The sequence below is a fragment of the Nonomuraea sp. NPDC052129 genome (assembly GCF_040680095.1).
Taxonomy (GTDB): Bacteria; Actinomycetota; Actinomycetes; order Streptosporangiales; family Streptosporangiaceae; genus Nonomuraea.
In genome coordinates this window covers 1-114,148 of the sequence record NZ_JBFAVX010000004.1, presented here as the reverse complement: position 1 = coordinate 114,148, position 114,148 = coordinate 1, and the positions used below count along the sequence as shown (strand labels likewise).

At 69.7% G+C, this 114,148-nt stretch carries 106 protein-coding genes (1 of these 106 cut by a window edge); 65 read left to right on the top strand and 41 right to left on the bottom strand.

All coding sequences use genetic code 11. From position 1 onward, the window contains the following. The 3 genes from AB0L53_RS11835 to AB0L53_RS11825 all read right to left on the bottom strand — a co-directional run. On the bottom strand, positions 1 to 201 hold the 5' portion of the coding sequence (locus tag AB0L53_RS11835; protein ID WP_363992901.1) for an LLM class flavin-dependent oxidoreductase. 624 nt of this gene lie to the left of the window's left edge; 201 of the gene's 825 nt are visible here — the first part of the coding sequence; its start codon is at positions 199 to 201; the stop codon falls past the left edge of the window. A gap of 11 nt (positions 202 to 212) precedes the next feature. Further along, positions 213 to 1,043, bottom strand: a complete 831-nt coding sequence (locus AB0L53_RS11830) for a GNAT family N-acetyltransferase (protein ID WP_363992900.1) — start codon at positions 1,041 to 1,043, stop codon at positions 213 to 215. Positions 1,044 to 1,263: 220 nt separating this feature from the next. Further along, the gene (locus AB0L53_RS11825) at positions 1,264 to 1,401 is read right to left on the bottom strand and encodes a hypothetical protein (RefSeq protein WP_363992899.1); all 138 of its coding nucleotides are present in this window, start codon (positions 1,399 to 1,401) and stop codon (positions 1,264 to 1,266) included. A gap of 135 nt (positions 1,402 to 1,536) precedes the next feature. Here AB0L53_RS11825 and AB0L53_RS11820 point away from each other — a divergent pair, with 135 nt between their 5' ends. The 4 genes from AB0L53_RS11820 (at position 1,537) to AB0L53_RS11805 (ending at position 4,626) form a co-directional block, all read left to right on the top strand. After that, a complete protein-coding gene (locus AB0L53_RS11820) occupies positions 1,537 to 2,760 on the top strand; it encodes a cytochrome P450 (RefSeq protein WP_363992898.1) in 1,224 nt (407 codons plus the stop codon). After that, complete coding sequence (locus AB0L53_RS11815; RefSeq protein WP_363992897.1) at positions 2,757 to 2,957, top strand: ferredoxin; 201 nt, start codon at positions 2,757 to 2,759, stop codon at positions 2,955 to 2,957. Before AB0L53_RS11820 ends, AB0L53_RS11815 begins: the two co-directional genes overlap by 4 nt. Before the next feature lie 657 nt (positions 2,958 to 3,614). Continuing rightward, positions 3,615 to 3,977, top strand: a complete 363-nt coding sequence (locus tag AB0L53_RS11810; protein WP_363992896.1) for a hypothetical protein — start codon at positions 3,615 to 3,617, stop codon at positions 3,975 to 3,977. A 118-nt stretch (positions 3,978 to 4,095) separates the two neighbouring features. Continuing rightward, the gene (locus AB0L53_RS11805; RefSeq protein ID WP_363992895.1) at positions 4,096 to 4,626 is read left to right on the top strand and encodes a GNAT family N-acetyltransferase; all 531 of its coding nucleotides are present in this window, start codon (positions 4,096 to 4,098) and stop codon (positions 4,624 to 4,626) included. A 158-nt stretch (positions 4,627 to 4,784) separates the two neighbouring features. Here the strand turns inward: AB0L53_RS11805 and AB0L53_RS11800 are convergent, their stop codons facing one another. Beyond that, a complete protein-coding gene (locus tag AB0L53_RS11800) occupies positions 4,785 to 5,132 on the bottom strand; it encodes an STAS domain-containing protein (protein ID WP_363993201.1) in 348 nt (115 codons plus the stop codon). A gap of 34 nt (positions 5,133 to 5,166) precedes the next feature. After that, the gene (locus AB0L53_RS11795; RefSeq protein WP_363992894.1) at positions 5,167 to 6,609 is read right to left on the bottom strand and encodes an LCP family protein; all 1,443 of its coding nucleotides are present in this window, start codon (positions 6,607 to 6,609) and stop codon (positions 5,167 to 5,169) included. A 69-nt stretch (positions 6,610 to 6,678) separates the two neighbouring features. Between AB0L53_RS11795 and AB0L53_RS11790 the strand changes: the two genes are divergently transcribed. After that, positions 6,679 to 7,695, top strand: a complete 1,017-nt coding sequence (locus tag AB0L53_RS11790) for a glycosyltransferase family 2 protein (protein ID WP_363992893.1) — start codon at positions 6,679 to 6,681, stop codon at positions 7,693 to 7,695. A gap of 40 nt (positions 7,696 to 7,735) precedes the next feature. On the opposite strand, the gene AB0L53_RS11785 is transcribed toward AB0L53_RS11790, so the two are convergent. After that, positions 7,736 to 9,127, bottom strand: coding sequence for a bifunctional cytidylyltransferase/SDR family oxidoreductase (locus AB0L53_RS11785; RefSeq protein WP_363992892.1), 1,392 nt, complete (start codon positions 9,125 to 9,127; stop codon positions 7,736 to 7,738). Between the two features lie 95 nt (positions 9,128 to 9,222). Between AB0L53_RS11785 and AB0L53_RS11780 the strand changes: the two genes are divergently transcribed. From AB0L53_RS11780 to AB0L53_RS11750, 7 genes are all read left to right on the top strand, one after another. Further along, positions 9,223 to 10,686 (top strand): CDP-alcohol phosphatidyltransferase family protein, encoded by a 1,464-nt coding sequence (locus AB0L53_RS11780; RefSeq protein WP_363992891.1) that lies wholly within the window; start codon positions 9,223 to 9,225, stop codon positions 10,684 to 10,686. Next, positions 10,683 to 11,306 (top strand): DUF5941 domain-containing protein, encoded by a 624-nt coding sequence (locus AB0L53_RS11775; protein WP_358550765.1) that lies wholly within the window; start codon positions 10,683 to 10,685, stop codon positions 11,304 to 11,306. The genes AB0L53_RS11780 and AB0L53_RS11775 overlap by 4 nt, the downstream gene beginning before the upstream one ends. Before the next feature lie 79 nt (positions 11,307 to 11,385). Beyond that, complete coding sequence (locus AB0L53_RS11770; protein WP_225296011.1) at positions 11,386 to 12,117, top strand: phosphocholine cytidylyltransferase family protein; 732 nt, start codon at positions 11,386 to 11,388, stop codon at positions 12,115 to 12,117. Positions 12,118 to 12,145: 28 nt separating this feature from the next. Further along, positions 12,146 to 13,186 (top strand): iron-containing alcohol dehydrogenase family protein, encoded by a 1,041-nt coding sequence (locus AB0L53_RS11765; RefSeq protein WP_225296080.1) that lies wholly within the window; start codon positions 12,146 to 12,148, stop codon positions 13,184 to 13,186. Next, positions 13,164 to 13,931 carry a CDP-alcohol phosphatidyltransferase family protein gene (locus AB0L53_RS11760; RefSeq protein ID WP_363992890.1) on the top strand — a complete coding sequence of 256 codons (768 nt, stop codon included), beginning with the start codon at positions 13,164 to 13,166 and terminating at the stop codon, positions 13,929 to 13,931. Before AB0L53_RS11765 ends, AB0L53_RS11760 begins: the two co-directional genes overlap by 23 nt. Positions 13,932 to 14,118: 187 nt before the next feature. Beyond that, entirely contained in the window at positions 14,119 to 15,003 is an 885-nt protein-coding gene (locus AB0L53_RS11755) for a glycosyltransferase (RefSeq protein ID WP_358550948.1), read from the top strand. 48 nt (positions 15,004 to 15,051) lie between these two features. Then, complete coding sequence (locus AB0L53_RS11750) at positions 15,052 to 15,843, top strand: ATP-binding cassette domain-containing protein (protein WP_363992889.1); 792 nt, start codon at positions 15,052 to 15,054, stop codon at positions 15,841 to 15,843. Here the strand turns inward: AB0L53_RS11750 and AB0L53_RS11745 are convergent. Continuing rightward, positions 15,840 to 16,553: an acetoacetate decarboxylase family protein gene (locus AB0L53_RS11745; protein ID WP_363992888.1), complete on the bottom strand. Its 714-nt coding sequence runs from the start codon at positions 16,551 to 16,553 to the stop codon at positions 15,840 to 15,842. The two genes, AB0L53_RS11750 and AB0L53_RS11745, sit on opposite strands and share 4 nt — an antisense overlap. A gap of 38 nt (positions 16,554 to 16,591) precedes the next feature. Here AB0L53_RS11745 and AB0L53_RS11740 point away from each other — a divergent pair, with 38 nt between their 5' ends. From AB0L53_RS11740 to AB0L53_RS11730, 3 genes are all read left to right on the top strand, one after another. Then, positions 16,592 to 17,104 carry an RNA polymerase sigma factor gene (locus tag AB0L53_RS11740; protein WP_363993200.1) on the top strand — a complete coding sequence of 171 codons (513 nt, stop codon included), beginning with the start codon at positions 16,592 to 16,594 and terminating at the stop codon, positions 17,102 to 17,104. Further along, the gene (locus tag AB0L53_RS11735) at positions 17,097 to 18,044 is read left to right on the top strand and encodes a hypothetical protein (RefSeq protein ID WP_363992887.1); all 948 of its coding nucleotides are present in this window, start codon (positions 17,097 to 17,099) and stop codon (positions 18,042 to 18,044) included. Before AB0L53_RS11740 ends, AB0L53_RS11735 begins: the two co-directional genes overlap by 8 nt. 89 nt (positions 18,045 to 18,133) lie before the next feature. After that, complete coding sequence (locus AB0L53_RS11730) at positions 18,134 to 18,760, top strand: TetR/AcrR family transcriptional regulator (protein WP_363992886.1); 627 nt, start codon at positions 18,134 to 18,136, stop codon at positions 18,758 to 18,760. Positions 18,761 to 18,778: 18 nt separating this feature from the next. Here the strand turns inward: AB0L53_RS11730 and AB0L53_RS11725 are convergent, their stop codons facing one another. Next, complete coding sequence (locus AB0L53_RS11725; RefSeq protein WP_363992885.1) at positions 18,779 to 19,798, bottom strand: zinc-dependent alcohol dehydrogenase family protein; 1,020 nt, start codon at positions 19,796 to 19,798, stop codon at positions 18,779 to 18,781. A 244-nt stretch (positions 19,799 to 20,042) separates the two neighbouring features. On the opposite strand from AB0L53_RS11725, the gene AB0L53_RS11720 reads away from it, so the two are divergent. Further along, positions 20,043 to 20,918 (top strand): helix-turn-helix transcriptional regulator, encoded by an 876-nt coding sequence (locus tag AB0L53_RS11720; protein WP_363992884.1) that lies wholly within the window; start codon positions 20,043 to 20,045, stop codon positions 20,916 to 20,918. A gap of 57 nt (positions 20,919 to 20,975) precedes the next feature. Here AB0L53_RS11720 and AB0L53_RS11715 read toward each other — a convergent pair whose 3' ends face one another. The 4 genes from AB0L53_RS11715 to AB0L53_RS11700 all read right to left on the bottom strand — a co-directional run bounded on the left by AB0L53_RS11715 (position 20,976) and on the right by AB0L53_RS11700 (position 26,625). Further along, the gene (locus AB0L53_RS11715) at positions 20,976 to 21,941 is read right to left on the bottom strand and encodes a glycosyltransferase (protein ID WP_363992883.1); all 966 of its coding nucleotides are present in this window, start codon (positions 21,939 to 21,941) and stop codon (positions 20,976 to 20,978) included. A gap of 57 nt (positions 21,942 to 21,998) precedes the next feature. Beyond that, on the bottom strand, positions 21,999 to 23,216 hold the full coding sequence (locus tag AB0L53_RS11710; protein ID WP_363992882.1) for an acyltransferase family protein: 1,218 nt from the start codon (positions 23,214 to 23,216) through the stop codon (positions 21,999 to 22,001). A gap of 176 nt (positions 23,217 to 23,392) precedes the next feature. Beyond that, positions 23,393 to 25,024 carry an LCP family protein gene (locus tag AB0L53_RS11705; RefSeq protein WP_363992881.1) on the bottom strand — a complete coding sequence of 544 codons (1,632 nt, stop codon included), beginning with the start codon at positions 25,022 to 25,024 and terminating at the stop codon, positions 23,393 to 23,395. A gap of 170 nt (positions 25,025 to 25,194) precedes the next feature. Further along, positions 25,195 to 26,625, bottom strand: a complete 1,431-nt coding sequence (locus AB0L53_RS11700) for a hypothetical protein (RefSeq protein ID WP_363992880.1) — start codon at positions 26,623 to 26,625, stop codon at positions 25,195 to 25,197. Positions 26,626 to 26,779: 154 nt separating this feature from the next. Between AB0L53_RS11700 and AB0L53_RS11695 the strand changes: the two genes are divergently transcribed. Genes AB0L53_RS11695 through AB0L53_RS11685 form a run of 3 tightly spaced genes read left to right on the top strand, consistent with a single transcriptional unit; the run spans position 26,780 to position 30,857 of the window. Further along, positions 26,780 to 28,816: a glycosyltransferase family 39 protein gene (locus AB0L53_RS11695; protein WP_363992879.1), complete on the top strand. Its 2,037-nt coding sequence runs from the start codon at positions 26,780 to 26,782 to the stop codon at positions 28,814 to 28,816. 48 nt (positions 28,817 to 28,864) lie between these two features. After that, the gene (locus tag AB0L53_RS11690) at positions 28,865 to 29,794 is read left to right on the top strand and encodes a glycosyltransferase family 2 protein (RefSeq protein ID WP_363992878.1); all 930 of its coding nucleotides are present in this window, start codon (positions 28,865 to 28,867) and stop codon (positions 29,792 to 29,794) included. A gap of 1 nt (position 29,795) precedes the next feature. Beyond that, entirely contained in the window at positions 29,796 to 30,857 is a 1,062-nt protein-coding gene (locus AB0L53_RS11685) for a glycosyltransferase family 4 protein (RefSeq protein WP_363992877.1), read from the top strand. On the opposite strand, the gene AB0L53_RS11680 is transcribed toward AB0L53_RS11685, so the two are convergent. Next, positions 30,758 to 31,717 carry a lysylphosphatidylglycerol synthase transmembrane domain-containing protein gene (locus AB0L53_RS11680; protein WP_363992876.1) on the bottom strand — a complete coding sequence of 320 codons (960 nt, stop codon included), beginning with the start codon at positions 31,715 to 31,717 and terminating at the stop codon, positions 30,758 to 30,760. The two genes, AB0L53_RS11685 and AB0L53_RS11680, sit on opposite strands and share 100 nt — an antisense overlap. 92 nt (positions 31,718 to 31,809) lie before the next feature. Here AB0L53_RS11680 and AB0L53_RS11675 point away from each other — a divergent pair, with 92 nt between their 5' ends. From AB0L53_RS11675 to AB0L53_RS11645, 7 genes are all read left to right on the top strand, one after another. Beyond that, complete coding sequence (locus AB0L53_RS11675) at positions 31,810 to 32,637, top strand: class I SAM-dependent methyltransferase (RefSeq protein ID WP_363992875.1); 828 nt, start codon at positions 31,810 to 31,812, stop codon at positions 32,635 to 32,637. Beyond that, complete coding sequence (locus AB0L53_RS11670; RefSeq protein ID WP_363992874.1) at positions 32,634 to 33,533, top strand: lysylphosphatidylglycerol synthase transmembrane domain-containing protein; 900 nt, start codon at positions 32,634 to 32,636, stop codon at positions 33,531 to 33,533. Before AB0L53_RS11675 ends, AB0L53_RS11670 begins: the two co-directional genes overlap by 4 nt. A 94-nt stretch (positions 33,534 to 33,627) precedes the next feature. After that, complete coding sequence (locus tag AB0L53_RS11665) at positions 33,628 to 34,746, top strand: glycosyltransferase family 1 protein (protein WP_363992873.1); 1,119 nt, start codon at positions 33,628 to 33,630, stop codon at positions 34,744 to 34,746. 20 nt (positions 34,747 to 34,766) lie between these two features. Next, a complete protein-coding gene (locus AB0L53_RS11660) occupies positions 34,767 to 35,858 on the top strand; it encodes an NDP-sugar synthase (RefSeq protein ID WP_363993199.1) in 1,092 nt (363 codons plus the stop codon). 197 nt (positions 35,859 to 36,055) lie between these two features. Next, the gene (locus AB0L53_RS11655) at positions 36,056 to 36,922 is read left to right on the top strand and encodes a DNA-3-methyladenine glycosylase 2 family protein (RefSeq protein ID WP_363992872.1); all 867 of its coding nucleotides are present in this window, start codon (positions 36,056 to 36,058) and stop codon (positions 36,920 to 36,922) included. Positions 36,923 to 36,971: 49 nt separating this feature from the next. Further along, positions 36,972 to 39,602: a bifunctional FO biosynthesis protein CofGH gene (locus tag AB0L53_RS11650; RefSeq protein ID WP_363992871.1), complete on the top strand. Its 2,631-nt coding sequence runs from the start codon at positions 36,972 to 36,974 to the stop codon at positions 39,600 to 39,602. An 80-nt stretch (positions 39,603 to 39,682) separates the two neighbouring features. Next, on the top strand, positions 39,683 to 41,428 hold the full coding sequence (locus tag AB0L53_RS11645) for a substrate-binding domain-containing protein (protein WP_363992870.1): 1,746 nt from the start codon (positions 39,683 to 39,685) through the stop codon (positions 41,426 to 41,428). 55 nt (positions 41,429 to 41,483) lie between these two features. Here the strand turns inward: AB0L53_RS11645 and AB0L53_RS11640 are convergent, their stop codons facing one another. The 3 genes from AB0L53_RS11640 to cofD all read right to left on the bottom strand — a co-directional run bounded on the left by AB0L53_RS11640 (position 41,484) and on the right by cofD (position 44,630). After that, a complete protein-coding gene (locus tag AB0L53_RS11640; protein WP_363992869.1) occupies positions 41,484 to 42,215 on the bottom strand; it encodes a lytic polysaccharide monooxygenase in 732 nt (243 codons plus the stop codon). 79 nt (positions 42,216 to 42,294) lie between these two features. Further along, on the bottom strand, positions 42,295 to 43,695 hold the full coding sequence (locus AB0L53_RS11635) for a coenzyme F420-0:L-glutamate ligase (protein ID WP_363992868.1): 1,401 nt from the start codon (positions 43,693 to 43,695) through the stop codon (positions 42,295 to 42,297). Continuing rightward, positions 43,692 to 44,630: a 2-phospho-L-lactate transferase gene (cofD, locus tag AB0L53_RS11630; RefSeq protein ID WP_363992867.1), complete on the bottom strand. Its 939-nt coding sequence runs from the start codon at positions 44,628 to 44,630 to the stop codon at positions 43,692 to 43,694. Before cofD ends, AB0L53_RS11635 begins: the two co-directional genes overlap by 4 nt. A 193-nt stretch (positions 44,631 to 44,823) precedes the next feature. On the opposite strand from cofD, the gene AB0L53_RS11625 reads away from it, so the two are divergent. Beyond that, complete coding sequence (locus tag AB0L53_RS11625; RefSeq protein ID WP_363992866.1) at positions 44,824 to 46,983, top strand: hypothetical protein; 2,160 nt, start codon at positions 44,824 to 44,826, stop codon at positions 46,981 to 46,983. A gap of 322 nt (positions 46,984 to 47,305) precedes the next feature. Further along, on the top strand, positions 47,306 to 47,566 hold the full coding sequence (locus AB0L53_RS11620; protein WP_214633495.1) for a WhiB family transcriptional regulator: 261 nt from the start codon (positions 47,306 to 47,308) through the stop codon (positions 47,564 to 47,566). A gap of 86 nt (positions 47,567 to 47,652) precedes the next feature. Here the strand turns inward: AB0L53_RS11620 and AB0L53_RS11615 are convergent, their stop codons facing one another. The 3 genes from AB0L53_RS11615 to AB0L53_RS11605 all read right to left on the bottom strand — a co-directional run bounded on the left by AB0L53_RS11615 (position 47,653) and on the right by AB0L53_RS11605 (position 49,522). Then, entirely contained in the window at positions 47,653 to 48,873 is a 1,221-nt protein-coding gene (locus AB0L53_RS11615) for a methyltransferase domain-containing protein (RefSeq protein ID WP_363992865.1), read from the bottom strand. After that, a complete protein-coding gene (locus tag AB0L53_RS11610) occupies positions 48,873 to 49,019 on the bottom strand; it encodes a hypothetical protein (protein WP_363992864.1) in 147 nt (48 codons plus the stop codon). Before AB0L53_RS11610 ends, AB0L53_RS11615 begins: the two co-directional genes overlap by 1 nt. 110 nt (positions 49,020 to 49,129) lie before the next feature. Continuing rightward, a complete protein-coding gene (locus AB0L53_RS11605; RefSeq protein WP_358550812.1) occupies positions 49,130 to 49,522 on the bottom strand; it encodes a metallopeptidase family protein in 393 nt (130 codons plus the stop codon). Positions 49,523 to 49,705: 183 nt separating this feature from the next. On the opposite strand from AB0L53_RS11605, the gene AB0L53_RS11600 reads away from it, so the two are divergent. The 5 genes from AB0L53_RS11600 to AB0L53_RS11580 are packed head-to-tail and all read left to right on the top strand — an operon-like array spanning position 49,706 to position 53,734. Then, the gene (locus AB0L53_RS11600; RefSeq protein WP_214633499.1) at positions 49,706 to 50,074 is read left to right on the top strand and encodes a DUF3499 domain-containing protein; all 369 of its coding nucleotides are present in this window, start codon (positions 49,706 to 49,708) and stop codon (positions 50,072 to 50,074) included. A gap of 41 nt (positions 50,075 to 50,115) precedes the next feature. Continuing rightward, positions 50,116 to 51,489, top strand: a complete 1,374-nt coding sequence (locus AB0L53_RS11595) for a phosphomannomutase/phosphoglucomutase (RefSeq protein WP_363992863.1) — start codon at positions 50,116 to 50,118, stop codon at positions 51,487 to 51,489. Beyond that, positions 51,486 to 51,653, top strand: a complete 168-nt coding sequence (locus AB0L53_RS11590) for a Trm112 family protein (protein WP_350803531.1) — start codon at positions 51,486 to 51,488, stop codon at positions 51,651 to 51,653. The genes AB0L53_RS11595 and AB0L53_RS11590 overlap by 4 nt, the downstream gene beginning before the upstream one ends. Beyond that, a complete protein-coding gene (locus AB0L53_RS11585) occupies positions 51,650 to 52,756 on the top strand; it encodes an SIS domain-containing protein (RefSeq protein ID WP_363992862.1) in 1,107 nt (368 codons plus the stop codon). Before AB0L53_RS11590 ends, AB0L53_RS11585 begins: the two co-directional genes overlap by 4 nt. Positions 52,757 to 52,807: 51 nt before the next feature. Next, on the top strand, positions 52,808 to 53,734 hold the full coding sequence (locus tag AB0L53_RS11580) for a cation diffusion facilitator family transporter (protein ID WP_363992861.1): 927 nt from the start codon (positions 52,808 to 52,810) through the stop codon (positions 53,732 to 53,734). A gap of 133 nt (positions 53,735 to 53,867) precedes the next feature. Here AB0L53_RS11580 and AB0L53_RS11575 read toward each other — a convergent pair whose 3' ends face one another. Next, entirely contained in the window at positions 53,868 to 55,595 is a 1,728-nt protein-coding gene (locus tag AB0L53_RS11575) for a phosphatidylglycerol lysyltransferase domain-containing protein (RefSeq protein ID WP_358550820.1), read from the bottom strand. Positions 55,596 to 55,767: 172 nt separating this feature from the next. On the opposite strand from AB0L53_RS11575, the gene AB0L53_RS11570 reads away from it, so the two are divergent. Next, positions 55,768 to 56,868 (top strand): alpha/beta hydrolase-fold protein, encoded by a 1,101-nt coding sequence (locus AB0L53_RS11570; protein ID WP_363992860.1) that lies wholly within the window; start codon positions 55,768 to 55,770, stop codon positions 56,866 to 56,868. Positions 56,869 to 56,884: 16 nt separating this feature from the next. On the opposite strand, the gene AB0L53_RS11565 is transcribed toward AB0L53_RS11570, so the two are convergent. Beyond that, complete coding sequence (locus AB0L53_RS11565) at positions 56,885 to 57,355, bottom strand: GerMN domain-containing protein (RefSeq protein WP_363992859.1); 471 nt, start codon at positions 57,353 to 57,355, stop codon at positions 56,885 to 56,887. Then, positions 57,352 to 57,711, bottom strand: coding sequence for a MerR family DNA-binding transcriptional regulator (locus AB0L53_RS11560; RefSeq protein ID WP_358550826.1), 360 nt, complete (start codon positions 57,709 to 57,711; stop codon positions 57,352 to 57,354). The genes AB0L53_RS11565 and AB0L53_RS11560 overlap by 4 nt, the downstream gene beginning before the upstream one ends. 101 nt (positions 57,712 to 57,812) lie before the next feature. Between AB0L53_RS11560 and ahcY the strand changes: the two genes are divergently transcribed. Together ahcY and AB0L53_RS11550 are read left to right on the top strand one after the other, a co-directional pair. After that, a complete protein-coding gene (gene ahcY / locus AB0L53_RS11555) occupies positions 57,813 to 59,240 on the top strand; it encodes an adenosylhomocysteinase (protein WP_358550828.1) in 1,428 nt (475 codons plus the stop codon). A 180-nt stretch (positions 59,241 to 59,420) separates the two neighbouring features. Further along, positions 59,421 to 60,656: an adenosylhomocysteinase gene (locus AB0L53_RS11550; protein ID WP_363992858.1), complete on the top strand. Its 1,236-nt coding sequence runs from the start codon at positions 59,421 to 59,423 to the stop codon at positions 60,654 to 60,656. A 72-nt stretch (positions 60,657 to 60,728) separates the two neighbouring features. On the opposite strand, the gene AB0L53_RS11545 is transcribed toward AB0L53_RS11550, so the two are convergent. Continuing rightward, positions 60,729 to 61,361 carry a DUF305 domain-containing protein gene (locus AB0L53_RS11545; protein WP_363992857.1) on the bottom strand — a complete coding sequence of 211 codons (633 nt, stop codon included), beginning with the start codon at positions 61,359 to 61,361 and terminating at the stop codon, positions 60,729 to 60,731. 175 nt (positions 61,362 to 61,536) lie between these two features. Here AB0L53_RS11545 and AB0L53_RS11540 point away from each other — a divergent pair, with 175 nt between their 5' ends. Continuing rightward, entirely contained in the window at positions 61,537 to 62,928 is a 1,392-nt protein-coding gene (locus tag AB0L53_RS11540; RefSeq protein ID WP_363992856.1) for a hypothetical protein, read from the top strand. A gap of 140 nt (positions 62,929 to 63,068) precedes the next feature. On the opposite strand, the gene AB0L53_RS11535 is transcribed toward AB0L53_RS11540, so the two are convergent. Next, positions 63,069 to 64,193: an aminotransferase class V-fold PLP-dependent enzyme gene (locus tag AB0L53_RS11535; RefSeq protein WP_363992855.1), complete on the bottom strand. Its 1,125-nt coding sequence runs from the start codon at positions 64,191 to 64,193 to the stop codon at positions 63,069 to 63,071. Positions 64,194 to 64,275: 82 nt separating this feature from the next. Here AB0L53_RS11535 and AB0L53_RS11530 point away from each other — a divergent pair, with 82 nt between their 5' ends. Together AB0L53_RS11530 and AB0L53_RS11525 are read left to right on the top strand one after the other, a co-directional pair. Further along, on the top strand, positions 64,276 to 64,812 hold the full coding sequence (locus AB0L53_RS11530; RefSeq protein WP_363992854.1) for an XRE family transcriptional regulator: 537 nt from the start codon (positions 64,276 to 64,278) through the stop codon (positions 64,810 to 64,812). Between the two features lie 53 nt (positions 64,813 to 64,865). Further along, complete coding sequence (locus AB0L53_RS11525; protein WP_363992853.1) at positions 64,866 to 66,227, top strand: hypothetical protein; 1,362 nt, start codon at positions 64,866 to 64,868, stop codon at positions 66,225 to 66,227. Between the two features lie 9 nt (positions 66,228 to 66,236). Here the strand turns inward: AB0L53_RS11525 and AB0L53_RS11520 are convergent, their stop codons facing one another. Further along, entirely contained in the window at positions 66,237 to 67,235 is a 999-nt protein-coding gene (locus AB0L53_RS11520; protein ID WP_363992852.1) for an RDD family protein, read from the bottom strand. A 51-nt stretch (positions 67,236 to 67,286) separates the two neighbouring features. Here AB0L53_RS11520 and AB0L53_RS11515 point away from each other — a divergent pair, with 51 nt between their 5' ends. Then, positions 67,287 to 68,279 carry a stage II sporulation protein M gene (locus AB0L53_RS11515; protein WP_363992851.1) on the top strand — a complete coding sequence of 331 codons (993 nt, stop codon included), beginning with the start codon at positions 67,287 to 67,289 and terminating at the stop codon, positions 68,277 to 68,279. Positions 68,280 to 68,296: 17 nt separating this feature from the next. Here the strand turns inward: AB0L53_RS11515 and AB0L53_RS11510 are convergent, their stop codons facing one another. From AB0L53_RS11510 to AB0L53_RS11490, 5 genes are read right to left on the bottom strand one after another with little or no spacing between them, the layout of a single operon-like run. Next, positions 68,297 to 69,670 carry a DUF58 domain-containing protein gene (locus AB0L53_RS11510; RefSeq protein WP_363992850.1) on the bottom strand — a complete coding sequence of 458 codons (1,374 nt, stop codon included), beginning with the start codon at positions 69,668 to 69,670 and terminating at the stop codon, positions 68,297 to 68,299. Further along, a complete protein-coding gene (locus AB0L53_RS11505) occupies positions 69,670 to 70,647 on the bottom strand; it encodes a MoxR family ATPase (RefSeq protein WP_357949082.1) in 978 nt (325 codons plus the stop codon). Before AB0L53_RS11505 ends, AB0L53_RS11510 begins: the two co-directional genes overlap by 1 nt. Further along, positions 70,637 to 71,824 (bottom strand): DUF4350 domain-containing protein, encoded by a 1,188-nt coding sequence (locus AB0L53_RS11500; protein WP_363992849.1) that lies wholly within the window; start codon positions 71,822 to 71,824, stop codon positions 70,637 to 70,639. Before AB0L53_RS11500 ends, AB0L53_RS11505 begins: the two co-directional genes overlap by 11 nt. A gap of 34 nt (positions 71,825 to 71,858) precedes the next feature. Beyond that, the gene (locus AB0L53_RS11495; RefSeq protein WP_363992848.1) at positions 71,859 to 72,479 is read right to left on the bottom strand and encodes a DUF4129 domain-containing protein; all 621 of its coding nucleotides are present in this window, start codon (positions 72,477 to 72,479) and stop codon (positions 71,859 to 71,861) included. Continuing rightward, positions 72,476 to 73,705 carry a glycerophosphoryl diester phosphodiesterase membrane domain-containing protein gene (locus tag AB0L53_RS11490; RefSeq protein WP_363992847.1) on the bottom strand — a complete coding sequence of 410 codons (1,230 nt, stop codon included), beginning with the start codon at positions 73,703 to 73,705 and terminating at the stop codon, positions 72,476 to 72,478. The genes AB0L53_RS11495 and AB0L53_RS11490 overlap by 4 nt, the downstream gene beginning before the upstream one ends. Positions 73,706 to 73,974: 269 nt before the next feature. Between AB0L53_RS11490 and mtrA the strand changes: the two genes are divergently transcribed. From mtrA to AB0L53_RS11460, 6 genes are all read left to right on the top strand, one after another. Then, complete coding sequence (mtrA, locus tag AB0L53_RS11485; RefSeq protein ID WP_363992846.1) at positions 73,975 to 74,652, top strand: MtrAB system response regulator MtrA; 678 nt, start codon at positions 73,975 to 73,977, stop codon at positions 74,650 to 74,652. A gap of 18 nt (positions 74,653 to 74,670) precedes the next feature. After that, on the top strand, positions 74,671 to 76,419 hold the full coding sequence (gene mtrB / locus AB0L53_RS11480) for an MtrAB system histidine kinase MtrB (protein ID WP_363992845.1): 1,749 nt from the start codon (positions 74,671 to 74,673) through the stop codon (positions 76,417 to 76,419). Next, positions 76,406 to 78,199 (top strand): LpqB family beta-propeller domain-containing protein, encoded by a 1,794-nt coding sequence (locus tag AB0L53_RS11475; protein WP_363992844.1) that lies wholly within the window; start codon positions 76,406 to 76,408, stop codon positions 78,197 to 78,199. The genes mtrB and AB0L53_RS11475 overlap by 14 nt, the downstream gene beginning before the upstream one ends. A gap of 322 nt (positions 78,200 to 78,521) precedes the next feature. Continuing rightward, on the top strand, positions 78,522 to 79,304 hold the full coding sequence (locus tag AB0L53_RS11470) for a phosphoribosyltransferase family protein (protein WP_363992843.1): 783 nt from the start codon (positions 78,522 to 78,524) through the stop codon (positions 79,302 to 79,304). Between the two features lie 607 nt (positions 79,305 to 79,911). Then, positions 79,912 to 80,571 (top strand): ribosome-associated translation inhibitor RaiA, encoded by a 660-nt coding sequence (gene raiA, locus AB0L53_RS11465; RefSeq protein ID WP_357949102.1) that lies wholly within the window; start codon positions 79,912 to 79,914, stop codon positions 80,569 to 80,571. Between the two features lie 170 nt (positions 80,572 to 80,741). Next, positions 80,742 to 81,440 (top strand): response regulator transcription factor, encoded by a 699-nt coding sequence (locus tag AB0L53_RS11460; RefSeq protein ID WP_357647853.1) that lies wholly within the window; start codon positions 80,742 to 80,744, stop codon positions 81,438 to 81,440. 126 nt (positions 81,441 to 81,566) lie between these two features. On the opposite strand, the gene AB0L53_RS11455 is transcribed toward AB0L53_RS11460, so the two are convergent. Together AB0L53_RS11455 and AB0L53_RS11450 are read right to left on the bottom strand one after the other, a co-directional pair. Continuing rightward, a complete protein-coding gene (locus AB0L53_RS11455; protein ID WP_363992842.1) occupies positions 81,567 to 82,748 on the bottom strand; it encodes a crosslink repair DNA glycosylase YcaQ family protein in 1,182 nt (393 codons plus the stop codon). A 352-nt stretch (positions 82,749 to 83,100) separates the two neighbouring features. Continuing rightward, the gene (locus tag AB0L53_RS11450; protein ID WP_357647849.1) at positions 83,101 to 83,361 is read right to left on the bottom strand and encodes an HGxxPAAW family protein; all 261 of its coding nucleotides are present in this window, start codon (positions 83,359 to 83,361) and stop codon (positions 83,101 to 83,103) included. A 224-nt stretch (positions 83,362 to 83,585) separates the two neighbouring features. On the opposite strand from AB0L53_RS11450, the gene secA reads away from it, so the two are divergent. Then, positions 83,586 to 86,378, top strand: a complete 2,793-nt coding sequence (gene secA / locus AB0L53_RS11445) for a preprotein translocase subunit SecA (protein WP_363992841.1) — start codon at positions 83,586 to 83,588, stop codon at positions 86,376 to 86,378. A gap of 81 nt (positions 86,379 to 86,459) precedes the next feature. Here the strand turns inward: secA and AB0L53_RS11440 are convergent, their stop codons facing one another. Continuing rightward, entirely contained in the window at positions 86,460 to 86,825 is a 366-nt protein-coding gene (locus AB0L53_RS11440) for an Rv3235 family protein (RefSeq protein WP_363992840.1), read from the bottom strand. Between the two features lie 385 nt (positions 86,826 to 87,210). Between AB0L53_RS11440 and AB0L53_RS11435 the strand changes: the two genes are divergently transcribed. Next, entirely contained in the window at positions 87,211 to 88,428 is a 1,218-nt protein-coding gene (locus tag AB0L53_RS11435; protein ID WP_363992839.1) for an SMI1/KNR4 family protein, read from the top strand. Here the strand turns inward: AB0L53_RS11435 and AB0L53_RS11430 are convergent. Both AB0L53_RS11430 and AB0L53_RS11425 read right to left on the bottom strand, forming a co-directional pair. Continuing rightward, positions 88,425 to 89,747, bottom strand: coding sequence for a PTS transporter subunit EIIC (locus AB0L53_RS11430; RefSeq protein WP_363992838.1), 1,323 nt, complete (start codon positions 89,745 to 89,747; stop codon positions 88,425 to 88,427). The genes AB0L53_RS11435 and AB0L53_RS11430 overlap by 4 nt on opposite strands. Before the next feature lie 24 nt (positions 89,748 to 89,771). Continuing rightward, positions 89,772 to 90,512, bottom strand: coding sequence for a GntR family transcriptional regulator (locus AB0L53_RS11425; RefSeq protein ID WP_363992837.1), 741 nt, complete (start codon positions 90,510 to 90,512; stop codon positions 89,772 to 89,774). 113 nt (positions 90,513 to 90,625) lie between these two features. Here AB0L53_RS11425 and AB0L53_RS11420 point away from each other — a divergent pair, with 113 nt between their 5' ends. The 6 genes from AB0L53_RS11420 to nagZ all read left to right on the top strand — a co-directional run bounded on the left by AB0L53_RS11420 (position 90,626) and on the right by nagZ (position 95,814). Then, positions 90,626 to 91,663, top strand: coding sequence for an SIS domain-containing protein (locus AB0L53_RS11420; RefSeq protein ID WP_363992836.1), 1,038 nt, complete (start codon positions 90,626 to 90,628; stop codon positions 91,661 to 91,663). 8 nt (positions 91,664 to 91,671) lie between these two features. Beyond that, a complete protein-coding gene (locus tag AB0L53_RS11415; protein WP_263655705.1) occupies positions 91,672 to 91,935 on the top strand; it encodes a PTS glucose/sucrose transporter subunit IIB in 264 nt (87 codons plus the stop codon). Between the two features lie 11 nt (positions 91,936 to 91,946). Continuing rightward, positions 91,947 to 92,393 (top strand): PTS glucose transporter subunit IIA, encoded by a 447-nt coding sequence (locus AB0L53_RS11410; protein ID WP_363992835.1) that lies wholly within the window; start codon positions 91,947 to 91,949, stop codon positions 92,391 to 92,393. Positions 92,394 to 92,455: 62 nt separating this feature from the next. After that, positions 92,456 to 92,716 carry an HPr family phosphocarrier protein gene (locus AB0L53_RS11405; RefSeq protein WP_357949124.1) on the top strand — a complete coding sequence of 87 codons (261 nt, stop codon included), beginning with the start codon at positions 92,456 to 92,458 and terminating at the stop codon, positions 92,714 to 92,716. Then, complete coding sequence (gene ptsP, locus AB0L53_RS11400) at positions 92,713 to 94,425, top strand: phosphoenolpyruvate--protein phosphotransferase (RefSeq protein WP_363992834.1); 1,713 nt, start codon at positions 92,713 to 92,715, stop codon at positions 94,423 to 94,425. Before AB0L53_RS11405 ends, ptsP begins: the two co-directional genes overlap by 4 nt. 99 nt (positions 94,426 to 94,524) lie before the next feature. Continuing rightward, entirely contained in the window at positions 94,525 to 95,814 is a 1,290-nt protein-coding gene (nagZ, locus tag AB0L53_RS11395) for a beta-N-acetylhexosaminidase (RefSeq protein WP_363992833.1), read from the top strand. Here nagZ and atpB read toward each other — a convergent pair. Then, entirely contained in the window at positions 95,811 to 96,602 is a 792-nt protein-coding gene (atpB, locus tag AB0L53_RS11390; RefSeq protein ID WP_363992832.1) for a F0F1 ATP synthase subunit A, read from the bottom strand. The genes nagZ and atpB overlap by 4 nt on opposite strands. A 139-nt stretch (positions 96,603 to 96,741) precedes the next feature. Between atpB and AB0L53_RS11385 the strand changes: the two genes are divergently transcribed. The 5 genes from AB0L53_RS11385 (at position 96,742) to AB0L53_RS11365 (ending at position 100,019) form a co-directional block, all read left to right on the top strand. Further along, positions 96,742 to 97,386, top strand: coding sequence for an HAD family phosphatase (locus AB0L53_RS11385; RefSeq protein ID WP_363992831.1), 645 nt, complete (start codon positions 96,742 to 96,744; stop codon positions 97,384 to 97,386). A gap of 31 nt (positions 97,387 to 97,417) precedes the next feature. Next, positions 97,418 to 97,930, top strand: a complete 513-nt coding sequence (locus tag AB0L53_RS11380) for a hypothetical protein (RefSeq protein ID WP_363992830.1) — start codon at positions 97,418 to 97,420, stop codon at positions 97,928 to 97,930. 97 nt (positions 97,931 to 98,027) lie between these two features. Further along, on the top strand, positions 98,028 to 98,477 hold the full coding sequence (locus tag AB0L53_RS11375; RefSeq protein ID WP_363992829.1) for a DUF2690 domain-containing protein: 450 nt from the start codon (positions 98,028 to 98,030) through the stop codon (positions 98,475 to 98,477). 120 nt (positions 98,478 to 98,597) lie between these two features. Next, entirely contained in the window at positions 98,598 to 99,224 is a 627-nt protein-coding gene (locus tag AB0L53_RS11370; RefSeq protein WP_363992828.1) for an HAD family hydrolase, read from the top strand. 81 nt (positions 99,225 to 99,305) lie between these two features. Next, positions 99,306 to 100,019 carry a haloacid dehalogenase-like hydrolase gene (locus AB0L53_RS11365; RefSeq protein ID WP_357949143.1) on the top strand — a complete coding sequence of 238 codons (714 nt, stop codon included), beginning with the start codon at positions 99,306 to 99,308 and terminating at the stop codon, positions 100,017 to 100,019. 84 nt (positions 100,020 to 100,103) lie between these two features. Here the strand turns inward: AB0L53_RS11365 and AB0L53_RS11360 are convergent, their stop codons facing one another. Beyond that, positions 100,104 to 101,660, bottom strand: coding sequence for a penicillin-binding transpeptidase domain-containing protein (locus AB0L53_RS11360; RefSeq protein ID WP_363992827.1), 1,557 nt, complete (start codon positions 101,658 to 101,660; stop codon positions 100,104 to 100,106). Between the two features lie 114 nt (positions 101,661 to 101,774). Here AB0L53_RS11360 and AB0L53_RS11355 point away from each other — a divergent pair, with 114 nt between their 5' ends. The 3 genes from AB0L53_RS11355 to AB0L53_RS11345 are packed head-to-tail and all read left to right on the top strand — an operon-like array spanning position 101,775 to position 105,565. Next, the gene (locus AB0L53_RS11355) at positions 101,775 to 102,692 is read left to right on the top strand and encodes a LysR family transcriptional regulator (RefSeq protein ID WP_363992826.1); all 918 of its coding nucleotides are present in this window, start codon (positions 101,775 to 101,777) and stop codon (positions 102,690 to 102,692) included. After that, positions 102,689 to 103,546: a serine hydrolase gene (locus AB0L53_RS11350; protein WP_363992825.1), complete on the top strand. Its 858-nt coding sequence runs from the start codon at positions 102,689 to 102,691 to the stop codon at positions 103,544 to 103,546. Before AB0L53_RS11355 ends, AB0L53_RS11350 begins: the two co-directional genes overlap by 4 nt. A 57-nt stretch (positions 103,547 to 103,603) precedes the next feature. Then, complete coding sequence (locus AB0L53_RS11345) at positions 103,604 to 105,565, top strand: acetoacetate--CoA ligase (RefSeq protein WP_363992824.1); 1,962 nt, start codon at positions 103,604 to 103,606, stop codon at positions 105,563 to 105,565. A 4-nt stretch (positions 105,566 to 105,569) separates the two neighbouring features. Here AB0L53_RS11345 and AB0L53_RS11340 read toward each other — a convergent pair whose 3' ends face one another. Both AB0L53_RS11340 and AB0L53_RS11335 read right to left on the bottom strand, forming a co-directional pair. Next, on the bottom strand, positions 105,570 to 106,130 hold the full coding sequence (locus AB0L53_RS11340; protein WP_363992823.1) for an NAD(P)H-dependent oxidoreductase: 561 nt from the start codon (positions 106,128 to 106,130) through the stop codon (positions 105,570 to 105,572). Next, entirely contained in the window at positions 106,130 to 107,047 is a 918-nt protein-coding gene (locus AB0L53_RS11335; protein WP_363992822.1) for an NADP-dependent oxidoreductase, read from the bottom strand. The genes AB0L53_RS11340 and AB0L53_RS11335 overlap by 1 nt, the downstream gene beginning before the upstream one ends. Positions 107,048 to 107,137: 90 nt before the next feature. Between AB0L53_RS11335 and AB0L53_RS11330 the strand changes: the two genes are divergently transcribed. The 3 genes from AB0L53_RS11330 (at position 107,138) to AB0L53_RS11320 (ending at position 111,861) form a co-directional block, all read left to right on the top strand. Beyond that, the gene (locus AB0L53_RS11330) at positions 107,138 to 108,091 is read left to right on the top strand and encodes an AraC family transcriptional regulator (protein ID WP_363992821.1); all 954 of its coding nucleotides are present in this window, start codon (positions 107,138 to 107,140) and stop codon (positions 108,089 to 108,091) included. Positions 108,092 to 108,181: 90 nt separating this feature from the next. Next, positions 108,182 to 110,230: a hydantoinase/oxoprolinase family protein gene (locus AB0L53_RS11325; protein WP_363992820.1), complete on the top strand. Its 2,049-nt coding sequence runs from the start codon at positions 108,182 to 108,184 to the stop codon at positions 110,228 to 110,230. Beyond that, a complete protein-coding gene (locus AB0L53_RS11320; protein WP_363992819.1) occupies positions 110,227 to 111,861 on the top strand; it encodes a hydantoinase B/oxoprolinase family protein in 1,635 nt (544 codons plus the stop codon). Before AB0L53_RS11325 ends, AB0L53_RS11320 begins: the two co-directional genes overlap by 4 nt. Here the strand turns inward: AB0L53_RS11320 and AB0L53_RS11315 are convergent. Next, positions 111,858 to 112,487 carry a GNAT family protein gene (locus AB0L53_RS11315; RefSeq protein WP_363992818.1) on the bottom strand — a complete coding sequence of 210 codons (630 nt, stop codon included), beginning with the start codon at positions 112,485 to 112,487 and terminating at the stop codon, positions 111,858 to 111,860. The two genes, AB0L53_RS11320 and AB0L53_RS11315, sit on opposite strands and share 4 nt — an antisense overlap. 42 nt (positions 112,488 to 112,529) lie before the next feature. Continuing rightward, entirely contained in the window at positions 112,530 to 113,966 is a 1,437-nt protein-coding gene (locus AB0L53_RS11310; RefSeq protein WP_363992817.1) for an FAD-binding oxidoreductase, read from the bottom strand. Positions 113,967 to 114,148 lie beyond the last annotated feature (182 nt).

Genomic DNA, 114,148 nt, shown 5'->3' with positions numbered 1-114,148 from the left:
GAGCATCGGGTTGCGCAGGGGAGCGGGGGTGATGCCGATGCCCACGCGCAGGCGGGAAGTGGCCGCCAGGGCGGTGGCGGCCGAGGAGATGGCGCCGGTCCAGCCCAGGTCCTCCACCACCCACAGGCCGTCGACCGTCGTGCCGTCCAGCTCCTTGGCGAAGGGGATCAGCTGCTCCGGCGGCAGGGCGCGGTCGAACATGACACCAAGTTTCAAGGTCTCCTCCAGTAATAGCGGAAAAGCCGGCCAACCTCTGAATAGCCCGCGCGCAGGAACGCGTTGGCCGTGGGGGTGTTGCCCACGTCCGTGGCCGCCACGATGCGTTCGACACCCGTCTCGGCCAGTGTCGCGGTGCCCTTGGCCAGCAGGTCGTTGACGTAGCCGTGGCCCCGATGCTCGGGCACCACGCCGATGTAGGCGATGGAATGATCGTCCGGCGCCACCAGACCCACCGGGTCATCGCCCAGGTAGCCGACGACGAACCAGTCGGGCTTGCCCTTGCGGTTGACCAGGTCGTCGTACATCCACCGGGCCTCGTGCTCGGCGCCGGCCGTGGCCAGCTCCACCTGCGTGTCGTAGTCGAGCGACCCTTCCGAGATGCGTACCAGCAGGTCGAGTACGGAGGCGGCGTCGAGGCCGCGGGCGGGGCGGTAGGTCAGCCGACCCGGATCGACCGGTACGTCACTCCCGGCCGCCCATTCGAGCATGAGCCGCTCGACCTCCATCGCGAACCCGGCGCCGAGCAGCGCCTGGTGTTCGACGGCCCGGTCGACGAGCGGGGTGAGGCCGGGCTTGAGGGATATGTCGTGGATGATCTTGTCCAGGCCCATCTCCGACAGGCCGCGGCGCAGCAGGCCGGCGGCGCGGTCGGGGTCGGGGCCGGGCTCGAACTGCCAGGTGATCATCGGGTCCGCGCCGCGGTAGGGCGCCCAGAACGCCAGCCGCGCCGGGCCATCCGTGAAACACCATTCCGGCCGCGCCTTGCCTTCGTCGAAGGCCGTGGCCAGTTGACTGCGGGCAGGCTCGGGGAACTGATCGAACAACGTGAATGGCTCCCTATGAGACCGCTGGAAGATGCGCGCCGAATGTCATGAACATCGTCTAGCACAACTTCGCCGATTGCGGGGCACCGACGAAACACGTTTGACCTCGGGCGAGGTGCACTCGAAATCGAGCGTGTTCCGAGCCAGTCAAGATCATCTTCCATCCGTCGAGACAGCATGGGCCCTCCCGCCGGCTCGCGACCTTGCTGGCGACGGAGATCTATCTGGCGAGCGAGTCGGTCGACGACCGCGTCCGCTCATCGTCCAGGTCGATGGTCACCGTATGCCTGGCGGCGGCGTCGGCCGGTCGCTGGTCGGTCGCCCACCGTTCGCCCTCGGGCTGCTGAGATTGTTGCATTCGCGCTCACTGTGGCTGCGCCAATAATTCCCCCATGACCTGCGACAAGGATGTTTTCAACTTGCCGAATCGGTAAATGCGTCCGTAACTTTCCTGATGCGTGAACGATCGCCGTTCCCGCGGAGGGATTCCGACATGACCCAGCCACAGCCCGCGCCCACGCTGCCTGTAGAGCGCACCACGGAGCGCCCCTTCGATCCTCCTTCCGGACTGGCACAGCTCCGCGAGGAGCGTCCACTGAGCCGGATGACCTATCCCGACGGCCACGACGGCTGGCTGGTGACCAGCCACGCCCTGGTCCGCGAAGTGCTGGCCGACAACCGTTTCAGCCACCGGCACGAGCTCCTGCACTACCCGATGCCCGGGACGGCGGCCGGCGGGAAGCCCCAGCCGGCACGGCCTGGCGGCTTCACCGCGATGGACCCGCCCGAGCACACCCGCTACCGTGGCCTGCTCACCGGCCAGTTCACCGTCCGCCGGATGCGCCAGTGGGCCGGCCGGGTCAAGGAGATCGCCGCCGAGCACCTGGATGCGATGGAGCGGCTTGGCCCGCCGGTGGACCTGGTGGAGGCGTACTCGGGGCCCATCCCCGGCCTGGTGATCTGCGAGCTGCTTGGCGTGCCGACGGGCGATCGAGCTGACTTCACGCGGACCATGTCCGTCGTGATGCGCCTGGACACCACTCCGGATGGGCGAGCGGCTGCCATGGCCGAGATGCAGGACTACATGCGCGATCTGGTGCGGATTAAGCGGGCCGCGCCCGCCGACGACGTGCTCGGCGGTCTGGCCTCCGACAGCGACCTGAGCGACGACGAACTGGCCATCATCGGCAGCCTCCTGACGGGCGCGGGGTTCGACACCACCGCGAACATGATCGCCACCGGCGCGTACGCACTGCTGAGCCACCCCGACCAGCTCGCCGCCCTGCGGGCCGAACCTGACCTCATCACCAACGCCGTCGAGGAGTTACTCCGTTATCTGAGCGTCGTCCCCGGCACGGTACGCGCCGCGCTCGAGGACGTCGAGATCGGCGGCCGGCTCATCAAGGCAGGTCAGTCTGTGACCGTCTCGGTCCCGGCGGCCAACCGCGACCCGAAACGTTTCCCCGATCCGGACACGCTCGACCTGCGCAGGCCGACTGCGGGACACGTCGCCTTCGGCCACGGCATCCACCAGTGCCTGGGCCAGCAGCTCGCCCGGATCGAGATGCAGGTTGCCATCCCCGCGTTGTTCGACCGTTTCCCGACACTGCGCCTGGCCGTCCCGCCCGAGGAGATTCTCATGCGCGACGACATGATCATCTACGGCGTGCACAGCCTCCCCGTCGCCTGGGACGGGCAAGGAGGAGATCCGCGATGAAAGTGGTTATCGACCAGGCCAGGTGCATCGGCGCCGGGCAGTGCGCGATCGCCGCGCCCAAGGTGTTCGACCAGCGAGAGGACGACGGCATCGTCGTCCTGCTCGATCCGACGCCCGGCCCCGGACTACGGGACGCGGTGCACGATGCCATGCTGTTGTGCCCGGCAGGGGTCATCAGCGACGGGGGGAAGCCATGACCGCCGACCCGGGCATGCCCTTACGTGCTCGCGTGGCGCCCGCGATCGGGCTGTTCCTCCTGGCGCCGCTGGACGCGGAGGCCCTGATGGGGAACTTTCCGCTCGCCAGCCCGATCGGTGTCGTGGGGTTCCTCGCCGTACTCCCCCTGTACGGGGCCGGCGCCCTGTTCATTCGCGAGGTGGTCCGGCGGACCGGGCGCGGCTGGCCGGCCGTGCTGGCGTTCGCGCTGGCGTACGGGATGTTCGAGGAGGCGTTCATCACCCAGACGCTCTGGAACGAGAACTGGGTCGACGTCCGCATTCTCGATTACGGTTACCTGCCCGCGCTGGGGACGGCGTTGCCGTGGATCTTGTTCATGGTAGGCGTGCACACCATCTGGAGCATCAGCGTCCCGATCGCGATCATGGAGACGCTGGCCGGTCCGCGACGTACCACGCCGTGGCTGAAGAAGCGTGGGTTCGTGGCTGTGGGTGTGATCTTCGCGGTCTACTCGGTGTTCGCCGCCGTCGGCAACGCCGTCAACGAGGGAGGACTGCTCGCCGGCCTGCCCCAGTTCATCGTGGCGGCCGTGGTGGTCGCCGCGCTCGTCGTGCTCGGCCTGCGCACGCGCCCCAGCGCCCCCCGCGGTCGAGGGGAAGGCGCCCGGTCCGTGGGCGGTGTTCGCCTTCGCCCTGCTGGCGGGCGCGATCTTCGTCCTCCTCTACGCGGTCGACCCCACCGGCCTGTCGCCATGGCTGACGATCCCCATCCCGGCCTGGGGCAGCGTGCTCATCTACCTGGCCCTGTTCGCCACGGTCGGCGCGCTGGTGACCCGCTGGTCGCACCGCTCCAACTGGTCGGACGCGCACCGGCTGGCACTCGCGGCAGGGGCCATGCTCACCTACGCGTGGCACTCCTTTCCGTGGAAGCCGACCTTGACCGTGCCCATCCGCCAGACAGTGGATCTCACCAGCAACACGATCACGACGATCGGCGCCATCGTCCTGCTCGTGATCGCGGCACGCCGAGTCTCCACATGACCGGCCGGACCCCGCAGCGGACCAGACCCACCCGGCAGACACTGCGGCTCACCACAAGAGCCCGCCACAGGCGACCATCGCCTGCCCTGGCACCATCCCCGGCGCGAACCCTACGATCATGACGGTGCTGGAGAGCGAGCGGCTGATCCTGCGCCCCCTGACGGGCGGCGACTTCGACGACTATGCGGCTATGATGGCCGATCCGCAGGTCGCGGGCGGGCTGGCCGAGCCCGTCGGCACGTCCCCGGCGGACGCTTGGCGGAGTCTGGCGGTGTTCATCGGCCACCGTGAGATCCGCGGCTTTTCCCACTGGGCAGTGATCGAACGGGCGACGGGCCGTTTCGTCGGACGCGCGGGGCCCTGGCAACCGTACGGATTCCCCGGCCTGGGGGTCGGCTGGTGCCTTGTTCGCAAGTACTGGGGCAAGGGTTACGCCACCGAGGCTGCTCGCGTCGCCGTCGCCTACTGCTTCGCCGAACTCGACGCCGAAGAAGTCATCTCGGTCATCCGGCCGGGCAACACGCGGTCGATGTCGGTTGCCGAACGCATCGGGCACCGCTTCCTCCGCGAGATTGACTACAAAGGTGGGCCTGCCCTCGTCTACGGGCAGCGGCGCCCCCGCCCGATGTCGTCCCCTGGGGCGGTGTGACTTCTGGCAATATTCGCGAGACTTCGAGGGACGACCACCTGGCACTCAGGGAGCCGCAGATCTTGAATTCGGCTCTTGTCATTCGGCGCTGGTTTCGTCACCGTGGGCGTGCCGATTCCGTCGGCGACCCATTGCTCGATCTCAGCCGGCCCTGAGCGTCAGGCCGCCGTCCCGAGCGCCGCCCGCGCCTCCAGCAGCGACGAGCACGTCTCGAAGTGCCGGTCGAGGTTCGTGATCGTCAGCAGATGACTGATCATGCCCGGGGCGAGCACCAGGATGAGCCTGCCGTGCGCGTGCTGCACGTGGTTGTGGGTGGCCACCAGCACACCCAGCCCCACGGAGTCGCAGAAGGGCACGTCGGTCAGATCCAGCACCAGTTTCGGGGGGTCGGCGGAGGCCAGCACCTGGTCGAGCGCGGCCTGGAGGCGCGGAGCGCCGGCCACGTCGAGGTCTCCGACGGCATGCAAGACAGTGAGCGGTTCCTCTCGCCACGACCTGACCACCATGGCTGTCACGTGCCCGAACGGCTGGCGGATATGCCTATTTCTTACATATGTTCTGGGTCGCCGTTTTAGTTACGGGCGTAGTTGTGGGCTGAGCGCTTGGCGTGGTCGAGGTCTTCACTTTACCGATCTTCGGCTGGTCGCTGCCGACGATCACCTCGATGCCGTCCTCGTCCATCTGGACGAGATCGGCGCCGGGGATGGCCGCGGCGACCGTGCGGGCCGAGTCCTCGCGACCGGGCCCATAACGTACGACCGTCTTCTTGTAGTCCTTGCGCTTGGTGTTGCCCGGCGTGCCGGACACGTGGAACCCGGCGGCGACCAGCGCCGTCTTGGTGCGGGCGCCGAGGCCGGTGATGAGCGTGCCGTTGAGCACCTTGAGCGCGATCCGATCCGGCGGAATGGTGGGCTTGGCAGAGGACGAAGCGGACGAACTGGGAGTGGGGCTGGGCTTGGACAGGTCCTCGTCGGCCTTGATCTTGGCGAACAGGTCACGGGAGGCCTGCTTGTCCCAGAGCACCGCCGACTCCCCGGTCGGCGCCTTGAAGTCCACGTTGGCCAGCGGCACGTCGGCGAACTTCACGTTGTCCAGCGAGACGTCCCTGAGCTGGGTGGCCAGCCCGATCAGGTCGTCGTCGGGATCGACCTTGATCGTGCTCAGCGTGGAGTTGACGAAGGAGTTGAGCCGGGCCGGGTTCGCCAGCGTGCTGGCGCTGAGCGCGCGGTTCAGCAGCGCCGAGATGACCTGCTGCTGCCGGTCGATGCGGTCGAGGTCGGAGCGGGCGGTGGCGCGGGTGCGGGCGTAGCCGAGCGCCTGGACGCCCTTCAGCTCGTGGGTGCCGGCCGCGAGGTCGAGCCCGGCCTTAGGGTCCTTGATCGGCACGGGCGTGCAGACGGTGACACCGCCGAGGGAGTCGACCACGTTGATGAAGCCGAGGACATTGACCTCGATGTAGCGGTTGATCCGCAGCCCGGTGGCCTGCTCGACGGTCTGGCGGGCGAGCTTGGGGCCGCCGAACTGGTAGGCCGAGTTGATCTTGTGATCGCCCTTGCCGGGGATGGTCAGCCAGGTGTCGCGCGGCAGGCTCACCACGGTGACCCTGCTGTGGTCCTCCGACAGGTGGATCACCATCATGGTGTCGGTGCGCTGGCCCGACTCGCGGCCCAGCTTGAGCTCGTTCTGCTGCTTGCGGGTGAGGTCGTCGCGCTTGTCGACGCCGACGAGCAGGATGTTCATGGCGCCGCGGGGGGCCGCCTCGGTCACGCCCGCGTCGACCGTGCCGATCTGCTTCGGTGTCGCCCACACCACGCCGGTGCCGGCCAGGACGCCCACGGACAGCACACCCGAGAGGATCAGATTCCGGCGCCGGGCCTTGGCGCTCTTGAGCGGCCTGCGCGTGCGCCTGCCGACGAGTTTGACGCCGCCATAGGCGTCGCCGCCCACGTGTACTCCAGCGTCCTCCTCGCCCGGGTCGCGCATGCCCTGCCCCCCTCGTGCCACCGCGGGATTGCCGTCCTTCCCTGCTCGTACAGTAGCGTGAGCCCCGCCATGAAGCAGTTCCCCGACTCGCCGCACGCGCCAGCGGAGACGCACGGCTGGCCGCCCATCTCCGTCGTCATGCCGGTCCTCAATGAGGAGCGGCATCTACGCGAGGCCGTAGATATGGTCCTCGCCCAGAGCTACCCAGGTGAGATCGAAGTCGTTCTCGCCGTGGGGCCCTCACATGACCGTACCCAAGAGGTCGCCGACGCCATCGCGGCGGCCGACCGGCGGGTGACCGTGGTGCCCAACCCCACAGGTCGCACGCCCAACGCGCTCAACGCCGCCATCGGCGCCTCCCGCAACGGCATCATCGCCAGGGTCGACGGGCACGCCATGCTGCCCTCCGACTACCTGCGCGTCGCCGTGGAGACGCTGAGGGAGACCGGCGCCGACAACGTCGGCGGCGTCATGGCGGCCGAGGGCATCACGCCCTTCGAGAAGGCCGTCGCGTGCGCGATGACCTCCAAGATCGGCGTGGGCGCGGCCGCCTTCCACGTGGGCGGCACGGCGGGCCCCGCCGACACCGTCTACCTGGGGGTGTTCAGGCGCGCGGCACTCGACCGGGTCGGCGGCTACGACGAGCACTTCCAGCGGGCCCAGGACTGGGAGATGAACCACCGCATCCGCCAGACCGGCGGGCTGGTCTGGTTCCAGCCGCGCATGCGGGTCTCCTACCGCCCCCGTCCCAACGTGAAGGCGCTGGCCAAGCAGTACTTCCACTACGGGCGCTGGCGCCGGGTGGTCTCGCGCACCCACGAGGGCACGATCAACCTGCGCTACCTGGCGCCCCCCGCCGCGGTGCTGGCGATCGTGCTCGGCCTGCTTGTCTCGCCGTTCTTCCCCCTCGCGCTGATCGCGCCCGGCGGCTACGCCGCCGCGATCGTGGCCGGGTCCGTCCTGACCGGCAGCGGGCTGCCGGGGGCGGTGAAGGCCAGACTGCCGATCGTGTACGCCGCCATGCACATGTCCTGGGGCTGGGGCTTCCTCACGAGCCCGCGCAGACTCGCTCGACCACCGCGCTGAACCCCTGGCCAGCCCTTCCGGAAACTCCGGCCTGAGCGGGTCAAGCGTCGTTCGGACGCACGTCTATCACTTGCCCGGTCAGGTCGGAGATGAGGACGTCGAGCGAGGTCTGGGCGACCGCGCGCGATGAGAGCAGGGTGTGCGGAGGCTCTTCGCCGAACGCGCGCTCGCGCGTGGGCGTTCCGGTGCGCTCGGGGTTGACGCAGTTGACCCGGATGCCGTCTGGGGCCCATTCGTCGGCGAGCGCCTGCGTGAGGTTGACGACGGCGGCCTTCGTCGAGGAGTAGAGGCTGTAGTCGGCCCGGCCCCTGGTGTAGCCGGAAGAGGTGTAGAGCAGCAGGCGGCCCGCGCTCTCGCGCAGGTACGGGTAGGCGGCACGGGCCACGTTGACCGGGCCCAGGTAGTTGACGCCCACCGTCTCGGCGATGGTCTCGTCGGTGACCTCGGCGAGTTTGCCCATGTGCAGCACGTCCGCGGTGTTGACCACGTAGTCGATCCGGCCCACCTGTGCCAGCGCCTTGGCCACCTGGTCGTAGTCCTCCACCCGCACGCCGTTCTGGGTGCGCGAGAAGAAGTGCACGCGGGCGCCGTGGCCGGTGGCCAGCTCGACGACGTCGGCGCCGATGCCGTAGCCGCCGCCGAAGACCACCATGGTCCGGCCGTCGAGCGCCTCCCGGTAGTCCCTCGGGTCGGGGGTGGGCGCGCTGGTGGCGGCCAGCTGGAGGAGCTTGTCGGCGATGTACACGTCGACCGGATGGGTGATCTTCATGTTGCTCTCGCTGCCCGGCACGATGTGGATCGGGACGTCGGGCAGGTAGCGCAGCAGCACGCCACAGTCGTCGGTGGCCGGCCGCCGGTCGAAGTCGGGGTCGGCGAAGGCCCGCTCGTACGCCTCGCGGATCAGCGACAGGCGGAAGCACTGCGGCGTCTGGACGCGTCGCAGCCGGGATCGGTCGGGAATGTCGTGGATGGTCTCGCCATGGGGTCCGGGGGCGGCCACCACGACGGTGTCGGAGCTCGGGATCGCCACGCCCACGGCCGAATGCGTCTGCAGGGCCCTGACACACTCCGTGATGATCCGGGGCTCCAGGAGGGGCCGTACAGCGTCGTGCAGGAGCACGTTGCACTCCCTCGGGCCCAGGGCCTTGAGCGCGCGCCACGTGCTCTCAGGGCGGCTCGCGCCGCCCTCGACGATCTGGCTGACCTTGTCGAAACCGCCCTTTTCCACGATCTCCTTGACCGTGTCGGCGTAGCCGGGCGCCATCAGCACCACGACCTCGTCGATGTCCGGCGAGCCGTTGAACAGGGCGAGCGTGTGCTCCAGAATCGTCCTACCGGCGATCTTGATGAGCTGCTTGGGGGTGTTGAGCCCGACACGCTGACCCACGCCACCTGCCAGGACCACCCCTACGGAGCGCAGCCGAGATTCCATAGGGGGAGCGTAACGGTCCGGTTCCGTGATATCGCGTTGCCCTGTCGCTACGCTGTGCCCACGCACTCCCTCGCGACCGGGAGGAGACCTGCGCCGTGACCGATTCACTGACCCGCGAGAGCACGACCACCTCGGTGGTGCTGCTCGCCACGACGCCCGCCTGCAGACTGTCCTGTGCCGACGGCACGCTGCTCGACCGGCTCAACGGCCAGCTGGCCGAGCTGTCCGTCCTCGACGTCCAGGTGGTGTCGCCGAACGACGGGCTCGGCGGCCTCAGCACCGACCTGCGCGGCGTCGCCAAGCTCGCGCGCGCCGCACCGGGGACGCTGGTCGTGCTGCCCGCCGACCTCGTCACCCACACCGAGGCACTGTCGCTGCTCCTGGAGCATCCCAAGCGCGACACGAGCGCCCTGGTCTCCTATGACGCCACCGCCGCGCCGATGCGGCCGCCGGTGCGGGTCGAGGGCGGCAAGATCGTCGCGGCCGGCAGCTCCTTCCACCTCGTACCCGAGGCCAACGCCACCTTCCGCGGCGTGCTCCAGGCCGGTCAGGCCGACCTGATCGCGCTGGCCGACGTCGCCGAGGAGCTGGCCGACCTGGCCGAGACCGGCAAGCTCGGCCCGGTCACCACCGTCGAGGCGGTCGACCTGCTGCTGGTGGGCCTGGTCAGATCGGGGGTGAAGGTACGCGCCGCCGGGATCGGGCAGCTGCACTGCGACCGGGTGACCGGCCAGGTCTCGGCGGACACCGCGGTCAGCAGGCTCGCCGACGTCGACGAGTCCCAGGTACGCCTCAACACCTCGGTCAAGGCGGACGACGGCTTCGTCAGCACTTACCTCGTCTCGTCCTGGACCCGCCATCTCATCCGCCCCGCCGCCCGGCTGAAGCTCACGCCCAACGCCGTCACCGGCATCTCGATCGGCCTGGCCGTGCTGTCGGCGGTCTGGTTCGGGGCGGGCAACCGCGGGGCGCAGCTCGCCGGGGCCGGGCTGCTCTACCTGTCGTTCGCCTGCGACTGCCTCGACGGCCAGTTGGCCCGCTACACCCGCGCCTTCACGCCGCTGGGCGCGTGGCTCGACAGCATGGCCGACCGGCTTAAGGAGTATGTCGTCTATGTGGGGCTCGCCTTCGGCTACGCCGCCGGGCTGCCGTTGAGCGAGGGCGGCCCCGACGGCATCTGGTACCTCGCCGTCGCCGCGATGATCCTGCAGACGGTACGGCATTCGATCAACTACTCCTTCGCGGGCGGGGTGGCCGACGCGAACCGGGCCGGCGCCCTGGGTGCCAAGCCGGTGAGCTCGCTGCTCAACTCGGCCGAGGGAGAGCACCACGGCGTACCCAAGCCGGGAGTCCTCCGCCTGGCGCACCGCATGGAGCGAGAGAAGGTCCTCCGGTGGATGAAGAAAGCGATCGTGTTGCCGATCGGGGAGCGGATGGCGCTGATCGCGATCACCGCCGGCGTGTACAACGCCCGGGTCACCTTCGTCGCGCTCCTCGGCTGGGGCGGCGTGGCGACCGTCTACCTGCTCCTCGGCCGGATCGCGAGGTCCGCGCGATGACCTCGGTGCAGATGACGCCCGTGCCGAGCAGCAACGTCGTGGCCTACCGCGACGACGGGCCGCTGTCGCGCGGCATGGGCGCGCTCGTGTCCGGGCAGCTCCCGCCGCTGCCCCCGCTGATCGCCGGGGCATTCGTGATCGGCGTGCTGCTGCTGATCGGCGTGGCGGGGTCCGACGGGCTGGCGGTCTTCGCGCCGGCCGTGACGCTGCTGCTGGCCGGGCCGGGCAGCTCCCATCCGCATGACGGCCGCATCGACTGGCTGGTGCCGCCGATCCTGCGCTTGATCGAATACACCTTCATCGCGGCCTGCGGCTTCGCCCACGACGTGCCGCCGGTGCTGATCTTCGTGCTGCTCGGCGCGCTGGCCTTCCACCACTACGACCTGATCTATCGCCTGCGTCAGCGCGCCTATCCGCCGCCGTGGCTGAGCACGTACGGGCTGGGCTGGGAGGGGCGGATGATCGTGATCTCGCTGGCGGCGATCGTGGGCGTGGTGACCGGCGGGTTCGTGCTGCTCGCCGTATATCTGTGGGCCCTGTTCGGGTGGGAGAGCCTCACCTGCTGGCTCGCCACCTCTCCCTCAGGGGTGGCCGCGACCGCCACGGAAACGCGAGACTAACGGTCGATTACCCGGTGAGGGCCAAAAGCCAACTAACCTTTGGGTCCTACGGAGTAGATGCTCGACTGAGGAGTGCACGTTGCTGGGAATGGTGCTGGCCGCTGGAGCCGGACGACGCCTGCGACCGTACACCGACACGCTGCCGAAGGCATTGGTGCCGGTCGACGGTGAGACCACGATCATGGACATCTCGCTGCGCAACCTCGCCGAGGTGGATCTGCGCGAGGTCGTGATCGTCGTCGGTTACGCGGCGCAGGCCGTACACGAGCGGAAGGACGAGCTGGAGAAACGGCACGGCGTCAAGCTCACCCTCGTGCACAACGACAAGGCCGAGGAGTGGAACAACGCCTACTCCCTGTGGTGCGCGCGCGACTACTTCGCGCAGGGCGCGCTGCTGGTCAACGGCGACACCGTGCACCCCGTCTCGGTCGAGAAGACGCTGCTGTCGGCGCCCGAGACCAGCGACATCCTGCTCGCGGTCGACAACGTGAAGCGGCTGGCCGACGAGGAGATGAAGGTCACCCTCGACGGCGACGACCTCAAGCGGATCACCAAGCTGATGGACCCGGCCACCGCCTACGGCGAGTACATCGGCGCCACGCTCATCCGCCCCGGCGCCGCCGAGCGCCTGGCCGACGCGCTGCGGGCCACCTTCGAGCGCGACCCGCAGCTCTACTACGAGGACGGCTACCAGGAGATGGTGGCGCGCGGCGAGCGGATCCACGTCGCACCCATCGGGGAGGTCGACTGGGTCGAGGTGGACAACCACGACGACCTGGCCAAGGCTCGTACCATAGCCGTTCGCTACTGAGGAGGCGGGCATGCCGCTTCTAGCGCGGATGCTGCCCGCGCCCCTGGCCATCATGGTCAGACGGGGCGCGGTGGCGGAGCTCGGCGCATTACTGGCCGACACCCGGGTGGCGACCTCCGGCCGGGTCGCCGTCGCCGTGGGCCCCGGTCAGGGCGACCACATCGAGGGCCTGATCGCGCCCACGCTCGGCGAGGCCGAGGTGTTCAGGGTGTCCGACGGCTCGGTCGACGCGGCCGTCTCGCTCGGCGCCGACCTGCGCAAGGGCGCCTATGAGGTGGTCGTCGGCGTCGGCGGCGGCAGGACCATCGACGCCACCAAATACGCCGCCTCGCTGGCGGGCATCCCGATGGTCGCCGTGGCCACGAACCTCTCCCACGACGGCATCTGCTCGCCCACGGCCTCGCTGGTGTACGAGGGCGGCAAGGGCACGTTCGGCGTGCCGATGCCGCTGGCGGTCCTGGTCGACCTCGACTTCGTGCACAGTGCTCCCGAGTCGCTGGTCCGCTCGGGGGTCGGCGACGTGGTCAGCAACCTGTCGGCCATCGAGGACTGGCAGCTCGGCAACGTGGAGCGCGGCGAGCCCATCGACGGGCTGGCCTGCTCGATGGCCCGCATGGCGGCCGAGGCGCTGGTCGGCCGGACCGACTCCATCGAGTCGGATGCCTTCCTCACGGTTCTGGCCGAATCGCTGATCCTGTCGGGCATGTCGATGGTCATCGCCGGGTCGTCTCGGCCCGCGAGTGGCGGAGACCATGAGATCCTTCATGCCGTGGATCAGCTCTTCCCCGGCACCTCCAATCACGGCGAGCTCGCCGGGATCGGTGCCGCCTTCTGCTTCTTCCTCAGGGAGGACGCCGCCCGGCTCAAGCAGGTCACTGACTGCCTGCGACAGCATGAGCTGCCCGTCGTCCCGGCCGACATCGGCCTGAGCGGCGAGCAGTTCGCCGAGGCCGTCACGCTGGCGCCCGCCACCCGTCCCGGCCGCTACACGATCCTGGAGCACCTGCGCATGTCGGAGTCCGAGGTCCGCGATCGGGTGGGGGACTATGTCCGGGCCTTCGGTCGCTGAGATCCGGCGGGTCGCCCAGCCCGCCGGACACCTGGAGCGCAGAAACGGTGAGCATTGGGCCGGTGTGCTCTACATGCGCCGGCTGTCCATCTACGTCACCTGGCTGACGGCCAAGACCTCCATCACGCCCAACCAGCTCACCTGGGTGATGACGCTGGCCGGGATCGTGGCCGGAGTCGTGCTGGCCCTGCCGGGGCTGTGGGCCGCCGTGGGTGCTGCTCTGCTCGTACAGGTCTACCTGCTGCTGGACTGCTCCGACGGTGAGCTGGCCCGCTGGACGGGTCGCACCTCGCTGGTCGGCGTCTACCTCGACCGCGTCGGCGCCTACTTCACCGAGGCCGCGCTGCTGATCGGGCTGGGCTGGCGGACGTCGGCCGTGCTGCCCGACTGGTACACCGTGCTCGGCGTCGCCGCCGCGCTCGGCGCGATCCTCATCAAGGCCGAGACCGACCTCGTGGACGTGGCCAGGGCCAAGGGGGGTCTGCCGACCGCCACCGAGGCGTCCGCGGGGCAACTGCGGTCCGGGCTGCTGGGGCTGGCCCGGCGGGTGGTGGGGGCGACGAAGTTCCACCGGATCGTGCAGCCGATCGAGCTGTCCATGCTCGCGGTCGTGGCCGCGGTGATCGACGCCGTCGCGGGCGATCTGCTCGCCTCGCGTGTGTTGCTCATCGCCTGTTTCGTGGCCGCGGTCCTGCAGACCGTCCTGCACCTGGTCAGCATCCTGGCATCGAGGCGGCTTGCGTGAGCACACATCGGAACCGGCGGAGCCCCTCGCTCGTCGTATTGATCGGACGTCCGCAGTTTGGCGGGGGTTCACCTTCGGTTCCGATACGCTTGGCTCCACCAATATCAGGAAATATGCATACCAGCAGACTCGGTGATCATGAAAGAATGCTCCGCCCGTGTTCTCGACGCGTCAGGACGATGACCCGTTGAAGATATCGTGCGTCATCCTCACCATGGGCAACCGGGTCGCGGAGCTGAACCGGGCGGTCGAGTCCGCGCTGCACCAGATCGACGGCGACGTCGAGGTGGTGATCGTGGGCAACGGCGCCGACGTGCCCGAGGTGTCGGCGACGCCACCCGTGGGCTCGTCCGCGACCGTGAAGACGGTCCGGCTCGAACGCAACACCGGCATCCCGGCCGGCCGCAACCGCGGCGTCGAGGAGTGCTCCGGTGATGTCGTGCTGTTCCTCGACGACGACGGCTGGTACGCCAACCAGAAGGTCGTCTCCCACGTCCGTGACCGCTTCGCCACCGAGCCCGACCTCGCGGTCATCTCCTTCCGGGTGATGGACCCCGAGGGCGGCATCGGCCAGCGGCGCCACGTCCCGCGCCTGCGCGCGGGCGACCCCGAACGATCCTCGCCGGTCACCACCTTCCTCGGCGGCGCCTCGGCGATCCGCCGCTCGGCCTTCCTCCAGGTGGGCGGCCTGCCGGAGCAGTTCTTCTACGCTCACGAGGAGACCGACCTGGCCTGGCGGCTGCTGGGTGAGGGCTACCGGATCGAGTACGACGCCGAGACGGTCATGTACCACCCGCAGGTTCCGCCGACGCGCCACGCCGATTTCTACCGGATGAACGCCCGCAACCGGGTGTGGCTGGCGCGGCGCAACCTGCCGTGGCCGCTGGCGGTCCTCTACTTGCTCGACTGGGTGGTGCTCACGCTGATCAGGGAGCGCCGGTCCGGGGTGGCGATCAAGGCGTGGTTCACCGGGTTCTTCGAGGGGCTGCGGACGCCGGCCGGCGAGCGCCGCCCGATGGCCTGGCGTACCGCATGGCGCATGGTGAAACTGGGCCGCCCGCCGATCGTCTGAGGATCGGGCAGTCCTCAGACATCTGATGACTGTTGATAGCCTGTGTAGATGGATCCTGTTGCCGGTGGGCCCGTTCTGTGTGCTGTCGAGGTCGATGTAGTGCGCGACGGCACCTCCCTGTTGCGCTCGATCTCTCTGACGGTCGGGCAGGGCGAGCATTGGGCCCTGCTGGGGCCCAACGGGGCCGGGAAGAGCACGCTGCTCGACCTTCTGGGGGCGGTGAAGCACCCCACGCGAGGAGTCGTCGAGGTCCTGGGGCATCGGCTCGGCCGGGTCGACATGCGCGAGCTCCGCTCCTTCCTGGGGCACGTCAATCCACGGCATTCGCTGGAGTCCGGCCTCCGGGTGCGCGACCTCGTGCTCACCGGGGCCACCAACACCATCGAGCTCGTCCCTCGCTGGCAGCCCACCGCCGAGCAGGAGGAGCAGGCCCTGCGGCTGATCGGGATGATGGGGATGGCGCGCAAGGCCGAGGCACGCTGGCCCTACCTGTCCCAGGGCGAGCGGGGCCGGGCGCTGATCGCGCGGGCTTTGATGCCCAGGCCGCGGCTGCTGCTGCTCGACGAGCCCGCCACCGGGCTGGACCTGGCCGCCCGAGAGCAGCTGCTCGCCAGCCTCGACGTGCTGCGCCGGGAGCACCCGGCGCTGGCCACCGTCCTGGTGACCCACCATCTGGAAGAGCTGCCCGCCAGCACCACCCACGCGCTGCTGCTGCGGGAGGGCGAGTGCATGGCGTCGGGGCCGGTGGACGAGGTGCTGACCACCGATCTGGTGAGCAAGTGCTTCGACCACCCGGTGCGGATCAGCCGCGTCGACGGACGGTGGAGCGCCCGGGCCTAGATGGCCATCGCGTCGCCGAAGGTCATGGCGGCGTGGGCGACCGTGGTGGTGAGCAGGGGGCGCTTCGGCAGGCCGAGCTCGCTCAGCTCCTTGGCGATCGGGTGGTTGCCCAGGCGGATCAGCGCGCCGCCGGGCCGTACGCGGACGCCCCGGGCCGTCACCGACCACGGGACGCGCCGCGTCACACCCTCCCGATGCGTGAAGGCGTCCAGCGGCACCAGCGCGCCCGCGCCCGGCGCGGGCAGGCCCGGTCTGAGCAGCAGGTCGAGCACCAGCCGCCCGTCCCTGCGCAGGACACAGCGTTTGTACGCCGAGTCGAGCCGCAGGTCGATGTCGGCCAGCTCCTTCGGAAAGCCCCAGATGTGGCGGCCCGCGTCCAAGGTGAACTCCTGATCGACCGGTAGCCAGTGGATGAACACCCCGGCCCGCCGCAGATCGCCCAGCCCGACCGATTGCGCCACGCCCGGCGGACGCACCAGGAACGCCACGCCGACCTCGTGGTAGGCGTCCAGATCGCTCTCCCGGTAATCGACGAACACCAGCACGCAGATGGCCTTGCCCGGGAACACCTCGGCCACGTCCAGCCCTGAGTAGGCGATCACCGCCCTGGCGGCGTCGGCTCGTACGGGATACATGACGCTGCAGACCGTGGCGTCTCTCACCTGGACGGGCATGCTCACCGTGCGGCCCTGGATCAGATGCGAAGACATGAGTCCAGTACATCAACCGGAAAGCCGTGTGACCATTCCTGCCCCGATCGCGTCTGCTCTGTTGTGACAATCGCAAGAACGCGGAGGGCATCATCATCGAGGAGCTGTACCGAGAGCACTGGGCGCTCGTGTGCGGGTTCCTGTTACGCCGCACCCGCGACCCCCACCTCGCCGAAGACCTGGCCCAGGAGACATTCGTCAAGGCGACCCGGGCGCTGCTCGGCTGGCGCGGCGAGAACGCGGCCGCCTGGCTGCTCACCATCGCCCGCAACGTCCTGGTCGACCACGTCCGGCGCCACCGCCGCGAGCTGGCCCTGCCCGACCCCGACGAGCTCGGCGTGCCCGCGCTGCACGCCGAGTCGCTGGCCGTGCGCGACGCCTTGGAACGGTTGCCCGAGCAGCACCGCAGGCTCCTCGCGCTGGTCTACTTCGAGGGCTTCTCGCTGGTCGAGGTGGCCGCGATGACCGGCAAGAAGCACGCCACGATCAAGACCGCCGTGTGGCGGGCCAGAGCCGCCTTCGCCGATATCTACGGAGTTCCGCATGACTGACGATGATCTGCTGCCCATGCCCGACTTCGACCGTAAGGCGACCCGCCGGGCCGTGCGGCGGGGCCTCACGCGTACGGCCACGATGGTTCTGGCGGCGCTGGTCGTCCTCGTCCTGGTGGCGACGGTCGGCTCCAGCCTGATCCAGCGGCGCGGCGATCGGGAAATGCGCATGACGGACGTGCTCGGCACCGCCTTCAAGATCTACAACCCCGGCTACGCCATCGACGTCCGGGACTGGGGCGCCACCACGCCGCTGTCGATGTCGTTCACCGTTTCCGCCAACCCGGTGCGGGCCACGGGCGGGTTCATCGCCGGCTTTGGCGGCGCGGAGCACGTCATCACCCAAAACTTCTTCGGCCGTGTGGGCAGGCTCCCGCTCGGCAACGACGCCAACACCACACTGAGCAGGGCCCTGGCCAACGTAAGCACCGGTAACCAGCCCAAGGACAAGAGCCGCAAGGTCCTCGCCAGGCTGCCCGAGCGGCTCAACGCGCTGGCCGTGATCGAATTCGCCAAGCCACTTACCGCCGATGAGCTCAGCGCCTTCACCGCCAGATACGAGAGCTCCGTCGACAAGGTCGTGTATGAGCGGCGCCCCAGTTCGATTCCCATCACGTGGGGCGGGATGACGACGTGGGACAGAGCCCCGATGCCCGAACTGACGACCAAGAAGGTCCACGTGATCCAGCCCGACGAGGCGATCAAGCTGGACCTCGCGAACTTCCGCCGCTGGGTGGGCATCCTCAAGGACTACGACGACGACAACCTGCACGACTTCGACCTGAGCCTGGCCCGCCTCCGCAAAGCCGCGAACGATGGTCTGGCCTACGCCTATGTGGACTCCCTGGCCACGATCGGCGAGCTCCGGAAGATCATCGAGGACCCGCTGGTCCAGACGGTCCGCCTGGCGGACGTCACCTACGACCTCGAACGGCCCTAGACGGAGGGCGGCGTCGCCGTATGCAGCGATAACAATGTAGTCAATGACAACAATGTAAACGTCGCTCACTCCGGGCTAGGCTGAGGGGCATGAAGACCCGGCCTTACCACCATGGAGACCTCCGCGCCGCACTGTTGACCCGTGCCGAGCAGACGCTGCGTGCGAAGGGGCCGGGGGCGCTGTCACTGCGCGAGCTGGCCCGTGAAGCCGGGGTCAGCCCGGCCGCGCCGAGCCGCCATTTCACCAGCAAGCAGGCCCTGCTGGACGCGCTGGCGCTGGAGGGGCACGAGCGGCTGGCGACCGCGATGACCGGGGCACTGGAACAGGCCGACGACTCCTTCGCCGACCGGCTGGCCGCCATCGCGGGCGCCTACGTGGGCTTCGCCACCGCCAACGCGGCCCTCCTCGACCTGATGTACTCCGTCAAGCACGACACCGCCGCCTCCGAGCAGCTGATCGCGGCCAAGCAGCGCCTTGAGGCCCTGACCATGGAGCTGATCGAGCACGGACAGCGCCGGGGCGAGGTCCGTGCGGGTCCGGTGGATCGCGTCAGCCTGCCGGTCATCGCCACGCTGCAGGGCTTCGGCACGCTGGCGGTGAGCGGCGCGATTCCCGCAGAGCGGATCGAGCGGAGCCTGGGCGACACGATCGTGTTCATCCTGCGCGGCAACACGCCACCGGCCGCCGACACACCGAGTGGTTCTGCCGCAGAGTGATCAGAAGGCAGGTCGCGATCAGATGGTCAGGAGCACCTTGATGGCGCGTCGCTCGTCCATCGCCTTGTAGGCGTCGGCGGCCTCCTCCAGGGGCAGCTGGAGGTCGAAGACCTTGCCGGGGTCGATCTTCCGGTCCCAGATCAGCTGGATCAGCTCGGGCAGGAACCGGTGCACCGGGGCCGGCCCGCCGAGCAGGTGCACCTGGGCGAAGAAGAGGTCCTCACCGCTGAGGTTGACGTCGTGGTTGACGCCCACGAAGCAGACGTGACCACCCGGGCGGGCGGAGCCGATGGCCTGCCGCATCGATTCCTGGGTGCCGACCGCCTCGACGACCGAGTGCGCGCCCAGCCCGCCGGTCAGTTCCTTGATCTTCGCCACGCCCTCGTCACCGCGCTCGGTGACGATGTCAGTGGCGCCGAACTCGATGGCCAGCTTCTGGCGCGCCTCGTGGCGGCTCATGGCGATGATCCGCTCGGCGCCCAACTGCTTGGCGGCCAGCACCGCGAGCAGGCCGACCGCGCCGTCGCCGACGACCGCGACCGTCTTGCCGGGGCCGGCCTCGGCTCCCACCGCACCGAACCAGCCGGTACCCAGGACGTCGGAGGCGGCCAGCAGACTGGGGATCAGGTCGGGTTCGGGGGTGCCGGGAGTGGCCACCAGGGTGCCGTCGGCCCAGGGGATCCGGGCGCGCTCGGACTGGGTGCCGACCTGGCCGACGAACACCCGGTGGACGCACGAAGAGGGGTAGCCCGAGCGGCAGATCTCGCAGGTGCCGTCGGCGGCGACGAACGTGCCCACGACGAACTGGCCGGGCTTGATGATCTTGACTTCGCTGCCGACCTGTTCGACCACGCCGACGTACTCGTGGCCCATCGGCTGCTCGTGGACCTCCTCGACGCCGCGATAGGGCCACAGGTCCGACCCGCACACGCAGGTTGCCGTGACGCGGATGATCGCGTCGGTCGGCTCGATGATCCGCGGGTCGTCCAGGTCCTGCACTCGAACGTCGCCGGGAGCGTGCATCACCACACCACGCATAACCTTCACTCCTTCAGATTCTCTGTCCGCACGGCCAACCCGCCCCTGGGGCGGGCGCGGCTCGAAACGGTCGGCCCCCGGTGGGCGGGCGCGGCTCGAAGCCGTCGCGAACCTGGTCGGGCCCTCCGTTTCAGGCATTAGCCACTACCCATCAAAAACGCTGGTCAGACGGGGTGGAAGGCACTGGCTATAGGTGTAATGACAGGGCACCCCTCCCAGAGGGAAGGCCGCCTAACCTGGAAAAGTGGACAACCGCAGCGAGATCCGTGAGTTCCTGACCTCCCGCCGGGCCAGGATCAGCCCGCAGCAGGCAGGGCTGCCGTCCTCCGGCAGGCGGCGGGTGCCCGGCCTGCGCCGCGCCGAGGTCGCCCAGCTGGCCGGGGTCAGCGTGGAGTATTACTCCCGCCTGGAACGCGGCGATCTGTCCGGGGTCTCCGGCAGCGTCCTGGACGCCCTGGCCCGCGCGCTGCGGTTCAACGACGAAGAACGCACCCACCTGGAGGACCTGGCCCGCACCGCCGGACCCGGCCCGCGCCGTCGGCGCCGTCCCGCCCCGCACACCGTGCGGCCCAACGTGCAGCGGCTGCTGGACGCCATGACCGAAGCACCGGCCTTCGTCATGAACGGCCGTGGCGACGTCCTGGCCACCAACCTGCTCGGCCGCGCCCTGTACGCCCCCATGATCGAAGCCGCCCGAGGCGCCACCCCCAACCACGCCCGGTTCATCTTCCTCGACGCCCGATCCCACCAGTTCTGGGGTGACTGGGAACGCGCCGCCAACGACACCGTCGCCCTCCTGCACACCCAGGCCGGCCGCGACCCTTACGACAAGACCCTCACCGATCTCATCGGCGAGCTGTCCACCCGCAGCGACGACTTCCGCGCCCGCTGGGCCCACCACGACGTCCGCCAGCACCACAAGGGTGACAAACCCTTCCACCACCCCGTCGTAGGCGATCTCCATCTCACCTACGAATCCCTCGCGCTGGCCGCCGACGACCTCACCCTGGTGGCCTACGGCACCGAACCCGGCAGCGACTCCGAAGACAAGCTCCGCCTGCTGGCCAGCTGGGCCGCCACCCACACGTTCGTCCCCGGCACCGCGGCACCGCCGGCGTGAACGTCACCCCCGGACCTGCCCCTTAGCCCGGCGTGAACGTTACCCCCGGTCTGCCTCCTAGACGGCCAGGGAGTGGGCGGGCACGCTGACGCCGGCCCACCTCTCCATCCTGGCCACGAACTCCGCCGCGTGATCGGGCCAGTGGTGCCGCAGGCGGGCCTCCGCGTGGCCACGCGCCCCCAGCGCCGCCCGCCGCGCGGGGTCTTCCTTGAGATCGAGTACGGCGTGTACGAGCGCGTCCACGTCGAGCGGCACCACGAGCCCGCACCCGACGCGCTCGGCCATCGAGCCATGCGGCGTGGTGATCACCGGGAGTCCCCGGCCCATGTAGTCGAGGATCTTGGTCGGCGTCCTCGGGCCTGTCTCCGCCGACAGGGCCAGGCCGGCCAGGGCACCTTCGGCCATGCGCAGGGCATGGCGGTTCGGGACGTACCCGAACCAGTCGAGCAGCCCGACCCGCTGCGCGTCCCGCAGCAGCGGCCGGATCTCACGGTCGCTGGCGCCGATCAAATCCATCCGGATGCCGTGCGGGACGAGTCGCTCGGCCAGCCCGATGAGCTCGGAGACGCCGCGCTCAGCGGACAGGCGCCCGATGTGCACCACCCTGGTGTCACCAGGAGGTGGAGGCTCCGCCGACACCAGGGTGGCTTCCGGCACCACGGCGGAGGTGATCACGTGGTGACGCCTCTCGGCCCGGGCCATCTGCCTGGCGGTGACCTGCTCCCGTACATCCCAGACAATGGGCGGGTGGTGGAAGGGCAGGGCTTGCAGCAACCGGTGGTCGTGCACCATCAGCAGGTCGGCGCGCTTGAGGCCGCGCCGGAGCGCCGCCCGCGCCCGGCCGTAGCCGGCGTTGCGCGGCACGTCGATCGCGGTGACGCCCATCGCGGGCGTCACGTTGTAGTAGGTGAAGGGCGCGACGTAGGTCACCTCGTGGCCCGCGTCGAGCAGCGCCCGGATCTGCCTGTGCATGATCCGGGCGTCCTCGGGATGGTGGACGGTGGTGGCGACGCAAACCCGCATGCGGACGATGCTGCGCGGTCACCCGGTCAACGGCGTAAATGCAGGGGGAATTGCCGCTTAACTTCCTGAAGGGCGGCGGTATAGCCAGGTTAGGCGGGGTTCGAGGACCCACTTGAACAGGGTGCGCGTCTCGGGGAGGCACAGCACGATGGCCAGGGCGAAACAGCTCGCACTGATCGCCAGCACCCCGAGCGGGCCGTGCAGCCAGGGCAGCTCCAGCCATCCCTGGTCCTTGGCGATGAGGACGGGGATGCCGTGGAGCAGGTAGCAGTAGAGGGTGCGGGTGCCGAGATCGGTGAACCACGTCTCACGCCTGGGCACCAGCGACAGAACGGCATAGCTCATGGCCAGCCCGCAGATCAGCAGCCCGGCGCGTACGCCGAGGCCCATCCACCAGGACAGGTCCATGTCCTGGAAGCTGTGCTTGTAGTAGAAGGGCTTGAGCGGCGCCTTGGGTGCGATGAAGATCGACACCGCGGCGGCGCCGAGCACCACGAACACCGAGACGATCTTGATCCACCGGCGGTCGAGCAGCTCGAAGTGCTCGGGCTGCATCACGAGCCCGATGACGAAGAACGGCATCAGGCCGAAGAACCGGTCCATGCTGAAGTCGCCGGAGATCTGCGAGAACCCGGCGAACAGGTAGATCGCGATCGCCACCGGGATCGGGTGCTTCATCCGCTTCCACACGGGTGTGGACAGTCGCCAGAACAGCAGCGCCAGCAGATACCAGTTGATCCACGCGGGGTCGATGATCGTGAGGCTCCACTTCTGCCCCAGGCCAAGCCGGACCAGCGCGTAGCCGACCTCCACGATCACGTACGGCACGACGAACGTGTCGACCAGTTTGTTGGTCTTCGCGTTGGAGTTCCAGAAATTTCTGGACAGGTAGCCACTGATGAGCACGAACAGCGGCATGTGGAAGGTGTAGATGAAGATGTAGAGCGACCTGGCAGAGTCGGTGTTGAGCGTCGGCACCAGCGAGTGGCCGACGATCACGAACGCGATCAGGACGAACTTGACGTTGTCCAGATAAGGGTCGCGCTTCCGCTTGGGCGCCTCGGGCTCGGGCGACGTCTCCGGCTCGGGATCGGCTTCGGGCTCCTTGCCCCCCGCCTCGGGCGGGGTGGTGCCGTGCGGATCCGTCTTCTCACTCCAGAAAGCCTCCTCCGGTAGCGGCCACTGAGCTCCTGTGCTCGCGGGGCCGGTGGCCTCATCGGCGTCACCGGGACCCTGGGGAGTCGTGGTCGGTGGGGAGTGCTTCGTGTCAGACACTACGGAGTCGCTCAGCTTCGCTCGGGGCCGGGGGAACGCGACAGCAAGCACGCGGCACGCGTCCTTGATCGCGTGGGGCGAGCCCGCGTCGCCGACCCGCAACACATTATCCCGGCCGCGAGGCTCCTGTCTCACTAGCGGTGCGAGAACACCCGGTTACACAGGGAACTTGGAGGTCAGGTGCAGACGTTCTTCTGCTTGTCCGCGGAGATCGTGCTGTTGGTGACGCTGTCGGGGAGTTTGGTGACCTTGACCGACTTGAAATCCTCGCCGATGATCAGCTGGATCACGGGCGGGTTCGCCGTGGCCGGGGTGGACGAGGGCACGGGCACCGGAGCGGTGTAGACGTCGGTGGTGGTCGGCTTGAGTTTGCCCGCCGTCGGGGCCGGCTTGGGCTGCATCGCCTTGATCAGCACGTCGCTGTACGTGGTGCCGTCGGCCGCCTTCTTGGCGTAGCGGACCTGGGTGTTGGCCTGGCTCTTGCCGTCGGCGGCCAGGTAGTTGCCCACGCCCGTGACCTTGAAGCCCTCCTTGCTCAGCAGGTCGGCGACCTCGCGGGCCTTGCCCTGCGTCGTCGTGCCGTTGAGCACCTGGACCTGGACCTGCTCCGGCTTGACGTTGATCTTGGGCTTGGTGGCGGCGGTCGTCGCCGCGGCCTCGGGCAGTTCGACGTCGCTCTTGATCGCGTTGAACAGGTCGTTGGCGTCGGGCTGCTTCCAGACCACCCGGTTCTTGTCCTCGGGGTCCGGCTGCCACGGGATCGTGGTGAACTTGACCCCGCCCGCCGTCATCTTCTGCGCGCTCTTGGCGATGTCGATGAGCTGAGCGGTGTCGTTGGCCAGCTCCGGGTCCATCGTCACCGACTTGGCCGTGGCCTTGATGAAGCTCGTGAGCTTGCCGATGTCGGTGAGGAGCTGGCTGCTGGTGGCCTTCTGCACGACCTTGCTCAGGAAGATCTGCTGACGCTTGATCCGCTGGATGTCGCTGCCGTCACCGTAGTGACGCAGCCGGACGTAGCCCAGCGCCTGCTCGCCGTTCAGCAGGCTCTTGCCCGGGGGCAGCTTCAGGTGGGAGTTCTTGTCGTCGACGCCGTTCTGGAGGCAGATCTCGATGCCGTCGAGCGCGTCGACGATGTTCTTGAAGCCGCTGAAGTCGACCTCGACGTAGTGGTCGATGCGGATGCCGGTGAGGGTCTCCAGCGTGGACATCGTGCACGCGACCCCGCCCGAGCTGTACGCCGAGTTGATCATGTCGCGGCGGGCCGGCATCTCCTGCTTCGTGGTGTCGTTCTTGCACCTGGGGATCTGCACCATCGAGTCACGCGGGAAGCTGATGAGCCGCGCCTGGTCCCGGTTGGGCGAGATGTGCATCAGGATGATCGTGTCCGTGCGCTTGCCGCCGGCGTCGGCCGTCCTGGCGAGCTGCTGGCCGTATTTCGCGTTGCCCTTGCCCGCACGGGTGTCGGAGCCGACCAGCAGCACGTTGAGCGCGCCGGTGTCCGGAGGCCGGGGGGTGATGATGTCGTCCTTGAAGGGCTTCTGGTTGATGTTGCTGAAGGCGTCGCGGTAGAGCGTGTATCCGGTCAGCGCGCCGGCGACCATGAGCGAGGTGGTCGCGATGCTGATCCAGGCCAGCACGCGCATCTTGTTGCCACCACCGTTACCGCCGTTGCGGTGGCCGCGGGGCGGCAAATCCTCGGGTGGCGGCGGAGGAGGGTTCGACGCCGCCGCCCGGCGCGACATCCGGCTGCCGGGCTGTGTAGAGGCGACCCTGCGGTCCTCCACGGACACGCTCCAATGGTCACTCATGCGCCCCCTCGCCCAGTCCGGTCGGCTCGGTCGTTCTGCGCCACGAGACTAGGTCACGGACGGCGTGCCCGCAGCCATGACCAAGAGAATCGACCGTGACTCGGGCGTGATGTTACCGGGCAAAAGCATACTCAGAGCTGGACATTTCGTGGAATATCCTCGACAAAATCTTAGAGTTTGCGCAGGTCGGGGCGGGTGGCCAGGGCCGCCGCCAGGCAGGCCAGGGGTACGGCGGGCAGGACGTACCGGTAGTCGAACTCGGCTACCGCGGCGGGCATCACCAGCAGAAGAACCGACGTCGACCAGGGCAGCAGCCACGCGGGCGGCTCATAAATCCCTCTCACAGACCTGGAGCGCCGCCGCCTGATCGCCAGGGCGGGCGGGACGAGCAGGACGGCCAGCAGCACGGTGCCCGGCAGGCGGGCCACGTCCTGGTAGGCGCGCATCCAGCCGGCGTACGGCTCGACGACCTCGGTGCCGATCGGCCCCTGCTCGTAGCGCTTGCCCAGGTCGACGCCCAGTTGCGCGGCCCATCGGCCGGGCGGCGACGGCGAGGCGGCGGGGAACTCGTAGTAGTCGTAGATTTCGTGGTCGGGGTAGACCGGGCGGCCCCAGACGAACGAACGGCCCAGCTCCGACAGCACGGAGGCCGCGTAGTCGAGCGGTTGCTTTCGGATGGCCAGCGAGGCGAACCTGGCCGCCAGCTCGTCGGTCTGCTGGGTGAAGGTGATGTCGGGCAGCGCGACGAGCGGGGAGTCCTTGGCCCAGATGTACTCCTGCGAGGGCGGCCGCTGATCGGGCGGCCGGGGGTCGCAGAGCACCTTGAGGTCCGGCGGAGGGTCCATCTTGGCGCAGTCGGCGAACGACATCGTCCGGGCGTACAGGAACACGCCGTTCGCCCCGACGATGCCGACGCGGTGGTAGGTGGCGTAGAACCAGCCCCCGTACGCGAGGGTCGGCGCCAGCGCGGCCACGACCACCACCCCGGCCAGCCCCACCCGCCTGCGCAGCAGGAACCAGGCCGCCACGACGACGATCAGCGGCTGGCCGACGGTCCTGGTGAGCGTGGCGGCGGCCAGCAGCAGCCCGACGGCGATCACCACGGACCGGTCGGCCAGGGTGAGCGCGACCGCGGCGACGATCAGGAACATGAAGAGCGTGTCGGAGACGAGCAGGTGCTCCAGCTCGATCTGGTAGGCGTCCAGCAGCACCGGCACCGTGGCCAGCGTCGCCGCCCACCTGGGCGCCCGGCGCGCGCACCAGTAGACCAGCACGCCGGTGGCCAGGCCGAGCAGGTGCTGCGCGGCTGCGACCGCGCCGAACGAGTGGAACGGTTCGAGCGCCTTCATGAAGGCCGAGTAGCCGGCCGGACGCACCAGGTCGGGGCGTGGGTGGAAGACGGTGACGACGTAGGTGTAGGAGTCGGGGAACCACAGGGCCGGGCGGTAGCCCAGCATCGTGATCACCCGCAGCGCGGTGCCCAGGGTCAGGACCGCCAGGAACCAGCCGTGCCGCCGCACCAGCGAGGCCGTCCGGGCGGGGTCGCCGACGGGCGTCGCCTCCTCCACCTGTACGTTCTCCCGCTCCCGCTTCACCGGCACGTCGCGTACGCTACCCGCGTTTCTGGCGATCTCGCGTAACCGCCCGCACCGGGCGCGGTGCGCGGTCCCACTGCGCGCACCCGCCGCACCTGACGCGCCGAAGGCCCGTGGCTGCGTCACGGCGCCCGCGCGTTGGATACGCTCGCGATCACCGATGAGAATCGCCTGGCCGGACCGGACGCGCAGGCCGTCGGCGGGCCGGGTGCTCGCCGTGGTCTCGATCCTGCCTGCCCTGATCGTGGCCGGCTGGCTGCTCGCCGCACTTCCGCTGCTGCTGGCGGGCTGGTACCAGCCGGTGCCCGCGCTGGTGCTCGGCGTGGTGGTCATCGCGCTGCTGTGCCGGTTCGTCGTTCGCGAGCCGCTGAAGGTCGTCGAGGCGACCGGGCGGCAGGTCGGCGCGGTCGTCGCCGTCGCGGTGGGGTCGGGTGTGTTCAACGCGATCACGCACACCGAGCAGCTGATCGTCAGGCGTGACCCCGCCACGTACGCGCAGTACGCCATCTGGCTGGCCCGGCACGGCTCGCTGCCGATCATCCCGCAGGTGGAGGCGTTCGGCGGGCCCGATCCGGCGCTGCGGTTCGACAGCATCGGGTTCTATCCCGCGGACGGGGCGGTGGTGCCGCAGTTCATGCCGGGGCCGCCGCTGCTGTTCGCCGCGGGCGACTGGCTCGGCGGGCTCGGCGCCATGCTGCTGACACCGGCCGTGCTGGGGGCGCTGGCCGTGCTCACGCTGGCGGGGGTGGTGGGGCGGCTCGTCGGCGGGCGCTGGGCGGCGGTGGCGGCGCTGGCCTTCGCGGTGAGCCTGCCGATCCTGTACACCTCGCGGACCACCTTCAGCGAGATCCCTTCGCTGGTGCTGCTGTTCGGCGGCCTGGCGCTGGTCCACGACGCCCTGTCGCGGGAGGACAGGTCGCGGGGCTGGGCGGCGGCGCTGGGCGGGCTGGTGTTCGGGCTGGCCGTGCTGGTCAGGATCGATGGGCTGCGTGACGTGTTGCCGGTTTTGGCGTTCGCCGGGGCGCTGATCGCCTGGCGGCGCCTCGGCAGGCCCCAGGGGGCGCTCGGGTTGCCGCTCCTGGCCGGGCTCGCGACCGGTGCGGGGTTGGGGCTGCTGGCGGCGTACGTGCTGGCGCGACCGTATCTGTCCTATCTGTCCAAGTCGGTCAATCCGCTGCTGGCCATCTGCGCCGCCGTTCTCCTGCTCACCCTGGCGGGCGCGCTCACCGCGCCCCGGCTGGCCCGGATCCGGCTGCCCAGGAGGCTGCCGGACGTGGGGGCGGGGCTGGTCGTGCTGGTCGTGGCGGGGCTGGCGGTGCGACCATGGCTGCAGACCGTGACGCGGGTGGCCACGACACGGGAAGACCGGCTCACCGCCGAGTTCATCAGACAGACGCAGAAGAACAACGGACTGCCCGTCGACGGCACCCGGCTCTACTCGGAGCTGTCCCTGCACTGGGTGAGCTGGTACGTCGGCATCCCCGTGATCGTCCTGGCCACGCTCGCCGCGGCGGTGCTGGTGCGGCGGCTGCTCAGGAACGGCTCCCCGGCCGAGTGGCTGCTGCCGCTGGCCGTCATCGGCTGGACCACGGTGACCACGCTGCTGCGCCCGGAGATCACCCCCGACCATCCGTGGGCCGCGCGCCGGCTGGTCCCGGTGGTGATCCCCGGGATGATCCTGCTGGCGGTGTGGGGGCTGGAGTGGGTGCGTACGCGGGCGCCCATGCGCGGGTACGGCCGATGGATCGGCGTCGTGGGCGCCGCGCTCATCCTGGTGCCGCCGGCCATCACCTCGATCGGGACCGCGTTCACCCCGGTGGAGCGGGGCGAGCGGGCGGCCGTCGAGGCGATGTGCGCCAAGATCCCGCCGAACGCCTCGGTGCTGATCATCGAGCGGGTGACGGCCAACCGGTTCACCCAGGTCGTCCGGGGCATGTGTGACCGCCCGACGGCCCAGGTCCTGGTGGAGGCAGGGAAGAATACGGCAAAGGAAGAAGACGTGCGCCGCCTGATCGATCGCGTCCGCGCCGTCGGCCGCGTCCCGGTCCTGCTGGCCGCCGAAGCGGTCCAGGTCGCGCCGTACGGCCCGAATGCGCAGGTCATGGCCCTGGTGTCGCGGCAGGACGAGCGCTCGCTCATCGACGCGCCGAACGGCACCTGGGGGTTCGGGATCAGCGTGTGGATGGCCGTTGCCTGACCCGTGTGTGGACTTTTCTCCCTGCTGGGCAGAGTACCCTCGACGCACGTGAGCACGTCTGAGACCCCCCAGAGTGGATACGCCGTGGAAGAAGCGCCATACGTCACGATCGTCCTGCCGTGCTACAACGAGCAGGATCACGTCATCGACGAGGTCGAGCGCATCACCAAGGCGATGGACTCCAGCGGCTACACCTACGAGCTGGTGGCGGTCGACGACTGCTCCACCGACGAGACGCTGGCCAGGCTGCAGGAGGCCGCGCCCCGGTTCGAGCACCTGCGGATCCGCGCCTTCCACCGCAACGGCGGTTCGGGCACCGTGCGCCGCATCGGCACGCAGGAGGCCAGGGGCGAGATCGTCGTCTGGACCGACGCCGACATGACCTACCCCAACGAGCGCATCCCCGAGCTGGTCCAGATCCTGGAGAAGGACACGACGGTCGACCAGGTCGTCGGCGCCCGCACCAGCGAGGAGGGGTCGCACAAGCTGCTGCGCGTCCCGGCCAAGTGGGTCATCCGCAAGGTGGCCGAGCAGCTCGCCGGGCAGAAGATCCCCGACCTCAACTCCGGGCTGCGCGCGTTCCGCAAGTCGGTGGCCAAGCCCTATCTGCGGCTGCTGCCGCCCGGGTTCTCCTGCGTCACGACGATCACGCTGTCGTTCCTGTCGAACCAGCACGACGTCTACTACATGCCGATCGGCTACGCCAAGCGGGCGGGCACGTCGAAGTTCAGCTTCGTCTCCGACGCCTACCGCTACATCCTGCAGGTGCTGCGGATGATCATGTACTTCAACCCGCTCAAGGTGCTCATGCCGCCCGCGTTGTGGCTGGTGGCGATCGGGTTCGTCAAGGGGATCTGGGACATGATCCAGCACCCGTTCTACTTTCCCGCCAACACCGTCATGATCTTCCTGTCGGGCCTGCTCATCGGGTCCGTGGCACTGCTGGCCGACCTGATCGTGCGCTCGCGGGGCGAATAGCGTGCGCATCGCCATCGTCGGCCCCACCTATCCCTACAAAGGGGGCGGGGCGCAGCACACCACCGAGCTGGCGCACCGGCTGACGGCACTCGGTCACGACGTGGTGATCGAGTCGTGGCGGGCGCAATATCCGGCCTTCCTCTATCCGGGGCAGCAGACGATAACGGCGCCCGAGGGCACTCCTTTCCCCAAGACGCTGCGCCGGCTCGACTGGCGCAACCCCGGCGGCTGGGTGGCCTGCGGGCGCCGGCTGCGCTCGGCCGACCTGGTGATCCTGGCCGTCCTGAGCCCGGTGCAGGTCCCGGCCTACCTCGGCATCCTGTACGGCCTGGGCGGCAAGGCCAGGACCGTCGCCCTGTGCCACAACGTGCTGCCGCATGAGCGCAAGCCCTACGACCGGCCGCTGATGAAGGCGCTGCTCAACCGGGTCGACGCCGTGCTCACCCACTCCGACCAGCAGGCGGAGCTGGCCGCGTCTCTGACCGGCAAGCCGGTGAGCGTGGCCGGGCTGCCGCCGCATCTGCCGTCCACGACCGGGGAGCGCTCCGCCGAGGTGCACGGGCGGCTGCTGTTCTTCGGCATCGTCCGGCCGTACAAGGGGCTCGACCTGCTGCTGCGGGCCCTGCCGGAGGGAGTCGGGCTGACCGTGGCGGGTGAGTTCTGGGGCGGGCTCGACGGGACCCAGGCGTTGATCGGTGAGCTGGGCATCGCCGACCGGGTGGAGCTCCGGCCGGGTTACGTGGCCGCCGAGGACGTGCCGAAGCTGTTCGCCGCGGCGGATGCGCTCGTCCTGCCCTACCGCAACGCGACCGCCAGCCAGAACGTCTGGCTCGGGCACGAGCACGGCGTGCCGGTGATCGCCACCCGCGTCGGCGCGCTCGCCGACCACGTGACGGACGGCGTCGACGGGCTGCTGGTCGAGCCGGACGACGTCGAGGCGCTCAACGGGGCGATCAAGCGGTTCTACGCCCCGGGCGAGCCCGAGCGGTTGCGGTCGGGCGTCAAGGCGGTCGACCCGGAGCCGTTCTGGTCGTCGTACTCCGCGGTGCTCCTCGACGCCTGACGGCCCAGCAGGAAGGCGATGCCCGCGGCGACGGCGTCGCCCAGGGTGAACGCCAGCCGCGACACCACCGCCACCGCGAAGGCCGGGCCGTTGCCGATCAGCGGCGAGAGCACGAGGATCATGGCGCCCTCGCGCACCCCGACCCCGGCGGGCACGACGAACGTCAGCAGCCCGGTGGCCCAGGCGAACGCGTAGGCCCCGGTGGCCACCACGTAGAGGTCCCACCTGCCGGACAGCAGCCAGGTGTGCAGGCCGTACACGAACCAGCCCAGGGCGGTCCAGCCCACCGCGACCAGCACGGTACGGCCGGGCAGCACGCTTTCGAGCGGCTCCTTGCGCGCCAGGCGCAGGGCCAGGTTGAGACCCCAGGTGAGCACCTTGGGATGCAGGCACACGATGATCACGGGGACCAGCAGCAGCAGGTACCACGCCTGGCGCACGGCCTGCTGCGTCGCCAGCGTCGCGGCGGCGATCGACAGCGCGACCCCCAGGTTGATCACCAGGGACAGCGAGATGCAGGCGAACGTCCGGCGCGGCGGGCTGCCGTGGTCACGGCCGAGCTCCATCATCGCCGCGTACGCCCAGACCGACCCGGGGATGTACTTGCCGAGCTGGCCCACGAACATGATCCGCCCGGCTACCGGCAACGGCAGCGGCGACCCGAGCCCGGCCAGCACCGCGCGCCAGGCGAGCAGCATGCAGAACTGACCGGCCAGCACCGCCGCGAACGCCCCGAGCACCGCCCACGGCGACAGCGCGGTCACGGCCGCGGTGGTCTCACCCCAGTTCCTGGCCAGTCCGTAGCCGAGGAAACCGAGCGCGACCAGCGCCAGGACGACGCGCAGCAGGCGGCGGAGCATTGGCCAAGGCTAACCGGGGGCGGTCACGTATAGCCAGACGATCGGGTCTTCGATCGTTCGGCGCCTCTCGTACGCGGGTACTGTTGGGCGGCGTGGGTAAGGAACGGGTCGCGCAGCTGGAGTACTCCGAGTTCCAGTCGGCGATGCTTGACGAGGAGAAACGCCGGCGTAAGGCCGCGAAGATCATCGCGGTGGTGGAGCACTTCCACGGCCCGCTCGGCGGGCTGACCGTCGGCGACGTCGGCTGCTCGGCCGGGTTCATCGCCGACGAGCTGGCCGGCGCCGGGGCCGAGCACACGCTGGGCATCGACATCGACGTGCCCGGGCTGCGCAAGGCGGCCGACCGGTTCGGTGAGCGGGTGGCGTTCGTCTGCGGCGACGGCACCGCGCTGCCGTTCCCCGACGGCTCGCTGGACGTGCTGGTGTTCAACCACATCTACGAGCACGTGGTCGACCCCGACGCCGTGGTCGCCGAGATGCACCGGGTGCTGTCCGACGACGGCGTGCTCTACCTGGGGCTGGGCAACCGGCTCGGCGTCATGGAGCCGCACTACAAGCTGCCGTTCCTGTCCTACCTGCCGCCCGCGCTCGCCGACCGCTACGTGCGCGCCTTCGGTCGCGCCGACCACTACTACGAGCGCTACCGCACCCGGCGCGGGCTGCGCCGGATGCTGCGGGCCTTCCACGTGTGGGACTACACCTTCCCGGTGCTGGCCACGCCGACGCGGTTCGCCGGGTCCGAGCTGTTCCCTGGCGCGCTGGGCCGCATGGTGCAAACCGTGCTGGCGCGCACTCCGCGCGCGGTGCTGCGCCTGCTCCTGCCGATCGTGCCCACCTACCTGTGGGTGGCGACGAAGACGCCCCGGCCCCCGGCGGGCGCCGCCCTCCCGCAGCCGCCCGAGCGGGTCCGCCCGCTGTGAGCACCATCAAACCCGGCACATCCGGCAAGGCGTCCGTGGTGCGGAAGGCCGTGCGGTTCGGGTTCCTGCTGGTCGCCCTCGGGTTCGGCGGGTGGGCTGTGGCGTCGCAGTGGGACGCCGTGATCGCCGGGTTCGCCCGGCTGAGCTGGCCGCTGCTCGCCGTCTCCCTGGTCGGGGTTGTGGCCGCGCTGCTGTGCGCCATGCTGACCTGGCGCACCCTGCTGGCCGACCTCGGCTCGCCGCTGCCCCTGCGCCCCGCCGCCAAGGTGTTCTTCGTCGGCCAGCTCGGCAAGTACATCCCTGGCGCGGTTTGGCCCGTCCTGGCCCAGATGGAGATGGGGCGCGACCTCGGCGTGCCCCGCCCGCGCAGCGCGGCGGTGTTCTTCCTGATGATGCCGATCCAGCTGGCCACCGGCCTGCTCGTCACCCTGGTCACGCTCGGCTGGGACCGGTTCGGCTGGCTGCTGCTCCTCGTCCCCGTGCTGCTGGTGCTGCTGGAGCCCAAGGTGATCAACGGGCTGATCGGGTTCGGGCTGCGCAAGCTCAAGCGCGAGCCCCTCGAACGCCGGCTGACCCGGCGCGGCATGCTCACCGCGCTCGGCTGGGCCCTGGCCGGCTGGATCTCCTACGGCGTGCACCTCTACTTCATCGTGCCGCAGGGCGGCCTGCTCTTCGCCATCGGCGCCTTCGCCCTGTCGTGGTCGCTGGGCATCATGTCGTTCGTCGTGCCCGCCGGTGCCGGTGTGCGGGAAGTGGTCATGGTGGGCGTGCTGTCCCCCGTGATGCCCTCGGGACCGGCCATCGCCGTGGCTCTTTCATCGCGGATCGTCATCGTCATCGGGGACCTGATCTGCGCGGGTATGGCGGGAATCGCAGCTCGGCGCGACTCAGTGTGATTTGGACCACGATTTGGGGCCCACTGGTCATAAGCTGAAGCGTAGAGGGGGGCGAAAGGTCCCACGTTGATCTTGAGGGGAGAAGATCTTCGTAATGCCTCGAGTGCTCGTCGACGCCGCGGCGGTCCCCGCTGACCGTGGGGCGTTGATCAGATACGTGGACGGGCTCGTCGCCGGGCTCGACCGGGCGGGTGCCGACCTCGCGGTGGTCTGCCAGCGCGCCGACGCCGACCGTTATGGGCGGCTCGCGCCCTCGGCCCGGATCATGCCGGGCCCCGTCGCCATCACCAACCGGGCCGCCAGGCTCGCCTGGGAGCAGACCGGAGTGCCGCTGCTCGCCCGCCAGGCGGGGGCGCAGGTCATCCACGCCCCCTACTACTCGATGCCGATCCGCGCGGGCCTGCCCACTGTGGTGACCGTGCACGACGTCACCTGGTTCACCGAGCCCGACCAGCACAGCGCGGTCCGGGCGTCGTTCTTCAGGTCCGCCACCCGCACCTCCGTACGTCACGCCACCCGCGTCATCGTGCCGTCCAAGGCGACCAGGGACGAGCTGATCCGCGTGCTCGCCGCCGATCCGACCCGCATCGACGTCGCCTACCACGGCGTGGACCAGCGGGTCTTCCACCCGCCGAGCGACGCCGAGATGCTCCGCGCGGTCACCAGGTGCGGCCTGCACGGCCAGCCGTACGTGGCCTTCCTCGGCGCGCTCGACCCGCGCAAGAACGTGCCCAACCTGATCCGCGGCTTCGCCATGGCCGTCAAGAGCCTGGACCACCCGCCCGCGCTGGTGCTCGGCGGCGGAGTCCACGAGGACGACGTCGACGAGGCCTGCCGGGAGGTCGAGGCCACCGTCAAGGTCGTGCGGCCGGGCTACCTGAGCATCCCGGACCTGCCGGGGTTCCTCGGCGGGGCGGTCGTGGTGGCGTTCCCGTCGCGCGGCGAGGGGTTCGGGCTGCCCGTGCTGGAGGCGATGGCCTGCGGCGCGCCGGTGCTCACCACCCACCGCACCTCGCTGCCCGAGGTGGGCGGCGACGCGGTCGCCTACACCGAGCCCGACGCCGACAGCATCGCCAGAGAGCTCGGCCAGCTGCTCGCCTCCACCGAGCGGCGGCTGCAGCTGCGCGAGGCCGGTCTGGCCAGAGCCCGCGAGTTCACCTGGGAGGCGTCCGTGGAGGCGCATCTCAGCTCCTACCAGCGCGCGATCGAATAGTCAGATAACCTCACCGAGTGATGGAGAGCTCTTTGCCAGACCTCGAGGCGATCCTCCTGGTCGGAGGGCAGGGCACGCGCCTGCGTCCGCTGACAGTGGGCACGCCCAAGCCGCTGCTTCCCACCGCCGGAGTGCCGTTCCTGGCACATCAGCTGGCCCGTGCCCGATCATTCGGGGTGCGCCGGATCGTCTTCGCCACCTCCTACAAAGCCTCGATGTTCGAGCCCGTCTTCGGTGATGGGGCGGCGTTCGGGCTCTCGCTCGAATACATGACGGAGGAGACGCCGCTCGGCACCGGCGGCGCGATCCGCAACGCCGCCGAGGCGCTGACCTCGGGTCCCGACGATCCCGTGCTCATCCTCAATGGCGACATCCTGTCCGGTCACGACATCGGCGACCAGATCCGCACCCATGTGGAGCGTTCCGCTGCTGTAACGCTCCATTTGACGGAGGTCGACGACCCGACCCGGTTCGGCTGCGTGCCCACCGACGACGACGGGCGAGTAACGGACTTTCTGGAAAAGACGCCCAACCCGGTGACCAACCGCATCAACGCGGGCTGCTACGTGTTCACCCGCTCGGTCATCGACCAGATCCCCAGGGGCGAGGTCGTGTCGGTCGAGCGGCAGACCTTCCCGGGGCTCATCGAGTCGGGGCAGCTCGTGCTGGGCTACGCCGACCGCACCTACTGGCTCGACGTCGGCACGCCCGCCGCGTTCGTCCGCGGCTCGCGCGACCTGGTGCTCGGCCGGCTGGCCTCGCCCGCGCTGCCCGGCCCGACCGGCGAATACCTGGCGCTCGACGGGGCCGTGGTCTCGCCGGAGGCCAAGGTGCAGGGCGGCTCCACGGTGGGGGCGCGCGCCGTGGTCGAGGCGGGCGCCTCGGTGCTGGGCAGCGTGTTGAGCGACGACTGCGTGATCCACGCGGGCGCGTCCGTGACGGACTCGGTGGTGGGCCGGGGGGCGCGGGTGTGTGCGGGCGCGGTGGTGTGCGACGCGGTGATCGGCGACGGCGCGGTGGTGGGCCCGGGCAACGAACTCCAGGCGGGGGTGCGCATCTGGCCGGGTATCGAGCTTCCTGAGCGCGCCGTCCGCTACTCCAGCGACGTCTGAACCATTTTTCTTGTACGGCAAGCGGTGGGCACCCGCCACCCGCCGTACAGGGCTGGGGGCCTCCAGGAATACGCCCGCTGAACCCGCACGCGGCCGGCCGCCGATACGCGCGCCCCTGACAAGGGCCACCGGCGCCCGGAGGCGTACGGGGACGGCAGACTGTAGGGGTGATGGAGCGGTGGTGGGAGCCTGGGCGTGTGCTGGACCTGGGCCTTGTGCTGGGGCCGCATCGGCGCGGCACGGGCGATCCCACCTGGCGCACCACGCACGACGGTGCCGTGTGGCGCACCTCCCGTACCCCCGATGGACCCGGCACACTGCGGGTGAGTATCCGGGCGGGGAGCGTGTGCGGCCAGGCGTGGGGGCCGGGCGCCGGGTGGTTGCTTGAGGCGCTGCCCGCTCTGCTCGGGGCCGATGACGACGCCTCGGGGTTCAGCGTGCGGCACGCCGTGCTGGAGGACGTGGCCAGGAAGCACGCGGGGCTGCGCATCGGCAGGACCGGCCGGGTCATGGAGGCCCTGGTGCCTGCCGTACTCGAGCAGAAGGTCGTTGGGCGTGAGGCGTGGCGGGCCTGGCGTTGGTTGCTGAACCGCTATGGGGAGCCCGCGCCGGGACCCGCGCCCGAGGGGATGCGGGTCGTACCCGAGACGAGCGTGTGGCGAGAGGTGCCGTCCTGGCACTGGCATCGGGCCGGGGCCGAGGCCGTGCGGGCCAGGACGATCGCCACGGCGGCCTGGCACGCCGCCAAGCTGGAGGCCGCCGCCACCAGCGAGGAGCTCGACCGGTTGCTGCGGGCCCTGCCGGGCGTCGGGGTGTGGACGTCGGCGGAGGTGCGTCAGCGGGCCTTCGGTGATCCCGACGCCGTGAGCGTGGGCGACTTCCACCTGGCCACGCTGGTGGGCTACGCGCTGACCGGCGAGAAGACCGACGATCCTGGCATGATGCGGCTGCTGGAGCCCTACATGGGCCACCGGCATCGGGCGACGGTCCTGATCTACCTCACCGGGCTGCGCCCGCCGGCGCGCGGACCGAGAATGTCGGTGCGCGACTACCGCTCCTTTTGACCCTCCCCTAGGTGCGGGTCGTGAACTCAGCCCGTCGTAGTGTGCCGGTATGAGTCTCGTAAGTGATTCCGCACTCCGCCGTGCTCTCGCCCGAGCCCGCGACGGCAAGACCCTCGACGTCACCGAGGCGGCCGTGCTGCTCCACGCCCGCGATGAGCACCTTGACACGCTGCTCGAACACGCCTCCCGGATCCGGGATGCCGGATTGGCGGCGGTCGGGAGGGAGGGCGTCATCACGTACAGCAGGAAAGTGTTCATCCCGTTGACCAGGCTCTGCCGGGACCGTTGTGGTTACTGCACGTTCGCGACGGCGCCGAACAAGCTGCCCGCGCCGTTCCTGAGCCCTGACGAGGTGCTGGAGATCGCCGCTCAGGGGGCGGCGATGGGATGCAAGGAGGCGCTGTTCACGCTGGGGGACCGGCCCGAGGACCGCTGGCACCAGGCCCGCGAGTGGCTCGACGCGCACGGCTACGACGACACGCTGTCGTACGTGCGGGCGATGGCGATCAGGGTGCTGGAGGAGACCGGGCTGCTGCCGCACCTGAACCCCGGCGTGCTGAGCTGGCGCGACCTGCAGCGGCTCAAGCCGGTCGCGCCGTCGATGGGCATGATGCTGGAGACGACCTCGCGGCGGCTGTTCGAGGAGAAGGGGGCGGCCCACTACGGGTCTCCCGACAAGGATCCGGCGGTACGGCTGCGCGTGCTGGAGGACGCGGGCCGCTCGAACGTACCGTTCACCACCGGGATCCTGATCGGCATCGGCGAGACCATCGAGGACCGGGCCGAGTCGATCTTCGCGATCCGGCGGGTGGCGCGCGAGTACGGCGGTGTCCAGGAGGTCATCGTCCAGAACTTCCGCGCCAAGCCCGACACCGCCATGCGCGGCCTGCCGGACGCCGACCTGCAGGAGCTGGCCGCCACGATCGCGGTGGCCCGGCTCGTCCTGGGGCCCCGGGTACGGCTGCAGGCGCCGCCGAACCTGGTCGACGCCGAGTACGAGCTGATGATCCGGGCCGGGATCGACGACTGGGGCGGGGTGTCGCCGCTGACGCCCGACCATGTCAACCCCGAGCGGCCGTGGCCGCAGATCGACGACCTGGCGGCGCGGACCGGGGAGGCAGGGTTCCGGCTGCGGGAGCGGCTGACGATCTATCCGGAGTATGTGCTGGCGGGGGAGCCGTGGCTGGACCCTCGACTGTTCGCGCACGTGGCGGCGCTGGCGGATCCGGTCACAGGGCTGGCTCGGGAGGACGCGGTGCTCCAGGGGCGGCCGTGGCAGGAGCCGGATGGGGGGTTCGCGGCTTCTGGACGGGTGGATCTGCACGTCGAGGTGGACACGACGGGCCGGACCAACGACCGGCGCGACGACTTCGACAACGTCTACGGGGACTGGGAGGCCCTGCGTGAGCGCCTGGACCCCGCCGCACGCATTGCGCCGCCCTCCGCCGACCACCTCCTCGCCGCACCGGCGCCGGGAGCGGGAGCTGGGGCGGTTCAGACCGGGGGGCATACGCCGTCGGAGGTGCGGGCGGCGTTGCGGCGGGCGGAGGCGGATCCCGCCGGGTTGAGTGAGGCCGAGGCCGTGGCGTTGCTGTCGGCCGAGGGCGGGGCGCTCGACGAGCTGGCCCGCATCGCCGACGATCTGCGCGCGCAGGCGGTCGGCGACGAGGTGACGTACGTCGTCAACAGGAACATCAACTTCACCAACGTCTGCTACACCGGCTGCCGCTTCTGCGCGTTCGCCCAGCGCAGGACCGATGCCGACGCCTACACGCTCAGCCTGGACCAGGTGGCCGACCGGGCGGAGGAGGCGTGGCGGGCCGGGGCGACCGAGGTGTGCATGCAGGGCGGCATCCACCCCGACCTGCCGGGCACCGCCTACTTCGACCTCGCCAAGGCGGTCAAGGCCAGGACGCCGGGCATGCACGTGCACGCCTTCTCTCCGATGGAGGTCATCAACGGCGCCAGCCGGACGAACCTGTCCATCGAGGACTGGCTGCACGCGGCGAAGGAGGCCGGCGTCGACTCGCTGCCGGGCACGGCGGCGGAGATCCTCGACGACGACGTCCGCTGGGTGCTCACCAAGGGCAAGCTGCCCACCAAGGAGTGGATCGACGTCATCACCACCGCGCACCGGGTGGGCATCCCGACGACGTCCACGATGATGTACGGCCACGTGGACACCCACGTGCACTGGGTCAGGCACATCAAGCTGATCAGGCGGCTGCAGGAGGAGAGCGGCGGGTTCTCGGAGTTCGTGCTGCTGCCGTTCGTGCACACCAGCTCGCCGATCTACCTGGCGGGCGTCGCCCGGCCGGGTCCGACCGCGCAGGAGAACCGGGCCGTGCACGCGCTGGCCAGGATCCTGCTGCACGGCGCGATCTCCAATATCCAGTGCTCCTGGGTCAAGCTCCAGGACGACCTGTGCCACCAGGTCCTCCAGGGTGGGGTGAACGACCTCGGCGGCACGCTGATGGAGGAGACCATCAGCCGGATGGCCGGGTCGGAGAACGGCTCGTACAAGACGATCAGCGAGCTGCGCGCGATGGTCGAGGTCACCGGGCGGCCGGTGCGGCAGCGTACGACGGAGTACGGCCGGCCCGACGGCGAGCGGCTGGCCGCGTCGGCGGCGAGCGACGGTGTCTGCCAGAGCGTCAGGCGGGTACTCCCGATGGCGTAGTTATAACAAGTTCTACCGAGTCTTGCGCCAGTCGTGGGCGGCGCTGGAAGAATCGGCAGTCCCCTGAAGAGAGGTGCACCGTGCGGCTGGGTCGACACCGGGCGGCGCTGCCCGCCGAACAGCGCCGCAGGAAGGCACTGCAACGCGGCCTGCTGGCGGGGGCGGGGGCGCTGGCCATCGTCACCGCCACCATGGTCGTGCTCTTCGGCGGAGCCGGCGCGCTGTGCACGACACGAGAGCCTGTTCTGGTCAGCGTGGCCGCCGCGGTGGACGTCGCTCCGGCGGCCATGGAGGCGGCCGGAAAGTTCAACGACGCCAAGAACTCGATCGGCGGCCGGTGCGTACTCGTCCAGGTCACCGAGCAGCCCCCGGCCACCGTGCTGCGCACGCTGATCGGCGACCGGGCCGGCGTGCTGCGCGAGCGGCCCGACGGCTGGATCGCCGACTCCTCCGCCTGGATCCGGTTAGCCCGCAAGCAGGGCGCGAGCGCGCTGCCGACGGGGGAGAGCGTGGTGGCGACGTCGCCGCTGGTGTTCGCCACGCGGTCGTCGCTGGCGCAGCGCTTCTCCGTCGGCAAGACCGAGATGAACTGGCGGATGGTCTTCCCCTCCACGGTGCGGGGCCGGCTCACGCCCAACGCCAACGAGCCCGACATCGTGCGCGTCCCCGACCCGTCGCTGGTCGGCGCGGGGATCGCCACGGTCGCCGCCGCCAGGGACGTCGTGGGCAACGGGCCCGAGGCCGACAAGGCGCTGACCGCGTTCGTCCGCTGGGCGCAGGCGGGCTCGGCGCCCGACTACCGCTCGATGCTGGCCGCCGTGGACGACCACACGTTCTGGCAGCGGCCGGTGGTCATCGTGCCCGAGCAGTCGGTGTGGACGCACAACCAGCAGCCGTCGGCCGACCCGGTCGTCGCGCTGCGCCCGCGTGAGGGCACGATCAATCTGGACTACCCGTACGTCGTCACCGCCACCGACCCCACGGTCGCCGAAGCCTCGACGCTCTTCGCCGACTGGCTACGCGGCGCCGAGGCCCAGGATCTGGTACGGCGGGCCGGCTTCCACTCGGGCGACGGCGCGCAGGGCCCGATCTCGCCGGGGCCGGAGATCCCGACGGGCGCCCCGAAGACCCGGCCCTCGGTGTCGCCCGAGGACATCGACGAGGCACTGCAGGCGTGGAGCAGGCTGGCGCCACCGACGAACATCCTGGTGCTCGCCGACACCTCCAAGCACATGGCCGAGAAGCTGAAGGACACCACCCGGCTGGGCGTCTCGCTGGCCGCGGCCAAGATCGGGCTGCGGCTCTTCCCCGACACCACGTACATGGGGCTGTGGGAGTTCGCCGTCGGGCTCGGCCAGGCCAAGGGCTACCAGCAGCGCGTCAGTCTGGGGCCGATCAACCGCCCCGAGAGCGGCCAGCTGGTCCGCAGGAGCGTACTCGACCAGCTCACCACCACGATCACCGCGCATCCCGACCGTGACAGCTCGCTCTACGACGCGATACTCGGCGGCTTCCACGAGGTCGCGGGCAAGTATCGCGAGGAGATGAACAACACGCTCCTGGTGATCACCGCGGGCAAGGACGACGGCCGCGGCATCAAGCTGCCGCAGCTGATCAGCAAGCTGCGTGAGGAGTGGGACCCGAACAAGCCCATCCAGATCGTCATCATCGCCTTCGGCAACGCGGACCGGGCGAGCCTGTCCGACATCACGTCCGTCACGAACGGCTCCCTGCACATCGCCCAGCAGCCGGACGAGATCATCGATGTCTTCCTCGCCGCGCTCGCCCGCCGCCTGTGCCACCCCACCTGCAAGCCGACCACGTAATGAGGGGGTGCCGGGAAACCCCGGCACCCCCACGCTCGCTCGTGAACTCCGTGCGCTAGACGCGCTGCCATAGCGCCGGTACGTTTGGCGGCTCCCATCCGGGGAGTGAGGTGTGCGCCTGGATGCACTTGTACGACAGCCCGGCGTACGTGACCATCGCGCCCACCGCGTACGCGACATTCGGCGCCCAGGTGCCACCCGGCGAGGTCACCGTCGGGGTCGGCGTGGGCGTCGGGGTGGGGGTCGGCGTGGGCGTGGGGGTCGGGTTCCCGCCGCCGCCGCCGAACCTCAGGTCGACGCAGGAGTAGAAGGCGTTGGACGTGTCGGCGATGTTCCAGATCGCCAGGATCTTCTGCCGGCCGCTGTAGCCGGCGAAGTTCACGGTGTGGGTGACCGTCGCCGGTGGCTGGGCGCCTCCGTCGTTGAACGAGGCGACCCGGGTGTTGCCGATGAAGTACTCCCAGGTGCTGGTGGAGTGCCTGGCGGTGAGTGTCCACCTGAAGGTCACCGAGTTGCCGACCGAGGTGACCGGCCAGGGCTTGGACTCGTCGCTGAGCTGGGCGAAGCGGGCGTTGTTGCCGTGGCAGTTACGCAGCCCCTTCGGCCCTTCCACGCTCTGCGGCTCGTAGATGATGTCGCCGCAGTTGGGCACCTGTCCCTGCGCGCAGAACGCCTGACGGCTGGGCGGGGAGTTGATGTAGCCGTGCGCCAGGGCCGGCTCGGCGACGTAGACCGTGGTGGCGATCGAGATCACCACCACGGTGATGAAGGTGAGCATCCTTCTCATGGAGCGGCTCCTTCACATGGGGGGATGCTCCGAATGTAAAGGAAACCTTATTAACGGTAAATGCCTCTTTGACTGGCTGTCAGCGAGCCAGGATGAAGTCCTGCGGATCGCGGGGCGGGCGGTCCCGGGGCGGGGCCGCCGCGTGGCCCACTGCGACGCAGCCCATCGGGTCCCACGACTCCGGCAGGTCGAGCACCTCGCGCACCACCGGGCGGCAGAACATCGTGGACGACACCCACGCCGAGCCGAGTCCCTCGACGGCCAGTTGGATGAGGAAGTTCTCCACGCCCGCGCCCGTCGCCACGATGAACATCTCGCGCTCGGAGGCGTTGCGCCGCTCGTCACGATAGGTGTGGGAGCCCTCCATCACCAGGCACGGCACGACCAGGTAGGGGGCGTTGCGCAGCACGTCGCCGCGCCTGACCCGCTTGGTGATCGACTCCTCGGTGAACCCGTCGGCCCGCAGATCGGCGATCCAGGCGTCACGCATGGCATCGAGCAGCTTCACCTTCGTCTGCGCCGACTCGACGAGCACGAACCGCCACGGGGTCGTGTGGTGCGGCGCCGGCGCGGCGATGCCCGCCGCCACCGCCCGGCGTACGGCATCGGAGTCCACGGGCTCGGCGGAGAACTCCCTGATCGTCCGGCGGGCGAACACCACATCACGCGAGCCAAAGCGGAACATGTCCTCGTCGGCCGGCCGGACCAGCGCCCGGACGCCCGGCCCGTCCTCCTCGGTCACCAGGTGGGACAGGCCGCGTACGACGGCCACGGGCACGCCCGCGAGCTTGCCCTTGACCAGCTCGGCGGCGGCGGCGATCTCGTCGATCAGGGCGGTCACGGTGGCGTTGAGCGGGTTGCCGTGGGTGTCGGCGCCGCCACGCAGGTCTTCGAGCGGGGTCACGCCGGCGGCGCCGATCGCGACGTCGGTCAGCCCGTGGCGCCACGGGCGGCCGAAGGTGTCGGAGACGATCACGCCCACCCGCGCGCGGGTCGCCAGGGCCGCGCGGATGCGCTGGGCGGAGGCGTCGGAGTCCTCGGGGAGCAGCAGGACCGTGCCGGGGGCGGTGTTGGAGGCGTCGACCCCGGCGGCGGCCATGACGAAGCCGTGGCGGGTCTGCGAGATGACGGTGTCGCCACGCCTGGCCACCACGCGCTCGGTCTCTTCGGCGATGGCGGCCTGACGGTCGGGGGCCTGGCGGACCCGGCCCTCGGCCTTGCTCACGATCTTGGAGGTGATGACGAGGATGTCGCCGTCGCGCAGGTCGGCCCCGCCGAGCAGGGCCGCGATGTCGTCACCGGGCCGCACCTCACCGATGCCCGGGACCCCGAACACCTCGACACGACCGGCCGGACCGCCGGCCGGCCTCGCTACGTCGGTGGGCTCGGCCGAGGCTGTGGGCTCGGTCGGGACGGTGGCCTCGGTCGGGATGGCGGGCTCGGCCGGACTCGTGGGCTCGGTCGGGCTTGTGGGGGTCATCGGGCGAGCTCCATGGCCAGGTCGAGGGTGGCGCGGGCGATGTCGGCCGCCGCGTCGGCGTCGTGCATGATCAGCGGTCGTGACTCCACCCTGACCCCATCGAGGGCGACGCCGGAGTCCTCCTCGGCGACCAGCCAGCCGTCGATCAGCTCCGCGCCGTAGAGGTCCAGCACCGCCTGGGCGCTGGTCTCGACGCCGATCGCGGTCAGGCAGGCGTCGGCCATGCCGCGCACCGGCGCTCCGCCGATGATGGGGGAGACGCCCACCACGGTCTTGGCCAGCAGCGCGTCGCGGATGCCCGGCACCTGAAGGATCGTGCCGATGCTCACCACCGGGTTGGACGGCGGCAGGATCACCACGTCAGCTTCCGCGATGGCCTCCAGCACGCCCGGCGCCGGTTTGGCGGTCTCGACCCCGACCAGCGCGATCGACTCGGCGGGGATGGCGGCGCGCAGCCGTACCCACCACTCCTGGAAGTGGATCGCCCGCCGCCCGCGCTCGTCGGAGACGACGACGTGCGTCTCGCAGCGGTCGTCGCTCATCGGCAGCAGGCGCACGCCCGGCTGCCAGCGCGCGCACAGCGCCTCGGTGATCTGGGAGAGCGGGTAGCCGGCCTCCAGCATCTGCGACCGGACGATGTGTGTGGCGAAGTCGCGGTCGCCCAGCCCGAACCACTGCGGCTCGACCCCGTAGGCCGCCAGCTCCTCCTTGACCGCATGGGACTCCTTGGCGCGGCCCCAGCCCTGCTCCTCGTCGATGCCGCCGCCCAGGGTGTACATGACAGTGTCGAGGTCAGGGCAGACGCGCAGGCCGAACAGGGTGATGTCGTCGCCCGTGTTGCCGATGACGGTGATCTGGGCGTCGGGGGCCGTCGCCCGCAGGCCACGCAGGAAGCGGGCGCCGCCGATGCCGCCGGCGAGGGACACGATGTGCATGCGGACCAGTCTCGCACCGGCCACCGACACACCTGTCTCGGGAGGCGGCTTTACAACGCTTCGGTCTCCGAAAAACCCAGCAAACCATGCTTTATGTGGACGTCTAGCACGTAAGAGGTTGCTCGGACATCCGCCGCCAAAGTCAGCGATGTGGCAAACTCCCTTCGGGCCAAAGGGTCCGATGGGGGTACTTGTGAGCAAACTTGACGTCGCCCGGCTGAGGGAGCCGGCCGCCTGGCTCATGCTCGCCGGCGGCGGACTGAACATCCTCGTGGCCATCGGCAAGGTCCTGGTCAGCTCTTCGGGCTCCGTGGTCGCCGACCTCTCCTTCGCGGACCGTGCCTTCAGCAACTTCGCGAACTTCACCAGCCCCGTCACCACGGCGCTGCTCCTCGGCTCGGTGGTGCTGCTCACCAAGGTCGGCACACCGTCGTCCCAGGCCAAGCCGGTCGCGTTCGGCGCGGCGGCCATGCTCGCCATCGCCACTCTGTTCGGCGCGATCACGCTGATCCTCGGGCTCTTCGCGGGCAGTGGTGCGCGGTTGACTGCGGAGTTCGTGATCAGGGGCGTGCCGGTGCTCGCGCTGACGGCCATCGCGCTGGTCTACTTGCTCCCCCAGGTCCTGCCCGACCGCCCCGCCGTCCAGCCCCAGCAGGGGTACGGCCAGCAGTTCCCCAACGCCCCTTACGGTCAGCCCCCCAGCCAGCAGCAGCCGTACGGCCAGCAACCCCCCAGCTTCGGCGGCCAGCCCGAGCAGCCCGGCTACGCCCAGCAGCCTCCGGGCCCTGGCGGCCAGCCTGAGCAACCTGCTTTTGGTCAGCAGCCGCCGAGTTACGGTGGCGCGCCTGAGCAGCCCGCCTACGCCCAGCAGCCGCCCGGTTACGGCGGTCCGGCGGCGGAGCAGGCCGGTCAGGCCGGTTATGCCCAGCAGCCGTCCAGCTTCGGGGGCCAGCCGGACGGCTTCGGAGGTCCGGCGGAGCAGCCGGGCTACGGCCAGCAGCCACCGAGCCATGGTGGCCAGCCTGAGCAGCCCGCTTATGGTCAGCAGCCGCCGAGCTACGGTGGCGCGCCCGAGCAGCCCGCTTATGGCCAGCAGCCGCCCAGTTACGGCGGCCAGCCCGAGCAGCCCCCCTACGCTCCGGAGCCGGCCTCGACCCCCCAGCCGGTCACCGTCGCATTCCCCGCCACGACCGACCGCGACCAGCCAGACCAGGGCTTCCCCCAGCCCCAGTCCCAGCCCGGCTTCGGTCAGACGGATCCCAGCTTCCCCACGCCTCAGCCCCAGGGCGGCTTCGGTCAGACGAACCCGAGCTTTCCGACGCCCGACGGCGGCCACCAGCCGAAGCCCGAGTACCAGCCCGCCCCCTACGTCCCGGCGGACAGCCAGCCGAGCGCCTTCTCCCAGCCGTACAACACACCGGCCAACCAGGCGATCAGCTACAACACCCCGGATAGCCAGGCGATCCCGTACAACACGCCGGACAACCAGCTGATCCCGTTCAGCACGCCGGACAGCCAGGCGGCTTCGTACGTCCCCGCGGACAGTCAGCCCAACGCGTACGCCCCCGCGGACAGCAAGCCCAACGCCTACGCCCCCACGGACAGCCAGGCGAACGCCTACCAGACGATCGACAGCCAGCCGAACCCGTGGGCGCCCGCCGACCCGGCCCAACCCCCGGCGCAGAACCAGGCCCCGCCGCAGCCCCTGTTCGGCCAGCAGCCTTTCGGGCACAACGCCTTCGACCAGCCGCAGAGCCAGCCCCAGAACCAGCCGCAGGGCCAGCCCCAGAACCAGCCGCAGGGCCAGCCCCAGAACCAGCCGCAGGGCCAGCCTTTCACCGGCTTCTCGGGCCATGAGTACGCCACCCCAGCCGCCTACCAGGAGCCCGATCCGCCGGTGGACCCGCGTTCCCAGCAGCTCCTGGACGCCTACCAGCAGGCCGAGACGTACCAGCACTCGGCGTCCGGCGCCGCCTCCGACCTGCGCGTTCCCGACTACGCGAGCCAGCAGCAGGCCAGGCCGTACGACGACCCCTTCGGGCACCCGCAGCAACAGCAGCCGGGCTACCCGACGCAGCCTCCCGCCCACCAGGCCCCTGCCCATCAGGTTCCTTACGAGCCGCCCCAGGCCCCGTACGAGCCCCAGCCGACCCAGTACGAGCCGCAGCCCTACCAGCCGCACCACCAGTCGCAGCCCCAGGCGGCCGGATGGGGCGACCACCCGGCGGAGTCCACTGTCCGGCTGGACCAGTCGATGTTCCGTGGTGACGCGCTGGGCGGCGACGCGCCCCGGCAGGGAGACGACCCGATCGACCCCACGGCCATATACAGCCCCAACGAGCCACGCAGGTAAGAGACCGTTAAAGCACGGCTAGAGAGAAGGTGGGCCACGGACGGGAGTCTCTCCCGCCCTGGTACGGTTCGGACGACTGCCAGACGTTGCAACACCCCAGGCCAACGCCATGGAAACAAGGACAAGGCCGGGGTGCGAACATCACATGCCATGCACACCGGGGCGAGATCTGGTCTTTCCCCGGATACCGGCATGCCGCTTGACTCCACGTACGGCACACGCGTGTAATTACAACCATGTTGTTACGCCTTCCTGTGGGTGGGTAGTAAGGAAGGCGTTCCATGGGGGGCTCCATTGCGGGCGGGCGGCAGGGAGGTGTGCAGTGACCGATCTGGTCATCGCACAGGATGAGCTTGACGCTGAAGAACTCGGCTGGCAGGAGCGTGCGCTGTGCGCTCAGACGGATCCGGAGGCGTTCTTCCCGGAGAAAGGCGGCTCCACCCGAGAGGCCAAGAAGGTCTGCCGATCGTGCGAAGTACGTGCGGAGTGCCTTGAGTACGCACTCGAACACGATGAGCGGTTCGGCATCTGGGGTGGGCTGTCCGAGCGGGAGCGCAGAAGGATCAAGCGAGAGGCCGTTTAGCGATATAAGGGATATGGATATAGGAGAAGGGGTCGCACGGGCTGCCGTGTGACCCCTTCTCGCATGCGTGGTGGGCGGGTTGCTGCTCACCGAACAGCCGCTGGCACCCGCCCGAACCTGGACCCCGCTCCCGAAGCCGACGGCCACGTCATCCGTCGGGCTTCCCCGATGGGCGTGGCGTCCAGCCAGATCTGCTGGCCATCGGGAGTGACGGTCATACCGAACCGGTCGCGGTCGGGCTTGCCCCAGCTCACCCAGCGGAAGTAGGCATCGGTGACCTCATCCCACAGAGGCCGCCGGCCTACCTGGTAGACCTCGTACTCCTCTGTGTTGGGTCGCCACGCCACGGTCGCCCAGGAGTACGCCTCGTCGGGGTCGGACACCCATATCCGGTACAGCTCTCCGTCTTCGTCCGGTTCCGCACTGCCGCTCGAGGTCAGGCCCGTCAGCGACGAGATGGCGAGGTCCGCTCCGGACGGAGCGTAGGCGATCGTGCGGGGGTCCACGCGCGTGGTGAAGCGGTGTTTGTCCTCTGGGCCACGGGCCGGGCGGTCCGCGACGGGACGCTGGGAGCGCATCATCATGTACGAGGCGAAGCCGAGGAAGCGGCCGTACGCGGTGCCGTCCGGGGCGACGACGAGCCGCAGGGCGTGGTTGTCGCCGAACCCGGGACAGTAGGGCAGCACGATCTCCCCGCCAGGACGGCACTGCTCCACCCATGTGTACGGCACGGTGCGGATGCCGCAGGTGACATGAACCCGATCGAACGGCGCCCGCTCCGGGCAGCCGGCCGCGCCGTCGCCGACGATCAGGTGCGGGTGCACGCCGGCCGCGCTCAGGTTCTTGGCGGCCTGCTCCGCCACCACGGGGTCGACGTCGATCGAGGTCACGTTCTCCTCGCCGACGAGATAGGACAGCAGGGCAGCGGTCCAGCCGGTGCCCGTGCCGATCTCCAGCACCCGGCGGCCTGGCGCGGTGTCCAGGATCTGGAGCAGGTCGGCGACGGTGCTCGGCGCCGAGGCCGAGGAGGAGTAGCCGCCCACCTTGGCCCTGATGTCGGTGGCCCCGTCGTCGAGCTGGGTGACGATGGAGTGGGGCGAGTAGACCGCGTCCCACCAGGCGACCGGGTCGGCGTCGCGGTCGATGATGTACGCGCTGTCGGGGGTGGTCGGCACGGGGAGCGCGACCGAAGGGATGAACAGATGGCGGGGCACCGCGCGGATCGCCCCTTTGACGCGTGGCCCGATGTCGTCGAACTCGTCGAGGTGCTCGATCAGGCGTTCAACCCCCTGCGCCGTGTCGTTCACTACTTCTTTCCGTCCTTGGAGTCGGCGCTGTGCGAGCCGTTGGAGGTCTTGTTCTGGTCCTTGTTGGAGCTGGCTTCTCGGCTTGCGGCGGATTTCGGATCGAGGGCCTCGGCCTTCGGGCTGTCGGGCTTCTCGTGCCTGCCCACAGATGCTCTCCTTCGCATGGATCGGATGAACACGCACGGTAATCGTATGGCTACTCTCCGCAACTAGGCAAGGGTTGCCAAACCTTCGACCGTCGCGCTGGTCCAGGCGGTCAGCGGCGGTCGTCGTAGCCCGGGTCGACGGTCTCGGGTGACAGGCCGAGGAGGGTGGCCACCTGCTCGACCACGGTGTCGTGCACCAGCGCCCCCAGCGTGTCGCGGTCGCGGGCGCGGGCCTCCAGCGGCCGCCGGTAGACGACGACGGCGGCCGGGTCCTGGCCGCGCGCGACGTCTGCGCGGCCGAACGGGATCGGTTCGGAGCCGAGCCGGGGCCCGTCGCCGAGCTCGCTCAGCGGCGGCACTTCCTCTACCGCGAACTCCACCGCCGCCAACTGCTTGCCCCACTGCGGCCGGAGCCGGTCGACGGCGTCGAGCACGAGGTCGTCGAACCGTTCGCTGCGTGACCTGGCGATCGGCACGTGGGAGGGCGCGAGGGGGCCGCGCATGCCGCGACCGTGCCGGTCACGCCGTCTGGGGCCACGCCGTTGGTTCACACGGCAAGTGTACGGGGAGGCGGCTTCGGGGCAGTTGGGGAGAAAGGCTGCGACAGGTGTCCGAATTGTGGCGACACGCTCGTTAAGAGCGCCCAGATAGTGGCGCCTCGCACTCTTACCAGATACGGTCCCTCCGTGAGCCCCGTCCGCCGCTGTTCCCGCACCGCCTGCAGCCAGCCTGCAGTCTTCACGCTCACGTACGTATACGCCGACTCGACCGCTGTTCTCGGCCCTCTGGCGACGTACGCCGAGCCACACTGTTACGACCTGTGCGCCGAACACGCCGAGCGGCTGACCGCTCCCCGCGGCTGGGAAGTGGTGCGGCTGCCCACGGACGGCACATCGCCCAGCTCCGACGACCTCGAGGCGCTGGCCAACGCCGTCAGGGAGGCCGCCAGGCCCGCGCCGTCCGGTGGCGGCGAGCCGGTCGGCCAAGGGGTCGAGGTCGGGCGGAGGGGGCACCTGCGCGTTCTTCGGTCCGCCCAGCAACATCGCGACCGGTAGGCTCGGTCGTACACGTGACGACCTAGGGGCGGAGCTGGAGAGTGGGCGACCTCGCCAAGATCTTCAAGGCGTACGACGTTCGCGGCGTGGTGCCTGACGAGCTGGACGAGCCGACCGCCGAGGCCGTGGGGGCGGCCTTCGTCGAGGTGACCGGGGCGCGATCGGTCGTAGTCGCGCATGACATGCGGGAGTCTTCCGGGCCGCTGTCCGCGGCGTTCGTGCGCGGGGCGCGCTCGCGTGGCGCCGACGTGGTGCACGCCGGGCTGGGCTCCACCGATCTGCTCTACTACGCCAGCGGCAGCCTGGGGCTGCCCGGCGTGATGTTCACCGCCAGCCACAACCCGGCCCGCTACAACGGCATGAAGATGTGCCGCGCGGGCGCGGTGCCGATCGGCGGCGACAGCGGCCTCACCGAGATCCGCGACCGTGCGGCCGAACTGCTCGGCGGCGGCCTCACCGAGCTGCTCGCCGACACCGCCGAGCCGGCCGGGTCGCTGATCGAGAAGGACCTGCTCCAGGGCTATGCCGACCACCTGCGCAAGCTGGTCGACCTGTCGAGCATCCGCCCGCTGAAGGTCGTCGCCGACGCGGGCAACGGCATGGGCGGTCACACCGTTCCCGCCGTCTTCGAGGGCCTGCCGATCGAGCTGATCCCGCTCTACTTCGAGCTCGACGGCTCCTTCCCCAACCACGAGGCCAACCCGCTGGAGCCGGCCAACCTGCTGGATCTGCAGCGAGCCGTCCGTGAGACGGGCGCCGACCTCGGGCTGGCCTTCGACGGCGACGCCGACCGGTGCTGGGTGATCGACGAGCGCGGCGAGTCGGTCTCGCCGTCCGCCGTCACGGCGCTGGTGGCCGTACGCGAGCTGGGCAAATACCCGGGCGCGACGATCATCCACAACCTGATCACGTCGGCGGGGGTGCCGGAGATCGTCCGCGAGCACGGCGGCGAGCCGGTGCGCACCCGCGTCGGGCATTCGTTCATCAAGGCCGAGATGGCCCGCACGGGCGCGGTCTTCGGCGGTGAGCACTCCGCCCACTACTACTTCCGCGACTTCTGGTTCGCCGACTCCGGCATGCTCGCGGCGATGCACGTGCTGGCCGCGCTCGGCGAGCAGGACCGCCCGCTGTCGGAGCTGATCGGCGCCTATGCGCGCTACCACGCTTCGGGCGAGATCAACAGCACGGTCGCCGACCAGGACGCGGCCCTCCAGTCCGTACGAGGGGCGTTCGGCTCCAGAGGCACCGTCGACGAGCTCGACGGGCTCACCGTGACCGGCGCCGACTGGTGGTTCAATCTGCGTGCCTCCAACACCGAGCCGCTGCTGCGGCTCAACGCCGAGGCGGCTGACGAGAGCAAGATGACGGCGATACGGGACGAGGTCCTCGCCATGGTTAGAGGGGTGTCAGTGTGAAGATCGACGACTGGCTGCTGGAGATTCTGGCCTGCCCGGCGTGCAAGTCACCGCTGCGCGCGGAGAGCGAGAGCGAGGAGCTGGTCTGCACGGGATGTGGCCTGATCTACCCGGTCAGGGATGACATCCCCGTCCTGCTCGTCGACGAGGCCAGGAAGCCGTGACCTGGGAGCCCGAGCGGCTCGATGACCAGCACCATCTCACTGAGGGCGATCCGGGCGGCATGCTGGTGGCGGTGGCGGCCTCGGCCGCCCAGGTCCGCATCGCCTACCGCGCCGCGGTCGAGGCGGGCGTCGACCGCCTGATCTCCCGAGTACGCCCGCGCGCGATCGTGGTCGTGGGCATGGGCGGCTCCGCGATCGCGGGCGACATCTTGGCCGCGGTCTGCGGCAACGGCGCCCCGATGCCCATCGTGACCCTGCGCTCCCACCAGCTGCCCGGCTGGGTGGGCGCCACCGATCTGGTCATCGCGGTGTCGTGCTCGGGCCGCACCGAGGAGACGCTGTCCGCGGCCATGGAGGCCGTGCGGCGCGGTTGCTCCTTGCTCGCGGTCGGCAGCGCGGACTCACCCCTGGAGGCGATCGCCAGGCAGGCGTCCGCCGTCTACGTGGCGGTGCCCGCGACCGGGGAGGCCCGTGCCAACGTCTGGCTGCTGACGATCCCGCTGATCGTGTCCGCCGCCTCGCTCGGCCTGGTCAAGGCCGACGAGGAGCTCTACGAGCGGGTGGCCGGGACGCTGGAGGACATCGCGCACCGGTGCCGCCCGTCCAGCGAGTCGTTCGTCAACCCGGGCAAGACGCTGGCCATGGAGCTGGCCGAGAGCGTGCCGATGATCTGGGGCTCGTCCTCCGTCGCCGCGGTCGCCGGCTACCGGCTGGCCTGCCAGCTCAACACCAACGCCAAATACCCGGCGATCTACGGCGAGCTGCCCGAGACCGGCCATAACCAGGTGGCCGCCTTCGACGGGCCGATGGCCGAGCGCGACATCTTCGCCGACGCCGCCAGCCGCACGCTCAGGCTGGTGATGTTGCGCGACGTCGAGGAGGACCCACGGGTGTCGCGGCGCCGCGAGGCGACCGTACGACTGGCGAACGACCGCGACGTGCCCGTCACCGAGCTGTCCGCCGAAGGCACGCATCCGCTGGAGCGGATCGCCTCGCTGATCGGCCTGGGCGACTACGCGGCCACCTATCTGGCTCTCGGATATGGCGTCGATCCGACCCCTGTGGCGGCGATCACGGAGCTTAAAGCCAGAATTTCGCAATAGGATCCCTTTTCGGGCCTTTAACGACATGATCATGATGAGTGGAGTTTTCCGGTGAGCGCGAGTGGCGGTAGCAAAGCGATCATTGCGGCGTTGACCGCCAACCTGGCGATCGCCGTGTCGAAGTTCGTGGCCGCGTTCTTCACCGGATCGTCCTCGATGCTCGCCGAAGGCATCCACTCCGTCGCCGACTCGGGCAACCAGGTGCTGTTGCTGCTCGGCGGCAAGCGGGCGCAGCGGGAACGGGACAAGGCGCATCCTTTCGGATATGGGCGCGAGCGCTATTTCTACGCGTTCGTGGTGGCCGTGGTGCTGTTCACGATCGGTGCGGCGTTCTCGCTCTACGAGGGCGTCACCAAGATCCTGCATCCGCACGATGTGGAGTCGCCGATCTGGGCGTTCGCGGTGCTGATCTTCGCGATCATCGCGGAGGGTTTCTCCTTCCGTACGGCGATCAGGGAGTCCAACCCGCTACGTGGCAGTCAGTCGTGGGTGACGTTCATCCGCCGGTCCAAGTCGCCCGAGCTGCCGGTCATCCTGCTGGAGGACCTCGGTGCGCTGCTCGGCCTGATCTTCGCGCTGTTCGGCGTGGCGATGGCGGTCATCACGGGAGACGGCGTGTGGGACGGGGTCGGCACGCTGATGATCGGCCTGCTGCTGGCCGTGATCGCGGTCGTGCTGGCCATCGAGACCAAGTCGCTGCTGGTCGGTGAGGGGGCCTCCTCGGAGATGGAGGCTCAGATCCGGACCGCGCTGGAGAGCACGCCGGCGGTCGACCGGGTGATCCACATGCGCACGATGCACCTCGGGCCGGATGAGCTGCTGGTGGCGGCCAAGATCGCGGTTTCGCACGACGACTCGGCCTCCGAGGTCGCCAGGGGCATCGACGAGGCCGAGCGGCGGATCCGTGAGGCCGTACCGATCGCCCGGGTCATCTACCTGGAGCCGGACCTCGACCGCTCGCACACACCGACCGCCTGACGGGCCTGTCCCGCACTCTCGCCCCGACGCCGACCGCCTGACGGCCTGTCCCCCGCGTGCTCCGCCTGGCCGCCCCTGATGGGCCTCTCCCCGCGCTCGCCCGCCTCGACGGTCGTCTGGCGCGCGTGCGCGGCTATGAGGCGAGTGGGGCCGCGTTGCGTCTGATGAGGCGGGTGGCGCGGCGCCAGCCGCGGCTGGGCAGGCCGAGCGTGATGAACGCCTCGGCCTGCAACGCCGAAACCCCGATCCGCGGCAGATCCCGGGCATTGGGGTAAACCACGAACCGCGGCTCCCAGATCGGCCGGAACTTGGCGTTGAACCGATACAGCGACTCGATCTGGAACCAGTGCGACAAGAACACCAGCAACCCGCGCCACGCCCGCAGCACCGGCCCGGCGCCGAGCCGCTCGCCCCTGGCCAGCACCGCCCGGAACATGGCGAAGTTCAGTGAGACCTGCTTGATCGCCATCTCGGGCGCGGCCTGGAGGGTCTTGACGATCAGCAGCTCGTTCAGTCCGGGCTCGGCGTCGCGGTCCCTGCGCATCAGGTCGAGCGAGATGCCGTGCGGTCCCCACGGCACGAAGTGCAGCACGGCTCTGATCTCGCCGTCCTTGTGCGCGGTGGCCACCACGCAGTCGGCGTCGGCGGGGTCGCCGAAGCGGCCGAGTGCCATGGAGAAGCCGCGTTCGGTGTCGGTGCCGCGCCAGGAGACGGCGGCCTGCTTGATCCGTTCCTTCTCGTCCCCGGTCAGGTCGGCGACCCGCTGGACGCGGCAGGTGTAGCCCCCGCGCTCGACCCTGTTGGCCATCTGGCGGACATTGCGCATGGCCCGGCCCTCCAGCGTGAAGTCGGCGACCTCGACCACCGCCTCGTCGCCGAGCTCCAGCGCAGACATCCCGGTCCTGCGGGTCCACACCTCGCCACCGACCTCGCCGCAGCCGATCACCGCGGGCACCCAGGCGTGCCGTCTGGCCTTGGCCATGAACCCGTCGATCGCCGCCGGCCACGCCTCGCGGTCGCCGATCGGATCGCCGCTGGCCAGCATGACGCCCGAGACGACCCGGTAGGCGATCGCGGCCTTGCCCGAGGGGGAGAAGAGCACGCTCTTGTCGCGGCGGAGCGCGAAGTAGCCGAGCGAGTCGCGCTGCCCGTGTCTGCCGAGCAGGTCGCGCAGCCGCCGCTCGTCGTCCTCGGTGAGCTCGGAGATCGGGCGTTCGGGCCGCAGCAGCAGGTAGAGGGAGGTGACCGCAGTCAGCGTGCCGAGCGCGATCAGCGAGAGGTAGACCAGGTCCGAGACGCGGTCGTCGGTGTAGGTGACCGGGCCCTCGACGCCCACCAGGCCGTACACGACATGCTGGAACCGGTCCAGCACGCTTGGGTCGCCGACGATGACCCTCGGGTGGGCGCTGACCAGCAGGTAGCCGAGGCCGAGGTCGAGGGCGCTGAGCCCGAGGAAGTTCCACAGCGCCCGCCAGCGGGTGCGGGGATCGGACAGTGCGGCGAACTCATGCCTGTTCAGCAGCAGCACCACGAAGACGACCAGGCTGAGCGTGGCCGTGACCAGGTGACGCAGGTGGACAAGCTCTATGGCCGCGCTCACCGGCAGCAGCACCACCATCGCCCGCCAGGCCCGCGCCTTCCGGCGGCGCAGCCCGTGCGCCAGCATCACCAGCAGGATGCCGACGATCAGGGCCGTCGCCCGCGCGAGTGTGGTGACGATGCCGGGCAGCAGGTCGGACCACTGGCCCATCCTCGTGCGACCGAATCCCGGGGCCACGGCCCTGATGATGTCGAGCAGACCGATCATCAGTGAGGCGTAGCCGGTGACTGTCGGCACCCATGGGCGCGCGAGCCTCTTCACAGCTCCATATTAGATTCGAGGCTCTATAACGGCCGTGTTAGCTCGCCGGTGGTGATCAGGTGGTTCCGGTCCGAGACCGGCTGTCAGGTCGAAGCGTCGAACCGGGGTCCGCGCCGACAGATCTGCCGCAGGGGCTTAACCCGATGCTTACGCCGCGCGGAGTATGCCTATCGTGGAGGACGATATGGGACTGACCTCGGTGAAACTTCAATTTCTCGTGCTGGTGCTCGCGGTAGGGGCGCTGGTCGCGACCGTCTGGCTGTGGCCCCGGTTGAGCGGCCGCGGCTGGCCGGCCGTACTGGGCAGGGTGGGTGTGCTCGCGGGAGACCAGCTGTTAACGCTGGTGGCGCTCGCCCTGATCGGGAACTCGTACTTCGGCTTCTACGGCTCGTGGGACGACGTGCTCGGCACCGACACGGGATCGGCGCCCATCACGGTCGCGGGCGTCGGCGCGGGCATCAAGGTGCTGTCCCAGCGGGCCGTACGGGGCGGGCGGATCGAGCAGGTGATGATGCCGGGGCCGACCACGCACCTCAGCGAGGAGGCGTACATCTTCCTGCCCTCGGCCTACTTCACCGACAAGCAGGCGCGCTTCCCCGCGATCCTGTCGCTGACCGGTTACCCGGGCGACCCGCGTAACCTCATGACCCGGCTCGACCTGCCTGGGCGGATGGCGAGCGCGATCGCCAAGCACCAGGTCAAGCCGACGATCCTGGTGATGATGCGGCCGAGCGTGGTGCTGCCGCGCGACACCGAGTGCGTCGACGTGCCGAACGGGCCGCAGGTGCAGACGTACTTCGCCACTGACGTGCGGCGGGACATGATCGCCTCGTACCGGGTGGGGAGCGGCCGGGACTACTGGGGCGTGCTGGGCGGCTCGACCGGCGGCTACTGCGCGCTGAAGCTCACCATGACCCATCCGGACGCGTTCTCGGCCGCCGTGTCGCTCTCGGGCTACTACAAGACGATCATCGACGGCACCACCGGTGACCTGTTCGGCGGGGACAAGGCGGTCGAACAGCGAAATGACCTCATGTGGCGGCTGTCCAGCCTGCCCGCGCCGCCGGTCACCGTGCTGGTCACCAGCAGCAAGAAGGGCGAGAGCGACTACCGGTCGACGCAGCAGTTCCTGGCCGCGGTGAAGCCGCCGATGCAGGCATCGTCGCTGATCCTGCCCAGCGGCGGGCACAACTTCAACACCTGGAACAGGGAGCTGCCGCAGGCCCTGCCGTGGCTCGCCCAGCAGCTCCACGCCCCCGCCTCCGCCGCGTAGCGGCCCCTACCCGTTCTTACTCGTGGCCGGTTACGCAGGACGTGCCCGCGTCCGACTGGTCGAACAGGCAGCGGCCGTCCTTGTCCAGCGTGATCACTTTCTTGACCGACTTGAACTGCTTCAACGTGGCGGCGATCGTGTGCAGGGCGCGCGCGTCGCCGCCCACCCCGCTGCCCCACACCGTCCGGCAGAAGCGCAGCGTGGCCTTGCCATCCTTGATCTTCAGCTTGAAGTCGGCGCCGCAGTCGGACGGCCCGCGGAGCCGTCCGGTCAGCTCGGAGCGCAGGCCCTTCCCGCGCTCCGCCTTGGTCGGGCCCGCGATCAGTTGCTCGATCGCGAACTTGGCGACGCCGCGATCGGGCGCCTTCCTGGTCACCGCGACCACCTTGCCGGGAATGCCGTCTCCCTTGGAGAAGTAGACCTTGACCTCGCCGGTCAGCTGCGCCGGGGAGAGGGCGAGCACGGTGGCCATCAGCAGTTCCATCATGACCGTTTGGACGCGTGGCCGGGAGCGGAGGTTCGCAGGAGGCGCAACGCCTTCTCCTGCTCGAAGTCCAGGGCGCGGCGCGGCGCCTGGATGCGCCCGATCCGCACCCCGAGATCGCGTACGGCGCCCGCCACGGCGGGCTCGCTGAGCACGCGCAACGCGAACGCCAACTCGGCGGGCGAGATGTCGAACCGCTTCTCCAGCTCGATCCCCTGAGCCACGGCCGCGAGCTCGTCCGCGCCGAACCGCCGATGCGCACCCTGTTCCCGGACCGGCGGCAGAAGGCCAAGAGCCTCTCGGTATCGGAGCATTCGCGGGGACATGCCGAGCCGCCTGGCCGCTTCAGTGATGCGCATCCTTACATTCTTACGTCAGCTTTCGGGTGGTAGAGATGCGACCTTGCTCGGACGGCACCTAAACTCATCGCGACAACTCCGTGATGCGAGGGGAAAACCCGATGGACTTCAAGGTCGCCGACCTTTCACTTGCCGACTTCGGCCGCAAGGAGATCCGGCTCGCCGAGCATGAGATGCCCGGCCTCATGGCCATCCGCCGTGAGTACGCAAGTACGCGACCCCTGTCCGGCGCGCGGATCATGGGCTCCCTGCACATGACGATCCAGACCGCCGTCCTCATCGAGACGCTGGTCGCGCTCGGCGCCGAGGTCCGCTGGGTCAGCTGCAACATCTTCTCCACCCAGGACCACGCCGCCGCCGCGGTCGTCGTCGGCCCCACGGGCACCGTTGAGGACCCCAAGGGCGTCCCGGTCTTCGCCTGGAAGGGCGAGACGCTGGAGGAATACTGGTGGTGCACCGAGCAGGCGCTCACCTGGCCCGGCGGCGTGACCCCCAACATGATCCTCGACGACGGCGGCGACGCCACGCTCCTCGTCCACAAGGGCGCCGAGTATGAGAAGGCCGGGGCCGTCCCGTCCGCCACGGACGACGACCCGGAGGAGTGGCACGTCATCATCGACCTGCTCCAGCGCACGGTCGGCGACGACAAGCGGTGGACCGCGATCGCCGAGAGCATCAAGGGCGTGACCGAGGAGACCACGACCGGCGTGCACCGCCTCTACGAGATGCACAAGACCGGCTCGCTGCTGTTCCCGGCCATCAACGTCAACGACTCGGTGACCAAGTCCAAGTTCGACAACAAGTACGGCTGCCGCCACTCGGTGATCGACGGCCTCAACCGCGCCACCGACGTGCTGATCGGCGGCAAGGTGGCCGTGGTCTGCGGCTACGGCGACGTGGGCAAGGGCTGCGCCGACGCGCTGCGCGGCCAGGGCGCCCGCGTCATCGTGACCGAGATCGACCCGATCTGCGCGCTCCAGGCGGCCATGGACGGCTTCCAGGTCACCACGCTGGACGAGGTCGTCAGCCAGGCCGACATCTTCATCACCACGACCGGCAACTTCGACATCATCACCGCCGCGCACATGGCGAAGATGAAGCACCAGGCGATCGTCTCCAACATCGGGCACTTCGACAACGAGATCGACATGGCCGGCCTGGCCAAGCTGCCCGGCGTCGAGAAGCGCAACATCAAGCCGCAGGTGGACGAGTGGGTGTTCGCCGACGGCCACTCGATCATCGTCCTGGCCGAGGGGCGGCTGATGAACCTGGGCTGCGCCACCGGGCACCCGAGCTTCGTCATGTCCAACTCGTTCACCAACCAGGTGATCGCGCAGATCGAGCTGTTCGCGAAGACGGACGAATACCCGATCGGCGTCTACGTGCTGCCCAAGCACCTGGACGAGAAGGTCGCCCGCCTGCACCTGGACGCGCTGGGCGTGAAGCTCACCGAGCTGACCAAGGTCCAGGCCGAGTACATCGGCGTCCCGGTCGAGGGCCCGTACAAGCCCGACCACTATCGTTACTGATTTCTTTTAAGCCCGACCACTGTCGGTGCTGATTTCTTTCTTTACGGCAGAGCACGGTGAGCGCCAACCCCGCACGGGGTTGGCGCCTGTCCAGGGGAACGCTCCTCCGGTGATGCGGGGTTGGGCGCCGTTACGTGCGTCTTCTTGACCGTCTTCTTCGGGGAAGTGTGGGGTGGAGCGGTGGATCTTACGGAGAGTGGAGAGCGGCATATCAGTTGGGCCGCTCGGTCCATGCCTGTGTTGACCGCTGTGGGGGCGCGGTTCGCTGTGTCCCGGCCGCTTGACGGGTTGAAGATCGCCGCTTGCCTGCACGTCACCGCCGAGACCGCGGTGCTCATGGGGGCGTTGAAGGCCGGCGGGGCTGAGATCGCTCTTGCCGCCTCCAACCCCCTGTCCACGCAGGATGACGTCGCCCAGGCGTTGCGCGCCTATGGGATAGCCGTTCACGCGCGGGCCGGGGTGGATCGGGCCACCTACTACCGGCATATTCACCAGGCGCTCGATCTGGGGCCTGATCTGGTGCTGGATGACGGGTGCGATCTGGTCAACATCCTGCACACCGAGCGGACCGATCTCCTGGAGGGGGTCTCCGGAGGTTGTGAGGAGACCACTACCGGGATCATCCGGTTGCGGCAGATGGCCGCCGAGAGCGCGTTGCGGTTTCCGGTCGTGGCCGTGAACGACACCCGGACCAAGCGGATGTTCGACAACCGCTACGGGACCGGGCAGTCCACGCTCGACGGGATCATGCGGGCCACCAACATGATGCTGGCCGGGCGGACCGTCGTGGTGGCCGGGTTCGGCTACTGCGGCCGGGGGGTCGCCGAGCGGGCCAAGGGGCTGGGGGCGCGGGTGCTCGTCACCGAGATCGACGCCGTCAAGGCGCTGGACGCCACCCTTCAGGGCTACGAGGTGCGGCCCATGGCGGAGGCCGCCGTGGCCGGGGATCTGTTCATCACCGTCACCGGGAACCGGGACGTCATCCGGGGTGAGCATCTGGCCGCCATGAAGGATGGCGCCATTCTCGCCAACGCCGGGCATTTCGACATCGAGATCGACGTGCGGGCCCTGGACGAGCTGGCCGAGGAGGTCCACCGCGGGGTGCGGCCCAACACGGACGAGTACGTGCTGGCGGACGGGCGGCGGCTGCTGTTGCTGGCCGAAGGGCGGCTGGTCAATCTGACCGCGGCCGAGGGGCATCCGGCGGCCGTGATGGACATGTCGTTCTCGGCGCAGGCGCTGGCCGTCGCCTGGCTGGCCGAGGAGCGGGCGCGGTTGCTACCGGGCGTCTACGACGTACCCGAGGAGATCGACCACGAGGTGGCCAGGCTCAAGCTGGCCGCCGCCGGGATCGGGATCGACACGCTCACCGGCGAGCAGGAGGAATATCTGCATTCCTGGCGGGTCGGTTCCTAGGCCAACATTCCTGGCTTCCAGGGCATATTCCTGGGGGCGGCTTCTAGAGCGCCCTCCTGGTGGGGTCGGCTGCTAGAGCAGTTGGCCCATCCGCCGGATTTCCGCCGCCTGGCTGACCGAGATGTCCTCGGCGATCTCCTGGACGCGCAGGTGTGAGCCCTGGGTGATGACCTCGGTCGACATGGTGATCGCGCCCTGGTGGTGGGCGGTCATCAGCTGGACGAACAGCTGGTCGAACGCCGGGCCCTTGGCCGCTTTGAGGCTCTCCATCTGCTCCGGCGTGGCCATGCCCGGCATGCCGTCGTGGGCGGCATGGTGGTCGGGCACCTGCTGGCCCTGGGCCTTCAGCCAGTCCGTCATCATGGCGATCTCCGGGCCCTGCACCTGGTTGATCCGCGACGCCAGGCGCTTCACCCCGTCGTTCGCCGACCGCGAGGCGGCCAGCAGGGCCATGTCGAGGGCCTGGCGGTGGTGGATGATCATGTTCTGCATGTAGCGGACGTCGGCCGCGTTGGCTTTCTGGGGCGGTACGGCGGTGGCGGCCTCGCTCGGGCTCAGCGTCCTGGCCTCCTCGCCGGGTCGTCCGGGAGCGATGACGGGCGCCGTCGCGTCGGCGGTCGGGGCGGGCGGGGCCGCGGAGGTGCCCCCCGAGCAGCTGCTGACGAGCAGGATGGCGCAGGTGCCGACGGTTAGTGCGTAGCGCACCTGACCTCCTTGACCGCGGGGAGTCGCGACGTCGCACTATAGACGCCTCTTCGACTCCAAGGAAATAGGGCAAGTCAGCAAATTTCTTGACACAGTGCTTGCTAGGCGAGAGCTGACAGTCCGGGTCAGAATTTTGTCATTTATGTGTGCCTTATGACCCGGAAGGAGCCCGAGGGTGCTGACCCTTCGCAGGACCCTGGTCGCGGCCGGAGCCGCCGTCGCGTTAGGACTGACGGCGCTGCCCGCCTTGGCCGCCGACATCCCGCCGGCCGACACCGTGGTGACCAGCCCGAACGTGACCCACGTGCTGAACATCCCCAAGCCCGCGCCGATCGCCGCAACCATCAACACCGACATCGCCTTCCAGGGTGACTACGCCTACGTGGGCAACTACGGCGGCTTCTCCATCTACGACATCCGGAACCCGAAGAAGGCCACGCCGGTCAGTTCGGTCGTGTGTCCTGGAAGCCAGATGGATGTCACCGTCTACGGCAATCTGCTCTTCACCGCCGTCGACTCCTCGCGCAGCGACGACTCCTGCAACAGCACGGCCCTGTCGGCGGATCACAAGGAGGCCTGGGAGGGCATCCGGATCTTCGACATCAGCGACAAGACCGCGCCCAAGTACATCAAGTCCGTCGAGACGAACTGCGGCTCGCACACGCTGACGCTGGTGCCGGGCAAGGGCTGGGACAAGAAGAAGAACGTCTACATCTACGTGCAGTCGTACAACCCGAACGCGACCTTCCCCGACTGCCTGCCGCCGCACGACAAGATCTCGATCGTCAAGGTGCCGCTGAAGAACCCGACCGCGGCGGCCGTCGCGGCCACCCCGGTCGTCTTCCCCGACGGCGGCAACGAGACCCAGCCTGGGCTGCTCATCCCGACGAGCGGTTGCCACGACATCACCGTGTACGCGGAGAAGGACATCGCGGCGGGCGCCTGCATGGGTGACGGCGTACTGTTCGACATCTCCGACCGGCTGAACCCGAAGGTCACGGCCAGGACCACCGACCCGAACTTCGCCTTCTGGCACTCGGCGACGTTCAGCAACGACGCCAAGAAGGTCGTCTTCACCGACGAGCTCGGCGGTGGCGGCGCGGCCACCTGCAACGAGGCGACCGGGCCGAACCGCGGCGCCGACGCGATCTATGACATCTCGCACGGCCGGCTCGTCTTCAAGAGCTACTTCAAGATCCCGCGCTACCAGGCCGACAGCGAGAACTGCGTGGCCCACAACGGCTCGCTGATCCCGGTCAAGGGCAAAGACATCATGGTCCAGGCGTGGTACATGGGCGGGGTCTCGATCTGGGACTTCACCGACTCGGCCGCGCCGAGGGAGATCGGCTACTTCGAGCGTGGCCCGCGCGCCGACAACAGCGGCGGCGGCGTGTGGTCGGCGTACTACTACAACGGCTACATCTACGCCGCCGACTTCAACGAGGGCCTGGACGTCATCAAGATCAATGACCGGCTCACCGACGGCGCCGCACGGGTGCGCGCCGACCAGCTGAACGTACAGACCCAGCAGTCCTACCGCGAGTGGGGCTGGGGCTACGACGACTGATCCAGCCACCCGGCACTGATCCCGCCATCTGGCACTAAATCCGGCCACCTGGCACTGATCCGGCCACCTGGTACGGCGGAGCCCGCCCGGCTCCGTCGTACCGGCGTAAGTCCTGAGACCTCCGTTGCACCGGCGGGGCCTCAGGACTTCCGGCAGAGGCTGATGGCGTCCGCGACGGCCGCCACGTCGGATCGGTTGTTGTAGTAGTGGAACGACATGCGCAGCAGGTCGCCCCGCGGCGCGGTCACGATGCGCCGCTCGGCCAGCCGGGCGGCCAGCCCCTGGGGGTCGTCGTCCGCTATCGCCACCTGCGGCCCGCGCGCGCCGGCCGGGCTCGCCACCCGCTCGCCCGCCGCCGCCAGTCGCTCGGCCAACTCCTCGACGAGCGCCGACACATGATCCTGTACGGCCCGCGGGTCCACCCGCTCGATGAGGTCGAACCCGGCGTTGGCCGCGTAGGCCGACGGCACGGGCGGCGTGCCGGTCTCGAAACGCCGCGCGTCCCCGGGGAAGTCCAGCAGCCGGGTGTCGAACGCGAACGGGTTCACCCGGCCGAACCAGCCCGTCAGCTCCGGGTCGCGCTGATGCTCCAGACCGTCGCGCACGTAGAGGAACGCGATGCCGGGCAGGCCGAGCAGGTACTTCAGTGAGCCCGAGGTCAGGTAGTCGCAGCCGAGCGCGCGCACGTCGATCGGGGTGACCCCGGTGGCCTGGTAGGCGTCCACGAACGCCCGCGCTCCCTGCTCGTGCGCCAGCCGTACGACGTCCTCGGCGGGCAGGCGGGCACCGTTGCGGTAAGTGATCAGCGGGACCGACACCAGGTTGACGCGTTCGTCCACCACCCGCGCGTACGCTCCGGCCTCGACGCACTCGCCCGTGTCCGCGGCCACTCGCACCTGGGCGCCGCGTCCGCCCTGGGCCAGCCAGACGTGCGCGATCGACGGGAACTCCAGGTCGTTGGTCACGATGCCGGGGCGGCTCGACCAGTCGAGCGACGAGGCGACCTGGAAGGCGGCCTCCGACGCGCACGAGAGCACCGCGATCTCGCCGGAGGAGGCCCCGATGAGCCGGGCGAACCGCTCGCGGGCCCACGCGACCTCGGCCATCCACACGTCCCAGGGAGCGCCCTTGCTCCGCAGCGAGTAGCCGATCTCCTGCAGCGAGTACGCCAGCCGGGCGGACAGGGCGCCCTGGCTGCAAGTCGCCAGATGCACGGTGTCGGCCAGCGTCGGAAACTCCGCCCGGAATTGGGCAGCGTTCAACATATGTAACATTCCGGGCCGCCTATCAGCCGCTTTCCTTGAATTCAATAAACCTTCAATCACGCTACATCGATAGGATCGCCGGATGATTGGCACCAGAATTCGCGAGCTCCGGTCCGAACGTAATCTCACCGTGGCGCAGCTCGCGACTGCCTCGGGGGTGCCGAGCGCGTTGCTCAGCCAGGTCGAGCGCAATCGGGACGACCCCAGTCTGGAGACCCTGCGGAAGATCGCCAAAGCGTTGGAACTGCCGCTGTTCAGCCTGTTCCAGGAGTCGGATCCGGCCCTCGTGGCGGTGATCCGCGCCGACGCCCGGGTGGGGGTCGAGTCGCCGTCCGAGGGGATCACCTATACGCGCGTGTCGCCGGGTCGCGGACGGCTGGAAGTCCTGGAGGGGCACCTGCTGCCCGGTGGCTCGTCGGCCGCCGAGCCGTGGACGCATCCGTCGGAGGAGTGCGTGATGGTGCTGCGGGGGCGGCTCGTCGTCGAGGTCTCAGGCATCACCCATGAACTCGAGGCGGGCGACAGCTGCTATTTCGACTCCTCGCTGCCGCACCGCTATCTGAACACGGGCACCGAACCCACCGACTTCATCATTGCCGCGACGCCCCCTAGTTACTGATTTTTCCTGTCATAGTGATGCGGCTAATGCCAACCCAAACCAGGAGGTCCTTCGTGGTGTCCAGATTCGGCCGCGCCTTGATTGTGGCGGGAGCGGCGTTGCTGGTGCTGCCGGTGCTACCGGCCCAGGCGTCGGACGACGTCAAGGCCAGCGCCAACGTCAAGCTCGTCGCCAACGTCCCGAAACAGGGGCCGTTCAAGGACTCCGAAGCCTACGACACCGACCTGGCCTTCCAGGGTGACTACGCCTTCCAGGGCAACTACCACGGCTTCACGATCTACGACATCAAGAACCCGGCCAAGCCGGCGGTCGTCAGCCGCGTCAGCTGCCCCGCCGCCCAGAACGACGTCTCGGTCCAGGGCGACCTGCTCTTCCTGTCGGTGGACGAGTCGATGACCAATGACTCCTGCAAGGCCGAGGCCGAGACGCCCAGCGTGAAGTCGGCGTGGGAGGGCATCCGGATCTTCGACATCAGCGACAAGAAGCGGCCCAAGTACATCAAGTCCATCGAGACCGCCTGCGGCTCGCACACGCACACGCTCGTGCCCGACAAGACGCGGCCGGGCAAGAAGAGCACGGCCGTCTACCTGTACGTCTCGTCGTACGGGCCCGCCAAGTCCTACCCCGACTGCAAGCCGCCGCACGACCGGATCTCGATCGTCAAGGTGCCGCTCGGCAAGCCCACCTCCGCCAAGGTCGTCGCGCGCCCGGTGCTCTTCCCCGACGGCGGCAACGAGAAGCAGGAGGACCTGCTCGCCCCCACCACCGGTTGTCACGACATCACCGTGTTCCCGGCCAAGGACCTGGCCGCGGGCGCCTGCATGGGCGACGGCGTGCTCATGGACATCTCCGACAGGGAGCACCCCAAGGTCACGGCCAGGGTCACCGACGAGAACTTCGCGTTCTGGCACTCGGCGACGTTCAACAACACCGGCACCAAGGTCGTCTTCACCGACGAGCTGGGCGGAGGCGTCATGGCCGCCTGCAACGCGACGGTCGGTCCCCAGCGGGGCGCGGACGCGGTCTATGACATCACCGACGGCCAGCTCGCGTTCAAGAGCTACTACAAGATCCCGCGCAACCAGACCGGGGCCGAGAACTGTGTGGCGCACAACGGCTCGCTGATCCCGGTCGCGGGCCGCGACATCATGGTCCAGGCGTGGTATCAGGGCGGCGTGTCGATCTGGGACTTCACCGACTCCTCGGCGCCCGCGGAGATCGGCTACTTCGACCGCGGCCCGCTCAAGCCCCAGAACCTCGGCGGCTCCTGGTCGGCCTACTACTACAACGGCCACATCTACAGCAGCGACATCCAGAAGGGCCTGGACGTGCTGACCATCACCGACCAGCGGACCGACCCGGCCGCCACGAAGCGGTTGAAGGTCCTCAACACCCAGACCCAGTACGCCTACTGACCCGCCCGGTTACTGGGGCGGCACGAACCCACCCGGAGTCGCCTGCGGCGGCGACTCCGGCGCACTCGGCGCCTGCGGCTGGTAAGGCTGTCCGGCCTGAGGTTGGTACGGCTGGGCGGCCTGAGGCTGGTACGGCTGAGCGGGCGGCGTCGTCGGCGGATAGGGCGCTTGGTACCCCGGCGGAGGCGCCTGGTACGCCCCCGGTTGCGCGAAGGGCCCCGGTTGGGGGAAAGGTCCAGGTTGTACTGGGGGAGCCATGCCGTTGCGCTGAGCCAGCCGTACCTGGTCGCGCCTGCGACGTTCGGCCAGGACGGCGCTCAGGTAGGCGTGCGGCGGCACCCCGGACGGCGCGGCGGGTGAGACGAACGCCGCCACCTGAGCCGCGATGCGCATCCCCACTTCGTGCTGGATCTGCGGCGACAGGTCGTGCCAGCGGGAGACGTACTGCCGGGCGGCCGTCGCGACCTCCTCTGGCAGCTGGGAGAGTTCCAGCGTCGCGGCCCAGGCGGCCAGCGGCGGCGGCATCATGATCAGGTGCCCGTCGGATCGCGGCCCGCGCTCCGAGATCACGATCGTGCCCGCGAAGATGTCGCCCAGCCGCTTGCCCCGCTGGGAGACCAGCGAGGAGATCAACGCCGGCGCCCCGGAGAACATCCAGAACTCCACCAGCCCGGCCAGCCCGCGGAACAGCGCCTGCCTGAACCGTTCGGGGCTCCCGTCGTCGCTGACCACCCGCAGCCCGAGCGCCAGCTTGCCGAGGCTCCGCCCTCTGCTCACCGTCTCGAAGATGACCGGGTAGCCCACGATCACCAGCACGAGCAGCACGATCGACACGGCCGCGAACAGCGCCGTGTCGGTGACCAGGAAGAACGCTTGCAATGCAACGTACGTGGCGATCAGGACGGTCATCTGGACCGCCATGTCGATGATGAGCGCCAAGGCGCGGGACGGCATCTGGGCCACCCGTACCTCGACGACGACGGCGTCACCGGTCACAACCTCTGACATACGTGGAGCCTAACGGCATTGACCCGATGGATGACCGGCCACAATGGTCGGGTGGACATCGATGCGTTCGTCACCGCACACCGCCCGGTATGGGACAGATTGGAGCACTTGGTCAAACACCGCTCCTCCCTGACCGGTCCCGAGGTCGACGAGCTGGTCGACCTCTACCAGCGGGTGTCCACGCATCTGTCGATCGTCCGCTCGTCCTCCGCGGACGCGATGCTGACCGGCCGCCTGTCCGCGCTGGTGGCCAGGGCGCGGTCGGCGGTGACGGGCGCGCACACGCCCGCCTGGCGGGAGTTCGTCAGGTTCGTCACCGTGTCGTTCCCGGTGGTGGCCTACCGGGCCCGGTGGTGGTGGCTGGCCACGTCGCTGGCGTTCATCGCCGTCTCGTGGGTGCTCGGCGCGTGGGTGGCGAGCAATCCCCAGGTGCAGACCTCGATCGCCTCGCCTGACGAGATCACGCAGCTCGTCGAGCACGACTTCGCCGACTACTACTCGGAGAACCCGGCCGCCTCCTTCGCCGGACACGTGTGGATCAACAACGCGTGGGTCTCGGCGCAGGTCATCATCTACGCGATCCTCCTGGGCCTGCCGATTCCGGTGCTGCTCTGGTCGAACGCCGCCAACCTCGGCGTCTCCGCCGGGCTGATGGCCTCCCGTGGCAAGCTGGACATCTTTTTCGGGCTGATCACCCCGCACGGCCTGCTGGAGCTGACCGCGGTGTTCCTGGCGGCCGCCGTCGGCATGCGGCTGGGCTGGACGGTCATCGACCCCGGGCCGCGCAAGCGGGTCGAGGCGCTGGCCGAGCAGGGCCGGGCGGTGGTCAGCGTGGCGCTCGGACTGGTCGGGGTGCTGTTCGTGTCGGGGCTCATCGAGGCGTTCGTCACGCCGTCCGGGCTGCCGACCCCGGTGCGGGTGGGCATCGGGGTGCTCGCCGAAGGGGCCTTCCTCGCGTACGTGATCGTCTTCGGCAGGCGGGCGCTGCGCCAGAACGAGACCGGCGATCTCGAACGCGCCCCGGACGTGGCCCCCAGCGCCTGACCCCGACCACAGGCTGTCTACAGGCGGCCGGCTGCCTTGAGCGCCAGGTACGCGTCCGCCAGGGCCGGGGCGATGTCCTCCGGGGGCGCGTCCACCACCTCGACGCCGTGGCGGCGCAGCCGGGCGGTGATGCGCCGCCGCCCCAGCTGCGTGTGCTCGGCCGCCGCCGCGTCGTACACCTGCTCGGCCGTGTCCTTCTGGGCCGCCATCGCCGCCACGCGCGGATCGGAGACGCCCGCGACCAGCACCAGGTGGCGCGCGGACAGCTGCGGCAGCACCGGCATCAGCCCCTCTTCGAGCGCGGCCGAGTTGAGGTCGGTGAGCAGCACGACCAGGCAGCGCCGCTTGGCCCGGGACAGGACCGCCGCGACCATGCCCTGCGAGTCGGCCTCGATCAGCTCCGCCTCGATCGGCGCCATCGCGTTGACCAGTGATGACAGCAGCTCGGTGCGCGAGGCCCCGGCCACCCAGGCGCGTACGGCCCGGTCGTAGGCGAGGAAGTCCACCTGGTCGCCCGCCTTGGCGGCCAGCGCGGCGAGCAGCAGGGCCGCGTCCATCGACCAGTCGAGCCGGGGCCAGCCCGGCACCGGCCGGGGCTCCGGCCGGACCAGCAGCCCGCCGGCGCCCGCCTCGGCGCCGGCCATCGGCGTCGGGGCGTCGCCCACCCGGCCCGCGGAGGTGCGGCCGGTGTCGAGCACGATCAGCACCCGCCGGTCGCGTTCCGGGCGCCAGGTGCGTACGACCACGTCGTGGCGGCGCGCGGTGGCCCGCCAGTCGATCGAGCGTACGTCGTCGCCCACCACGTACTCGCGCAGCGAGTCGAACTCGGTGCCCTGCCCGCGCACCAGGGCCGGGTGCTGGCCGTCGAGCTCGCGGAGCCTGGCGAGCCGGGAAGGCAGGTGCTTGCGTGACAGGAACGGCGGCAGCACGCGCACCGACCACGGCGCCCGGTGGGTGCCCTGACGGGCGGCCAGGCCGAGCGGCCCGAGCGAGCGCACGGTGAGCGCCACGGACTCGCGGTCGCCGCGCCTGGTCGGGGTGAGCGTCACGACGAGCTTGCGGCGCTCTCCGGCGGGCACGTCGAGCCGCTGGGAGCGCGGTGAGGCGCCCGCGGAGGGCGGCCAGGCGTCGCGCAGCAGACCGCGTACGCGCCTGCCGCCCGGGTTCTCCACCACCAGCTCGACCGTCGCCTGGCCGCCGAGCCGGACCAGCCGGTCGCCCGAGCGGTGGAAGCGGAGCGGGCGGACCGCGCCCGCGAACACCAGGTCCACGATGATCGCGGCGGTCAGCAGCAGGCAGACGCCCGCGACCGCGGGTCCCGGATCGGGCGCCAGCAGTACGACCACGATGCCGATCGCCGCCACCAGCCCGGCGCGTCCCGTCAGAGCCATCAGCGCGGGACCGGGACCGAGGCCAGGATGCCGTCGAGCAGGCCGTCGGAGGTCGCGCCCTCCAGCTCGGCCTCGGGCCGCAGCTGGATCCGGTGCCGCAGCGCGGGCCTGGCCAGCGCCTTGACGTCGTCGGGCGTGACGTAGGCGCGGCCCGACAGCCACGCCCAGGCCCGCGAGGCGGCCAGGAGCGCGGTCGCGCCACGCGGCGAGACGCCGAGCTGGAGCGACGGAGAGTTCCTGGTGGCCCGGGACACGTCCACGATGTAGCCGAGCACCTCGGGCGCCACGTGTACTTTCGAGACCGCCTCGCGGCCCGCTTCGAGGTCCTGGGCGGTGGCGACGGGCTTGATCTCGGACAGGTCGCGCGGGTCGAAGCCGCGCGCGTGCCGTTCGAGGACCATGATCTCCTGGTCGCGCGGTGGCAGCGGCACGGTCAACTTGAGCTGGAACCGGTCGAGCTGCGCCTCCGGCAGCTGGTAGGTGCCCTCGTACTCGATCGGGTTCTGCGTCGCGCACACCACGAACGGGTCGGGCAGCTTGCGCGCGTCGCCCTCCACGCTGACCTGCCGCTCCTCCATAGCCTCCAGCAGCGCGGCCTGGGTCTTCGGCGGGGTGCGGTTGATCTCGTCGGCCAGCAGCAGGTTGGTGAACACCGGCCCCTCGCGGAACTCGAACCGCGCCGTCTTCGCGTCGTAGATCAACGAGCCGGTCACGTCGCCCGGCATCAGGTCGGGCGTGAACTGCACCCGCTTGAAGTCCAGCGAGAGCGCGGCGGACAGGGTGCGGACCATGAGCGTCTTGGCCACGCCCGGCACGCCTTCGAGCAGCACGTGCCCCCGGCACAGCAACGCGATGACCAGCCCGGTCACCACGGCGTCCTGGCCCACCACGGCCTTGGACACCTCGGCGCGCAGCGCGCTGAGCGCGTCCCTGGCCGCGTCACCGCCGGGCACGTGGGCGGTCTCCTCAATGTTCACTGACGGTCCTCTCGATGACGTCCAAGTAGCGTGCCAGGCCGACGAGCCCGGCGTCGTCGGCGGGGGGCGGGCCGTACAACGCGGCGCCGATCTCCTGCGGGTCCTGGCCGGTCCGTACGGCGATGGCGGCCACCAGCTCGTGCCGCCCCGAGCCGGAGCCGAGGCCGAGCCGGGGCGTGAGCCGGTCGATCGTGCCCGCCCTGAGCGAGTCGGCCGCCCTGCCCCTGGCCCGTCTGGCCCGGTAGAGCCGCCCGCGCCCCTCGACCGTCTCCGCGGCCCGCACCACGACGGGCAGCCGCTCGGTCACGACCGGCCCCAGCCGCCGGCCTCGCCAGAACGCCACCAGCGCCACCGTGATGACCGACATCAGCACGGCCCAGGGGATGCCCGCGGGCATCAGTTCGTAGATGGACTGACCGGCCTCGCCGGGCAGCTCGCCCACCGGCGGCGTCTCGGGCGCCACCAGCCAGGTCACGGCCTTGGCCGAGCCCAACAGGTTGAGGGCGAGCGCGGCGTTGCCGTCCTCGGCCAGGCGCTGGTTGGTCATGAACTCGCCGCTGCCCAGGACCGTCGTGGTGCCGCCCGCGTTGGGGTAGCTGACCAGCGTCGATCCGTCGCCCGCCGGGTAACAGCCGATGGCGCCCGACGGTCCGGTGAACGCGCCGCCGCCGATGAACGCGCTGCCCGCGGCCTTGGCGGCGGGCAATGAGCACTCCGGCTCGCGGGAGCGCTCACGGGCGCTGCCCCGCTCCGGCCGTACGCCGGGGGCCAGCTCGTCGAGGTCGAAGACGCTGCCGACGATCACCCGGTCGCCCTGGATCGCGGCCAGCTCGCGGGTGTTGGCGTAGGTCGCGTCGGTGATCAGCAGCAGCCGGTCGCCTGGCGCGGCGCCGTTCGCCTTCGCGGCGGCCGCTCCCGACGAGTCGACCCGGTCGACGGTGACACCGCGGTCGCGCAGCAGCGCGGCCAGCGCCATCGAGCCCGACAACGAGGAGTCGGCGGGATCCAGGTGGCGGGCCGGGCGGGAGTCCGGTTTGAGCAGCACGCTGAGGACCGCGGCGAGCACGATGAGCGCGCCGAGCAGGACGATCATCCGGCTCGCCCGCCAGGTCGAGCGCACGGTCGGGGCGGTGGAGTAGGACTCGCCGGTCTCCTGGGGGCGCATGTCGAGGCTCATGAGGTTCCCCCAGTCGGCGGGACCGGCCTGGCGCTCATGGGGTCCTCCCGGCCAGCGGGACCGGCCTGGCCTGGCGGAGCCGCTCGTCGAGCTCGCTCATGGCGGTGTACGCCTCCCGGGTGCCCGGCACGTCGCCGTAGGTCACGTCGTCGAACGAGCGGGCGGCGGTCGTCAGTTCCGCGGCGAAGGCGGGCAGCGCCTGGCCCGCCTCGGCGGCCAGTTCGTCGGCCGTGCGTCCGGGCAGCCCGTCGACCAGGGCCCGCTCCTCCAGATCGCGGGCGATGGCGCGCAGCCGTTCCTGGATCGCCTCGGTCCAGCGGCCCTGGGTGACCAGCCGTTCGGCCGCCTGGCGGTGCTCGGCGGCGGTCATCCTCCGCTCGCCGAACAGGCCGTCCGCCGCCGTCGCGTTCGCCCGCGAGGTCTTGCGGAGCTGCCATACGACCAGCGCGATGACCCCGCCGATGATCACTACGATCACGACGGCGGAGATGATGCCGCCGGTCGTGCCGCCGCCCGTGGCCGCGTCCATGAGATCGCCGACGAACTGCGTGAAGCGCCGGTACGCCTGGTCCAGCAGTGATTCCTTCTCGTATCCGGGCTTGAGGAGCTCATCCGCGGCCCTGCGCGCGGCCTCCCCCCTGTCGATCGGGGTCACGGCCTGGCGGAGTTGGACGGGTGCCAGAGCTCGTCGGCGGAGGCGTGCACCCAGCCCTGGCGCTGCTGCTCGATCGCCGCCGTCTGCAGCACCAGGTCGAACGCCTCGCTGCGCATCCGCCGGTCGGCGTAGAGGAGACCCGAGACGCCCGCCTCGAACGGATAGGTGATCATCGCGCCGAGCGTGCCGCCGATGGTGATCAGCACCGTGGACAGCACGGTGGCGCCCGCCGACTCGCCGAGCAGGCCGAAGAGGGTGCCGGCGATGGTGAAGGGCACCTCCAGGATGCCCGCTACGAGCCCCACCAGCAGCGAGGTGAGCAGCAGGATGCCGAGCACCCGCCAGAAGTCACCGGTCACGAGGTTCCAGGAGCGCCGCAGGGCGTCGATGGGGCCCCTTCCCTCCAGCACCACGGCCGGCGCCGCGAGCGCGAAGCGGGTCCGGAAGTACAGCACGTAGGCGATGTACAGGATGAGCAGCAGCCCGGTGATCACGAGCACGCCGCCGGCCGTGGCGGGCGAGTCGTCGCCCGCGCCGGTCGCGATGACCGCGACGATGATCAGCGCGATGACGACCAGCGGGACCAGCATGATGACGGCCATCAGCCCCACCACGCCGAACAGCGCCGGGACGCGGCTCTTGGTCAGCTGCCACGCCTCTCCGGCGGAGATCTTGCCGCCGAACACGGCGCGGCCGAGTATCCGCATCAGCACGCCGGTCAGCAGTGTCACCACGACGAAGCTGACCGCGTAGGAGACGATCGCGCCGCCGTACTGGGCGATGAAGCCGCCGTACAGGCCGGTCACGTCCGCCTGCTCCGCCGAGGACGGATCGTTCAGCACGCCGCGCATGGTGTCGAAGGCGAACACCTGCCCGATCGCGATCGGGACGGCCCCGAGCAGGGCGGCGACCGCCGAGAGGCCCAGCACGGCCTTGGGGTTGGACCGGATGAGTTTGATCGTTCCGTCGAGGATGTCGCCCAGCCCCAGCGGCCGTAGCGGTATGATCCCCGGGCGCAGTGCGGGCGGATGCGGCATGTAGCCGTAGCCGGGCGGCGGCTGCTGATAGGGCGGTTGCGGACCGGAGCCGGGTGGCGGCTGCTGCGGCTGTTGGTGCTCGAAGCCGGGGGCGGTCCACGGCGAGGTCTGCGGGGCGCCGTAGGGAGGGGGCTGTTCTGGAGCCCAGCCTGGTGGCGTCTCGGGCGAGGGACCGTGACCGTCTGACATATCCCAATCCTGGCATGGTGGGCGGGGCATTGGTGTCGTGCGTACGATTCGCCGGCGCAACTTGCCCGCATTCCAGGGCGTTCCGGCTCAAGGATCTCATCGAAGGATGGCCGAAAGTCGTTCCGTTACCGCAGACTGAGATTGCGGTCGCGGATGCAAGTCTAAAACTCGTCTTTTGCGGGTCTCATGTCCCACGCATGGGCCAACTAAGGGTAACCTTCAGCGATCGTGCGGGTATGTCCCAGAATGCGTAGAACGAATGAGGGGCCATGAAAGGTCGCGTGCTGGTCGTCGATGACGACGCCGCTCTCGCCGAGATGCTGGGCATCGTGTTGCGCGGCGAAGGCTTCGAGCCATCCTTTGTCTCAGACGGGGACAAAGCCCTCGACGCTTTCCGGGACACGCGCCCGGACCTGGTGTTGCTCGACCTGATGCTGCCGGGGGCCGACGGCATCGACGTGGCGCGCAGGATCAGGGCGGAGTCGGGGGTGCCCATCGTCATGCTCACCGCCAAGAGCGACACGATCGACGTCGTGCTCGGTCTGGAGTCGGGGGCCGACGACTACATCGTCAAGCCGTTCAAGCCGAAGGAACTCGTGGCCAGGGTGCGGGCGCGGCTGCGCCGTACCGACGAGCCCACTCCGGAGATCCTGCAGATCGGCGACATCACCATCGACGTGGCCGGCCACTCGGTCAAGCGCTTCGAGGAGACCATCAACCTGACGCCGCTCGAGTTCGACCTGCTCGTCGCGCTGGCTCGCAAGCCGCGCCAGGTCTTCACCCGTGAGGTCCTGCTGGAGCAGGTCTGGGGCTACCGGCACGCGGCCGACACGCGCCTGGTCAACGTGCACGTTCAGCGGCTCCGGGCGAAGATCGAGAAGGACCCCGAGCACCCCGAGATCGTGGTCACGGTCCGTGGTGTGGGCTACAAAGCCGGGCCGGCCTGACCGGCGCCCACCCCTGCCATGCCCCCGACCAGCCAGAAACGACTCCGTCGCCGTACTCTCCGCCAGATTCTCGGCGGGGTCCGGCGGCGGACGCGGCGTGCGGCGGGCAGGGCACGGAGCGTATGGCGGCGCTCGCTCCAGCTCCAGGTGGTCACCAGCACGCTGGTGATCTCCGTGACCGTGGTGGTCGTGCTCGGCGTCTTCCTGTCCGACCAGATCAACCGGTCGGTCATCGAGAGCCGTCAGCAGTCGTCGGCCACCGAGGCGTTCGCCGACCGCGTGCAGATCGCCGACGCGCTCAGCCAGAAGCCCGACGACCAGGCCAAGTCGACCTCCGACGCGAGCGGCAACGCGCCCGCCGACCCGCTCGACGAGGTGATGGACACCATCACCGGCTCCGGCGAGAACGGCTCCAAGAAGCGCTACGAGGTGCTGGTGCTCAACACCTCCAACCCCGGCAGATCGCGCGCCTCGGGCAACGTCACGCCGGAGGACGTGCCGCTGGCACTGGAGCAGGCCCTGCGGCGCGACGAGCGGAAGTTCATCTTCGACAAGCCGTACCGCTTCACCGCGCCCATCACGTTCACCGGTGAGAGTCAGCCCACGCCCACGCTGGTCATCGCCGGCGTGGTCAGCCTCCTCAACGGCGAGAACTACGAGGTCTACCACTTCTTCCCGATCAGCGAGGAAGAGCGGATGCTGTCCAACGTCCGGCTCGCCATCGCCGTGGTGGGACTGGGCCTCGTGGTGCTGCTGGCCGCCATCGCCTACCTGGTCGCCCGGCAGGTGGTCAGCCCGGTCCGGCTGGCCCGCGAGGCGGCCGAGCGCCTGGCGGCGGGCAAGCTCGACGAGCGGCTCAAGGTACGCGGTGAGGACGACCTGGCCCGCCTGGCCACCTCGTTCAACGAGATGGCCGTCAACCTGGCACTGAAGATCCACCAGCTGGAGGAGCTGTCCCAGGTCCAGCGGCAGTTCGTGTCCGACGTCTCCCACGAGCTGCGTACCCCGCTGACCACCGTGCGGATGGCCGCCGACCTGCTCTACGACGCCCGCGAGGACTTCGACCCGATGGCCGCCCGCTCGGCCGAGCTCATGCAGGCCCAGCTGGAGCGGTTCGAGTCGATGCTGGCCGACCTGCTGGAGATCAGCCGCTACGACGCCGGTGCCGCCACGCTCGACCTCGACCCGGTCGACGTACGTGACGTGGTGCTGCGCGCGATCGGCGACTCCGAGGCGCTGGCCGAGCGCCACTCCACCCGCTTCGAGCTGCGGCTGCCCAACGAGCCGTGCATGGCGGAGATCGACAACCGGCGGGTCGAGCGCATCCTGCGCAACCTGCTGTTCAACGCCATCGAGCACGGCGAGGGCAGGGACGTCGTGGTGACGGTGGGCGCCGACCGGGACGCGGTGGCGGTCGCCGTACGAGACCACGGAATCGGCCTGAAAGCCGGCGAGGACACCATGGTGTTCGACCGGTTCTGGCGCGCCGACCCGTCACGGGCGCGGACCATCGGCGGCACCGGGCTGGGCCTGGCCATCTCGCGTGAGGACGCCTCCCTGCACGGCGGCTGGCTGCAGGCATGGGGCCAGCAGGGGGAGGGCTCGCAGTTCCGGCTGACGCTGCCCCGGGTGGCCGGGACCGACCTGAAGGGGTCGCCGCTGTCGCTGGTGCCACCGGAGATCGAGATGCGGCGCACGTGGCGCGGGCAGATGACGCCGGTGCTGCTGCCCGCCTCGGCGGACGGGGCTGGTTATGACGAGGACTAGTGCTCCGGTTTTTTTGCGGATCAGGCGGCTCGGCGTTGTCGTCGCCGTCGTCGCGGCTCTCTTCTGGAGCTCGGCCTGCGCGGTGATCCCTGTGGGCGGTCCGTTCCCGGTCGGCGAGGCCGATGGCGGCGACCCGATGAACAAGCCGTTCCAGCGCATGGTCGCCATCCCGCCGCAGGCCGGCTGGTCGCCGGAGCAGGTGGTGACGGGCTTGCAGGCCGCCATGGCCGCCTACGCCGACGATCCGGAGATCCTGGCGAAGTACCTGACCCCCGAGGCGCGGCAGGCGTGGAAGCCCGGCGGTCCGGTGACGGTCCTCGACAACCTGGTGAAGTACGACGTGGAGGGGAAGATCGGCGACAAGGAGATCACCGTCTCCCTCTCCGGCACCCAGGTCGCCCGCATCGAGAACGACGACACCTATGTGCCCACCTCCGTGGGGGTCGACAGGAAGTTCACGCTGGTCAAGGACCAGCAGGGCGACTATCGGGTCAAGTCGCTGGTCGGCGGCCTCCTGCTCACCGAGGCGGACGTCACCCGCGCGTACCGGCCGACGAACCTCTACTACCTGAACGGCACGCCCGGCAGCGGCGGCGCCAACTCGGACATGCTCGTCGTCGACCGGGTCCGGCTGCGGCTCAAGCCCACCGAGAGCTTCGCCAAGACGATCATCGAACGGCTGCTCAAGGGACCGAGCAAGGCGCTGCAGGGCGCCGTGGAGAACGTCTTCCCGCACGGCACGCGAGTCGAGTCCGTACGCGCCGGGGACGACCGCGTGGTGATCAACCTCAGTGGTCCCATCGACTCGGGCGACATCTTCACCAGGGGACTCCAAGCCCAGCTCAGATGGAGCCTGACCAGCAACAACGTGGCCAACGGCCGGTACATCGAGGTGCAGCTGGACGGCGAGCCGTTCTACTCCTCGGAGGCGCTGACCATCCCGCCCAACATCAGCGACCCCTGGCTGGGCACCTCCTCGAACGCCGCCTACTACACCAGCAAGGGCGCCGTCTACGCGATGGCCACCGAAGGCCCCGGCCGGCCCGTGGCCGGACCCGCCGGTCAGGCGAACAACCAGTACTCGGCCTTCGCCGTGGCGGTCGGCGGTTTCTCCGTCGGCCAGGGCGCCGATCTCATCGCCGCCAAGTCGAGCGCGGGCGGCATCTGGGTGACCACGGCCGCGGCGGACGGCCGCTGGCAGCAGTGGATCCAGGGGGCGAGCGCGGATCTCACGGCGCCGTCCTGGCATCGGGACGGCACCCTATGGACGTACGACCGCCGGAACGGCGCCGTGCTGCGGTGCAATCCGGGCGCCGGGCGCGGGCCCGAACGCATTGCCGCGCCCAGCCTCGACGGGTTCGACGTCACGCGGCTGCGGATCGCCAGGGACGGCGTGCGGGTGGCGGTGACGATCGGCCAGCACGAGATCCGGGTCGGCGCCATCACAGGAAGCGGCGCCGCCGTCATGCTCGGAAATTTCCAGACATTGAGCACGGTCGACGACGAGAAGATCCGGGACCTGGCCTGGCGCGACGGCGAGCACCTGGTGGTGCTGTCGCAGAGCAAGGCCGGGCCGGTGGTCAAGGAGATCAACGTGGGCGACGGCACGATCACCAAGCTGCCGTCGGACACGCGGCTGCGGGCGCTGGCCGCGCAGGGTGAGCGGATCCTGGCGGGGACCGAGAAGAAGAACGAGATCCTGGAGTCCAACCTGGACAAGCAGAACTGGACCTCCAAGATCGCCGCAGACGCCGACACCCCGCTGTTCCCCCTGGGCTGACTGAACGCTTCCGCCTGGACCACCTGGACGCTTTCCGTGGTCGGCTGGACGCCCCCCAGAGTCGGCCGGGCTGCGACTGGCCGCCATGCCGGGGCTGACCGGACAGCGATCCGCCACTTGTGTGGGGGTCATTCCTGGGTTGATAGGGCGGTAGCTGCCCGCCCGCCAGGGGCGCCCCTTCTCCTGACAGGGGACATCTGGACCACCGGGTTCCGGGGGACGATCCGCCGCTCATGCGGGGCCGTCCTTAGGCTGATGGGGACGGTGACTGGCCGTCCGTGCGGGGGTCGTTCGTGGGCTGAAATTGTCGGGGTCGGCGGGCATGCTGGTCCTCGTGTTCGCCGCTCTCGCCGACCTTGCTGACCTGGCCCTTCCCCAGCGCTGCCTGGGCTGTGGCACCAAGGGCCCGCGCCTGTGCGGGACCTGTCTGGACCCCGCCCCGGCCCGCCGCATGCCGAGACCCGCCCCCGACGGCCTCCCCGAGTGCTGGTCGGCCGCCGACTACACGGGGGCCGTGCGCGAGGCGATCGTCGCCTACAAGGAGCGCGGCCAGACCACGCTGGCCCGTCCCCTGGCGACGGCCCTGGCCTTCACCGCCTGCCACGCCCTGGCATACACCGCCGGTCACGCTGTGGCGGACCGGCCTGTCATACCCCTGGCGGACCGCCCCGCCACACCCCTCGGGGACCGGCCCGCCACACCCGTGGCCGTGGCGGTCGTCCCCGTGCCCAGCGCCCGTCGAGCTCTCCGGTCAAGGGGGCACGACCCAGTCGGCAGGCTGGCGGCGTTGGCCGTGCGGCAGCTGGCGGCGTTCGGTCACCGGGCGGAGCTGTGGCCCGCGCTCGGACAGGCGCGTCAGGTTGGCGACCAGGCGGGCCTGAGCGCCACGCAGCGGGCCGCCAACCTCGCCGCCTCACTTCGGGTCACCCCCGTCGCGAAGGCCCGTCCAGCGGCCTCTGTGCTGCTCGTGGACGACATTGTGACCACGGGCTCCACACTGGCCGAAGCCGCCAGGACACTCCGGGTGCACGGCGTCGACGTCCTGCTGGCCGTCACCGTGGCCGCGACACGCCGAAGATCTTGCAATCCATTACGGTCACACTGAGTAAAGGGAGATCATTTTTCCGCTCTCACCTGGACGCCATATGTGCCTACCCGCTGGGCAGCGGTGGGGCAGCTCAGACCTCCGTAAGGGAGGGGATGTGTGGCCCGGCGTACGCAAAAAGGGGCATCCGTCACGTGAGTCACATTGGAGGAAAATCACAGAAAGTGATCGTTTGACCGATCCCTAGGCTGACATTCGTCTCCGATGCGGATAGCGTTCTGACATGGCACCCGTTCGGGTCCGTGGTTGCGCAGGGCCGGGAGTCCCGGCTCTGCTAGCCGATGCCAGCCGCAGGCAAAACGGTCCACGTAAGGCGACTCTTTGTCGACCGATCACGGTGCGGCTTAGGGGTAAGTCCTGCCTTCCCGGGGGTCCAGATGTCCCCCGTCAGGAGAGAAGGGCAGTAGTGGCATCAGAGCCGCGAAATCCTCAGCAGGCGGATGTGGGGTCGAAGACCAGGTCGGCCGGGCGGGTGCCACCCGAGAACCCGGTGACGGAACGTCGGAAGAGGGTAACGGTGACAGCAGAGAGGCAGACGGAAGACCCCGCCCGGCAAGCACGTCGTCGGGCGCTCTTTCTCAGTCGTTAGACGAAGGGGGGCTGTTGCATGGACATCATCGTCAAGGGCCGGCACACAGGAGTGAGTGATCGGTTCCGAGACCAGGTGGAGACCAAGCTGGCCAGGATCGAGCGTCTGGACAACAAGCTCATTCGAGTTGATGTGGAGGTGTCGAAGGAGCGCAATCCGCGCATCGCCAGTCAGCGAGAGCGCGTCGAGCTGACCATTCACTCTCGAGGACCCGCCATTCGCGCGGAGGCTTCCGCCGACGATCGATTCGCCGCCCTGGATATGGCCCTGGACAAACTGGAAGGCCGGCTCAGGCGGCTGTCCGACCGGCGCAAGGTGCACCACGGCAACCACGCGCCGCCCTCCGTCGCGGAGATCACCGCGACGCTGCCCGAAGCCGCCGACCTGGCGCCACCGCGCAAGGCCGAGGTCGTACCGGAGTTCGACGAAGAAGAAGAGCTCCCCGACGACAAGCAGTATGACGACATCGTCCCCATCGAGATGGACGGCGACGGGCCGCTCATCGTACGAGAGAAGCACCACAAAGCGGAACCCATGACCATCGACCAGGCTCTCCTCGAGATGGAGCTGGTCGGCCACGACTTCTATCTGTTCCGTGACAAGGAGAGTGGCCAGCCGTGTGTCGTTTACAACCGGCGCGGCTACAACTATGGCGTACTTCGGCTCGTAGAGCCGTGACGCAGCGCTAAAAGATCTTCTCGACCACCCTAGGACCGCGTGAGACATGCCATCATTGGCGGTCCAACGGCTCTGGCCCCCCGACGAGGAGGAGACGTGAGCGAGCTCAGTCAGGTCATGAGCGAGCGAAGCGCGGAGATGGCGGTCTCCAGGCTGATCGAGGAGGCCTGGTGACGGAGTCCGGCGAGGCGCGCCCGTCAGGAGGCGAGCCGATCCGCGTCCTGATCGTGGACGATCACGAGCTGATCAGGCGGAGCCTGGCTCTGGCGCTGGCCGCCGAGCCAGACATCGAGGTGGTCGGTGAGGCGAGCGACGGGCATGAGGCGGTCGAACTGGCCGACCGCCTCATGCCCGACGTGGTGCTCATGGACGTACGCATGCCGCGGCGCGACGGCATCGAGGCGGCGAAGGGCATCAAGGCTTCGGTGCCGAGCACCCGCATCATCATGCTGACGGTCAGCGACGAGGAAGAAGACCTCTTCGAGGCCATCAAGGCGGGCGCGACCGGCTATCTGCTCAAGGACGTGCAGATCAACGACGTCCCCGCCGCCGTGCGCGGAGTTCACGAAGGCCAGTCGCTCATCAATCCGGCCATGGCCGCCAAACTCATCAACGAGTTCGCGAACATGAGCAAGAAGGAGAGCGAACGCCCACCCCAGCTCCCTGTGCCGCGGCTGACCGAGCGGGAGATGGAGGTGCTGCGCCTGGTGGCCAAGGGGATGAACAACCGCGAGATCGCCAAGCAGCTCTTCATCTCCGAGAACACGGTCAAGAACCACGTCCGCAACATCCTCGACAAGCTGCAGCTCCACTCGCGCATGGAGGCTGTGGTCTACGCGGTGCGCGAGCGCATGCTGGAGATCACCTGACATCGCCCTCGGTGGGCGCGGCGGCTACGGATCGCCCGCCCCCTCGGTGGGCGTGCCGGGTACTGGCCGCCTGCGCCCTCGATGGGTGGGGCAGGCGCCGATCGGCCGCCCCTCCGGCCTGAGGTCTTATCTGGGGTCCGCCTCCAGGTGGGCGATGAGGTCGGGGTCGGCGCGTTCGACTCGTACGGTGTTGCAGCCCACCCACTCGGCGGCCGACCACAGCGCGTCGCTCAGGGCGTCGGCCCATTTGGCGCCGGTGAGGCCCGGCTCCAGGCTGAGCTGTCTGGCCACCAGCGTGGTGCCGTCGCGGGCCGGGTCCACTCGGCCGATCAGCCGGCCACCGGCCAGCACCGGCATCGTGAAGTAGCCGTGCACCCGCTTGTGCTTGGGCACATAGAGCTCGAGCTGGTAGTTGAAGCCGAAGACCCGCTCGGTCCGGCCGCGATGCCAGATGAGCGAGTCGAACGGCGACACCAGCGTCGTCCGGTGCCGCCCGCGCGGCGCCGACTCCAGGGCCGTCGGATTGGCCCACGCGTTGGTCTGCCCCCTGGTCGAGGGCCAGCCGGTCACGCGTACGGGCACCAGCCCCGTGGCCCCGCTGAGCAGCGTCTCGTCGAGGATGGCGGCGAATCTCCCCTTGAGGCGCAGGAAGTCGATCAGGTCGCCCCGGGTCGCCACGCCCAGCGAGGCACCGGCGATGGCCGCCAGCCGTACGATGCACTCCTCGTCGGAGAGGTCCTCGGCCTGGAGTTCGGCGGGGACCACGCGCTCGGAGAGGTCATAGACCCGCCGCCAGCCGACGCGGCGGCTGCAGACGAGCTCGCCGATGTCCAGCAGCCATTCCAGGCCGATCTTCGAGTCGGACCAGTCCCACCAGGGGCCGCCGTTCTTGGCACCGCCGACGTCGGAGGTGGTGAGCGGGCCCGAGGCGCGTACCTGATCCAGCAGCTTCTCCACGTGGTCGGGCACCTCGTGCCAGCGGTAGCGGCGATCGCGGTAGGCGCGCCGCCTGAAGGAGTAGAGGGGCCAGTGCTCGATCGGCAGGATGCAGGCGGCGTGGCACCAGTATTCGAAGCTCTGGGCGGGATTGTGCCAGTAGGCCCGCTCGACCTTGGGCCTGCCCACCGCGCCCAGGCGCGCATAGGCGACGAGCTCGTGGGAGCGGGCCAGGACCGAGATCGTGTCGAGCTGGATCGCGCCGAGCCTGCGGAGCATGCCGTGCACGCCACCTCGGCGGGCGTCCGCGCCGAGCAGGCCCTGGGCGCGCAGGATCAGCCGCCGCGCCTCGTCGGCCGTCAGATCCGTCATATCAGCACATTGGTACGGCTATGCATGCCGCGATGCTAGCGGCGGGCACCGACAGAAAACCGACGGGAGGAAAGGAGAGACGGTGGCCCGCCGCCTGACGCGTGGCATGGGCGGGCCCGCGGTGCGTGGCGTACGCAAACGGGGGTCCCGCAGCGGGACGCGTACGTAAACAGGGCTCCCGCAGCGGGACGCCTACCTGAGCGGGGGTGCCGCAGCGGGACGCGTACGTGAGCGGGGTCCGCCGCGTAGCGCGTGCGCGAGCGGCGGCCTTCCGCGTCTGCGTCGGAGGCCCAGGCGGCCTGGAGGGGTAGGGATGCCGGAGGTTCGGGCGTCCCCGAGGTTCGCCGGAGGCTCAGCGGTGGTCTTCCGCGTGGAGTCCCGCCCTGGGCGCGTCGATCACGACGTCGGTGAAGATGTCGAAGACGAGGGCGAGGATGCCGCCCACGACGAACACCCCGGCGCCGATCCAGATGAGCGTCCAGTTGGCGGCGGTCATCCCATAGCCGGCGACGACGGTGCCGAGCAGCATCACGGTCACCGCGAGCCATGAGGACGCGCGGCCGCCATGGTTACCGAGATTCTCCGTGTGCTCTGACTTGCGCCCCTCAACCATCACAAATCCTTCCCTTTGCCAGATATCCCGCTAACGGTGCAAACCACGGGCTTACCGGCATACGCTCTGCCTAGACCCCATTCTCCCAGACATGCCCGACGCTCTCGTCGTCGCGGTGGCTGTGTCTGGTTGCTGAACCGCCTACGATGGCAACGGGGAAGTTTGTCTCAGCCTCTCCTCCTGGCGGCGCCGCCGGGGTAGACCTGCGAGGAGCTTTACATAAAGTGGCAGCCATTCTCGACAAGATCCTACGTGCCGGCGAAGGCAAGACGCTGCGCAAGCTCAAGCGGATCGCCGATCAGGTCAACTCCATCGAGGACGACTTCACGAGCCTGTCCGACGCGGAGTTGCGCGCCCTGACGGACGAATTCAAGCAGCGGCTCGCGGACGGCGAAACCCTCGACGATCTGCTTCCCGAAGCGTTCGCGACCGTGCGCGAGGCGGCCCGCCGCGTGCTCGGTCAGCGTCACTTCGACGTGCAGATCATGGGCGGCGCGAGCCTTCACATGGGCAACATCTCGGAGATGAAGACCGGCGAGGGCAAGACCCTCACCTGTACCCTCCCCGCCTACCTCAACGCGCTCGCCGGCAACGGCGTCCACGTCATCACGGTCAACGACTACCTGGTCAAGGTCGGCGCCGAGAACATGGGCCGCGTCTACCGATTCCTCGGTCTCGAGGTCGGCATGATCCTGGCCGGGCAGGCCCCGGAAGAGCGGCGCAAGCAGTACGAGGCGGACATCACCTACGGCACCAACAACGAGTTCGGCTTCGACTACCTGCGCGACAACATGGCGTGGTCGCTGGACGAGTGCGTGCAGCGCGGCCACCACTTCGCGATCGTCGACGAGGTCGACTCCATCCTCATCGACGAGGCCCGCACCCCGCTGATCATCTCCGGTCCGGGGGAGCAGTCGGGCAAGTGGTACACCGAGTTCGCCAAGATCGTGCCGCGGCTGCGCAGAGGCGTCGAGGCCAAGTCGCCCGACGAGGAGAGCACCGGCGACTACATCGTCGACGAGAAGAAGCGCACGGTCGGCGTTCTGGAGTCCGGTGTCGCCAAGGTCGAGGACTGGCTGGGCATCGACAACCTCTACAAGGCCGAGCACACCCACCTGGTCGGCTTCCTGAACAACGCTCTGAAGGCCAAGGAGCTGTTCAAGAAGGACAAGGACTACATCGTCGCCGAGGGTGAGGTGCTCATCGTCGACGAGTTCACCGGCCGCATCCTGCACGGCCGCCGCTACAACGAGGGCATGCACCAGGCCATCGAGGCCAAAGAGGGCGTGAAGATCAAGGACGAGAACCAGACTCTCGCCACGGTCACCCTGCAGAACTACTTCCGCCTCTACAAGAAGCTGTCCGGTATGACCGGCACCGCCGTCACCGAGGCGAACGAGTTCCACCAGACGTACAAGCTCGGCGTGGTCCCGATCCCGACGAACCGTCCGATGATCCGCAAGGACCAGGCCGACGTCGTCTACAAGACCGAGGACGCCAAGTTCGCCGCGGTCGTCGAGGACATCAAGGAGCGCTACGACGTCGGCCAGCCGGTGCTGGTCGGCACCACCTCGGTCGAGAAGTCCGAGCGGCTGTCCAAGGCGCTCAAGCGCCGCGGCGTCCAGCACGAGGTGCTCAACGCGAAGAACCACGCGCGTGAGGCCGCGATCGTCGCCGAGGCGGGCCGCAAGGGCGCCGTCACCGTCGCCACCAACATGGCCGGTCGAGGCACCGACATCATGCTCGGCGGCAACTCCGAGTTCCGCGCCGACCTTGAGCTGCGCCAGCGCGGCCTCGACCCGCTCGAAACGCCCGAAGAATACGAGAAGGCGTGGCCCGAGGCGCTGGAGAAGGCCAAGGCGGCCGTCAAGGCCGAGCATGACGAGGTCACCGTGCTCGGCGGTCTCTACGTGCTCGGCACCGAGCGGCACGAGTCGCGCCGTATCGACAACCAGCTCCGCGGCCGCTCCGGCCGCCAGGGTGACCCGGGCGAGTCGCGCTTCTACCTCTCGCTCGGCGACGACCTGATGCGCCTGTTCAACTCGGCCAGGGTCGAGATGATCATGACCAGGCTCAACATCCCCGACGAGCAGCCGATCGAGTCCGGCATCGTCTCCAAGGCCATCGCCTCCGCCCAGCACCAGGTCGAGCAGCAGAACTTCGAGATCCGCAAGGAAGTTCTCAAGTACGACGAGGTCATGAACCGGCAGCGCAAGGTGATCTACGCCGAGCGCCACCGCGTGCTGGAGGGCGCCGACCTGCACGAGCAGGTGCAGGGCTTCATCGGCGAGGTGATCGACGGCTACGTCGCGGGCGCCACGGCCGAGGGCTTCGCCGAGGAGTGGGACCTCGACAAGCTGTGGAAGGCGTTCGGCGAGCTCTACCCCGTCACGGTCACCATCGACAACGTGGTCGAGGAGGCCGGCGGCCGCGAGGAGCTCACCGCCGAGCTCATCAGCACGAAGATGAAGAAGGACGCGCTGGAGGCCTACGCCAGGCGTGAGGAGGAGCTCGGCGCCGACGCCACCCGCGAGTTCGAGCGCCGCGTCATCCTGTCGGTCCTCGACCGCAAGTGGCGCGAGCACCTCTACGAGATGGACTACCTGCGCGAGGGCATCGGCATGCGGGCCTACGCGCAGAAGGACCCGCAGATCGAATACCAGCGCGAGGGCTTCGAGATGTTCGCCGCGATGCTCGAGGGCATCAAGGAGGACTCGGTCGGCTTCCTGTTCAACATCGAGGTCGAGGTTCAGGAGAACCCGATCGTCGAGGAAGAGGACGCGATGATGGCGGAGACCCGCTCGATCATCGCGCGCGGCCTGCGTGGGCCCGAGCGGCCCGCCGAGCTCGAATACTCCGCGCCGGGTGAGGCGGGCGAGGTCGAGCACACCCGGGTCCGCAGCACTTCGGCCGAGCGCGCCGCCTACGGCAACGTCGAGCGCAACGCGCCCTGCCCCTGTGGCTCGGGCAAGAAGTACAAGCGCTGCCACGGCGATCCCAAGAACGCCCAGGCATAACGCACCGGTCCGGTTCTGGGAGAAGGCCCACGCCTGTCGGCGGGGGCCTTCTTCCGGTTGTCAGGCGGTTTCGAAGTCTTGTCAGGCGGTTTCGAAGTCCGTGCACAGCCATTGGACGCCGCGTCGCTCAAGCCGTACGGCGAGTACATGGCTGCGTTCGCCGCAGTGGACGAGGAGGCACATCTCGACCGCGCCGTCCTTGGGCTCCTTCACGTGCGGGCTCCCCACGAACGGCGCTCGTTTCGTCTCGATCATCCGCCCCGCCTTGACGAGTTCGCGGTAGGCCCTGTCGGTGAGCCGGTCGGCGACGCTCTCGGGCGGCCGCCGCCCCGAGAGCACCTCGGCCAGTGCCTGCCCGAGCAGCCGCAGCTTGCGCTCATCGGGACCGACTCCCGGCGGTCCCCACACGAGCGGGTCGGAAACGGCGAGGTGTGGAAGGGATGACATGGGGCCTCCGATGTCATAGGGGGAGAGGGACAGTACAAGGAGTTTCCGGCCCGGCCCTCGAATACATCGCCCACCAACTTTCCGGCTCAGCCCACCGATTCGAGGTGATTGGCGAGAAAGATCGCCGGAAGTTGGAGTGGTGCCGAGCGGTGCTTTCTGGGATTTCGGTCCTCGTCAGCCGCCAATGGGCCGTCCCCAACGAATTCGGGCGGCCTCTATCGTCGGAGCCGCTGACGTCGATTCTGGTGTCGCGGTCCGTAATCCATCTGCGGCACTGTGTGGCAGTCAACGGCCAAACGTGCGGAGATGATCAGTATGTCGGGGACGGCTGCTAGGTTGCGGTGGCATGGTGAAGTCCTCCCGACAGAAGCCGCCGTGCCTTTATGTGATCGATGAAGATTTCGTCCTGCCCGATCGGGGTGACGAGCAGGAAGGGGCGCCTGAGTCCGCGGTTCCCGCTGGTGATCCGGACGAGGCAGTGCGGCTCTTCCACTCCTACCGGCGGCTGATGGCGCAGATCCTCGGCTACGAGGAGGAACTCCCCGAGCCCGCGAGTGAGGAGGACCTTGCCGCGGTGGAGGACAGATTCGGCGTTGTGCTGCCTCCGGACCTCCGCGCGCTGTACGGCATCGCCGACGGTGACGGCGACCTGATCAATGCGCTGTTCGACCGGCACCCGTGGCTCCCCCTCGCCGAGATCGGCGACCAGGATGACGAGTGGCTCGACATCGCGCAGGAATGGCAGTACGAGCCCTGGCGCCGGACGGTGTTCGATGCTCAGCCCCCGAACGCCGTCCTGAGGTCGTCGCTGCGTCCGGGCTGGATCCGGTTCGCCTTCGACACCGGCGGCAACTGGCTCGCCGTGGACATGGATCCCGGGCCGAACGGTCGCCCGGGGCAGGTCATCTCGGTCGGAGTCGACTACACGACAGAGCCGACGTACATCGCCGACTCGGTGACCACGTTCCTGCGCCGTCTGGTGGAAGCTCTGGAACGCGGTGACTACCGCCGTCACGACGAGAGCCTGTGGATCGACGCGGACCTGCCGCAGCTGCCCGTCGAGCATGCCACGTACAGCGAGGACCGGCCCTCCCTGGCGCGGGCCATGCGGGCCGGTCCACGGGTGCAGGAGGTCCGGGTGGTCGACGTAGAGGATTGCGCGTTCCTCGCCGCGGTGCCCGAGGTGCGTTCGCTGGCGCTGTCGAGCAAGGGTTCGCCCGATCTGACCCCACTCGGTGACCGTCCGGTGGAGTATCTGGAGCTCGATGTGGAGTCGGCCGACCTGACGGCGCCGGCCCGAAACCGGGAGTTGCGTTCGCTGTCGATCACCTGCGTGCGACCCGTCGAACTGGCTCCACTCCGTACGGTGCCGAACCTGTGGGCGCTGGACATCGCGGCGGCGCCCGTCGCCGACATCGCCACGGTGACCCAGCTGAAGGGATTGCGGTACCTGGAGGTGACCCAGGACCAATGGCGGGAGCTGTCGGAACTCGATGACCTGCCGCCGCTGGCCGTCGTCGGTATCCACCCCCACCGCCCCGAACGCGACTGGCCGAGCTCAACGGACTGGGTCACCAGTTATGACGATCCGCCCAGGAGCTAAGAGGGCGGCTCACCCGAGTCGACGTCTGGTTCGGGCTCGCGGCCCGGGGTCATGATGTTCAGTTTGCGGATGAGGAAGCTGAACACCACGTAATAGACCACTCCATAGATCACCCCGAGCAGGAGGATGCCCGGCAGGTTGTGGGTGTTCGCCTTACTGGCGTTCAGCAGCAGGTCCAGCAATCCCGCCGAGAAGCCGAAGCCGAGCTGCCCGCCGATGAGTGTGGTGAGCGCCATCGCCAGTCCGGTCAGCACAGCGTGTACGGCCAGCAGCACCGGCGCCACGAAGATGAACGCGAACTCGATCGGCTCGGTGATCCCGGTGACGAACGACGCCAGCCCGGCCGACAGCATGATGCCGCCCACGGCCGCCCGCCGGTGCGGGGGCGCGGCCCGCCACATGGCCAGCGCGGCGGCCGGCAGCGCGAACATCATGATCGGAAAGAACCCGGCCATGAACTGGCCGGAGTGCGGGGCGCCGCCGAAGTAGCAGTTCCAGTCGCCGCCGAGGACCTGGCCGCCGACCTCGCACTGCGGCACCACGTACCAGACGATCGAGTTGACGAAGTGGTGCAGGCCGAGCGGGATCAGCAGCCGGTTGATCAGGCCGTAGATGCCGGTGCCCAGCGGTCCGAGCGTGGTCAGGGCCTCGCCCGCGTGGCCGATCCACTCGCCGAGAATCGGCCACACCCAGCCGATGAGCACGCCGAGCAGCAGCGCCACGATCGAGGTGATGATGGGCACGAACCGGCGCCCGCCGAAGAAGGCCAGCCAGGACGGCAGCTTGATCCGGTGGAAGCGCTGCCACAGCACGGCGGTGACCAGCCCGATCATGATGCCGCCGAGCACCTGGGTGGGGTTCTGCATGCCGTAGTTGATGATCTCCTTGATGCTGCCCTGGGGCTGGACCGCTTTGATCAGGACCGTGTCCCTGATCGCCGAGCCGAAGAACATCACCTTGGTCACGCGGTCGAACACCAGGTAGCCGACCACCGCGGCGAGCGCGGTCGAGCCGTCGGACTTGCGGGCGAACCCGATCGCCACCCCCACCGCGAACAGCAGCGGCAGGTTCTCGAACAGCGCCGCACCGGCGGCTGCCAGCACCTCGGCGACCTGGTTCATCCAGCCGAAGCCGGCCACGTCGGCCAGGCCGCCCGGCTCGGCGCCGTTGGAGCCGAGCATGTCGGGCTGGCCGAAGCGGAGCAGCAGCGCGGCCGCGGGCAGGGCGGCGATGGGCAGCATGAGCGAGCGGCCCAGGCGCTGGAGCACGTTCATCACGCGTGAGAACGGCGAAGGCCTGGCGGCGGTGGTCTCGTTCACCGGGCGTTCCTCCGGGTCGGGCCCTCAGCCCCGTCTGGTGGGCATTTCCAGAATGGTGCGCAGCTGGTAGCGGTCCGCGCGATAGGTGGACACGCCCAGCTCCGCGCAGATGCCGCCGGAGAAGGATCTGCGCTGCAACAGTAGTACGGCCCCGCCCCGGGGGAGCTTGAGCAGGTCGGCGTCGCTCGGATCGGCGATGCCCCCGTCGATGGTCAGCTCGCCGGCGTCCATGACCAGCCCGTAGCGGCTCTCCAGCAGCTCGTAGAGCGACCTGCCCGACAGGTCGTGCTCGGCCAGGTCGGGCGCGAACTTGACCGGGATGTGCGCGCGCTCGATGGACAGCGGTTCGCCGTCGGCGGTGCGCAGCCGCTCGATGAAGTGCACTTCCTCGCCCGGCTGGATGCCCAGCTCCTTGGCCAGGTGGGCGCTGGCGCGTACGACCCGCCGGTCGAGGTCGCGCGAGCCCGGTTCCATGCCGCGCGCCCGCATGTCATCGCTGAACGAGGTGAGCTGCAGTGCGAGCTCGATCTTGGGTCTGGCCACGAACGTGCCCTTGCCCGGCACCCGGTGCAGGCGGCCCTCGGACACCAGGTGGTCGACCGCCTGCCGGACTGTCATCCTGGAGAGGCCGAAGCGCTGGCACAGCTCGCGCTCCGACGGGATGGCGGCGCCGATGCTCAGCTCGTCGCTGTCGATCAGGTCCAGCAGGATCTCGCGCAGCTGGAAGTACTTGGGCACCGGGCTGTCCGGATCGATGTGCGCCACGGATCCTCCCCTCGATCTGACCTGGGCGATGGGCTATGGTTCGTACTGGTCTAGTCCGGACTAGACCACATGTCGCAAAACAGGGTCAAGTCTGCCCGGTAACGATTTGAGGGATGATGACCACCAAGATGCGCAGCGAGATCGCCGAGCAGCCTGAGGCGCTGCGGGCCACGCTCGATTCCCTGCTCCCCAGGGTCGACGAGGTGAGAGCACTGGGCGAGCGGACCCGCCAGCTCCTGTTCATCGCGCGTGGCACCTCCGACAATGCCGCAGTCTACGGCCGCTACCTGGTCGAAGCCCACGCCGGGCGGCTGGCCGCGCTCGCCGCCCCGTCCGTCGCGACGACGTACAAGCGCAAGCTGGACCTCGACGGCGTGCTGGCCGTCGCCATCTCGCAGTCCGGCCGGACCGAGGAGATCGTCGAGACGCTGACCTGGGCCAAGGACTGTGGCGCCAGTACGGTCGGCGTGACCAACGGCGGCCCGGACAGCCCGCTCGCCCAGGCCGCCGACCTGGCGTTGTGCACGCTGGCGGGTGAGGAGAAGGCGGTCCCCGCCACGAAGACCTACACCACCCAGCTCGCCGCGCTGGCCGTGCTCGCGCTCGGCCTCGGCGCCGACGTGGACGCGGCCGACCTGCAGCGGGTTCCGGACGCGGTTGAGAAGCTGATCGCCGAGCCGGGCGACCTCGACGCGGTCGTCGAGGGCCTGGCCGACAAGCAGGGGGCCGTCGTCTCCGCGCGCGGGCTGGCCTTCTCCACCGCGCTGGAGACCGCGCTCAAGCTCAAGGAGGCGTGCTACCTGCACGCCATGGGCCTGTCGTACGCCGACCTGCTGCACGGGCCGATCGCCGTGGTCGACGCCGACACCCCCGCCCTGCTGGTCGCCGCCGAGAACAGCCCGACGCTGTCCGGTACGGTCGCGCTCGCCGAACGCGTCGTCGCGGCGGGCGCCGCGGCCTTCACCATCGGCGGCGGCCCGGCGCTGGCCCAGGCGGGTACGGCCGCGCTCAACGGCCCCGACCTGCCCGAGTGGGTCGCGCCCATGGGCCTCATCGTGCCGGGGCAGTTGCTCACCGAGGCGCTGGCCCGGAGGCTGGGCATCGACCCCGACGCGCCGCGCGGGCTCAACAAGGTGACCCAGACCGACTGACGTTTAGCCTGGTCGTAACGTTACGAGGAGGACGGATGGCGGCTGATGCCAGCGCGATCATCGCGGGGCTCGGCGGTGCGGGCAACATCATCGACATCGAACCCTGCATCACCCGGTTGCGTACGGAGGTGCGTGACGTCTCCAAGGTCGACCAGGCCGCGCTCAAGGCGGCGGGGGCGCACGGCGTCATGGCCGCGGGCAACGTGGTGCAGGTCGTCGTCGGGCCTGAGGCGGACACGATCGCCAGCGACATCGAGGACATCATCGGCTAGAGGGCGAGACCATGACGACTGTTCTCGCCCCGGTCGAGGGGGTGGCCGTGGGGCTGTCGGCGGTGCCCGACCCGGTGTTCTCCGCGGGCATGGTGGGGCCGGGAACGGCGATCGATCCGGCGCGGGAACCCGGCAAGGCCGTAGCCCCAATATCCGGGAAAATCATGAAATTGCATCCGCATGCCTATGTCATCGTCGGGGATGACGGCAAAGGCGTGCTGGTGCATCTGGGCATCGACACGGTCCAGCTGAAGGGGAAGGGCTTCGAGTTGCTCGCGGCCGAGGGCGACAGGGTCCGCGCGGGCCAGCCCGTGGTGGCCTGGGACCCGGCCGCGATCGAGGCCGGTGGCCGCTCGCCGGTCTGCCCGGTGGTCGCGCTCGACGCGCCCGCCGGTGCGGTGACGGCCATGACGGGCGGGCCCGTGCACGCCGGCGACGAGCTCTTCCTGTGGGACTGAACAGAGCTGTGAGGTAGGTGCCGGGGCCGGGTGGTCCGGACCGGTTGGACAAGGAGGAGTACATGGCCGAGCGCAAGGTCACCGTGGCGGCGGAAGTGGGCCTGCACGCCCGCCCGGCGGCGACATTCGTGCAGACCGCCGTCAAGGCCCCGATGGACATCACCGTGAGCAAGGGGGTGACCGGCCAGCCCGTCAACGGCAAGAGCATCCTGCAGATCCTGGGGCTGGACGTCCGTCAGGGCGAGGACATCGTGATCAAGGCCGAGGGCGAGGGCGCCGACGAGGTGCTCGACGCACTGGCGGCGATCGCCGGGACACCATGAACCTGCGGGGGGCCGGGGTCAGCCCGGGGATCGGGACCGGGCCCGCGTACGTGCTGACCGGGGCCGTCCCCGAACCCCCCGCCGGTTCCACCTACGAGGGTCCGCCGGAGCCGGAGCGCGAACGCGCGGTGGCGGCGCTCGGACAGGTCGCGGGGGAGCTGGAGGCCCGGGGCAACCGGGCCGGTGGCGAGGCCAAGGAGATCCTCAAGGCCCAGGCGCTGATCGCCGAGGACCCCGGGCTGGTGGTGGGGGTCAAGGCCCTGATCGACCAGGGCGTCGCGGCTCCCCGGGCGGTTTACCAAGCTTTCGCGAAATATCGGGACATGCTGGTGAGCGCGGGTGGGTACCTCGGCGAGCGGGTCGCCGACCTGGACGACATCAGGGACCGCGTGATCGCCCGCCTCACGGGCCACCCCTTGCCGGCCCCGCCCCCCGTTCCGGGCACGGGTGAGCCGTATGTGCTGATCGCCGTCGATCTGGCGCCCGCCGACACCGCGTTGCTGTCGAAGGACGCCGTGGCCGCGTTCGTGACCGAGGCGGGCGGGCCGACCAGCCACACCGCGATCCTGTCCAGAGCGATGGGCGTGCCCGCCGTCGTGGCCTGTCCGGGCGCGACGGAGATCCCGGCCGGCACCCGGGTGCTGGTCGACGGCAACACCGGGGAAGTAGGGCTGGAGCCCACCGAGTCCGATATCGCCCGGCACGTCAGCGCGCACGAGGCCAGGCGGCGACGCATGACGACCGGCGGCCCCGGCCGGACCCGGGACGACTTCCGGGTGCAACTGCTGGCCAACATCGGTGGCCCGGACGATCTCGACGCGGCGCTGGCCGCCGGGGCCGAGGGTGTGGGGCTGTACCGGACCGAGTTCCTGTTCCTCGGGCGGACCGAGGCGCCGTCCGTGGCGGAGCAGGAGGCGGCCTACCGGGCGGCGCTGGCCGCGTTTCCCGGCGGAAAGGTGGTGGTGCGGACGCTGGACGCCGGTGCCGACAAACCGCTGGCGTTCCTGCCGTCCGCCGCGCCCGAGCCGAACCCGGCCCTGGGCGAGCGTGGCGTGCGGCTGTTCGAGAGGTTTCCCGAGGTGATGGCCGCCCAGCTGGAAGCGCTGTCCGTGGCGGCGGCGGTGAACCAATCGGGTGCGGTGCGGGCCAGTGCGGCGGCGGCCGAGCTCCACGTGATGGCTCCGATGGTCGCCACGGCCCAGGAGGCCCACTGGTTCGCCGACGCCTGCCACGCCAGGGGGCTGCCGCAGGCGGGCGTGATGATCGAGATCCCGGCGGCGGCGTTGCGGGCGGAGAGCCTGGTCACCGTGGTCGATTTCGTGTCGATCGGGACCAATGACCTGGCCCAGTACGCCTTCGCCGCCGACCGCCACTCCGCCGCGCTGGGCTCGCTGCAGGACCCGTGGCAGCCCGCGCTGCTCGACCTGGTCGCCATGACCGCTACGGCCGCCTCCGACAACGGCAAACCGTGCGGCGTCTGCGGGGAGTCAGCCGCCGATCCGGCGATGGCCTGCGTGCTCGTGGGGCTCGGGGTGTCCACGCTGTCCATGGGGGCCGCGGCGCTGCCCGCCGTACGGACCGGGCTGGGTGCGCACACACTCGACCAGTGCCAGCTCGCCGCGCAGGCCGCGCGGGGAGCGGCTACGGCGGCGCACGCCCGCGCGGCGGCCCGCTCCCACCTGCCGGGCCTCGTCGAACTGGGGCTCTGACCGGACCGGGAGGGCTGGGGCTCCGACAGGACCGGGAGGAAGAGGGCATTTGTCGGCTGTGTGGCTCAGGGGTCCCGCGGCATGGATACCTTTGAGAGCATGTTTCGACGGACAGGCACGGCTGGGCTCCTCGTGATGGCTCTCGCGGCATGCGCCGGGGGTGGTGGCGGCCCGGTGGGTGCGGCTCCGGCGACCCGGCCGGAGGTGGCGCCTCCGTCCACGGTTCAGCAGAGCTCGTCGTCGGCCGGCCAGGGCAGCGGGTTGCCGGGCGTCCTGTCGAAGATGAGCGTGGAGGAGAAGGTCGGCCAGCTGTTCATGCCCGTCCTGTACGGCACGGGCCCCGGCAGCGTGTCGGGCGAGAACCAGGCGAGGTACGGCGCGCAGACCCCGGCCAAGGTGGTCGCCAAATACCACCTCGGCGGCGTGATCCTGTTCCCGGCGAACATCCAGAGTGTCGGCCAGGTCGTCGACCTGACCAACGGGCTGCAGCAGGCGTCGAAGGACGTGCCACTCCTGATCGGCACCGACCAGGAGAACGGCCTGGTCTCCAGGATGGGCGCGCTGATGACCGACTTCCCCGGCGCCTCGGTCATAGGCTCGACCAAGGACACCGCGATCGCCCGGTCCGTGGCCAAGGCCACCGGCGAGGAGCTGCGCGCGGTCGGCGTCAACCTGGACTTCGCCCCGGTCGCCGACGTGAACATCGACCCGAGAAACCCGGTCATCGGCAAGCGCGCCTTCGGCGACCAGCCCGGTGAGGTGGCCAAGATGGTGGCCGCGTCGGTGAAGGGCTTCAACGACGCCAAGGTCGCCGCCACCGCCAAGCACTTCCCCGGCCACGGCGACACCAACATCGACAGCCACACCGGGCTGCCGGTGATCAAGCACACGAAGGAGCAGTGGGAGCGGATCGACGCGCCGCCGTTCAAGGCCGCGATCGCCGCCGGTGTCGACGCCGTGATGAGCGCGCACATCGTCTTCCCCAAGCTCGACCCGTCACGCGACCCCGCGACGCTGTCCAAGCCCATCCTGACCGGACTGCTCCGTAACAAGCTCGGCTTCCAGGGCGTGATCTCCACGGACGCGCTCAACATGGACGGGGTGCGCAAGAAGTACAGCGACGCCGAGATCCCCGTACGGGCCATCCAGGCGGGTGCCGACCTGCTGCTCATGCCGAACAACCTGCCCGTGGCCTACAACGCGGTGCTGGCGGCGGTGAAGTCGGGCAAGATCTCGCAGGAGCGGCTCGACCAGTCGGTGACGCGGCTGCTCAAGCTCAAGCAGGCCCGCGGACTGCTGCCCAAGGCGCCCGTGGCGTCGGCCGCGCAGGCGGCCAAGGTGCTCCGCAGCACGGAGCACCGCAAGGTGGCCGCCCGCGCCGCGCGTTAGTGCGAGCCCTTCAGCCCGCTGGCGATGAACATCGCGGCGAGCAGGGCGAACAGGAACGCCTGCAGGAACTGGATGAACATCTCGAACGCGGTCATCAGTATCGTCATCGCCACGCCGAGGACGCCGATGCCCGCGCCGAGCACGGTGAGCCGCTCGAACAGGAACCAGAAGCCGACCGAGCTGAAGAAGGCCAGCAGGAGATGGCCGGCGAACATGTTCGCGAACAGCCGGATGAAGTGTGTGAACAGCGAGTTGATGAAGGTCTCGGCGAGGATCAGCGGGGCGTAGATGCCGTAGGCCCAGCCGGGTAAGCCCTCCAGGTACACCACGCCCTTCAGGTAGCCGCGCACGCCGTGGTGCTTGACGCCGAGGTAGACCTTGACGACGTACACGCTGATCGCCAGCCCGAGGGGGAAGTCGATGTGCGCGGCGACCGGGAACTGGATGAACGGGACGACGCCCATCAGATTCCAGACCAGCACGGTCAGGAAGATCGTGAGGAGCAGGCCCATCCACCGGTCGGCGTCCTTGCCGAGATTGGGCTTGGCCACCTGTTCGCGGACGAACACGTAGGCGTACTCGCCGAGGTTCTGCCAGCCTCGGGGGACCAGTTTCGGCTTGGCGAAGGCGCCCCAGCACAGGGCGATGACGATGATCGAGGAGAGCAGGGCGAGCAGTGTGGGTTTGGTCAGCCATTCCGGCCCGCCGGGGAGTATCGGGTCGAAGTCGAACAGCTCCGTACCAGGAGCTTTGAACTCATCCGAGGTGATCAGGATCGTCGTCCGCACGGCGGTCCTTCCATGGGGTCAGCTCAATGGAACCTCACCATAGCCAGGGAATTTGGCCGTCTTTTATCCGGGGTTTGTGTGGGTCTGCGGGTGATGTGCGACGCTCAACTACCCTAGAACGGGATTCCAAGGAGGAGCCTTGATCACAGGGGTGCTGATCGACTGGGGTGGCGTGCTCACCACCAGTCTCTCCGTCTCCATCGGCAAGTGGATCGAGGCGGACCGCATCGACGACCGTCACTACCGAGCCGTCATGCGCGAGCTGATCGACCAGGCTTACGGCGGCGAGCAGGAGAGCGTCGTGAACGCGCTGGAGCGCGGGGAGATCGACGGGGCCGCGTTCGAGCGCGACCTGGCCGCCCGGCTGCTGACCGTCGACGGGGTCTCGCCCGAGGCCGAGGGGCTGCTGGAGCGGATGTTCGCGGGCTTCGAGCGGGTCGAGGTGATGTACGACATGCTGCACGACGTCAAGCGCAACGGCGTCAAGACGTGCCTGCTGTCCAACTCCTGGTCCAACGTCTATCCCCGGGACGGCTGGGACGAGCTCTTCGACGCGGTCGTGATCTCCGGAGAGGTCGGCATGCGCAAGCCCGAGCCGCGCATCTTCGAACACGCGCTCGGCCGGGTCGGGCTGCCCGGCGAGGCGTGCGTGTTCATCGACGACATCGAGATCAACATCCTGGCCGCTCGGGGCCTCGGCATGGCGGGCATCCACCACCGCGACGCCGATTCCACCATCGCGGAACTCGAGACTCTGCTCCAACTTCCGTTGCGACGGGCATGATAGAGCCCTTGCACGCTGTGAAAGGTTCGTGATGCGCGTCTATTTGCCGTGCACGCTCCCCGCGCTGGCCCGAGCGGTCGAGGAGGGGGAGCTAGGCCCGGCCCCGCTGACCGGCTACGCGGTGACCCCCGCGCTGACCGAGTGGTATGCCTCGGGTGACACCGAGGAGCTCGAATACGTGGCCCTCACCGAGGCCGCCCGCGCCTCGCTGCGCCGGCTGGCCGCCGACCGCGCCGACGGCGTCGAGGCGGCTTCCCGTCGGGTGGTCGTCGTCGCCGAGGTGCCCGACGGCACGCTCTCGATCGGCTCCGACCTGGAAGAACGGGCCCGAGTACGCGTGACGGCGCCGGTTCCGCTGGGCAAGGTGGCCGCGGTCCACGTCGACGACCTCTACGCGATCCCGGACATCCAGGCCGCGGTCGCCGCCCTCCCCGCCGCCGACGAAGGCGACGACGACGCCCGCTTCACCGTGGACGGCGCCGAGGCGCACGAGCTCATGTGGTTCGCCACGCAGGAGATCCCCGATCTGCTTCAGACACGTTAGGTATACGTTAAATAGCTCACAGTGCCTTGACCATTTCTTGAAACTTCTCGCTAAGGTCCAGACGGATCCCCATCCCGGACTCAAGGAGTCGGTTCCAGTGAAGTTTCGAGTGACGGCCATCGCGGTCGGCGCGGTGGCGGCGGCCCTCCTCACGGTCGCTCCCGCGAGCGCGCAGGCGGCCGGCAGGCATTACTACGATCACAAGGACCCCTACAAGACCGGTTGCGGCAACGCGGCCAAGGTGGTGCGGACCGCCCCGCTCAAGAGCCGCGTCGACACGGTCGGCACGATCCAGCTGTGGTGGTCGGGCAAGTGCAAGACCAACTGGGTCGAGATCAAGACGGCCTCGTCCGCGCACGGCGTCATCAACGTCTACACCGACAAGGGGTCCGACCGGTTCTCCTTCAAGCAGGGCAACGGCGGCCGTCACTGGGGCAACATGATGTACGGCAACAACATGTGCGCCTGGGGCAGTGCCGGCGTCGTGTTCGGCAGCGGTCAAGGTGGCCAGAACGGCTCCGGCAGCACCACCAAGGCATGCGGGTAGCCACGCGTCTGTAACGCGGGCCTGCCCCGCAGTCACGGGTGAAGCCGCGGCCGACCGGCCGCGGCCTCGCTGTCCAGCCTTCACCGGGATGTCACACCCGCCGGTTAAACTGATCGTGACATGACAAAGCACATCATCTGGGACTGGAACGGCACGCTGTTCCACGACATCGACGCCGTGGTCGGGGCCACCAACGAGGTCTTCCGGTCGTACGAGTTGCCGCCGCTGACCGCTGACGACTTCCGCGCGGTCTACACCCGGCCCATCTGGGTCGCCTACGAGCGGCTGCTCGGCCGCCCGCTCAACGAGGGCGAGTGGGAGCTGCTCGACAACGGCTTCCACGAGCACTATTTCCGCCTCAGCGTCGCCTGCGGGCTGGCCGCCGACGCCGAGCTGTCGCTCACCAGCTGGACGGGCACCCAGTCGCTCTGCTCGATGGCCCCGCACACCCACCTGGTGCCGCTGATCGAGTCCTTCGGCATCACCCGGCACTTCACCAGGGTCGACGGCCTGGTGGGGCTGACCGGGGGCGAGAAGGCCGCGCACCTGACCGCGCACATCGAGGCCATCGAGGTCGAGGCCCGCGAGATCCTGGTGATCGGCGACAGCGTCGACGACGGGCTCGCCGCGAAGCACGTGGGTGCCAGGGCCGTCCTCTACACCGGTGGCATGACGACGCGCGCCGAGCTGGAGGCCACCGGGCTGCCGGTCGTCGACACCCTCGAGCAAGCCCTCACCTATGCCTGAATCCCCCAGCAGGCAGCCCCAGGCGGGCAGATAGCCGTACCCTGGCTGGATCCCCCACAGGAGGTCGCCATCAAACGCCTTGTGCTCTGGAACATCGACCTCACCTTGGTCGACGTCGCGATCGTGACCAGGGACGCCTACGCCGAGGCGTTCCGCGCCGTGACGGGGCGTCCGCTGCTCAAGCTGGCGCCGGCGCGCGGCCGGCCCGACTCCGAGATCGTCTTCGAGACCCTCGCGGTCAACGGCATCGTCACCGAGGACGACACCCTGCCGAGATTCCTGTCCGCGCTGGCGATGGCCTTCGCCGACCGGCGCAAGCGGCTGGCCACCGAGGGCCACGTGATGGCGGGGGCCAAGGAGGCGCTCAAGGCCGTCGCCGGGCTCGACGGCGTGGTCCAGTCGGTGCTCACCGGCACGATCAAGAGCAACGCCGTGCACAAGCTCAAGGCGTTCGGGCTGGACAAGTACGTCGACTTCGAGCTCGGTGGCTACGGCGAGGAGGTCTATCCCAAGGCGACGCTGCTCCAGGTCGCCCAGGGGCGGGCCAAGGCACGCTTCGGCATGCCGTTCACCGCGGCCAACACCGTGGTGATCGGCGACTCGACGCGTGACGTGCAGGCCGCCAAGATCGGCGGGGCGGCGATGATCGGGGTGGCCTCGGGCCGGTCGATGGCGAGCGAGTTGCGCGAGGCCGGGGCCGACCTCGTGCTGCCCGACCTGTCCAACGCCTCGGAGGTGGTGGCCGCGGTCGCGGGCCTCACCACGCCGGTCGACCGCAGACCGGTCAGCCCCTGACCTGACTACCAGGCCGCACGTCAGCCAGGCCGCACGTCAGCCAGGCCGCACGTCAGCCAGGTTGCGCATCAGCCAGGTTGCGCATCAGCTCAGCGCGCTGAGGAAGCGGGCCGCGATCGGGGCCGCCACCGCGGAGCCCGCGCCGCCGCCCTCCACGATCACCGCGAACGCCAGGTCCCCCCGGTAGCCGATGAACCAGGAGTGCGCCGGCGGCTCCTTGCCCGAGCCGTACTCCGCCGTCCCGGTCTTGCCGGCCGTACCGGAGGGGAACCGCACCGCCTGGGCGGTTCCGTCCGTGACGACGGCGGGCATGAGCTCGCGCAGGGCCCGCACCACGCCGTCCTCCAGGGGGCGCGGCTTGAGAGTGCGGTCCGGCACCAGGTCCTGGGCGACCAGCCGGGGCGGGCGCCAGGAGCCGTCGGCGATGGCGGCGGCCACCGAGGCCATGTTGAGCGGGCTGGCCAGCACCCTGCCCTGCCCGATCGAGGCGGAGGCCAGGTCGGTGTCGTCCTTCGGCGCCGGGAACTCGGCCTTCACCGCCGGCACGCCCGGCGTGATCGCGGAGCCGAAGCCGAACGCGCCGGCCACCTCGGCCAGCCGGCCGTCCCCGAGCTCGGCCACCCCCATGGCGCCGAACGTGGTGTTGCAGGAGTGAGCGAAGGCGTCGCGGAAGGAGAGTCTGCCGTAGTCGTGGAAGCCCGCGTTGTGGAAGGGGAAGCCGCCGATGTTCTGCTCGGCCGGGCATTCGACCTGCTCGTCCGCCGCTGCCCCATCCGCGACCAGCGCGGAGGCCGTCACGACCTTGAACGTCGAGCCGGGCGGGTACTTGCCGAGCAGCGCCCGGTTGAACCCGCCCGGCTTGTTGACCACCGACAGGATCTCGCCGGTCGACGGCCGGACGGCGACCAGCGAGGCCGGCTTACGCACGCCGTCGAGCGCGGCGGCGCCCGCCCGGTGCACCTTGAGGTCGATCGTGGTGTGGAACGGCGTCCGCTCCGCCGGCTTGGCCATGGTCTGGAGGAACCGCTCGCCCTGGTAGAGGTCGATCCTGCGGGACTGCCCGTCGGCGAGCCGGTCCGGGTAGGTCTGCTTGAGCCCTTCGACGAGTTGCAGCACCGAGCCGGGCGCGTCCGGGGTGTCGACGCGGCTGCCATCGGCCGCCAGCACCGGGACCGTCGCGGCCTTCTCCGTGACCAGCCGCAGGGACCTGCCCTGCTTGAGCGAGGGGTTGATGGCGGCGGGGGTCCAGTCGACCTTCCACTCGCCGCCGCGTTCGACGAGCTTGAGCTTGCCGTCGTACGTCCAGCTCTTCGGGCCGGTGAGCCCGGCGTGGAAGGCGATCACACCGTCCGAGCCGCCCGCGTCGCGCTTGAAGGTCGCGCCGGTGAGCTTGAGGTCGGTACGGAAGCGCTGGTGCCAGCGCTCGAAGTCGGCGGGCGGGTCGGCGACGAGTTCCCGCATCCGCGCATAATTCTGGACGGACCAGGCGGACAGGTACGAATCCGCCGTCTCCTCCGGGGTGCCCTGCGTGCGCAGCAGCCAGATCGTGCCGGCCGCCGCCACGGCGGGGACCAGTGCGGCGGCGGTGACCCACGGCCAGCGGCGTTTTCGCCTGGGCGGCGATTCTGGCTGAAGATTCATGAAGATTGTCCCCCTTTGTGACCCCATGCGGCCGAGCACACCAGAGGCTGCCGCGTGGTGTCCAATACCGATATGAGCGCTTCATACATATAAATGCGGATATAGTTGCTGGTCATGGACCTTGTCCGGCATTTGCGCTACTTCACCGTGGTGGCGGAGGAACTCCACTTCGGCAATGCCGCGATCCGGCTCGGCATGGCCCAGCCGCCGCTCAGCCAGCGGATCAAGCGCCTGGAGGAGGAGCTCGGCGTGCGGCTCTTCGACCGCTCCGCCCGCCAGGTCCGGCTGACCGAGGCGGGCCGCCTGCTGGTCGGCGAGGCCCGCGAGATCGTGACCAGGGCCGACCGGCTGCGCGAGCTCGTCCGCCACGGCGGGGGCCGGGCGCTCAAGCTCGGCGTCCCGCCCGACCTGGCCGCCGCGGTGATCGCCGCCCTGGTCGAGGGCTTCCGCGCGAGCAATCCGGACGTACGTCTCACGCCGGCGGAGATCTGGACGGCCGATCAGGTGGCCGCGCTGACCGAAGGCGCCATCGACGTCGGCATCGTGCGCCACCCGATCAACGCGCCGGGACTGCGGTTCGGGCAGGTGCTGGTGCAGCCGCAGGGCGTGCTGCTGGCCGAGGGGGACCCTCTGGCCGTGGCCGGGGAGGTGCACCTGGCCGACCTGGCGGGCCGCGAGCTGCTGATGCCGCCCAAGGAGGGGGAGCCGGGGCTGCACGCCGTGACGCTGGCGGAGTGCCGCCGCCACGGCTACGTGCCCGCCCAGGTGCATCAGGGCGCCGGGCTCGGCCTGGTGCTCGCCGGGGCGGCGGTGGCGTTCGGGACCAGGATGGACCACCCTGGGATCGTCTGGCGTCCGCTGCTAGGCTCGCCGATCAGTTCCCGGGTCTCCACGGCCTGGCGAGTGGAGACGGACGCGGTCGCCGGCTTCTCGGCGGTGGCCGTACGAACGCTGAAAGAGAGCGCCGGGATGACGGACGAGGCCGCGGCGCCCGTGCGGCACATCAGCCGCAGACCCGGGATGCTGGCATGAACGAGCCGGATCTGGCCGCGCTGTTCGGCGCGGCGGGCGTGACCGGGTGGCTGCACGCGACCGACCTGCGCTCGGGCCGGGAGATCGGGCTCGGCTCCGACGTGCCGCTGCCGACCGCCTCGATGTTCAAGGTGCCGCTGATGGTGGAGTTCTGCCGCCAGGCCGACGCCGGGCTGCTCGATCCGGCGAGCCGGGTGACCGTGGGGGCCGCCGATCGGGTGACCGGGCCCACCGGCCTGTGCGCGATGCTCGACGACGTCACGATCTCCCTGCGCGACCTGGGCCACCTGATGATCACGCTGAGCGACAACACCGCCGCCGACGCGCTGCTGGCCAGGGTCGGGCGCGAGGAGATCAACGCGATGCTCGACGGGTTCGGGCTGCGCGAGACGCGGGTGCGGCAGAGCTGCCGGGACATCTACGAGAGCATGGCCGAGGACGCTGGGCACGGCTGGCCGTACCTCGAACCGGAGGACATCGCGCGGCTGCGGGTGCTCGACCCCCCGCGCGCCAACAGCGCCACGCCGCGCGAGACGACCACGCTGTTCGGGCTGATCTGGCGTGATCAGGCGGCCTCGGCGGAATCGTGCGCCTGGATGCGCAACGTCCTGAATCTGCAGGTCTGGCCGCACCGGCTGGCTTCCGGCTTCCCGTACGACGACGTGGAGGTCAGCGGGAAGACCGGGACGCTCCCGACACTCCGCAACGAGGCGGGCGTGATCGAATATCCCGACGGCGGCCAGTACGCGGTGGCGGTGTTCACCCGCTCGGTCAGCACCGCGCTCAACCAGCCACGCGCCGACGCGGTGATCGGCACGGCCGCGCGTATGGCGGTGGACCACCTACGTCGGTAGCAAGTTATGTGGCGGTTCGGGTATGACATTGCCCCTACCGGCCGACAGGATGGGCACATGGTTGCTGAAGGCACACTTCTCTGGGAACCGACCGAAGACATCATCGCGCGCGCCAGGCTGACTCACTATCTGGAGTGGCTGGGCCGGGCAGGGTCGGACTATGAGGAGGTGTGGCGCTGGTCGGTCGACAGTCCGGCGGAGTTCTGGACGTCGATCTGGGACTACTTCGAGGTCATCGGCGAACGTGGTGACGGGCCCGTCTTGACTGGGACGATGCCGGGCGCCGAATGGTTCACCGGGAGCTCCGTCAATTACGCCGAGAACGCGCTGCGCGAACGTGACGGCACCGCGATCGTCTTCGTCTCGGAGGACGGCGCCCGCCAGGAGCTGACCTACGCCGAGCTGCGCGAGGAGGTCGCCCGGGTCCGGGCGGGCCTGATCCGCATCGGCGTCGGGCGCGGCGACCGGGTGGCCGGCTACCTGCCCAACATCCCGCAGGCCCTGATCGCCTTCCTGGCCACCGCGTCCCTGGGCGCGATCTGGTCGGCCGGCTCCCCGGACTTCGGCGTGCCGAGCATCGTCGACCGGTTCAAGCAGATCGAGCCCAAGGTGCTGATCGCGGTCGACGGCTACCACTACAACGGCAAGAGCTACGACCGCTCGGCGGCCGTCAACGAGATCGCCGCCGAGCTGCCCACGCTCCGCGCGACCGTCTGGATCCCGTACCTTTCCGCGGCCGAGGAGGGGCAGCCGCCGCAGCAGGCCGAGCCCGGCGCCGCGCACACCGACTCCGTGCCGGACGGCGAGGTGATCGGCTGGGAAGGGCTGCGCGCGGAGGAGGGGCCGCTGGAGTTCGAGCGGGTGCCGTTCGGCCACCCGCTGTGGATCCTCTACTCCAGCGGTACGACCGGGCTGCCCAAGCCCATCGTGCACGGGCACGGGGGAGTGATCCTCGAACACCTCAAGTCGCTCTCCTTCCACCAGGATCTCGGCGAGGGGGACGTGTTCTTCTGGTACACCACCACGGGCTGGATGATGTGGAACTACCTCATCGGCGGCCTGCTGGTGGGTGCCACCCCGGTGCTGTACGACGGCTCGGCCGCCTACCCCTCCGCCGCGGTGCTGTGGCGGATCGCCGCCTCGGAAGGGGTGACCTACTTCGGGGTCGGCGCGCCGTACATCATGGCCTCGCTGAAGGCCGGGATCGCGCCCGAGGGGCTGGAGGCGCTGCGCGGCATCGGCTCGACCGGGTCGCCGCTGCCGCCTGAGGGGTTCGCGTGGGTGGCCGAGGAACTGCCGGGGATACCGCTCGGGTCGTTCTCTGGCGGCACCGACGTGTGCACCGGGTTCGTCGGCGCGACCGTGCTGCATCCGATCCGGGCGGGCATCATCCCCTGCCGGTCGCTGGGGGCGCGGGTGGAGTCGTTCAACCCCCTGGGCGAGCCGGTCGTGGGGGAGGTGGGCGAGCTCGTGCTCACGCAGCCGATGCCGTCGATGCCGGTCATGTTCTGGAACGACCCCGACGGTGACCGCTATCGCGAGAGCTATTTCGACGTCTACCCGGGCGTGTGGCGGCACGGTGACTGGATCAAGCTGAACGAGGACGGCAGCTGCGTGATCTACGGCCGCTCCGACTCGACGCTGAATCGGGGCGGCGTCCGGATGGGCACCAGCGAGTTCTACCGGGTCGTCGAGCGGTTCGACGAGATCGTCGACAGCCTCGTGATCGACACCGGCCAGCTCGGGCAGGAGGGGCGGCTGCTGCTCTACCTCACGCTGGCCGAGGGCGTCACGCTGTCGGACTCGCTGGTCGAGGCCCTGCGTACGGCCCTGCGGCAGGAACTGTCGCCCCGGCACGTGCCCAACGAGATCCACGCGGTGCCCGGCATCCCGCGCACCCTGTCGGGCAAGAAGCTAGAGGTGCCGGTACGCAAGATCCTCCTCGGCACCCCGGTCGAGCAGGCGGCCAACCCCGACGCCATGGCCAACCCGGAGGTGCTGCGGCACTTCAAGCCTTAAGGCTTCAGGCCGCCCTGAGCGGGCGCAGCGCCGTGGCCCAGGAGACGATCTGGTCCAGCATCGTGGTGACCGTCTCCTCCCGGTGCGCGGCGGGCTTGAAGTCGGTGAACGCCTCGAAGTCCGTATGGAGCGAGAGCGTGACCTGAGCCGGTACGTCGGCGACCTTGACCCGGCCGAGCACCTGCCTGAGGTGTTCGGCCGCGCGGGCGCCGCCGTCGACGCCGTAGCTGACGAACCCGGCCGCCTTGTCCGCCCACTCGGCGTAGAGGAAGTCGATCGCGTTCTTCAGCACGCCCGAGGTGGAGCTGTTGTACTCCGGGGTCACGAACACGAAGCCGTCGAACGAGGCGATGCGCTCCGACCAGGCGCGGGTGTGGGGGTGCTCATACTGGCCATAGGCCGCCGGGAAGGCCTCGTCCAGGTGCGGCAGGTCGAAATCCCGCAGGTCCACCACCTCGAACTCGGCGTCGCCGCGCTTGACGGCCAGGTCGCGCACCCACTCGGCCACGGTGTCCCCGTTGCGGCCCGGCCGGGTGCTGCCCACGATGATGCCAATCTTGATCATTATTTATCCCCTTGAATGATGATTTTTCCGCGTGTCTGACCGGCCTCGGCTCGGCGATGAACCTCGTCGAGGCCGGTCAGTGGGTATGTCTCGGCGATCTCCACCACGAGCTCGCCTTTGTCGATCAGCGCCACCAGCCGGGCCAGGTGCGCCGGGTCGTTGCGGGCCACGAAGTGGGTGGCTCGGGGCGCGTCGATCGGGGTGGCGATGGTGACGATCACCTCGCCCAGCGTGGCCAGCGCCGCCGCCTGCTCCGGGCCGATGGCCGCCAGGTTGAGCACCACGTCCATGCCGCCGGGCAACGGGGTTGAAGTAAGTGCTGACAAAGTGGTGTAGTCGACGACCTCGTCGGCGCCGTAGCGCCGTACCGCCGCCGCGCTGCGCGGACCGGCCGTCGCGATCACGGTCGCGCCCGCCAGCTTGGCCAGCTGCACGGCGAACAGCCCCACCCCGCCGCCCGCCCCGTTGATCAGCACCCGCTGCCCCGGCTCGACGCGGGCGTGCTCGTGGACCGCCTGCCAGGCGGTGAGCCCGGCGACCGGGATGGCGGCCGCGTCCGCCAGCGGGAGCCGTTCCGGCGCCCTGACCAGCGAGCCCGCCGCCGCCACCGTGTACTCGGCCGCCGCCCCCTCCACGAGGCCGATGACCCGGTCGCCGACGGCGGGCCCTGCCACGTCCGCGCCGACCCCGACGACCGTGCCGGCGAGGTCCAGGCCCAGCGTGTACGGCAGGGTGACCGGGAGCAGCTCCCGTAGGTACCCGGCCCGCAGCCCCACCTCGGACGGGTTGAACGAGGTGGCGGCCACCTGGACCAGCACCTCCCCGGGGCCGGGCGACGGCCGGGGGATCCGGTCGTAGCGGATCACGGACGCGTCGCCGTACTCGTGGATCCGGGCGGCGCTCATGGTTGGGCTCATGGGGGACAACGCTATGAGGCCGATGCGAGATGGCCAATGCTTGTGTATCTGCTTTTTATACGCAAGCGTCTCGTGAGATAGACTTCGGTCGTGGACGTGCTCAGCGACGTGATCGCCATCATGCGCACCGGACAGCCCCGATCCGCGCTCGTCGAGTGGCACGCCCCCTGGGGCCAGTGGTTCCCCTCGGCTCCCGGCTCGGCGGGCTTCCAGGTGATCATCCAAGGCTCCCCATGGCTCATCCCGCCGGACGGCGACCCCGTCCAGCTGAGCGTCGGCGACGTGGTCTTCTTCCCGCACGGTCATGGCTACGCGATGGCCGACAGCCCGGCCACCCCGCTGGCCGACCCTGAGTGCGACCCGCTGGAGGAGCGGGACCTGTTCGCCTCGGCCTCCATGGAGGGGCCCGGCGCGGCCACGGTCCTGCTCTGCGGCGGCTACCGGCTCGACCCCAGCCGGGCCCATCCGGTCCTGCGCGACCTGCCCGACATGGTCCACCTGCCCGCCCGCCTCGGCCACCATCCCGAGCTCCGCGCCGCCGTCGACCTGCTGGGCAGCGAGATCGGCAGTCCGCGCCTGGGCGCCGACACCGTCGTCACCTCACTGCTCGACATGCTGCTGCTGTACATCCTGCGCGCCTGGCTCGACACCGAGCCCGGACAGTGCGAGGTCGGCGGCTGGGCCACCGCCCTGGCCGACCCCTCGATCAGCGTGGCGCTCAACGCGATCCACCGCGATCCCGCGCATCCCTGGACGGTCGAGACGCTCGGCGGCAAGGCCGGGCTCTCCCGCGCGGCCTTCTCCCGCCGCTTCACCAGCCTGATCGGCCAGCCGCCGCTCAGCTACGTCACGTGGTGGCGCCTGGCCACGGCCGCCCGCCTGCTCCGCGAGTCGGAGGACTCACTGAGCGAGATCTCCGCGCGCGTCGGCTACACCTCCGAGTTCGCCTTCGCCAACGCCTTCAAGCGCGAGTACGGCACGCCGCCCGGCAGATACCGCCGCCACGCCTGTCCGCCACCCGCGCCTGTCGGGGTGGCGCCTTAACCCCCGAAGGGGTGCGTCACGCATGAAGCAGGCGCGAAAGCCGTGCACCCGGCACACCTGCGGACGGCCGGGACCGCATACGGTGCGGCCATGACTTTTCGTGTCGCCATGGACATCGGCGGTACCTTCACCGACGTGGTCTGCTACGACGAGCAGACCGGTGCCGTGCTGGCCTCGAAGGCGCCGACCACCCCCGGAGATCTCGCCGAGGGCGTCTTCGCCGCGCTCGGCCGCGTGGTCGACGACCCGACCCTGATCTCCTTCTCGTGGATCTCCTTCTTCGTGCACGGCACCACCCAAGGTCTCAACGCCCTGCTCGAACGCAAGGGCGCCAAGGTCCTGCTGCTGACCAGCGCCGGCGCGCGCGACGTCTACCAGATCGCCCGCGGCAACCGCGACCGCATGTTCGACCTGCGCTACCGCAAACCGACGCCGCTGGTGCCCCGTGCCGACGTCATGGAGGCGGCGGGCCGGCTCGACTGGCGCGGCACGGAGCTCCAGCCGCTCGACGAGCAGGCCGTACGGCGGGCCGCCCACCGCGCGAAGGCCGAGGGCTTCGACGCAGTCGCGGTCACGCTGCTGTTCTCCTTCGCCAACCCGGCCCACGAGCTCCGCGCGGGCGAGATCCTCCGGCAGGAGCTCGGCGACGATGTCCTGGTCGTGCTCAGCCATGAGGTGGCCAGGGAGTGGCGTGAGTACGAGCGCACCTCCTCGGCCGTTCTCGAGGCCTACGCCGGACCGGTCGTACGCACCTACCTGTCGCGGATCGAGCGGCGCTTCGCCGAGCGCGGCCTGGCCGTGCCCGTGCACGTGATGCAGTCGTCCGGCGGCCTGGTCAACGCGGGTTTCGCGATGCGGCGGCCCCTGCAGACCCTGCTGTCGGGCCCCGTCGGCGGCACGATGGGCGGGGTCGCCGCGGCCCGCCTGCTCGGCCGCGAGAACGCCATCTGTGTGGACATGGGCGGCACCTCCTTCGACGTCTCCCTCGTCGTCAACGGCCGCCCGGACGTCAGCGCCGAGGCGCACATCGAGGGCTTCCCCGTCCTGATGCCGATCGTGAACCTGCACACCATCGGCGCGGGCGGCGGCTCCATCGCCTACGCCGAGGCGGGCGCGCTGCGCGTCGGCCCCGAGTCGGCGGGGGCCGTGCCGGGGCCCGCCTGTTACGGCAGGGGCGGCGACCGGCCGACCGTGACCGACGCCAATGTGGTGCTGGGCCGCGTCGACCCCGCCTGGTTCGCCGGCGGTCTGATGGAGCTGGACGTCGAGGCCGCGGGGACGGCCGTCGCCACGCTCGCCGAGACCCTCGACATGGATCCGCTCCAGCTGGCCGAGGGCGTCTGCGACGTCGCCAACGCCAAGATGGCCCAGGCCATCCGTACGCTCACGGTCGAGCACGGCGTGGAGCCGCGCGAGTTCGCCCTGGTCGCCTTCGGCGGCGCGGGGGCCATGCACGCCGTCTTCATCGCCCGTGAACTCGGCATCGGCGAGGTGGTCGTGCCGCGCTTCCCCGGCGCCTTCTCCGCGTGGGGGATGCTGGAGGCCGACGTACGGCGCGACCTCACCCATCCGTACTTCCGCGCGCAGGACGACCTCGACGGCGAGCACCTGGCGGCGCGGCTGGCCGAGCTCGAACGCGACGCCATCGCCGCGCTCGACAGCCAGGGCGTCCCCCTCGATCGGCGGCGGGTCGAGCACGCGCTGGACATGCGTTACGAGGGGCAGGACTACACGCTCACGATCCCACTCCTGGACGCGACCGAGCCGGCGCGGCCCGGCTTCCTCCAGGCCATCGCGCGGCGCTACGCGGAGGCTCACACCAGCAGATATGGCCATGCCACGCCCGAGGCGCCGGTCGAGTTCGTCATGCTGCGCAGCACCGGGTTCGGCACCTTCCCCAAGGCCGCCACAGCGGCTCCGGTGCGCGAGACACACCCGCCCGCCGTACGCGACGTGATCTTCGACGGGCAGGTGCACCGCACCGCCGTCCTGCGCAGAAGCGCCCTGCCCGGTCCCCTGAACGGCGAGGTCGAGGGGCCCGCCATCGTGGTGGAGGAGACGGCTACCACCGTCATCCCGCCCGGCTGCCTGGCCACCGTCGACGCCAACGGCTTCCTGATCATCAAGGTGACCTCATGATCGACCCCGTGTCCACAGAGATCATCCGCTGCGCGCTCCTCCAGGCGGCGGAAGACATGAACACCACCCTCATCCGCTCCTCCTACACGCCGGTCATCTACGAGGCCAAGGACTGCGCCGTCGCGCTCATGGACCGCGACCACAACGTTCTCGGCCAGTCGAGCGGCCTGCCGATCTTCCTGGGCAACCTGGAGGTGTGCACCCGCGAGACCGAGCGGATGTTCGGCCGTGAGATCTGGCAGGAGGGCGACGTCTGGGTGCTCAACGACTCCTACATCGGCGGCACGCACCTCAACGACGTCACGGTCTACGGCCCGATCTTCGTCGGCGGCGAGCTCGTGGGGTTCGCCGCCTCGCGCGCCCACTGGCTCGACATGGGCTCCAAGGACCCCGGCGGCTCCATGGACTCCACCTCGATCTTCCAGGAGGGCCTGCGCATGGGCCCGATGAAGATCTACGAGAACGGCGCGCCCTGCCGCGACCTGCACGAGGTCATTGCCCGGAACGTCCGCTTCCCCCACGCCACGCTCGGCGACATGCGCGCCCAGGTCGCCTGCGCGATGACCGGACAGCGCCGCTTGGCCGAGATCGTCGGGCGCTGGGGCATGGCGACCGTGATGGCCGCCCGTGACGAGATCTTCGCCCAGACCGAACGCCTCGAACGCCAGGCCGTCGCCGCCATCCCCGACGGCACCTACACCGCCGGTGGGTTCCTCGACAACGACGGCATCGACCTGGCCACCCCGCTGCCGGTCAACGTCACCGTGACCGTCGAGGGCGAGCGCGTCCACGTCGACCTCACCGACTGCGCCGACCAGGCGACCGGGCCGGTCAACTGCGGAGCGGCCCAGGCGGTCGCCGCCGTCCGCGTCGCGTACAAGCTGCTCATCAGTGCCGACGTGCCGCTCAACGGCGGCTCTTTCCGCCCCCTCGACGTGGCCACCAGGCCGGGCTCCATGCTGGCCGCCCAGTCGCCCGCCGCCTGCCAGTACTACTACTCCCACCTCGGCCTGCTCATCGACCTCGTCGTCAAGGCACTGGCCCCGGTCGTGCCCGGCAAAGCCGCCGCGGCCTCCTACGGTGACTCCCTCATCGTCCAGTTCACCGGCACCGACCCGCGTACCGGCAAGCTGTACGTCTCCCAGGAAGCCACCGTCGGTGGCTGGGGCGCCTGGGAGGGCGGCGACGGCGAGACCTGCCTGATCAACAACGTGAACGGGTCGCTGCGCGACATGCCGATCGAGGTGCTCGAAACGCTCTTCCCGGTCCGCGTCACCCGCTACGAGGTCCGCCCCGACACCGGCGGCCAGGGACAGTGGCGCGGTGGCAACGGCGTGGTCCGCGAGTACGAGTTCATCGGCGACACCTCGCTGTCGCTGTGGTTCGAGCGCTCGGTCACCCCCGCGTGGGGTCTGGCCGGGGGCGCGGCCGGCACGCCGCCACGCGTCACGCTCAACCCCGGCACGCCGCGGCAGCGCGAGATGCTCAAGGTCAACGCGCTGCCGGTCAGCGCGGGGGACGTGCTGCGCTGTGAGTCGGGAGGGGGCGGCGGGTACGGGCAGGCGGACCTGCGCGCTCCCGAGGCCGTCGCGGACGATCTCACCCAGGGGATGGTCACCGGCCCTTGCTAGAGACCGAAGAGGGGCAGGCAGGGGTCCAGGTTGTGGATTTCGATGCCGTTCATCGGCTTCCAGTCGGACCGGGGTAGGCGGAAGCGGCGGCCCGTTGCCACTGTGCCCTTGCGGTTGTGCAGGATGATGCCGTCCTCGTGGTAGCCGAGGCGGCGCGTCACCGCGAGTGAGGCGTGGTTGTCGTGGAATGCCTCCGTCGTCGCGTACTCGGCGCCCAAACCCTCGAAGGCCAGGTGGAGTACGGCCGCGCGCATCTCCCTGCCGATGCCCCGGCCCTGGAAGCGTTTGCCGAGCCACGAGCCCGTCCCGGCCTCCCGCGTGACCAGGAAGTCGGCGGCCATCAGTGCCTGCACGCCGACCACCTGGCCCTCCGAGACCACCGCGAACTCCAGCGTCCACTTCTCCCGAGTGAACTCGGCCCAGGTGCGGAAGTGGTAGCGGACGGTGGCCTTGGCGCGCTCCTGCGGCTCGGCGTCCGACCACGGGAACAGGAACGGCATGTAGCCCGGCTCGTGTACGCCCTCGGCCGCTCGATCACCGAGCTCGTCGAGGTCGGCGAGCGACGGCATGCGGAGTTCGAGGCGCGGGGTGGTCACAGAGAGCCCGAAGAGCGGCCAGTTGCGCATGTTACCGATCTTCCCAGCTCACAGCCCGGTCCGGCGACCGATTTAGACACCTTGGGGCAGGTGGAAGACCCGGCCGGGATCGTAGGCGGCCTTCACGGCGGCCAGGCGTGGCGCGTTGGCTCCGTAGTAGGCGGTTCGCCAGTCGGTCAGGTCAGGGTCGATGTAGTTCACGTACGCGTGATCGCCCAGATGCGCCCGCATGTCGCCGTGGATGCCGCGCAGCCAGGCCCGGCCGGTGCCCTTCGAGTAGTACTGGACGCCGAACAGCGCCGCCCGGTGCGGGAAGGCGGTGGCGTCCGGGCGGACCCGGGCGACCGCGCCGCCCAGCGCGTCCAGTTGTACGGTGTGCTCCCCGGCCCTGGCCACCCCGGCGACCAGCGCCTTGACCCCGGCCGCCGACAGCTTCTGGTAGGCCAAATGCGACTTGGCGGCGAAGGTGTCCCTGCTGAGGCGGCCCGCGGCGGTCTGGCCAGGTAGGTGGCACTGCGCGACTGAGAGCGAGGAGCAGCCCGCCATGACCATCATGGCGTGCGCGTAGGACGTCGTGGAGGCGTAGCGGGAGGAGGGGCGGCCGATTTGGGCGACGAGCGGCGCCAGGAGGCGGTCGAGCGCCGCCTTCCCGCCCAGGTATGTTCCGCCGATCTGCACGTCCAGCCCGTTGTTGCGCGTCAGGTGCAGCGTGGACCACAGCTCGTCCGGCGCGGTGGGCGCCCAGGACTGCCAGGCCTTGACCGCCGCCTCGGCCTTGGCCCACGGCCAGTGCAGGAAGAACACGGTGGTGTCGCGGGTCTTGTGCGTGCGGAAGGTGAAGGACACCGCCACGCCGAAGTTCCCGCCGCCACCGCCCCTGCACGCCCAGTAGAGGTCGGGGTGGTTATTGGTGTCGCAGGTCAGGAGGCGGCCGTCGGCCGTGACGATCCGTACGGACTCGAGCGTGTCGCAGGTCAGGCCGTACTTCCTGGAGACCACGCCGATCCCGCCGCCCAGCGCCAGGCCGCTCACCCCGACCGTGGGGCACGAACCGGCGGGGATGCTCACGCCGGCGCGGCCCAGCTTGTCGTAGACGTCGACCAGTTTGGCCCCGGCGCCCACGGTGGCGCGGCCGGCGGCGTGACTGACGGAGTTCATCCGGGAGACGTCGATCACCAGGCCGGTGCCGGTGGACCAGCCCGCGTAGGAGTGGCCGCCCGAGCGGGCGGTGACGGGCAGGCGGTTCGCGCGGACGAAGGACAGGCACGCGGAGACATCCGCGGGAGTCGCGCAATAGGCGACGCCGCCCGGCCTGATGTTGTCGAAGGCAGGATTGAACAGCCGTCGCGCCGCGCCGTACCCCGCGTCGGCCGGCAGGACCAGCGTGCCGGTGAGGCGGCGGCGTAACCCCGACCAGTCGGGGGCGGAGGAGGCGAGCGCGGGCGGTACCGAGACCAGCCCCAGTACCGGTGCCAGCGTGGCGGCGCGGAGGAAGTCGCGGCGGTCCATGGTCGTCTCCTGATGATCGTGGTGAACCGATCGGTGAGACGATCCCGGAAGCCGCCAGGTTGGTCACAAAGTCGTAACTAGAGGTGCCCGGTCCGTGGGACTGGTCGGGGGGGATGGGGTGGTTGCCGGCGTTTAAAGAGGCCAAGTAAAGTATTAAAGTCTGAAGATAATAAAAAAAAAAC

Coding starts and splice junctions, on each gene's coding strand:
- AB0L53_RS11825 (WP_363992899.1), bottom strand. CDS start 1,401: ATGCAACAATCTCAGCAGCCCGAGGGCGAACGGTGGGCGACCGACCAG.
- AB0L53_RS11820 (WP_363992898.1), top strand. CDS start 1,537: ATGACCCAGCCACAGCCCGCGCCCACGCTGCCTGTAGAGCGCACCACG.
- AB0L53_RS11815 (WP_363992897.1), top strand. CDS start 2,757: ATGAAAGTGGTTATCGACCAGGCCAGGTGCATCGGCGCCGGGCAGTGC.
- AB0L53_RS11805 (WP_363992895.1), top strand. CDS start 4,096: ATGACGGTGCTGGAGAGCGAGCGGCTGATCCTGCGCCCCCTGACGGGC.
- AB0L53_RS11800 (WP_363993201.1), bottom strand. CDS start 5,132: ATGGTGGTCAGGTCGTGGCGAGAGGAACCGCTCACTGTCTTGCATGCC.
- AB0L53_RS11795 (WP_363992894.1), bottom strand. CDS start 6,609: ATGCGCGACCCGGGCGAGGAGGACGCTGGAGTACACGTGGGCGGCGAC.
- AB0L53_RS11790 (WP_363992893.1), top strand. CDS start 6,679: ATGAAGCAGTTCCCCGACTCGCCGCACGCGCCAGCGGAGACGCACGGC.
- AB0L53_RS11785 (WP_363992892.1), bottom strand. CDS start 9,127: ATGGAATCTCGGCTGCGCTCCGTAGGGGTGGTCCTGGCAGGTGGCGTG.
- AB0L53_RS11775 (WP_358550765.1), top strand. CDS start 10,683: ATGACCTCGGTGCAGATGACGCCCGTGCCGAGCAGCAACGTCGTGGCC.
- AB0L53_RS11765 (WP_225296080.1), top strand. CDS start 12,146: ATGCTGCCCGCGCCCCTGGCCATCATGGTCAGACGGGGCGCGGTGGCG.
- AB0L53_RS11760 (WP_363992890.1), top strand. CDS start 13,164: ATGTCCGGGCCTTCGGTCGCTGAGATCCGGCGGGTCGCCCAGCCCGCC.
- AB0L53_RS11750 (WP_363992889.1), top strand. CDS start 15,052: ATGGATCCTGTTGCCGGTGGGCCCGTTCTGTGTGCTGTCGAGGTCGAT.
- AB0L53_RS11745 (WP_363992888.1), bottom strand. CDS start 16,553: ATGTCTTCGCATCTGATCCAGGGCCGCACGGTGAGCATGCCCGTCCAG.
- AB0L53_RS11735 (WP_363992887.1), top strand. CDS start 17,097: ATGACTGACGATGATCTGCTGCCCATGCCCGACTTCGACCGTAAGGCG.
- AB0L53_RS11730 (WP_363992886.1), top strand. CDS start 18,134: ATGAAGACCCGGCCTTACCACCATGGAGACCTCCGCGCCGCACTGTTG.
- AB0L53_RS11725 (WP_363992885.1), bottom strand. CDS start 19,798: ATGCGTGGTGTGGTGATGCACGCTCCCGGCGACGTTCGAGTGCAGGAC.
- AB0L53_RS11715 (WP_363992883.1), bottom strand. CDS start 21,941: ATGCGGGTTTGCGTCGCCACCACCGTCCACCATCCCGAGGACGCCCGG.
- AB0L53_RS11705 (WP_363992881.1), bottom strand. CDS start 25,024: ATGAGTGACCATTGGAGCGTGTCCGTGGAGGACCGCAGGGTCGCCTCT.
- AB0L53_RS11695 (WP_363992879.1), top strand. CDS start 26,780: ATGAGAATCGCCTGGCCGGACCGGACGCGCAGGCCGTCGGCGGGCCGG.
- AB0L53_RS11680 (WP_363992876.1), bottom strand. CDS start 31,717: ATGCTCCGCCGCCTGCTGCGCGTCGTCCTGGCGCTGGTCGCGCTCGGT.
- AB0L53_RS11665 (WP_363992873.1), top strand. CDS start 33,628: ATGCCTCGAGTGCTCGTCGACGCCGCGGCGGTCCCCGCTGACCGTGGG.
- AB0L53_RS11660 (WP_363993199.1), top strand. CDS start 34,767: ATGGAGAGCTCTTTGCCAGACCTCGAGGCGATCCTCCTGGTCGGAGGG.
- AB0L53_RS11650 (WP_363992871.1), top strand. CDS start 36,972: ATGAGTCTCGTAAGTGATTCCGCACTCCGCCGTGCTCTCGCCCGAGCC.
- AB0L53_RS11640 (WP_363992869.1), bottom strand. CDS start 42,215: ATGAGAAGGATGCTCACCTTCATCACCGTGGTGGTGATCTCGATCGCC.
- AB0L53_RS11635 (WP_363992868.1), bottom strand. CDS start 43,695: ATGACCCCCACAAGCCCGACCGAGCCCACGAGTCCGGCCGAGCCCGCC.
- cofD (WP_363992867.1), bottom strand. CDS start 44,630: ATGCACATCGTGTCCCTCGCCGGCGGCATCGGCGGCGCCCGCTTCCTG.
- AB0L53_RS11605 (WP_358550812.1), bottom strand. CDS start 49,522: ATGCGCGGCCCCCTCGCGCCCTCCCACGTGCCGATCGCCAGGTCACGC.
- AB0L53_RS11565 (WP_363992859.1), bottom strand. CDS start 57,355: ATGATGGAACTGCTGATGGCCACCGTGCTCGCCCTCTCCCCGGCGCAG.
- AB0L53_RS11560 (WP_358550826.1), bottom strand. CDS start 57,711: ATGCGCATCACTGAAGCGGCCAGGCGGCTCGGCATGTCCCCGCGAATG.
- ahcY (WP_358550828.1), top strand. CDS start 57,813: ATGGACTTCAAGGTCGCCGACCTTTCACTTGCCGACTTCGGCCGCAAG.
- AB0L53_RS11535 (WP_363992855.1), bottom strand. CDS start 64,193: ATGTTGAACGCTGCCCAATTCCGGGCGGAGTTTCCGACGCTGGCCGAC.
- AB0L53_RS11530 (WP_363992854.1), top strand. CDS start 64,276: ATGATTGGCACCAGAATTCGCGAGCTCCGGTCCGAACGTAATCTCACC.
- AB0L53_RS11520 (WP_363992852.1), bottom strand. CDS start 67,235: ATGTCAGAGGTTGTGACCGGTGACGCCGTCGTCGTCGAGGTACGGGTG.
- AB0L53_RS11510 (WP_363992850.1), bottom strand. CDS start 69,670: ATGGCTCTGACGGGACGCGCCGGGCTGGTGGCGGCGATCGGCATCGTG.
- AB0L53_RS11500 (WP_363992849.1), bottom strand. CDS start 71,824: ATGAGCCTCGACATGCGCCCCCAGGAGACCGGCGAGTCCTACTCCACC.
- AB0L53_RS11490 (WP_363992847.1), bottom strand. CDS start 73,705: ATGTCAGACGGTCACGGTCCCTCGCCCGAGACGCCACCAGGCTGGGCT.
- mtrA (WP_363992846.1), top strand. CDS start 73,975: ATGAAAGGTCGCGTGCTGGTCGTCGATGACGACGCCGCTCTCGCCGAG.
- mtrB (WP_363992845.1), top strand. CDS start 74,671: ATGCCCCCGACCAGCCAGAAACGACTCCGTCGCCGTACTCTCCGCCAG.
- AB0L53_RS11475 (WP_363992844.1), top strand. CDS start 76,406: ATGACGAGGACTAGTGCTCCGGTTTTTTTGCGGATCAGGCGGCTCGGC.
- AB0L53_RS11470 (WP_363992843.1), top strand. CDS start 78,522: ATGCTGGTCCTCGTGTTCGCCGCTCTCGCCGACCTTGCTGACCTGGCC.
- raiA (WP_357949102.1), top strand. CDS start 79,912: ATGGACATCATCGTCAAGGGCCGGCACACAGGAGTGAGTGATCGGTTC.
- AB0L53_RS11455 (WP_363992842.1), bottom strand. CDS start 82,748: ATGACGGATCTGACGGCCGACGAGGCGCGGCGGCTGATCCTGCGCGCC.
- AB0L53_RS11450 (WP_357647849.1), bottom strand. CDS start 83,361: ATGGTTGAGGGGCGCAAGTCAGAGCACACGGAGAATCTCGGTAACCAT.
- AB0L53_RS11440 (WP_363992840.1), bottom strand. CDS start 86,825: ATGTCATCCCTTCCACACCTCGCCGTTTCCGACCCGCTCGTGTGGGGA.
- AB0L53_RS11420 (WP_363992836.1), top strand. CDS start 90,626: ATGATGACCACCAAGATGCGCAGCGAGATCGCCGAGCAGCCTGAGGCG.
- AB0L53_RS11410 (WP_363992835.1), top strand. CDS start 91,947: ATGACGACTGTTCTCGCCCCGGTCGAGGGGGTGGCCGTGGGGCTGTCG.
- AB0L53_RS11405 (WP_357949124.1), top strand. CDS start 92,456: ATGGCCGAGCGCAAGGTCACCGTGGCGGCGGAAGTGGGCCTGCACGCC.
- ptsP (WP_363992834.1), top strand. CDS start 92,713: ATGAACCTGCGGGGGGCCGGGGTCAGCCCGGGGATCGGGACCGGGCCC.
- nagZ (WP_363992833.1), top strand. CDS start 94,525: ATGTTTCGACGGACAGGCACGGCTGGGCTCCTCGTGATGGCTCTCGCG.
- AB0L53_RS11380 (WP_363992830.1), top strand. CDS start 97,418: ATGCGCGTCTATTTGCCGTGCACGCTCCCCGCGCTGGCCCGAGCGGTC.
- AB0L53_RS11370 (WP_363992828.1), top strand. CDS start 98,598: ATGACAAAGCACATCATCTGGGACTGGAACGGCACGCTGTTCCACGAC.
- AB0L53_RS11360 (WP_363992827.1), bottom strand. CDS start 101,660: ATGAATCTTCAGCCAGAATCGCCGCCCAGGCGAAAACGCCGCTGGCCG.
- AB0L53_RS11355 (WP_363992826.1), top strand. CDS start 101,775: ATGGACCTTGTCCGGCATTTGCGCTACTTCACCGTGGTGGCGGAGGAA.
- AB0L53_RS11350 (WP_363992825.1), top strand. CDS start 102,689: ATGAACGAGCCGGATCTGGCCGCGCTGTTCGGCGCGGCGGGCGTGACC.
- AB0L53_RS11345 (WP_363992824.1), top strand. CDS start 103,604: ATGGTTGCTGAAGGCACACTTCTCTGGGAACCGACCGAAGACATCATC.
- AB0L53_RS11340 (WP_363992823.1), bottom strand. CDS start 106,130: ATGATCAAGATTGGCATCATCGTGGGCAGCACCCGGCCGGGCCGCAAC.
- AB0L53_RS11335 (WP_363992822.1), bottom strand. CDS start 107,047: ATGAGCCCAACCATGAGCGCCGCCCGGATCCACGAGTACGGCGACGCG.
- AB0L53_RS11325 (WP_363992820.1), top strand. CDS start 108,182: ATGACTTTTCGTGTCGCCATGGACATCGGCGGTACCTTCACCGACGTG.
- AB0L53_RS11320 (WP_363992819.1), top strand. CDS start 110,227: ATGATCGACCCCGTGTCCACAGAGATCATCCGCTGCGCGCTCCTCCAG.
- AB0L53_RS11315 (WP_363992818.1), bottom strand. CDS start 112,487: ATGCGCAACTGGCCGCTCTTCGGGCTCTCTGTGACCACCCCGCGCCTC.
- AB0L53_RS11310 (WP_363992817.1), bottom strand. CDS start 113,966: ATGGACCGCCGCGACTTCCTCCGCGCCGCCACGCTGGCACCGGTACTG.